The following is a 115,343-nucleotide window of genomic DNA, read 5'->3' on the forward strand; positions in this document are numbered from 1 at the left end:
ACAAAGGGGTCAGGGTCGGCGGACTGTTCGGCAAGGTCATGGACCGCAACGCCCACTACCTCCTCACCTCGTTCACCGTCAACGACATGCTGCGCGACTTCCGCATCCGCGCCGGCAAACCCGTCTCCGAAAAGAAGGACCGCGACATCGACATCGAATGGCTCAAATACCTGCCGGGGTCCGTCGCAGGGCGATTCCTGATGGGTACGGGCAACCAGCTCCGCTGGAAAGACGATCCCGAACTGCGAAAACGGATGAACCAAATCGTAGACGGCATCGAAGAATGCGCCGAACCGAACGGTTACTTGGTCGGGTATCCCGAAAACGAGATTCTGGTCTTCGAATACGGCGGCTATTGCCGTTCGTGGGTATCACAAGGCCTGCTCGAAGCCGCCATCGCCGGAAACACCAAAGCCTACCCCATGCTGCGGAAATTTTACGACTGGTTCAACACCTGTCCCTACCTGCCCGAACTGGTGCGCCGCGGTGCGTTCGGCCGCCAGGGCATCATCCCCAGCACCCGGCTCTACCACACTCCGGTAGGCAAACCTCTCGACATTCAGGTCGCCCAGCGTTACTACCAGGAGAATTTCTGGATGGACCAGCTGGCCGACAGAGACGTGGATGCCATCTGGAAAATCCCCTACGACCGTCCCCATTGCTACCTGATCGTCACCCTGAACGCCTATATGGATATGTATATGGCTACCGGTGAGGAACGCTACCTGGAAGCCGTATTGGGCGGCTGGGACATCTATCACGATTATTTCCAGCACACGGGCGGCAGCATCAGCATCTGCGAAAAACTCGAATACCCGCCCAAATCCTACCTGTTGCGGCTGGGAACGGGGGAACTCTGCGGCAACTCGTTCTGGTCGTTCCTCAACCAGCAGCTTCATGCCGTTTTCCCCGACGAAGAGAAATATGCGAACGAAATCGAAAAATCAATCTACAACGTCGGAATCGCCAACCAGACCCAGGACGGCAGCATCATCTACCACGCCATGCTCGTCGGCCACAAAAACCGGGGCGAAAACCACAATACCTGTTGCGAAGGCCAGGGTACGCGATGGTTCGGAGCTCTGCCCGAATTCATCTATTCGATAGCCGACGACGGCATCTACGTCAATCTTTTCAACGAATCCACGATCGAATGGACACAGTCGGACGGCAATGAAATGTCTGTTCGTATGCAGACCGCGTTTCCCGAGAATCCCGAAGTAAAACTTACCGTATCGCCCGGAAACGGCAAAGCATACAGCAACATACGTCTCCGCGTTCCGCAATGGGCCGATGCGCCTATGGAGGTGACCGTCAACGGGAAGCGGGTCGGAACCGGCCGACCGGGCAGCTATCTCGCACTGAAACGGACCTGGAAAAAGGGCGATGTAATCGCATTCACGCTGCCCATAGGCTTCCGCCTGACCAAATACAACGGCACGGCCGAAGGCTTCAAAGGCACTGAAGCCTATGCATTGGAGTACGGCCCGCTGCTGATGGCGGCCATGAGTCCGTCCGAAGAGAAGGGATTCCTCGACATCCCGGTTGCCCCATCGGAATTGCCGTCGAGGCTGAAACCGGAAAACAATGACCCGCTGCGGTTCAAAGTAGAGTGTTCCGAAGCAGGCATCGAATATGTGCCCTATTACCGGATCGCCGATGAGAATTTCACCTGCTATCCGTTCCTGAAAAAGGCGGAATAAAAGGAGTGGCAGCGAACTGTCCTCTATGACGACACGCTTTCCGGCGCATTAATTGCGTCGAAAAGCGTGTCGTCCAATATTTACCCAATCAACCTGTCGTGTTTTGGAAGGATGCCAATCGGAGCCGCAGCCGGGAACAACGGCAACGTCCGTATTCCGATCCGGAGGGGAGGGAGATGCTACTCCACCGCCCGGAACGGAGTCGCGGCATCGCCCGTCCATTCGTACAGACGGACGGTGCTGCTCTGCTGGCGGGTCTCTTTCGAACGGGCGTTCTCCGAAATGTAGAAATAACCGCCGCCCAACGGGCACAATCCCGTCGCACCCCATTTGAAATTCCATCCGCCGATGCCGTCGTCCGGGTTTACGGCCTCCACCAGCGAGAGCACCTCGCCCTCGGTCGGGGTGTCGAAACCCTGCAAGGATTCCCGACGAGCGGGCTTGCTGCCGTCGATCACGAAGAGCGACCAGTTCGGATAGTGCGGTTTCTTGCCTTTGTAGACCGCCGCATAGAGGTTGCCCGAAGCCGGATCGTAAGCCAGATTCTGAATGCCGTAGGAGGTGTTGCCCGTGCGGACGAAATATTTGCGGTCGGGGGCCGCAGGGCCGCTCTTGTGCAGGTTCGACTGCGAGAGAGGCTGTTCATAGCGTTTCCACTCCTTCGTATCGTAGGCCAGCAGCACCTGATAGTCGTTGTCCGTGCGCAGCGTGTCGCCGTAGATGCCGTAGGCCACATAGAGCCAATCGCCCTCCTCCCCGCTGCCGAAGCGGGGCGCAAAGGTCACGCCGTCGATGCCCGAACATCCGAAACGGTGGGCCACCGTCCGCCCGCCATTCACGGTCTCCGCGAAATAATCGTCAACGGCCTCCTTGACATAAACGGCCGTCATCACGCGGTCCCGCTCCGCATCCATATCGGGACGCACGATGCGGTCCACGTCGAATACGGCAATGTAAAATCCCGTCTGGTCCGCGCCCTCCGACTCCCCGTCGAGGGTCTTGCGGATGCCCTTGCCGATGGCGTCGTCCTTGTATTCGAGCGAGCCGTAGACACGCCCGTCGGCGGGATTCATCGTCAGGCAGCCCAAATGCCCGGTCAAGCCATCGACGCTGCCGATCAGGTTCCCCGCGAGGTCCATTTTCAACAGTTTGGTCGTAAAGGAGAAGTAGATGTAACCGCGTTCGAGATCGACGGCGATGCCCTGCACGTGGAACGGGCCCTGTTCGCCCGACAGGATCGTGCGGGGCAGTTTGCCTAAATCGGGAGCATCCGCACGGTTACGGCCCGAGGGGCAGGCCGTCAGCAACAGCGGAACAATCAGAAAAGAGAGCAGACGTTTGAGATTCATCGGTAGTTTATTTTGCTTTTACGCAACAAATATAAACAAAAGCAAAATAAAAACACAATGAAAAGAAACAAATATTAAGCCCACCATTTGTTTTCAGCCCGCTGCCCGCTAAAAAGCGGGTTATAGGGTCGGTGGCAGAAGTTCCCGTGTCGAAACCTGTTCTGCACTTTGACCTTTTCTCAAACCCGGCTCTTAGCCGGGCGGATTCAGACCTTTTCGACGTACGCTTCGAGGGCCGCGAGATCGACGGCAAGGGGTTCCGAACGCTGCGGCCTGCGTGTCAGCTCCTCGAGCCGTTCGGGAAGCGGCACCCGGGCCCCGGTCACCGAGGCGATGACCTCCCCGAACTTGGCGGGATGGGCCGTCGAAAGGTAAAATCCCGGTTTGCCGACGGCCATCGAAGCCGCATATCCGACGGCGCTGTGGGGATCGGAGAAATAGCCGTGACGCTCGTACAGCTCGTCGATCGTGCGGCGGATGCAGGCGTCGTCGCAGCGGAATCCCTCCAGCTCGCCGCGCAGGGCCTCGGGATCGCCTCCGCAAAGCCACAGCATGCGTTCGAAATTGCTCGGGGCGCCGACATCCATCGCATTGGCCGGAGTCCGCACCGACGGCCGCGGACGGTAGACGCCCGTGCGGAGGAATTCGGGCACCACGTCGTTGATGTTCGAGGCCGCCACGAAGCCCCCGACGGGCAGTCCCATGCGCTGCGCCAGCATCCCCGCGGCCAGATTGCCGTAGTTGCCGCTCGGCACGACGATGACCGGACGGTCGCCGCCCGCAGCCTGCCGCCACCGGCAATAGCCGTAGAAGTAATAAAATGCCTGGGGAATCCACCGCAGGAGGTTGATCGAATTGGCCGAGGTCACGCGCCGCCGCTTGCGGAACTCCGCATCGGCGAAGAGCTCCTTCACCAGCCGCTGACAGTCGTCGAACGTCCCGGCGACCCGCAGCGGATGGATGTTACCCCCGAGGGCGGTCATCTGACACTCTTGCAGGCGGCTGATCTTCCCCTCGGGATAGAGCACCACGACATCGACGCCCGGCACGCCGTAGAACCCGTGTGCCACGGCGCTGCCCGTGTCGCCCGAAGTGGCCGTGAGGATCACCAGCCGCTCGCCGGCGGCCCCCAGCAGGCCGATCGCACGCCCCATGAACCCGGCGCCGAAATCCTTGAAGGCGCAGGTCGGACCGTGGAACAACTCCAGCGTGTAGCGTCCGCACCCCACCGCCCGCAGGGGCACGGGGAAATCGTACAGCGACTCCAGCTCCCGCCGCAGGAGCTGCGGGTCGAAATCGTCGCCGAAGAACAACCCGGCCAGATAGCCCGCCATCGCGGCGTAGGACTCCCCGGCCAGCCGTTCGACCTCGGCCATGTCGGCTTGCGGAATGCGTTCGGGGACGAACAACCCGCCGTCGGGAGCCAGCCCCATCATCGCGGCCTCGCGGAGCGAACAGCCGCAGGCCCGTTTCGTATCTCTCGTACTGTAAAATTTCATCGTTCTATGGTTTTATTGCTCTACGACCCGCGCTCCGGCGTTCGACACGCGGCCCGCATAAGTGTGACAGCCGATCTGCCGCGACTGGAAATGACGCTCCATCTGCGCCGCGATGCGCTGCGCCACCCCGTAATCGGAGGCCAGCGCAAAGACCGACGGACCCGATCCGGCGATATTCATCGCCAGCGCGCCTTCGGCCAGCACCAGTTCTTTCAGCTCGTCGTATCCGGGAATGAATCCCTTGCGATAGGGCTCCACGACGGCGTCGTGCATCGAACGGCCGATCAGCGCCACGTCGCGCAGCGCAAATCCGGCCACCAGCCCCCCGACGTTGCCCCACTGCTCGACGGCCTTCGACAAGGGGATCTCGCGCGGCAGGACCTCGCGGGCATCCTTCGTGCTGACGACGATGGCAGGATGCGCCACAGCATAGAAGAAGTTGTCGGGCACGGGCAGCCGCACGATGTCGAACGGCTCGTAACCGCGGATCAGCACCACGCCGCCCAGCACCGCAGGCCCCACGTTGTCGGCATGGGGCGTGCCGCCGATCAGCGCCTCGCCCATCATGGCGAACTCCACGAGCTCCTTGCCCGAGAAGGGGCGGTCGAGCAGTTCGTTGAGCCCGTAGACGGCGGCGGCCGACGAGGCCGCGCTCGACCCGATGCCGCTGCCGGGAGCGATCTTTTCGAGCATCGTGACCTCGATCCGCACCGGACGGCCGTATGCCGCGAGCATGGCCCGCAGGGCGGGCGTAATGACGTTTTCTTCGATATTTTCGGGAAGATTCATCCCGCTCAGGTTGCGGATCTCCAATCCTTCGGCGCCCTCCTCGGCGCCGATCTCCAGCAAATCGCCGACGCCGTCGAGCGTCAGCCCCATCACGTCGAACCCGCAGCCCAGATTCGCCACCGTTCCGGGGGCGAAAACTCGGATATGTTTCATAATTGAAATTTTCTATTGAATTTGACTACCTTGAACCGATCTGGTTTCCGCTCCGGCAGCCTTGGCCGGAAGTGCATACCGGGTATGCGGACGGAATATTGACTATCGAACCCCCACAGGGGTCGTAGTCGTCGTGGCAGTCGTCGTGGTCGCGGCGGTCGTGAAGACATACGTACGAACAACGGGATTGCCGATAAATCCGCAACCTCGTCCAGTCATCGTGATATGCCGTTCAATAACCATCGTCGGCAAATATAAAACAAATATTTCAGAAATCCAAATCGAAGTAACAATTCGTAAGAGCGCCCCGGAAAATGCAGAGGGGCTTTTTATATATATAGGAGTAGTCCCGAAAGGCGCAAAAAGAGATTCCGGGCTCGAAAATGAAAGGTTCGGAGGAGCTCCGCGCGCCGTTTCCGGCAAAAAACGGTCCGAACAGGCATTCCAGGGCAAAAATCGGGGTGTCAAATCGTAAGCAAACCGGGCCGTGAGCGGACAGATGCGAAGCCGATCGGGCAATCTGCTTCCGGACTGTCACAATATTAAATTTTTTTTAGGAAATTATTTGGTTAAGTGATTCAATATCCATACTTTTGTTTCGAACGAATACGAAAAACAGACCATGCTTCATTCGATCATTATCGTCATTACCCTGCACCTCGTCGTCCTTAGAAGATAGCGGGAGAAAGGTGGCGTGCATGATCGACGAATATGATAAAGCCTTTCTCCTGCCGGGGAAAGGTCTTTTCGTTTCCGGCACGGGCCGGAACACAGACTGAAACCGAAACCGAAAGATGAAACACACACTCAGAAGCGCCGTCACCACGACGGGCCGCCGGATGGCGGGAGCCAGAAGCCTCTGGCGGGCCAACGGCATGCGCGAGGAGCAGTTCGGCCGCCCGATCATCGGCATCGCCAACTCGTTCACCCAGTTCGTGCCGGGCCACGTGCACCTGCACGAAATCGGCCAGTACGTCAAACAGCGGATCGAAGCCCTCGGATGCTTCGCCGCGGAATTCAACACCATCGCCGTGGACGACGGCATCGCCATGGGCCACGACGGCATGCTCTACTCGCTGCCCTCGCGCGAGATCATCGCCGACAGCGTCGAATACATGGCCAACGCCCACAAGGTCGATGCGCTGGTCTGCATCTCCAACTGCGACAAGATCACCCCCGGGATGCTGATGGCCGTCATGCGGCTGAACATCCCGACGGTCTTCGTCTCGGGAGGCCCGATGGAGGCCGGAAAGTTCCGGGGCCGCGGCGTGGACCTGATCGACGCGATGGTCATGGGCGCCGACGACACGTGCAGCGACGAGGAGATCGCGCAGATCGAACGCTGCGCCTGCCCCGGATGCGGATCGTGCTCGGGGATGTTCACGGCCAACTCGATGAACTGCCTCACCGAAGCGCTGGGACTCTCGCTCCCGGGCAACGGCACGATCGTCGCCACGCACGCCAACCGCCGCCGGCTCTTCGAGGACGCCGCGGCGCTCATCGTCCGCAACGCCGAACGCTACTACTTCTCGGGCGACGATTCGGTCCTGCCGCGCTCGATAGCCACCAAGGCCGCCTTCGAGAACGCCATGTCGCTCGACATCGCCATGGGCGGCTCGACCAACACGGTGCTGCACCTGCTGGCCGTGGCGCACGAGGCGGGCGTGGATTTCACGATGCAGGACATCGACCGTCTTTCGCGGCGGGTGCCGGTGCTCTGCAAAGTCGCACCCAACTCCCACTACCACATCCAGGATGTCAACCGCGCCGGGGGCATCTTCGCCATCCTCGGCGAACTCGACCGCGCCGGGCTGCTCGACACCTCGGTGCACCGCATCGACGGGCGCACGCTCGGCGAAGCCGTCGCCGCCTGCGACATCCTCTCCCCCACGGCATCCGACACGGCCCGCCGCCGCGCGCTGAGCGCCCCGGCAGGCCATTACAGCCGCGAACTCGGGAGTCAGCAAACCTACTACGAGGAGCCCGACACCGACCGCACGGCGGGCTGCATCCGCGACGCGGAGCACGCCTATTTCCGCGACGGCGGACTGGCCGTGCTGACGGGCAACATCGCCCGCTCGGGCTGCGTCGTGAAGACCGCCGGAGTGGACGAAAAACTCTTCGTCTTCCGTGGTCCGGCCCGGGTTTACGAGTCGCAGGAGCAGGCCATGAACGGCATCCTCGCCGACGAGGTGCAGCCGGGCGAAGTGGTCGTCATCCGCTACGAGGGCCCCAAAGGCGGCCCGGGCATGCAGGAGATGCTCTACCCCACGTCGTACCTCAAATCGAAGAAACTGGACAAAGCCTGCGCGCTGATCACCGACGGCCGCTTCTCGGGCGGCACCTCGGGGCTCTCGATCGGCCACGTCTCGCCGGAGGCCGCCTCGGGCGGAGAGATCGCCGTGGTACGCACGGGCGACGAAATCGAAATCGACATTCCCCGCCGTTCGATCCGCCTCCTGATCGACGACACCGAAATGGCTGCCCGCATGGCCGCTCAGAAAGAGTTCCGTCCGGCAAACCGCAACCGCCGCGTTCCGGCCTCCCTGCGGGCCTATGCACGGCTCGTGAGCTCGGCCGACCAGGGCGCCGTGCGCATCATCGACGAAGAATAAAAAACGGACCCGCTTATGAACACACCCCGTCCCGAAGAGCGACAAACGGCCTCCGACCCCACGATCACGGGATCGAAGGCCCTGATCGAATCGTTTCTCCACGAAGGCGTCACCACCCTTTTCGGCTACCCCGGAGGCGCCATCATCCCCGTCTACGACGCCCTCTACGACTACCGCGACCGTCTGCGCCACATCCTCGTCCGCCACGAGCAGGGCGCCGTGCACGCAGCGCAGGGCTACGCCCGCGTCAGCGGACAGGTAGGCGTCTGCCTCGTGACCTCCGGCCCCGGCGCCACGAACACCGTCACGGGGCTGGCCGACGCGCTGATGGACTCCACGCCGCTGGTGCTCGTCACCGGGCAGGTCGGCTCCTCGCTGCTGGGCACCGACGCCTTTCAGGAGACCAATTTCGTCGGCATCACGCAGGCCGTGACCAAGTGGAACTGTCAGGTCAAGCGCACCGAGGATATTCCGGGGGCCATCGCCAAAGCCTTTTATATCGCCCGCTCGGGCCGTCCGGGCCCCGTCGTGGTGGACATCACCAAGGACGCCCAGTGCGGCACGGCCCCCTTCCGGTATGAGAAGATCACCTCCATCCGCAGCTACGTCCCCTCGCCCGCTCCCGACGCGGAGCGCATCGCCGAGGCAGCCCGGCTGATCGACGCCGCCCGCCGTCCACTGGTGATGGTGGGCCAGGGCGTGACGCTGGGCAACGCCGAAGCCGAACTGCGGGCGTTCCTCGAAAAGAGCGGCATGCCTGCGGCCTCGACGCTGCTGGGGCTCTCGGCCCTGCCGTCGGACCACCCGCAGTATGTGGGCATGCTGGGCATGCACGGCAACTACGGACCCAACATCAAGAACCGGGAGTGCGACCTGATCGTGGCCGTCGGCATGCGCTTCGACGACCGTGTGACGGGGAGTCCGGCCCACTTCGGCGAGAACGCCAAGGTGATCCATCTGGAGATCGACCCCGCGGAGATCGACAAGATCATCCACGCCGACGTGCCCGTCGTGGGCGACGCCAGGCAGACGCTGCCGATGCTCACCGAACGCATCCGCCGGGGCGACCACAGCGCCTGGATCGGGGAGTTCCGGGAGTGCGACCGCATCGAATACGAAGCCGTCGTCCGCAAGGCGGTGCACCCCGGCGAAGGGCGTATCCGCATGGGCGAGGCGGTCGATGCCGTGGCCCGGGCCTACGACAACGACGCGGTGCTGGTGACCGACGTGGGCCAGCAGCAGATGAACGCCGCGCGCTATTTCGGATTCCGCCGCAACCGCAGCATAGTGACCTCGGGCGGCCTCGGAACGATGGGCTTCGGGCTTCCGGCGGCCATCGGCGCCAAGCTGGGCGCCCCCGGCCGCGAAGTGGTGCTGTTCGCCGGCGACGGCGGTCTGCAAATGACCATTCAGGAGCTGGGGACCATCTTCCAGTCGCACGTCGCGGTGAAGATCGTGCTGCTGAACAACTCGTTCCTCGGCATGGTGCGGCAATGGCAGGAGCTCTTCTACGACCGCCGCTACTCCTTCACCGAGATGACGAACCCCGATTTCGGGCTCATCGCCCGCGGCAACGGGATCGAATACCGCCTCGTCGAACGCCGCGAGGAGCTTGCAGAAGCCGTCGCCGCGATGAAAGCCTCCGCAGGCGCTTTCCTGCTGGAAGTGCGGGTCGAGAGCGAAGAGAACATTTTCCCGATGGTCCCGGCCGGCGCCCCGGTGGCGGACATCCGGTTCGAGTAAAACGAAACAGCGTATGGAACAGGAATATATCATCACCGTATTTTCGGAGAACAAGGTGGGTCTGCTGAGCCAGATCACCACGGTCTTCTCCTGCCGCGATGTCAACATCGAGAGCCTCACGACCTCCGAATCGGCGCTCCCGGGCATCCACAAGTTCACGATCGTCGTGCGCACCGACCCCGGGCAGATCGACAAGCTCGTGCGGCAGGTAGAGAAGAAGATCGACGTGCTGAAGACCTTCGTCTACACCCCCGAAGAGGTCGTGCAGCAGGAGATCGCCCTCTACAAGGTGACCCGCAGCCGGGGCGTCGAACAGCTCGTGCGCAAACACAACGTCCGCATTCTGGAGATCGACGAAGACTACATCGTCGTCGAAAAGACCGGGCACAAGGCCGACACGCAGGCGCTATTCCGGCTGTTGCAGCCCTACGGCGTCCAGCAGTTCGTGCGCAGCGGCACGGTGGCCATCATCAAGTCGCGGCGCGAACTGCTGAACGAATACCTCGAAGAGCTTGAAAAATCAAGAATTAAAAATTAAAAATTATCCGCGCTCCAAAGAGTACGCCATCTCCCTCCCCTGCGGGCCGTTTAAGAAACGGCTTTCAGAAAGAATGATGCGCAGAACGGGTGCAATGCTCAATACCAATGCATCGTCCCAAAATCCCGGCTCTTAACCGGGTGGGGTCGGATTCATAAACGCCGTCTCAGGCGGCGAGTGCGTAACCGGCATAAGCAAGATAACGTTCGAATATCACTTAATAACTTTACTAAAATCACAAACATCATGGCACAGATCAATTTCGGCGGCGTCGAAGAGAACGTCGTAACCCGCGAGGAATTCCCCCTGAAGAAAGCCCTCGAAGTCCTCAAAGACGAAACCATCGCCGTCATCGGCTACGGCGTGCAGGGCCCCGGCCAGTCGCTGAACCTGCGCGACAACGGATTCAACGTCATCGTCGGCCAGCGCAAGGGCTCGAAAAGCTGGGACAAGGCCGTCGCCGACGGCTGGGTGCCGGGCGAAACGCTCTTCGAAATCGAAGAGGCCGCCGAGCGCGCCACGATCATCCAGTATCTGCTCTCCGACGCCGGGCAGATCGCCGTATGGCCCTCCATCAAAAAGCACCTCGCACCGGGTAAGGCGCTCTATTTCTCCCACGGCTTCGGCATCACCTACAAGGAGCGCACGGGCATCGTGCCCCCGGCCGATGTCGATGTGATCCTCGTAGCCCCGAAGGGTTCGGGCACGTCGCTGCGCCGGATGTTCCTCCAGGGCCGCGGCCTCAATTCGAGCTATGCGGTGTTCCAGGACGCCACGGGCCGCGCCTTCGAACGCGTGGTGGCGCTGGGCATCGGCGTCGGCTCGGGATACCTCTTCGAGACCGATTTCAAACGCGAGGTCTACTCCGACCTTACGGGCGAGCGCGGCACGCTGATGGGCGCCATTCAGGGCATCTTCGCCGCCCAGTACGACACGCTGCGCGCCAACGGACACACCCCCTCGGAAGCCTTCAACGAGACCGTCGAGGAGCTCACGCAGTCGCTGATGCCGCTCGTGGCCGAAAACGGCATGGACTGGATGTACGCCAACTGCTCGACCACGGCCCAGCGCGGCGCGCTGGACTGGTGGAAGAAGTTCCGCGACGCCACGAAACCCGTCTTCGAGGAGCTCTACAAAGAGGTGGCCGCCGGCAACGAGGCCCAGCGTTCGATCGACCTCAACAGCAAGCCCGACTACCGCGAGAAGCTCAACGAAGAGCTGCGCGAGATGCGCGAAAGCGAGATGTGGCAGACCGGCGCCGTGGTGCGCAAGCTGCGTCCCGAGAACAACTGATCCCGATAAACGGACGAAAAAGCCGCCGGCAGCCGCCGACGGCTTTTTCGTTTTCGGTTTTTTACCTATCTTTGGCTTCGCCTCAGATACTCCGCCCCGGAAAAAATGCAGGCGAGCTTGCTTTTTTCTCTCGGCTTATTCGTATCTTTGGTTGCGCCTTAGATACTCCCGCTCGGCAATGTTCAAATAAATTTGACATTGCCCTCGCTTATTCGTATCTTTGTAAATTGAAACACCGACATCCAAACTAAACTGCTCAATATGTACAGCCATGACAACCGGGTGGTGATCACCCTCGACGCCGGCGGCACGAACCTCGTGTTCGGAGCCATGCAGGCCAACCGATTCATCGTGGAGCCCATCACCCTGCCTTCGCATGCCGAAGACCTCGACAAATGCCTTGCGACGATGGTCGAAGGGTTCCGGGCCGTCATCAGCCGCCTTTCGGAAAAACCCGTGGCCATCTCGTTCGCATTCCCCGGACCGGCCGACTACCCCAACGGCATCATCGGGGGCTATCTGCCCAACTTCCCGTCGTTCCGCGACGGCGTGGCGCTGGGTCCGTTCCTCGAAGCGACGTTCGGCATCCCGGTCTTCATCAACAACGACGGCGACCTGTTCGCCTACGGCGAGGCGCTGGGCGGAGCCCTGCCTCAGGTCAACGCCCGGCTCGAAGCGCTGAACAGCCCCAAACGCTACAAGAATCTGGTGGGCTACACCTTCGGCACGGGCTTCGGCGTGGGCATCGTGGTCGATAACCGCCTCAACCGCGGCGACAACTCGTGCGTCGAAACCTTCTGCCTGCGCCACAAGAAGATGCCGGAGATCATCGTCGAGGAGGGCGTGGCCGTGCGCGCCGTGAAGCGCGTCTACGGCGAACTGTCGGGCGATCCGAATCACGGACTGGAGCCCAAGGACATCTGCGACATCGCCGACGGCAAACGCCCGGGCAACGTCGAGGCGGCCCGGCAGGCTTTCGCCGAGATGGGCGAGATCGCCGGCGACGCCATGGCCACGGCCGTGACGCTGATCGACGGTCTGATCGTCATCGGCGGCGGCATCACGGCGGCCCGCAAATGGATCATGCCGAGCCTGCTGAAAGAACTCCGCTCGAAGATGCACACCCTCTCGGGCGACGAACTGAACCGCGTGCAGATGAAGGTCTACGATCTGGACGACGACGCGGAGTTCCGGGAGTTCGCCAAAGGCAGCATGCAGCCCCTGAAGGTCTACGGCACGGACCGCTATGTGGCCTACGACCCGCAGAAACGCATCGGTGTCACGATTTCGAAGCTCGGCGCCAGCCAGGCCATCTCGGTCGGAGCGTACGCCTTCGCCCTGAGCCAGCTGGACGCACAAAACGCATAAACAGCCGGCCGCGAACTGAACCGGAACCAACGGAATCAGCCGTTATCCAAGTCCCCTCCGAGGAGGGGATTTAGGGGAGGGTCAGTGCCGGAGGCGGCGAATACAGCCGACTGATACGAACGCACGTTATAAAAAGCAATATAGGACAAACCATGTATAAGTTTCAACCAATTCTGAAATCGCTGATCTGGGGCGGCGACAAGATAGCCCCTTACAAACAGATCGAGACCTCGCAGCAGCAGGTCGGCGAGAGCTGGGAGCTCTCGGGCGTGAAAGGCAACGAATCCGTCGTCGCCGGAGGCCCCGAGGCCGGAACCCCGCTGCCCGAACTGATCGCCCGCCACGGAGCCGGATTGCTGGGCGCGAAGAATTTCGAACGCTTCGGCGAGGAGTTCCCGCTGCTCATCAAGTTCATCGACGCCCGGCAGGACCTCTCGATCCAGGTTCACCCCAACGACGAACTGGCCTGGGAGCGCCACCAGTCCAAGGGCAAAACCGAGATGTGGTACGTCGTGGCCGCCGACAAAGGGGCGCACCTCCGCTCGGGATTCTCGAAGCAGGTGACGCCCGCCGAATACGCCGCCAGCGTAGAGGACAACACCATCACCGACATCCTCGCCGACTACCAGATCCATCCAGGCGACGTTTTCTTCCTGCCGGCGGGCCGCGTGCATTCGATCGGCGCCGGAGCCTTCATCGCCGAGATCCAGCAGACTTCGAACATCACCTACCGCATCTACGACTTCAACCGCCGCGATGCCAACGGCAACACCCGCGAACTGCACACCGAGCTGGCCAAGGAGGCCATCGACTACACCGTGCTGCCCGACTACCGGACGCACTACACCCCGGCGCAGAACAGCCGCGTGGAGCTGGTTTCGTGCCCCTATTTCACCACGTCGCTGCTGGACCTGACCGCCCCCGAGACGCTGGAGCTCGCCGACCTCGACTCGTTCGTCGTGGCCATCTGCATCGAGGGCCGCGGCACGATCGCCAACGACAACGGCGAAACGCTTCCCGTGCATCAGGGCGAAACGGTGCTGATCCCCGCTTCGGCCCGGTCGCTCGCGTTCACGCCCGACGGCGCGATGAAACTGCTGACGAGCTGGATCGCATGACCCGCGCATCCGGAATTCGGCACGATCAAATAACACAATCCCCGAAAGCCTGCCTTTCTTCGGAAAGCGCAGGCTTTTTCGCGGCCGCGGGTTGCAAATCTGCGTTCTTTTCAGTAACTTTGGGGGTGCAACCAGAACCTAACCACCAAACCACCGTATGCAGGCAGAATTACAGAAAATCGCGTCCCGATTCGCATTGGAGGGCGCTGTCACGGCAATCGACTCGCTGGGCGAGGGTTTTATCAACGACACCTTCATCATCCGCACGGAAGGCGGCGCGCCGGATTACATCCTCCAACGGAAGAACAAGAACATCTTCCCCGATGTCCCGGCCATGATGGAGAACATCCGCAAAGTCACGGATCACATCCGCCGCCGCGTCGTGGCCGAAGGAGGCGATCCCCTGCGCGAGGTGATGACGATCGTCCCGACCCGCGACGGGCACTACTACGCCGTGGACTCGCAGGGCGACTACTGGGCCGTGTCGGTCTTCATCGGCGACACCATCGCCTACAACAAGGCGGACTCCCCGGAGCTGGCCCGCAAAGGCGGCGAGGGCATCGGCAAGTTCCAGGCCCAGCTGGCGGATTTCACCGAGCCGCTGGCCGAGACGATCAAGGGATTCCACAACATCCGCCACCGCTTCGTGCAGTGGGACGAAGCGATCGGACGCGACGCCGCAGGCCGCGTGAAGGATTTGACGGAGGAGATCGGCTGGATCGAGTCGCGGCGCAGCGAGATGCTCGGGTTCTGGTCGAAGGTCGAGGACGGCACGATCCCCACGCGGGTGACGCACAACGATACGAAGATCAACAACATCCTCTTCGACAAGAAGGGCGGGGTGCTGTGCGCCATCGACCTCGACACGGTGATGAACTCCACATCGCTGAACGATTTCGGCGACGCCATCCGCTCCTACGCCAACACGGGCGAGGAGGACGACCGCGATCTTTCGCGCGTGGGCATGTCGCTCGACATGTTCCGCGCCTACACCGAAGGCTACCTCTCGCAGCGGGCGAAGCAGCTGACCGAGCCGGAGATCGACAATCTGGCGTTCTCGGCGCGCTACATCACCTACGAACAGGTCCTGCGCTTCCTGATGGACTACATCGACGGCGACACCTATTATAAGATCAAATACCCCGAACACAACCTCGTGCGCACGCACGCCCAGTACGAACTGCTCCGGAGCATGGAGAAGCAGTACGGCACGATGTGTGACATCGTACGGGAGACGGTGGCCAAATACAGATAAGCCATGAAAATTCGCAAAATCACAGGCGTTTCGCCCGACGACCGGGCAGCCGTGGAGCAGGCTTTCGCGGAGATCGAACCGCAGCCCGTCGCATGCTGCAACTGGCCCGCGGAATTTCCGTATGCCCCGGAGGTGTCGTTCCGCATGTTCCACACGGGCGACCGGCTGATGCTGCGCTTCGACGTGGCGGAGAGCTACACGGCGGCGCTGGTCACCGAGGACAACGGAGAGGTGTGGACCGATTCGTGCGTGGAGTTCTTCATCGCCCCCGACGAGGGATTGTACTACAATTTCGAGACCACCTGCATCGGCCGGATGCTCCTCTCGGGACGCAAGTCGCGGACCGAAGACGTGCAGCCCGCCCCGGCGGAGGCGCTGGCGAGTGTGAAACGCTTCACCACGTACCCCTTCGGCGAACCGTTCGCCGAGCGCGAGGGCGACAACCGCTGGTCGCTGACGCTGGCCATCCCCCCGCAGGCGCTTTTCCGCCATGCGCTGACGGACTGGAGCGGCCTCGAAGCCCGGATGAACCTCTACAAGTGCGGCGACAGGCTCTCGCACCCCCACTTCCTGTCGTGGAAGCCCGTGCGGACGGAGAACCCCGACTTCCACCGCCCCGAGTTTTTCGAAGCGGTGACGTTTGAAAAGTAGCAACGACTAAACAATACCGAACCCATGAACAACAAGTATTCCTTGCCCAAAGACGGAGGACTGATCGCCGAATCGGTGCCCCGCGACATCATCCACCGCTACGAGAAAATTCTCACGCGGGTCTATGAGAACGAATACGAAGGCGTGCAGTACGTCGCCGACAACATCGTCAAGGCGATCCGCACGTACAACGAACTCCACTGCTCGAACGAGGTCTACGAAGAGTCGCAACCGTTCGTGCTGGGCCTCACGACGGGGCGCACCCCGCTGGGTCTCTACCGCGAACTGGTGAAGCGCCACGAGGAGGGGCAGATCAGTTTCCGCAACGTCGCGGTGTACAGCCTCGACGAGTTCTACCCGATCAAATCGACCGAACAGCAGAGCCGCAACTACCGCATCCACGAGGAGTTCCTCAACCACATCGACATCCTGCCCGAGAACGTGCACATTCCCGACGGCACGATGCCCGAGGACAAGGTTTCGGAGTACTGCGCGTCGTACGACCATTCGGTGCGCCGCATCGACCTGATGATCATCGGCGTGGGCGAGGACGGGCAGATCGGCTTCAACGAACCGGGCTCCTACTCGCGTTCGCGCACGCGGCTGGTGCAGCTCACCTACAACACCCGCAAGATCCAGTCGGGAGCCTTCTTCGGGCTGGAGAACACCCCCAAGATGGCGATCACGATGGGCATCGACACGATCATGCGCGCCGACCGCATCATCCTGATGGCCTGGGGCGAGGAGAAGGCCCACATCGTGCAGAGGGTCGTCGAGGGCGAGATCACGGGACAGGTTCCCGCCTCGTACCTGCAAGCGCACTCGAATATCGAGGTGGTGATCGACGAGAACGCCGCACAGCTCCTCACCCGCGAGCAGACGCCGTGGCTGGTGGGTCCCTGCGACTGGACGCCGAAATTCGTCCGCAAGGCCGTGGTATGGCTCTGCGGCGTGGTTCAGAAGCCGATTCTGAAACTCACCTACAAGGACTACATCGAAAACTCGCTGGGCGAGCTGCTCGAACAGGGGCGCACCTTCGACCAGATCAACATCGACGTTTTCAACGACCTCCAGCACACCATCTCGGGATGGCCGGGCGGCAAGCCCAACGCCGACGACTCGACGCGCCCCGTCCCCTCGACGCCGTTCCCCAAGCGGGTGGTGATCTTCTCGCCCCACCCCGACGACGACGTGATCTCGATGGGCGGTACGTTCATCCGCCTCGTCCAGCAGGGCCACGACGTACACGTCGCCTACGAGACCTCGGGCAACGTGGCCGTGCATGACGACGTTGTGCTGCAAAATATCGACACCGCCCGCGAACTGGGCTTCGGCAACCACTACACCGAGGTCGAAAAGGTCATCGCCACCAAGAAGAAGGGCGAACCCGAACCGCGTGCGCTACTCGATCTGAAGGGCGCCATCCGCCGCGCCGAAGCGCGCGCCGCCGTGCGCTCGTTCGGTCTGAACCCCGACACCAACGCCCACTTCCTCAACCTGCCGTTCTACGAGACGGGCGGTATCAAAAAGGGACTGCTCACGGAGAAGGACATCGACATCATCGTCAAGCTGCTGCGCGAGATCAAGCCCCACCAGATCTACGCCGCCGGCGACCTGGCCGACCCCCACGGCACGCACCGCACCTGCATGGAGGCCGTGCTCGGCGCGCTGGAAGTCGTGAAGGACGACGAATGGCTGAAAGAGTGCCATCTGTGGCTCTACCGCGGCGCATGGATGGAGTGGGACCTCGGCATGGTGGACATGGCCGTGCCCCTGTCGCCCGACGAGCTGATCATGAAACGCCACGCCATCTACCGCCACCTCTCGCAGAAGGACATCATGCCCTTCCCGGGCAGCGATCCCCGCGAATTCTGGCAGCGGGCCGAAGAGCGCACGCAGAACACCGCGCAGCTCTACGACCGGCTCGGCATGGCCGAGTATCAGGCCATCGAGGTCTTCGTAAAAATGTTTTAACCCCAAACCGTTTACAACCATGCGCTTAATCATCGAAAATACGCCGCAGCAGGTAGCCCAGTGGGCCGCCGACTACATCATCCGGCAGATCAAGGCCAAGGAGCAGGTGACCAAGTCGCCGTTCGTGCTGGGCCTCCCGACGGGTTCGACCCCGCTGGAAACCTACAAGGAGCTGATCCGCCGCCACAAGGCCGGCGAGGTGTCGTTCAGGAATGTCATCACGTTCAACATGGACGAGTACGTGGGGCTTCCCGAGGAGCATCCCGAAAGCTACCATTCGTTCATGTGGAACAACTTCTTCAAGCACATCGACATCAAGCCCGAGAACGTCAACATCCTCGACGGCAACGCCGAGGACCTGGCGAAGGAGTGCGCCGACTACGAAGCCCGCATCGTCGAGGCCGGGGGCATCGACCTCTTCATGGGCGGCGTCGGCGAGGACGGCCACATCGCCTTCAACGAGCCCTTCTCGTCGCTCAACTCGCGCACGCGCATCAAGACCCTGACGCAGGACACGATCCAGGTCAACGCCCGCTTCTTCGGCGGCGACACGACCCTCGTGCCGAAGACCGCGCTGACGGTCGGCGTGGGTACGGTGCTGTCGGCCAAAAAGGTGCTGATCCTCGCCACGGGGCACAAGAAGGCCCGCGCGGTGCGCCACGGCGTCGAAGGCTCGTACAACCACCAGTGGACCATCTCGGCGCTGCAAGTGCATCCCAACGGCATCCTCGTGTGCGACGATCCGGCCGCCGAGGAGTTGCGCGTAGCCACCTACCGTTACTTCAAGGACATCGAGCGGGAGAACCTGATCTCGAAATAGGGACGACACCCCGATACGAAAACTCCCGCACTCTTGAACGAGTGCGGGAGTTTCGTTTGCAGACGAGTTTTACAGCGCGACCCGTTGCAGCGTCACGGGACCGATCAGCCCCGACTCCTGCAACGGTGATTCGGGTGTGTAGGGATTATAGGGCGACCAGGTGCGGCGTTCCGCTTCGGGCAGGCAGCTGTCGCTGACAAGACGGTTGACCCATGTGTTGACGACTTCGATCTCGAGTTCGTTCCTGCCCTCGCGGAGCAAGTCCGTAACGTCCACCCGGTACGGGGGCGTCCAGACACCTCCGGCATCGGCGCCGTTGACGCGGACTTTTGCCATCACCCCGACGCGGTTCAGGTCGAGCAGAATACGGCCGCCACCGTCGGCGGGCTTTTCAAAGATCGTCGAATAAGTCGCCGTACCGGAGAATCCGCGCAGACGCTCGTCGGCGCTCTGCGACCAGTCGCCGAGCGTATCGGTTGCAAGGGTGAAATTCCCCACCCCGTCGGGCGCTTCGAAGCGCACCTGCCAAGGGCCGTCCATCGCGGCGACCAGCTCCGGACGCGGGAAATTCGCATCGACCGTGAACTCCGCAACGGATTCCGCCGCCGGTTTACGGAAAACCACGAAACCGCTTTCCAGCGGTTCAAGACGCATCGGAATCTCCGTCACGGCCCCCTCGGCACGCCAGGCCGGAAGGTCGCGCACGGCTCCCGTCACGGGCTGCCACCACTCGGGACGGCGGTTCGCAACACGGAACGACGCCGTGAATTCGACCGGCTCCTCCGACTGGTTCGACACGAAATAGATCTCGGCGCCGTCCGTCGTACGGTGTCCGAACAGCAGCGGCAGCGATGCGTCATGCCCGAAATCGGGCACAAGGCCGATCGCTTCGAAAACCTCCTCCATCGAGTAACCGTCGAAGACCATGCCCTTACCGTAACGGTTGACATGTTTTCCCTTTTCAGGTCCCCACAGCTCGGCGGCCATCACCTGCACGCGGCTGTCGGCCTCCGGATAACCTGCAAGGCTCGGGGAGCGCATCGGGGCAGGTCCCAGCACGACGGCGCCGTCGTGCACGAGCTGCATCACCCGTTCCAGCACCTCGGGACGCATCGTCTCCTGCCGCGGCAGCACCAGCACACGGTATTGCGTGCCGTGGGGAAGCGTCAGCAGGCCGTCGCGCACCGTAGCGTCACGGCACAGCACCTCGGCGTTGATATAATCGAACTGGTAGCCCGCCGGTAGCGCCGGGTCGCACACGCCCGTCATCTTCGGCACGTCCTCACCGATGAAATAGGCCGCATCGGCCACGTTCAGCCCCTGCTGGAGCATGAAGTTACAGCGTTTGAGATAGGTGATGAAGAGGTCCAGTTGGTCGAACCACGTGTTGTTGCGGTTGAACTCGTTGCCGAAGAAGGCGTTCATACCGGGTTTCGGGCCGTCGGCCGCCTGCGAAATGTAGACATGCAACAGCGTGTTGTTGATGCCCTCCGAGAAGAAGCGGTCGCCGCGCTGCTTCATCAGGTAGGGATGGCGCGCATAGGGCGAAAAAGCCGCCGTGAACGATTCGGCCGAAACCTTGTTCTTGCCGTAAATATGGGCGCAGGAGGATGCGGCACGGTTCTCGATATTGCCCAGCTCGCCCTCGCTCCAGTACTCCCCGGCCACCTCGTCCGACTGGCCGCCGTACTGCAAAAACTCGCCCGGGAAGCCCCAGTGTCCGTAATTTTCGAGCCATGTGATGAAACCGTCGCGGTGAGCCAGTTCGCGCAGGGCGCCGATATGGTCGTACGACAACCGGTCGGCCATCATCCGCCGCAAGTCCCACAGGAAACGGTCCGAACGGTCGCGGTCGCCGATCGTCAGGCCGCTGAACACGGGCAGGTAGGGATGCGCGTCGTAGCCGTAACGGGCCTCGAACGCCTCGAAAAAATCGTCGCCGAAGTTCTGGCCGCCCTTCTCGTAACTGTCGGCCACGATGACTTTCCACGACTTGCGGTCGGCGGCGGGAATGCGACGGCACAGCTCCCCGACGAAAGCGTCGTAATGCTTCGCCAGATGCGCGGGGCTCCATTTGTCGACCTCCAGCCCTGCTCCGTCCTCCAAGGCGGGACCGTTCATCACCCCGGTCGGCACCATGCCCGTGCGCAGGATCATCCAACGTCCGGCAGGAGCCTCCCAGCGAAGACGGTCACCGGCGAGACAATCGCTGATGTCAACGACCGATTCAGGTGCGACGGCGGCCGTCGTGTCCTTCGCGGCGGGCTGGCGATCCCACATATAGTCGTCCCAGTAAGGCAGCGGCGTCTGGTGCATCTTGGCCAGCGATTTTTCGGAATAGCGTTCCACGAGCGGCAGGGCCGAAAATTCCACCTCGGCCAGACCGCCGTTCGCCGAAGCGCCGCTCACCACCAGCCGGAAAACGTCGGCTTCGGTCGGCTCGCAGGCGATCGTAACGGGGGCGTAGGGATCGAATCCCACCTCCGGGGAGGGATTCGTGCGGTCGATGACGAAGCGGCGCAGTACGGTCGTACGACCGTCTTTTACCGCCTGCAACTCCGCGGCAACGGCAAAAGGCATATGGGCCGGATAGATTCGTACTGACCGGAGCGTGAAGTCCTTAACAGGTTTCGCCTCCACCACCGCATCACGTCCCGGCACACACTCCAGCGCCGTCGCAGGATCGCCGTCGAACGCCTTTGCAGCGCCCGCGGAACCGCTCACACGGGCCGATGACGCGTCGAGTTTCAGCACGCCTTCGGGAAGCGGCACGGCAACGGTCCTCACGTCGGTGAAGTCGGGCGAAGGGGCAGGGAGCGCGACCTCCACCACCCGTCCGCCTTCGACCTCGGCGGAAACGGTGGACAGGTAGCGCATCGACTCGTGGGGTTCGATCCACGGTCCTCCCGCCTGGCTCCAGCCCGGGCAGTTGAACACGCCGAGGTCGATTCCGAGTTCCGTGGCGCGCTTCATGGCCGTGTGCATGATCTCGTACCACTCCTCGGTGAAGAGTTTCACAGGGCCCCGGGGAGTCCCCTCCGCTTCGGGAAGTCCGATGTTACCGATGAAAGCGCGGTCGATGCCGATGCGCTTCATCGACTCGAGATCGGCGGCAACGCCATCCTTCGAGACATTGCCCGAGATCCAATACCAGTAGACCGATGTCTGAATACCGGCCGAGGAGGGATCGTGAAATCCCTCCTCCAAGCCCTGCGGCCCGTCGCAGGCCGCCAGAAGCATCGAGCACGCCGCAAGGGCGCACAGGCGTATGTTCTTCATAAGCCCTGCGGGTTAAAAGGCTTTGCGGTAAAGCGCCTCGATCTCGGTGATCGACGTGTCGCGCGGATTGCCGCCCGTGCAAACGTCGTTGAAAGCCGCCACGGAGAGCGCCGGGATGTCGGCCTCCTTCACGCCGATCTCGTGCAGCCGTTGGGGAATGCCGATGCTCAGCGAGAGGTCGCGGACAGCCTTCACGGCAGCGGCGACGCCCTCTTCGACGCTCATTCCGGCCGTATCGACACCCATAGCACGGGCGATGTCGCGGTATTTCGGAGCAGCGGCCGACTCGGCGTTGTACTCCATCACATAGGGCAGCAGCAGGGCGTTGGCGACGCCGTGAGGCGTGTCGTAAAAGGCACCCAGCGGGTGCGCCATCGAATGCACGATGCCGAGCCCCACGTTCGAGAAGCCCATGCCGGCGATGTACTGCGCCACGGACATCCCCTCGCGCGCCGCAGCGTTCTTGCCGTCATCGACGGCGGCTTTGAGGTGCTGCGCGATCAGTTCGATGGCCTTCAGTTCGAACATGTCGGACATCGTCCACGCACCTTTGGTAATATAGCCCTCGATGGCGTGGGTCAGGGCGTCCATGCCCGTCGCGGCGGTCAGCCCCTTGGGCATCGAATACATCAGTTCGGGATCGACGATGGCCACCGACGGAATGTCGTTGGGATCGACGCAGACCATCTTCTTGCGGGCCTCCTCGTCGATGATGACGTAGTTGATCGTCACCTCGGCGGCGGTTCCGGCGGTGGTCGGCAGCGCAAAGGTCGGCACGGCGCGGCGGTGCGTGTCGGCAGGCCCTTCGAGCGACTTCACGTCGGCGAATTCGGGGTTGTTGGTCACGATGCCGACGCCCTTGGCCGTGTCGATGACCGAGCCACCGCCCAATGCCACGATGAAGTCGGCACCCGAGGCCCCGAAGGCGGCTACGCCGTGCTGCACGTTGGCGATGGTCGGATTGGCCTTCACGTCGGTGAAAATTTCATAGGGAATGCCGGCTCCGCGGAACACCTCCTCGATCTTGGAGGCCACGCCGAAGCGGACGAGGTCGGCATCCGTCACGAAGAAGGCTTTCTTGTAGCCGCGGCGGCGCGCCTCGTCGGCGATCATCGAACGGCATCCGGCGCCGAAATAGGAGATTTCATTCAATACGATACGTTGCATAATCGAATCTGTTTAAGTTGGTTATCCGTTGTGTTTCACAAGTTCCGTTTTCACGCCGCGCGGAGCCTCGACGCGGCTTTTCACCATTCCGTCCGGGGCCTTTTCGTGGCGGATCTTCACCGCGCCGTAAGGCGTCGGGAAAGTCCCTTCGACCCATTCCAGGTCGCCCAGATGAGGGTCGATGCGCAGGCGGCGGCAGCCGGGCTCCACGACCTCGACGCCCAGCACGTACTCCGTGAGCCAAGCCGTCGGTCCCGACGCCCAGCCGTGACACAGGCTGTGGCGGAAGCCCTTATAGCAGTAGGCCCCGCATTCGCGGTGCAGATCGCGCATTCCGGCCGGAACCGGCTCGTCGATGCGGGCCGCCGGGAGCCACGCCATGTCGAAATCCTCCCAGAAAGTCGTGGCCCCGAGGTCGAGCATCGCGCCCCAGTACTCCCGGATGCGCTCCAAAGCCCCTTCGTAATTGCCCGCGGCGGCCATCGCCCGGAGCATATAGTAGCCATAGAAGGTCGAAAAGCCGTTCGAACCGCCTTTCGAAATGTAATCGCGGTCAGTCGCCACCGGATCGGCGAGCCCGGCCAACACCATCAGTGAACGCCCCTGCTTGGCCTCGCCGCCCTCCCCGATCGGACATTTCCGCATCAGCGCGGCCTTGGCACGGCACTCGGCGGCCAGCGCGGTGTCGCCCAGCGCCTCGCACAGCCCGGCCCCGGCGTCGAGGGCCAGGATCGTCAGCGACTGGAGACCCGCCGCCGTGCTCGCGGCATCGCCGCTCGACGGCCAGTCGAGAAAGCGCGTGCCGTCGAGCCGTTCGCGCCCGTCGGGACCGATCTTTTCGAAGAGCTGTCGCAACAGGGCCGTCAGATAGGGACGCTGTTCGGCGAGGTAGGCCCGGTCGCCGTGGTAGCGATACCAGTCGCTGTGGATGATGATCCACCACAGCGAATAGGAGCTGATGCCGTTCATCCATCCCGGCAGCGGCGTGGTGTCGCGGGCCAGGTCGAGGCTGCGCGGCACGACCTCGTTATAGCCGAAAACCGAATTGACGGTCATAATCTCGGGATGCAGGTCCCCGACCCAGACCAGCCGGTCGCGCTTCACGCCGTCCCACAGGTACTCCTGCATACAGAGGTGGACGGTGTAGGCGCCGGTCGCCCAGATGCGGTCGAGGCGTTCGTCGCTCGAACGGAACGATCCTATATAAGGTATGTCGCGGTATTGGAATACGGCTTCGACCTGTTTGAGATGCAGTTCGCGGTCATCGTCCAGCAAGTCGATGCGCGCGAAGCGGAAACCCGAATCGCCGCACTCCACGGCCCCGAGCCACGGCAGCGTGAGCGTGAAATCGCGCACGGCATGGTCGTTCGAAGCGCCGTTCGCGCCGTCGATGTCGCACATCGCCTCGCTGACCGATTCGCCGAAGCGGATGCGGACCCTCACGGGCCTGTTGTCCGCAGGCATGCCGGTCACGATGCGCAGCCCGCCCTGCAACTCGCGGCCGAAGTCGAGCAACAACCCCGGACGGCGGCCGTCGCGGCTGCGGAGCACGCAGATGCGGGCATTCTGCAAGTCGGCCTGCCCGTTGCCGGCTTCGAGCAGCAGGTCGCCGCCCGAGATCAGGTCGGCCTGCTCCTGCGCGACGATGCGCACGGGAGGCATATATCCATAGGTGCGAGAATCGAAGCGGACGGACGATCCGTCCCATGCCGGAGGCAGTTGGGGCCGGGCGGCGGAAACGGAGAGGGAAAAGCAGACGGAAAAGATCGGAACGGCCAGTTTCAGCAGCCGGGACATCGGGTCAGTCATCGTTTTTTGGCGTTTTTAGTGCCCCTCGGCCGGAACTTCGCCGGACACGTCGCGGAACGCATTGACATTCCGCCTTTCTGAAACGAGAAAGTCAGCTTTTTTCCAACCTCGGGCATTCATACAAATATAGCGATTTATCGGAGCCCGAACTTTCGATTAATGACCTTAAAAGTGTTATTTCTGACACTCCGTACCCAGGTCGGAAAGGACCGAACCCCGGGGCACGAAAATCGACGGCAGGGCACCCGCCGGCGATAAGATTTTTTCACTATTTTCTATTTGTAAAATGCAGAAAAAATTTTATCTTTGTAAGAACATCCGTTTTCATTTATTCTGAACCGACGTGGGAGTATCGCTCAAAGACATAGCCGAAAAACTGAACCTGTCGAAAACGACCGTTTCGTGGGTGCTGTCCGGGCAAGGCAACAAAAAAGGAATCAGCGCGGAGACCCAGAACCGGGTCTTCGCCTGCGCACGGGAACTCGCATACGAACCCAACCTGCTGGCCCGGAGCCTCAACACCGGAATCTCGAAGACCATCGGACTGATCCTCCCCTCCATATCGGACAGTTTCTACGCCCACATCGCCCATCAGATCGAATCGGAAGCCGAAAAAGAGGGCTATTCGCTGATGATCGCCAGCTCGAACTCCGAGATCGAACGCGAGAATGCCATGATCCGCCTCTTCCGGTCGAAAAAGGTCGATGGCATGATCATCGCCCCCACCAAAATCTCGAAACGCGAAATCAGCCGCCTCGTGGAGAGCCGCTACCCCGTGCTGCTGTTCGACCGCTATTTCCCCGAGATGCGCGTCAACTACGTCATCATCAACAACGAAGAGAGCAGCTACAAGCTGGTGCGACACCTGATCGACAAGGGCTTCCGCAAGATCGCCATCATCACCACCAACCCCCACCTGCTGACGATGGACATGCGCCGCGAAGGATACGCCAACGCCCTTTCCGACGCCCATATCCGCATCAACCCCGACCTCTACGGCGAAGTGACCTACGTCAACTATCAGGAGAACATTTACAGCACGATGGACCGTATTTTCAGCGCCGTGCCCGACGTGGATGCGTTCTTCTTCACCACGCACATCCTCGCCATCGAGGCCCTGCGCTATTTCTACGACCGCGGCATCGACATCAACGACGGAAACTGGGGTCTGGCCTGCATGCACGAGGACTCGCTCTTCCGCGTACTGGCTCCCAAGATGAACATCGCCCACTTCCCGATCGAGGAGATCGGCAGCAACGCCGTGCGGATACTCCTGAACCAAATCCGCCAGTCCAACGATCCCAAAGCGGGCGAATACGTACCCGAATCGAAGGTGCTCCCCTGCCGGATGGAATTCAGGGACCAATGAGCCCTTTTTTTTGCCCGTTCAACTTAAACGATTAAGTAAATAATCGCAATACAAATCACCCAAAAAACAGACAAATGAACAAGGAAATTTCACTGCGCAAGATCCTCCCCGTGATGTTCGGATTCTTCATCATGGGCTTCGTGGACATCGTCGGCGTCTCGACGAGCTACGTCAAGAACGACTTTGCGGGCATGAACGACACGATGGTCAACCTCATCTCGCTCTCCTGCTTCCTCTGGTTCTTCCTGCTCTCGATCCCCACGGGCATGCTGATGAACCGCATCGGCCGCAAAAAGACCGTGCTGCTGAGCTTCGCCCTGCACGTAGCGGCGATGATCGTCCCGCTCGCGGCCTACGACTTCACCGCCGTACTGATCGCGTTCGCCCTGATCGGCATCGGCAACACACTGTTGCAGGTATCGCTCAACCCGTTGGTGACCAACGTCATCGCCGGAGACAAACTTACCGGAACGCTGACCCTCGGACAGTTCGTGAAAGCTGTCAGTTCGTTCCTCGGCCCGATCATCGCGGCCGCCGTGACGGGCAGCTTCCTCGGCTGGAAGATGATCTTCCCGATCTACGCTGCCATCTCGCTGCTGGCCCTCGTCTGGCTGTGGCTGACCCCGATTGCCGAACAAAAGGTCGCCAGCGCCGACATCTCGATCGGGCATACCTTCTCGCTGCTCAAAGACAAATACATCGTGGCCTTCTTCATCGGCATCCTCGTCCTGGTAGGCGTTGACGTGGGCATGGGCATCACCTTCCCCAAACTGCTGATGGAGCGTTGCATCCTGCCGCTCACGGACGCCGGCATGGGCAACAGCGTCTACTTCTTCGCACGCACGGTAGGCGCATTCCTCGGAGGTATTCTGCTGATGAAGCTCCCCGAACGCAAATTCTTCACGGCCAGCGTCTTCGTCGCGCTGGCAGGTCTCGCGGGCATGATCTTCCTCCACGGGCTCTGGTCCATACTGGCCTGCGTGGCCGTATTCGGAATCGGTTATGCCAACCTTTTCTCGATCATCTTCTCGATCTCGATGCAGCGCGTTCCCGAGCGGGCAAACGAGGTTTCGGCCCTGCTGATCGTCGGCGTGGCGGGCGGCGCCGTCATTCCCCCGGTGCTGGGCGTCATCACCGACGCCTTCGGGTCGCAAGGTGCCGCCATCATCGCACTGAGCGTCGTATGGCTCTATCTGGTTTTCCTCATCGGCGCAATCAATGCCCATTCGAAGAAAGCCTGACGCCGGGAATTCCCCCGACAACGTTAAACGGGTGCATCCGCTGGATGCACCCGTTTTTGCTTCATAAAAACTCCCGCACCTTTCGGTACGGGAGTCGTTAAGATAAATGCTGCGGATTATTCGTTGCCCGGAGCTTCGTTTTTGTCCGTGTAGGGATCGTCCACCTGCCATTTATTCGCGGGCGAACCGTCCCCGTTCTTGTTCGCATTGACAAGCGCATCGGGCATCTCCTCGGCGGAAGGAACGGTGCCCAGCAACTCGTCGCGGTGAGGATCGATCGTCGAATAGACCTTGATCGTCGCGCCGCGCTCTTTCCAAGCCTTGTAGATCGGCGTCCAGGCGCCCTCCAACGTATGCTCGTAGAGGAAGTGCGAGTCGATCAGAATCGTAGCGTTATCGGCCACATTGAAACCCTGATTGGCATTGTTCCAGACCATCGCCATCTCCCCGACTTTCGTCGGCTTATCCGCATAGGTTCCGGACTGGTTGCGGCGAATGTCGAGGTAGGTCACGGCCGAATTGGGGGCGTCGATCCCGCCTCCGGTTTCGAAATTGCTGATCTCCAGCCACCTGAGCCAATCGCAGTTATGTACGTCCACATGGGTCAGTTTGGGACTGTCGTAAGTCCGGATACGATAGGCATAGGGAGGGCCGACGAATTTTTCGAGGCTGTTCGCCCGTTCGCAGAAAAACTCGATGCCCTTGGCCTCCCATTTCGAAAGGTCGATCTCCTTGATATTGGGCATGCCCCATGCCGGAACCAAACCGGTAACGTTCTTGAAAAGCTCGATACCTTCGAGCGAAGTGGCGGCGCAATCGCTGATGTCGAGGGCATATCCCTTGCCGTTATCCGTCATCGTCGCGGCGTTGTTGACATCGAGCAGACCGAGCGGAGAAAACACCACATTCGGATTACGGTTCGCATCGGCCAGCACACTGCGCAGAGCCACATCGGGGATATACCCCTCTTCAACGCTCGGAAGCGTGAAAGTGATGTCGCCCGAGATCGCCATTCTGTCGAAGCCCGGACGGTCGAGATAAACCTTCACCGTCTTGTCGAGGTAGTTGGCTCCGACGTTCACACCGAACGAAATGCGGGAGGACCTGATCGTCAGCACGTCGGCCGGGATGCGTTCATAGACGGCTTCCCCGTCTTTGTCGTAACCGATGTAAACATAATCCTGTTCGGAATCGAATCCCGAACCCGTAATCTCGATCGCATCGGCGATACCGGCCTTTACGGCACCTTTCACGTCACTGGTAATTTCCACCGGGATTTCGGATCCCCCGGGTTTCCCGGGTTCTCCCGGTCCATCCGAATCGTCATCGCCGCAGGCGGCGAACATCGTCCCGGCCAACAGGGACAGCGCGAAAAATTTGAATGCTGATTTCATTTCAGTAATTGTTAGATTGGTTTTTGTTATCCGTTCATATTCGAAACCGGTACGGGCCCCCCTTTTCAGGGAGTCGCCGCACCGGTTTGAAAAAGGAATCACTCGGTCTCCGAAGGAACCCACCCGTTGGGTCCCGTCAGCGTCAGCGCGCCACTGTCGTCCTTGTACATCGGAACGGTACCCAGCTTCTTGCTGATGTCCTTCGACGAATAAACGTCGATCGTCGCACCGCGCGTCCAGGCGTTGTAGACACCCTTAAAGCTGCCATTATCGCCAGCCTGGCGTTTCTCCGTGATAAATGCGTAATCGACCAGAATGTGAACATTGTCCGGAAGCTGCATGACGGCGCCCGACTCGAAAACCGTATACTGGTTATCGCCGTCACAATACTCATGAGGTTCTTTTTCCTTGTCCTTGAACGTCCCGGTATGTTCGCGGCGAATGTCGAACGTCTCGATAGCGGGGTCGCCATAGCACTGCAAATTGTGCATCCACTTGTTGAGATGCAGATCCACCGTCTTCAGCTTGGAGCAGTCGTAAATGTCCAGACGGGAGATCGTCGGGCCGGCAATCACCTCCTCCATGGCTCCGGAACGCTCCATCGTGACAAACAGATACTGGTCCGTTTTGAGCTTCGAAAAATCGGCCTTTACCAGACTGGAAGTCTCGTGGGCGATGATGCGGCCGCAATGCGTGAAAAGCTCGATGCCTTCGAGCGACGTAACGCCGCTCGCATAGAGATTGATCGTCTCGACCGCAGCGGCTCCGGCAACGTCGATCAGTCCGTAGGAATTGAAAAGCGGAGCGATTTCAGGATTCCCCTGCTGCGGGTGGGTTGACATCAGCGTAGCCCGGAAATAGGGATCGGGGATGTAACCCTCGGCAATGGTCGGCATCGTGAAGGTCAGATCCTTCGTCAGCTCCATCTTCGTCGCTTCCCGGTCGAGATACACCTTGAAAGTCTTGTCGAGGTAGCCGGCCGTGATAGGCACGCCGAACGAAATACGGCTCGACCTGATCGTCAGCAGATCGGTCGTGATGCGCTCGTATTTGATCTCACCGCCCTCGTTATAACCGATGTAAACCCAGTCCTGGTCGGGATCGAAGCCCGAACCCAGGATCTCAATCGCTCCGGCGAAACCGGCCTTTACCGATCCGCTCAGCATATTGTCAACGGTCACGCCGGGAATCGTTCCGGGTCCCTCGTTCCCGCCGCCGCCATTTCCGCCGCCGTTGTCATCGTCGTCCCCGCCGCAGGCGGTAAACATTGCGCCGGCCATCAGAGCCATTGCAAGAAATCTCAGTTTCCTTTTCATAATCATAGCTTTTTGGTTAAGGTTTATTATAATTGTCGTTATGTCAGTTCCATCCGTCGTTCTGCCAGTTTTCGCCCGTCAGACTGAGCATCTTGCGCACCTCGTCCAGACTGACGGGGTATTTGAGGAATTTGGAGGTATAGCTCTGGCGGTCGAACGAGAAACGGGTGTAGGTCTTCTGCCCGTTCGACTCCTCGATGCGCATACCCGTCACACGCCGGTCGGTCTTCGAGAGATCTCCCCCGGGCGCCGTCCAGCGGCGCACGTCGAAGAAGCGGTGCTCCTCGAAAGCCAGCTCCACACGGCGCTCGTTGCACAGCCGCAGCCAAAAGGCCTCGCCGTCGTCGGCCACTCCGGGCATCCCGACACGGGCTCGCACGGCATTGACCGCCTCACGGGCACTCATCGGCGTTCCGTAAGTATTGAGTTTCTCGACCATTTCACCGCCATCCCCTTCCTCCATCTCCAGCACCTCGGTGGCCGGAGCCTGCCAGTCGGCACCGTGGGCCCGGTAGGCAGCCTCGGCGAAATTGAGGTAGAGTTCGGCCAGACGGAACATCCGGATATAACCGTCCTTGTTGCCGCCGCTGGTGCTCGACTGGGCGTTGTTGAACTTACGCAGATAATAACCCGTGCAGGTGTTGCGCCGGCTGGACGGCGACAGCGACAGGCCGCAGTTGCCGCCGACGAAGGTCTCGACCTCGTACTCGCTGTTTTCGAGCTTCACCGTCACACCGTCGTAATAGATGGTCGCATAGAAACGCGGATCACGGTTCAGGTACATCTTGTCCGAGCAGTCCACATAGCCGAAGTCCCGGGCTTTCTGCGAAATGTTCGGCGAGCCGTCGGCATTGTAGGGATTCGCCAGGTCGAGCAGCGGCGTGGATTCGGAACCGTCATCGTTCAGGACCTCGTAGGCGTCCACCATCTCCTGCGTGGGGCAGGCTCCGGCCGACACCTGTCCGTCATCGATCGGCATGCCTGCATACTGCCATACGAGGCTCTGCCTCTGGGCTCCGTAATTGGTGGGCTGATAGATCGTCTCGGTGTCCCAGCCTCCCGAACCGGGATAGGACGTAAGAAAGAACTTGTCGTAAGGTGTCAGGCCGGTCGCGGACTCGTCCGGAAAGGCCGTGGCGGCATCGAAAAGCGCAAGGCCGTGACCGGTGCAGAGGTCGAGCGCCTGCTTGGTGATTTCGGCGGCGCGTTCCCAGGTGTATTTCTCAGTCCCGGCACAGTCGTCGGCCCACAGCGGGCTGGCAGCATAGAGCGCGGCCTGCGACTTGACAGTCCAAATGGCGGCGCGGCTCAGTTCGGGAAGGCCATAGCTCAACAACCGCTGCCGCCATTGCAGGGCTTCGTCCGCGGCAAGCGCCTTGTCGCACGACTCGATGATGAAATCGACGCATTGCGCGAAGCTGGCCCGCTTGTCCTTCGAATAGTCGTGGTCCTTGCCGAGCGACTCGCGCAGAACGGGAACGCCGCCCCAGCGTTTGATAAGCTGAAGATAACAGTAGGCGCGCAGGGCATAGGCCTGGGCGATCATCAGATCCTGCTGGGCCTTCTCATAGTCGGTTTCGAGGCTGGGGTCTTCCAGGTATTTCAGGGCTTCGTTGCAACTGAAAATACAGTTGAACAGCCCCGACCAGCGTTCCGTGCCCGAGTTTTCGTTGTTCCACCACAACGGCATGCCCGTAGCGGAAACACGCCCTCGGTACCAGTCGTAAACCGCCGACGACTGGGTGACCTCCTGCGCTTCGTCGCAGTAAGCTGCCATCATGTAGCCCCCGGCGGTGAATCCCGCCGCAGGGCCCGTTTCGACGGGGACATAGAACGACGATTTCAGATGTTCGTAAGCACGCGCCAGCAGTTCGTAAATGCTGCGCATATCCCCGGCACGGTCGTCGAGCTCGCTGTCCATCTCCTTCTGGCAGCCGGCCCCCGCGAAGAGCAGCGCCGCTGCGGAAAGAGCCAATAAAAGGATATATTTCATTCTTTTCATAACGATTCGCTGTTATCGGATTAAAAATCGAGTTTCACGCCCAGGTTGATCACGCGCATCGGCGGCAGCTTGGTCATACTGCCCGTTTCGGGGTCGATCACCTTCGAGTCGAGGCCCGACACCGTGAAAAGGTTTTGCCCGCTCAGCACGATCTTCAGCCGCTTGATGCCCGCATTGCGCATCAGGCGCGCCGGAAGCGTATAGGAGAGCGATGCGTTTTTCAACCGCCAGAACGAACGGTCAACGATGTTGAAATCGCTGTCCTCGGAGCTGGTCGAAGCGCTGTTGTAGCTCAGGGCCGGATACTTGATCTCCTGCCCCGCGGCAAAGCGTTCGGGAGTCCAGGCAGCCTTGTGCAAGTCGTTGTAAACACCGCTGGCGTCGCGCTCCGTCTGATAGGCGACCGAACCGTAGTAACCCGTCACGCCCTGGAACATCAGGTCCAGTTCGAACCCTTTCCAGCTGAAACCGGCACGGATGGTCGTGAAACCGGTCGGGAGGGTACCCTTGCCAATGGGCGACAGGTCCTTCTCGTTGATCGCGCCGTCACCGTTCACGTCCTTGTAAATAAGGTCGCCCTTGCGCGGTATTCCGATCCCGGAATACATCTTCGTATATTTCGCCAGCTCCTCGTCGGTCGAAATGTAGCCGCTGCCGTTACTGCGATCGACCAGATAACCGAACTGCTGGCCCAGCGGGTAACCGTCCACCCGGTAGGAACAGGCATAGCCCTTGTATCCGCTGCCATCGCCGGGATAAGGCATCTCGCCCGTATAGATTACCTCGTTTTTCGCATGGGTGTAGTTCACGCCGGCATGGATGCCCCAGCCCCGGCCGAGGTCCGTCGCATAGGAGACGCCCAGCTCGACGCCGCGGTTCTTCATCTTGCCCTCGTTGACCTTCTGGTAGTTGGCGACATAGATGCCCTGATAGGCCGGAATCCGGGCACCGCCCTCGATAAGCATATTGTCGGTGCGGCGGCTGAAATAGTCGAACGTCAGGTTCAGCTTGTTCCAAAGCCCCAGATCGAGGCCGTAATTCTGGATCTTGTGGATCTCGGGTTCGAGATCGGGATTGCCCAGCAGACGGACATCACCGTTTTTCTTGATATAGTCCTCGTACATGTAGCGGTAGTTGCCCACCTCGAAATCGTCAAGAGCCACCTCGCCGTAGGAGGCGCGCACTTTCAGCAGGCTCAGCCACTTCACATCGCGCAGGAACGCCTCGTTCGAAGCGACCCAGGCCGCCGAGAAAGACGGAACGAACGTGTAACGGTTGCTGCGGGAGAAAACGTCGGAAGCCGTCAGTCCGAACGTCGCGCCGACCACATAGCGGTCGTCGTAGGCATACGAAAGGTTCAGGCCCGTGTTGTGGTCGTCGTGCGGGAATCCCACGGCCGGGTAATCGGCATTCACGTCATCCAGCTGCTCGTTGGTGAAATACGTATAGAGATGAGCCTCCGCAGCGTGTTTGCCGAACGAGCGTTTGTAGTCCAGCTGGGCGATGTAGCTGATAGCATACTGGAACATGCCGGAGGCCCCGCCCGTCAGATTGGTGTTCAGATTGGAACCCAGCTGCACGAAATCCCCTTTCGTATAGTCGTAATAATAGCGGCTGAAATCCTGCGTCATGTAGTTATAACGATCGTTGCTCGACTGGAAGGCCAGTTTGCCCGTGACGCTCAGTCCGCGCGTGACGAAGTCGAGATCGACCGTAACGCCGGCATACGTCGAGGCGTACATACCCGTATATTTGGTGTATCCCGAACGGTTCAGGATGCCGTATGTCGGCACGGAGAGGGTCTCCATCGTCGTCACGCGGCCGTCCTCGGTCGTGGGGCCGATCATCGTCGGGGGCTGTTGGAAAATCGAACCGTAAATACTTTCGTTGGTATAGCTGTTCCCGGCCAGACGGTCGTTGCGCACATTGCCCGAAACACCGGCAAAGGCGCGGACGTGCTTGGAGATGTCCACGTCGATCTTCGCACGGAAGTTCACCCAAAAGCGGCGCGGAGCGGCCGCGTATTCGTCGGTCTCCTGCTTCAGGAGCGAAGTCTGGTTCATGAAGTTGATGTTCGACCAGACGCGCGTGCGCTGACTGCCGCCGCTGAGGCTGACGCCCAGCCGCTCCATCGTACCGAAATTACGCACGAAGTTATTATAATAATCGTTGTCGGGATAGAGCGGATCGTTGCCCGACCTGATCCGGGCCATCTGGTCGGCGGAGAAGGGAGCCGCCCCCACCGAGCCGTCGTTCTCCCACGCCTGATTACGAAGCGAAGCGTACTCATAGGAAGAGGTCCTCTCGGGTTTGCGGGCGATCTGCTGCAAGGAGAAATCGGCCGTGACCCGCACGTCGAAGGTGCCGGGAAGCCCCGATTTGGTATTGATCACAATCACGCCGTTGGCGCCTTTCAGACCGTAGATGGCCGTGGCGGCAGCGTCTTTCAGGAGCACGATGTTGTCGATCTCGGCGGCCGTCAGGTATTCGATGTTATAATCCTGCATGACGATGCCGTCCACGACGAACAGCGGCTGCGTGCCCTGGGTCGAGGAGATTCCGCGGACATATTTGTATACGCCCGCATTGCCCGGGTCCGAAGAGTATTCGAGCGTTCCCAGTCCCAGGATCTGCCCTTCGAGCAACTGACTGAGACTTGCATTGGGCACGTCTTCGAGCTGTCTGCCCCGAATGGCCGAAACCGCTTCGCTGAGCGTTCCGCGGCGGCGGACCACGCCGTAACCGTAATCCAGCAAGTCGTCCTTGGACGACGCATCCGTGCGCATCGTCACCTTCATATCGGGCGACACGGGCAGCGAAACATTGCCGTAGCCTGCCGTACGGAAACAGAGGCTCGGAACATCCGTCCGCAGTTCGAAACGGCCGTACAGGTCGGTAGTTCCGAGTATTTTCCCGGCAGGATCGGTGATCTCCACCTGATAAAGCGGCTCGCCGGCAGCGTCCGTAACGGCCCCTTTGGCGCTCACGGCTCCGGCATCGGGAGTCCGGATCTCCTGCGCCGTCAGGACGCCGCACGGAAAGGCGACGAGGGCCGCGAGCAATAATACTGTATGTTTGATCTGTATTCTCATAATCGTTTCCTGTTAAAAATTACCACCCGGAATTCTGCCAGCGCTTGTTGGTCAGCGAATAGAGGTTGTTCGCCTCGGTTTCGGGGATCGGAAGCAGCACGTCGCGCGGCTGCGTACTGGCGTTCCGCAGGAGGTCTGTCCGGCGCTCATAAGTGTAGGTGTCGTCGGGATTCTTCGTGATCCACATGACGGTCAGCCTCTCGCAGGGAATCTTGAAATACTGCTGGTAGAGCTGCGAACCGGCGAAAGCCTCGGCCCAGCGGCGGACATCGAAATAGCGGCACTCCTCGTAGCAGAGCTCCACCATACGTTCGTGCCTTACCCGCAAGATCATCTCCGCCTGCGTCAGATCGTCCGGCAGGGCCGGCATGCCCACGCGGCTGCGGATGTCGTTCACCTGCGCCTTGGCAACGTCCAGCTCCCCGGCCTCGGCGGCGGCTTCGGCCAGATTGAGCTTGATCTCCGCCAGCCGGAAGAACTTCCAGGGCGCCGCATCGACCTTGTTGTCGGTAGCATCGACATCGGGCGCGATGTATTTCCGGTAATAGTAACCGGTGCGCGTAAAGCGGTTCTCGCTGGTGTCGTCGCTGACCCCGTTCTCGCCGCCGACAAAGGTTTCGACGGTACGCAGTTCCCCGCCCCACAGAATCTTATCGCCGTTGCGGATGATGCAAGCCTCCATGCGCGGATCGCGGGGAGCCGCATAGGGATCGTCGGGATCATATCCCAGATCCAGCGCTTTCTGGTTGTAGTTGGGTGTCTTGGTGGCCGTATAGGGATTGGCAAGGTCCAGCAGCGGTTCGGCCACGGTTCCGTCGGCGTTCAGCACTTCATAGGCATCGACCATCTCCTGAGTCGGCACGACGCCGGCACGGGTCGTATTGTTAGGCCAGTTCAGAGCGCCGATATAATTGTGGTCGATGTAATTCTGCCGGCTGGTGGCCTGGTAGATCGTCTCCCGGTCATCGGCCGATGTCAGCGAAATCGACGTGAACAGCTCCTTGTAGGCTGCCGCCTTGCCCGTATAGAGTCGGGGATTGGAAACAGACGTTTTGAGCGAATAACCGTTGGATTCGAGCGCCTCCACGGCCTGCTGATTCACCTGGAAAGCCGTTTTCCAATGCGACGCCTTCTGGTCGGCGGAATAATCCTCGCTGTGTACCGGGCTGGCGGCGAACAGGTAAGCCTTCGACTTGATGCACCATGCCAGCGCCTTGGTCATACGCTTGACATCGGAGGGGTTGTCGATCCGCCACGGCAGTTCGTTCGTATCGATGGCGGCCGTACACTCGGCGTCGATCAGTTCGGCGAGCTCCCAGACAGTACGCTTTTTCAGCGTCGAGTAGTCGTAATCGTCGGGATAGCCGTTCGGTTCATAGGCGAAAGCTCCGAACCATTTGAGCATTTCCAGCATATAATAGGCGCGCAGCACGTGCGCCTCGGCGCGCCAGCGGGCACGCTCGCTCTCGGAATTGACACCCGCCTTGTCGATGTATTGCAGGAAAGTCGTGCAATACCGCAACTGCAACATGTAAGCGCTGTAATAGTTCTCATCATCGCTGTAGTCGCGTACCGGATGCGAAGAGGCCGTGCCGCCGCTCGTGTACATCTTGGCGGGAATGGCGTCGTTGATCGTTCCCGAAACCAGGTAGCCTTCGTCCGAAAGCGCTGTCGGAGCGTTGCAGACCCAATAATAGGAGGTACCCTTCGTCGGAAGTTTGCTGTAACAGGTATTCAGGTAAGCGGCCGTCTTGTCGTGGTCGGCGAAGATCTGGTCGAGCGTCTCGCGGCCGTCCGGCGTAGTGTCGAGAAGCGAACACCCCTGACCCGCGAAAGCCGCCAGCAACACAGCACCGACATATCGTATGATTTTCATAATCGCTGAGATTTTGAGGTTTTAGAGTTTGAGCTGTACGGAAAAACTGATATTGCGCGTCAGCGGATACTGGTTCTCGTTGTCCTGCTCGGGGTCGAAACTATGCGCCTTCATGTTGTTGGTGCTCCAAAGGTTCTGACCCGAAACGGCGAGGCGGATTCCGCCGATGCCCATACGCTTCATCCACTTTTGCGGAAGCGAAAAACCGATTTCCAGATTTTTCAGCCGGACGTAGGACATATCGCTGACCACATAGTCGTTGCGGTCGTTCACGCCGTTGCCCGCCAGCGTATAACCGGACCGGAGCGCCTGATAGGTGATCTTCTCACCGCGCTCGAAACGCTCTTTGGTCCATGCGTGGGTCTCCCACTCGCCGGTCAGGTGGCCGTTGCCGAACATACCCAGGGAATACACGCCCTGCTTATGCCCAACGCCCTGCCACTGCATGCTGAAATCCAGATTCTTCCATGACAGCGACATCGACGCGCCATAGGTGATTTCAGGCGTTCCGGATGGATAACCGTACGGAATCTGGTCCTTGATGTCGATCTGCCCGTCACCGTTCTGATCGACGAATTTCCACTGTCCCAGGAAAGCATTGACGAATCCGCCCTTACTGTACATGGCACTGTACTTCGCCAGATCCTCTTCAGTATTGATATAGCCGTTGCCGGCGCCGTCCTTGTAATCGACCTGCAACACCCAGGTCTGCCCGATCGGGAAACCGGTCTGACGATAGGGATAGAGATAGCCGTCGCGGCCCGTCGGCAGACGCACCTCATCGGCTTCGAGCACCTTGTTGCGGGCGAAGTTATAGTTGCCCGAAACATGGATGAACCAATCCTTGCCGAAAGCTTTCTGCCACCCGAGCACCATCTCGTAGCCGTGGTTCTGGACCTTGCCCATGTTCACGCGGGGCAGTACCGAGGAGGGAAGACCCTGAACAAGGGGAACCGTCGAACGGGCGACGAGAATATCTTCGCGCATTTCCCTGAAATAGTCGAAGTTGAACGAAAAACCGTTCAGAAAATTGATGTCGAGACCGTAGTTCTGCTGCCGTGCCTTTTCCCATTTCAGATCAGGATTGCCCAGCAGCGAGGTGGCGACGTAGTTGCCGCGTCCCAGCGACGAAAGAACGGTGCCGTCGGTCACCCAGCCCTGATTGTAAGCCACGCGCACGTCGTCCAAATAGAGGAATCGGCTCTCGCCCAGACGGTCGTTACCCACGATACCGTACGATGCGCGGATCTTGAAGAAATCGATCCATTTGCGGTCGATGTTGTCCTTGAAGAACTTCTCCTCGCTGAGCGTCCAGCCCACTGAAACGGCGGGAAAAATACCCCAACGGTTCTCCTTGGAGAACTGCTCCGAACCGTTGATACCCACGTTGACCTCGGCCGTATAGCGGTTGTCGAAAGTATAGGTCGCACGGGCCGACATGTAGAGCATGTTATAGGGCAGATAGAGCGAAGCCGCCGAATTGCTGACCGAGTTATCCAGCTGGCCGAGCACCATGACATGCACGTCGTGTTTCTCGTTGAACAACCGGTCGTAATTGAGCGAAAGCTGCGTGTTAAACTTGTAGTAGGAGCTCTGTCCGCGGCCGCCATTCAGGAAACTCAGGCCTTCGGTATCGGCATGGATGCCGTCGAACGCAACGTCGGTATGGTCCCAAGTCCAGTAGGACTCCTCGTCGGGGCTCTTGGCCTGATAGAAACCGTAGCGGTTGTAAGCCTGCGTCGCCTTGGTAAAGCCCGAGGCATAGAGGTCGTAGGAGAACATGGCGCGGAATTTCAGGCCCTTCACCAGTTTCTTCATATCCCAGTCGAGCGAAGCGCTGGTATTGACCGTGGTCTTCATCTGTCGGATGTAACCACCCATGTTCATACGCGGATAGAGCTGATAACCCGAACCGTCCTGCACCCAGCCGCCTTCGGGCAGCGGATCGCCGTTCTTGTCGGTGGCACCTGCGGGAAGCGCAGGACCGGGTGCTGTCGGCGGCACGCGGTTCAGACCGCCCAGAATATAGGTGGTACCGGCGGCATCGAAATTAAGATCGTTCGAAGTGTCGAGGCCATCACCCCAGACGATCCGGTTGACTTTGTTGAGGTAAGAACTGACATTGAGGCTGAATTTCAGGTCGTCGGTGATCTTGTAGTCGATGTTCGCACGCACGCTCACGCGCTTGAGCCAGAAGCTCGGGTCATAGCCCCGGGTCGATTCGGGCAGGAACTTGAAAACGCTGCCCTGGTCGATATAGGAGGCGTTCATGAAGTACTGGAGACGGTCCGTACCGCCCGAAACGTTGGCGTTGATCTTCCACTGCGAACCCATCTGGGTATATTCGTCATAGGGGTCGCGGTTGGGGAAGAACGTGGGATCGGCCCCGCTGCGGAACTGCTCGATCTGCCATTCGTTGTACACGGGCGATTTGCCGTCGTTGGCCGCACGCTCGTTCAGCAGGGCGGCATAGTCCCACGAATCCATCTTCATGGCGCCGCGCCAGAGAATCTGCTGGAAGCCGTAGTCGGCCGTGATGGTCACGGCGGCCTTGCCGACGCTGCCCCGGCGCGTGGTGACGTAAATCACGCCGTTGGCGCCGCGGACGCCGAATACGCCCGTCGCGGCGGCGTCCTTGAGGATGGTCACGTTCTCGACCTCGTTGGCATCGAGCGAACTGAGGTCGTCACGGGGCACGCCGTCGATCAGTATCAGCGGCGAAGAGTCGCCGGTGGTGCTGACGCCGCGCAGTTTCATGTTGACCTTCTCGGCGCCGGGCTGTCCCGAGGTCTGCGTCACGGTCAGACCCGGCAGACGACCCGCCAGCGCCGTGGAGAAGTTGGAAACCGGAGCGCGCTTCAGGTCGGTGTTGCCGACCGAAGCGACCGAACCGGTTACGGAAACCTTTTTCTGGGTACCGTAGGCGACCACGACCACCTCGTCGATCACTTTGCGGTCGGGTTCGAGTTTTACGGTGAAATCAGTGCGGGAACCTAATTCGAGTTTGGCAGTTTTGTACCCCAAATACATGACGGACACCGTTTTGTGGGGGGGGGAAACGGTGAGCTTGAATGAGCCGTCCAACCCGGAGTTGGTTCCGATAGTGGTGCCGTCAACGATAATGTTGGCACCCACGACGGGCATGCCGTTTTCATCGAGGACCTTGCCGGTAATTTCATGCGATTGGGCAAACAGACTGCCCGGCATACACAGCGCGATCATCCACGCGCCGACCGCGAGCCACCTGACCACTCCGGTGCAGAATCGCTGACACGGTAGTTTGAAATGATTCATAGGCGATAATTTGTAGTTTCTTGTATCTGTTTATTAAGGAACGCCCGGAGGCGGTTCCGTTTGGGTATTTCCGAATACCGGAGCATCGTGCAGTTCCGAATCTACTTAAACGTTTAAGTAAACAGGGCTTAAAAAAGATGAACCGGCAAATTTACGGTCTGCCATAGGGATTCATCTTCACCCGAATCATCCGAAATCAGACTCGGAACTGGCTCAATCCGCATGTGCCGACAGAATACCGCACTGCATAACAGTCATTTACCAATCAAGGTACTGTCATACCCGTCTGCACCCTGCCGCACCCATTCCACTCCGGCACATCTTCACTCGCTTCTTATCGGAACCGGTTTTCCACTTAATTGATAAAGCAATCGGCAGTCAAAAACCCGTTTCTCCAACACAAATATAAGTAAAAATTCGAAATGCCTGCCGATTTTACAAGAAAAAAGCAGAAAAAATTCGACTTTTTACAATACCTATATATAATATCGGGCTTGAAAAATAACCGATTAATTAATAAATATTTTTCAAATATCTCCTCCGCAAACAGGCAGAGCCAACGTAAGATAGCCCCCTGTCTGCAAACGGACGGGTTCCATAAAAAAGCAGACGCTTTTTTAATAAAAACAAGGCAATAAATTTTGATATTCAAAAAAAAGCGGTAATTTTACAATCGAATTTTAACGGTTAAGTAGATGTTTAGGTTGTTGTGACGGCATTCACACGGCCGCGAAAAGGCCACCGAAAGGCTCTTTTCGCGGTCCGGAGCCGTCCAAAAAGTACGAACCCGGCTTTCAGCGCGCAAAAACATAGCTTAATCGAGCAAAGTAAAACAAACCAAGAAAAAGATAAATCCGATATGAACACGACATTCACCAAACTGACCGCCACCCTCGCGCTGCTGTTCGCAGCAGGAAGTCTGACGGCCGGCGAGAAGAGTTCGCTCGACGGCAAATGGAGGCTCGACTACTGGCCCCAGGGAGACACTCCGATCGTGTCGCCTGCCGACGCCCGGCAAGTCGAGATGAAAACCATCGACGCGACCGTTCCGGGGAACGTGGAACTGGACCTGCTGGCCGCGGGGCTGATCGAGCAGCCCGAAATCGGCAGCAATGTCTACGACCTGCGCCCGTGGGAAGGTTACCAATGGCGTTACAGCCGTACGTTCGCCACCCCCGAACATGCGGACGGCGACCGCATCCGGCTCAATTTCAACGGTATCGACTGTTATGCCGACATCTGGGTCAACGGCCGTCAGGTCGGATCGGCTGACAACATGCTCATCGAACACCGCTTCGATGTGACCGAAGCGCTGAAACCCGCCGGCGAAGAAAACACGCTGGAGGTCTACATCCGTTCGTCGGTGATCGAGGGCCGCCAGTACATTCCGCCGACGATCAGCATCAATTTCGCACAAGTCGAATCGGTCTACGCACGCCGTGCACCCCACACCTACGGCTGGGACATCATGCCGCGGCTGGTGAGCGCCGGACTGTGGCGCAGCGTGGAGCTGGAGGTGCTGAAACCCGTGCATTTGCGTGACGTACACTGGTTCACGACCTCCGTGGACGTTCCCAACAAGCAGGCCACGGTCTTCCTGGACTACACAATCTCGCTGCCGACCTCGATGCAGGACGGCAGGATCACGACCGAATTTTCACTGAGCCGCAACGGCAAACAAGTGGCCATGTACCGCGCCAAGGTGACATCGCATGCCGCACGCCACATCCTCGGACTCGGGGATGTCGAGTTCTGGTGGCCTCGCGGCTATGGCGAACCGGCGCTCTACGACGCCGAGGTGAAGCTCATGGACGAAGCCGGCAATACGCTCGACATCGACCGCCGCCGCATCGGCATCCGCACCGTGCGCCTCGATTTCACCCCGACCCACACGCCCGAGAATCCGGGCCGTTTCTGCTTCGTCGTCAACGGCGAGAAAATTTTCGCCCGCGGCAGCAACTGGACCCCGATGGACGCCCTCCACAGCCGCGACACGCAATGGCTCGACCGCACGTTCGGCCTGGTCACCGACCTGAACTGCAACATGATCCGCTGCTGGGGCGGCAACGTCTACGAGGACACCCGCTTCTACGAACTATGCGACGAGAACGGCGTGATGGTGTGGCAGGACTTCGGCATGGGATGCACGTTCTACTCGCAGCGTGACGAATTCGCCCGCGCCATCGAGCGCGAAGTGACTTCCGTGGTGATGAAACTGCGCTCGCACCCCTCGATCGCCCTCTGGTCGGGCAACAACGAGAACGACCAGACGCTGACCATCGGGACGCTGGCGCCGTTCCGCATCGACCCCAACCGCGACGTGGTGTCGCGGCAGGTGATCCCGATGGTGCTCTACGAGCTCGACCCCTCGCGCAGCTACCTCCCCTCGTCGCCCTACTGGAGCGAAGAGGTCTGCCGGCAGGGCTACAGCACCGCCCTGCTGCCCGAAGACCACCTGTGGGGTCCCCGCGGCTACTACAAGGACCCGTTCTACACCAACGCCAACTGTCTTTTCGTCAGCGAAATCGGCTACCACGGCATGCCCAACCGGCCGAGCCTCGAAAAGATGTTCCCGGCCGAAACGGTCTACCCGTGGACCGACAGGAAAGAGTTCCGCTGGAATGAGGACTGGCTCACCAAGGCCGTGCGCATCTTCCGGGAGTGGGGCTATACGCCCGAGCGCAACAACCTGATGATCAACCAGGTCCGACTGCTCTTCGGCGAAGTGCCGACCCGGCTCGACGATTTCATCTTCGCGTCGCAGTCGGTGCAGGCCGAGGCGATGAAATTCTTCGTCGAGATCTACCGCGGCAACAAGTTCGCCCCGAAGACCGGCATCCTGTGGTGGAACATCCGCGACGGATGGCCCGTGATCTCCGACGCCGTGGTCGACTACTACTTCTCGCCCAAAATGGCCTACCGGTTCCTGCGCAACGTGCAGCGCAACGTCTGCGTGCTGATCAACGACGCCGCGGACGGCAGCCACCCGCTCGTCGCCACCAACGACACGCGCAGCGCCGCCGAGGGTACGGTCCGCGTCAGCGACGCGGCCTCGGGACGCGAAATCTTCCGCGGCAGCTACACCGTCGGGGCAAACGCCCGTGCGGAGATCGCCCGCCTGCCCGAAATGCAGGGCCAGGGCATCCTGCTGATCGAATACACGACGCCCGAAGGCTCGTTCAAAAACCACTATCTCTACGGCCGGGCGCCGTTCCGGCTGGACGAATACCGCAAACTGCTGCGCAAAACGAAAATATACGATCTCTAAATACACATAATGGCTACAACGAACATGAAAGAAAACATCATCGGCGTCGACATCGGAGGCACCAAATGCGCCGTCACCTACGGACAGCAGGAGGGCAACCGGGTAACGATCCTCGATAAGGAGTGTTTCCGCACCTCCGACGTCGCCCGGACCATAGAGCAGCTCAAAACCAGCATCCGGAACGTCATGGGACGCCACGGCCTCGACGCGGGCAACACCCGGGCCATCGGCATCAGCTGCGGAGGCCCGCTGGACAGCCGCACGGGTGTGGTGATGTCGCCCCCCAACCTGCCCGGCTGGGACAACATCCCCATCGTCGAAATCTTCGGAAAGGAGTTCGGCATCCGCACCGCCATCCACAACGACGCCAACGCCTGCGCGCTGGCCGAATGGCAGTTCGGAGCCGGGGCGGGCACCCGGAACATGGTCTTCCTGACCTTCGGCACGGGCCTCGGCGCCGGGCTGATCCTCGACGGACGCATCTACACCGGAACCAACGACAACGCCGGGGAGCTGGGGCACATCCGCCTGAGCGATTTCGGGCCCGTGGGTTACGGCAAATGCGGCTCGTTCGAAGGATTCTGCAGCGGCGGCGGCATCCGCCAGCTGGCGCAGTTCGCCGTAAAGGAGCGCCTGCAGATGGGCGAAAAGGTCGCGTGGTGCCCCGAGGGCGATACCGACAGGATCGACGCCCGGCTGGTGGCACAGGCCGCCGCAGACGGCGACGCCCTGGCGATGGAAATCTACCGCACTTCGGCCCGCTACCTGGGCAGGGGGCTGTCGATCGTCATCGACCTGATCAACCCCGAGATGATCGTCATCGGCAGCATCTACGCCCGCAACGAGAGCCTGATGAAACCCTATATGGAGGAGGTCGTCGCCCGCGAAGCGCTCTCCCACGCCCGGCGTGTCTGCCGCGTGGTTCCCGCGGCGTTGGGCGAGGCGATCGGCGACTATGCGGCGCTGTCGGTGGCCGCCAACGCATAAAACCGTACGAAGATGAAACGGCAGATTATCGAACACAGCCTCCGCGAGGCGAACGACGCGCTGGCGGATTTCCTCGCCTCGCCCCGGACCCTTCCGACGATGGAGGCGATCGTAGACACAATGGCCGAAGCGCTCCGCAGCGGCTGCAAGATCATGAGCTGCGGCAACGGCGGTTCGCTGTGCGACGCCGCCCATTTCGCCGAGGAGCTCACCGGACGTTTCCGCGAGAACCGACGCCCGCTGGCGGCCATGGCCATCAACGATCCGGCCTACATGACCTGCGTGGGCAACGACTTCTCGTTCGGGGACATTTTCGTCCGCTGGGTCGAGGCGTTCGGCAAACCCGGCGACGTGCTGCTGGCCATCTCGACCAGCGGCAATTCGCAGAACGTCGTCGCCGCGGCCGCGGCGGCCCGCCGCCTGGGCATGAAGGTCGTGGCGCTCACCGCCGAAGGCCCCTCCCGGCTGGCCGAAACGGCCGACGTGGCGCTTCTGGCCCCCCGCACGCCCCATTCGGACCGCATTCAGGAGATACACATCAAAGTTATCCACATCGTGATCGAAGCCCTCGAAAAAGAGCTGGGCTTCTGACCGCACAAGACATGACACCCTAAATTCCAACCTATTATGAAAAAAATCTTTTCCGCCATTGCCGTCCTGACGGCATTCGCAACGGTCGCCGTCTCGTGCAGCGACGACGACACGAAAGAAGTCGAGACAATTCCCGTCGCCGAAGTCAAGGTCACCCCGGCGACCGGCAGCGTCGTCGCAGGGACCACCCTCACCCTGAAAGCCGAAGTGCTGCCCGAGAACGCTACGGACAAGAGCGTGAAGTGGATATCCCGCACGCCGGAAACCGCTACGGTAGACGAATCGACAGGCGTCGTGACCGGCGTGGCCGAGGGTGAAGCCGTGATCATGGCACTCTGCGGCGGCAAAAACGGCAAGGCGACGCTCACCGTCACCCCGGCCCCGATCCGTGTCGAAAAGATCGAACTCTCGAAGACCGAACTGGCCCTGTTCGTCGGCAAGACCGAGAAACTGACCTACACGATCAACCCCGAGAACGCCACCAACCAGGAAGCCGCATGGGATTCGAGCGACAAGACGGTTGCGACCATCGCCGACGACGGTACCGTGACGGCCCTGACCGAAGGTACGACGGACATCACCCTGACCATCGACGAGAAGACCGCGACCTGCAAGGTGACCGTATCGAGTCCCGCGATCGAAGGCATAACGATACCCTACCTGAGCGAAATTCAAGGCAATACCGTCACAATGACCGCTCCGGGCTTCAAGGCCGGCGACAAGGTGAAGATCGAGGCGGTGGCCGGAGATGAATACAGCGCCGAAGCCGATGTCGCCAACGTAACCGCCCAGAATGCGACGTTCGAACTGCCTGCCGCCGCATCGCGCGACCGTTCCTACAAGCTGACCGTGCTACGCGGCGGCGTGAAACAGGCCGAAGCCTACTTGCATCCGGACGATCAATTCGTAGCGATACCCTATCATCTGGGCTATTACCTGACGGGCGAGGACGAAGTGGTTCCCACCGATCCCTCGATGCGTGCCAACGAAGAGGGTATTACCCGCCGCAGCTACATGCCGGGCAGGATCGTCGATTACAACGAGGAGACCAAAGAGTTCCGGGTATGGAAAAAGGATGCCGCCCTCGCCGGCTTCACCGCCGAGACGCTCGACCTCACCTATGCGACAGGAGTCACTTCGATCAAACCGCTGACCGACCTCTACGGGCCTCTGACGAGCGTGAACCGCGTCTACGTCGCCAACTCGTCGATCGAATCGCTCGACATGACCCAGTTCCCCAACGCCACGCTGCTGCACGCCTGGGGCGACGCAGGATCGGGGCTCAACAAGATCGCAAGCATCAATTTCGGCACTTATACCGATGACGAGCACGCCTGCAAAGTGACGCAGATGTATCTGTCCTCGCAGTCGCTCACCGGAACCATCGACCTGCGCAACTGCATCGCCCTGAACGAACTGAGGCTCGACGGCAATCAGCTCGAAGGCATCAACCTCGGCACGGCCAACGGCGACAGCTCGGACAAGGACCGCATGCTGGTCGTATATTCGATCAGCGCGAAAAACAACAAGCTCAAAGAGATCGACATCTCGAACTGCGGCCGTCTGCGCCAGCTCTGGCTCGACGGCAACAAGATCGAACGGGCTCGCCTGCTGAACAACGCCCTGGGCGAAGGCTACAACAGCCAGCGTCCCGACTCGTGGTTCCCCTACATGTACATCCTCAAAAACAAGGAGGACTTCACGATCACCTGGGCGACGGCCGCCGATGCCGAAGGCCGCGAACGCCATATCGACGTTGAACACTACTGGTACCGGAACCTGTCGTCCGCGAACAAGGGCGAGAACGGCGAAAAGCCCGGTTACGACAAATGGGTGGACAACAACCCCGTGATCCAGGCACTCAAAGACGGCTTCACCGTTACCGATTGGAGCTACGCACTGGAGGGTTACGACGGCGGCGGCGTCAAGATCAAACACACGCATACCACGATCGACGATCTCTGCCCTGCGGAACAGGATGCCGAATGATAAAAAACCGAATTACAAACCCTGAAAACAGACGATGAAACCCGTAATCAATTACCGACGTACCATCATCGCCCTGACAAGTGCCCTGTTGCTGGCGCTGGGAGCAATCCCAGCGTCAGCGCAGGTGCGTTTGCACATGCAAGGCGACAAGACAGACATCGCCCGCTGGATCGACAGCCGCTTCGCCAAAGGCCAACTGCCGCCGTTCTCATTCATCCTGGACGAGAAGCCGTCGGAGGAGTTCCTCCGCTCGTGGCGCTGGAGCCGCACGGCGCCCGCATCGACGGACAAGAATGTCGTACTGCGCACGTTCACCTACACCGACCCCCGCAGCGGACTCGAAGTGGTCTGCGATGTCAAGGGGTACCCCGAGTTCCGGGCCGTGGAATGGGTGCTGCATTTCCGCAATACGTCGGCAGAGAATTCCGGGCAACTTACACGCGTGAAGATCGCGGATTTCGACATGGTCTACCCCGCCGCCGGAGCGCTGAAAATCCACTATGCCGAAGGCAACAAGATTTCAAAGGCCGACTATGCGCCCCGCACCGCGGAGTTCCGCACGGAGCAGCCGTTGCACATCGAACCCCACGGAGGCCGTTCGTCGGAGGAGGCGTTTCCCTTCTTCAACCTCGAATCCGAAGCTTCGCGGCAGGGCGTGATGGTCGCCGTCGGCTGGACCGGAACGTGGTTCGCCGACCTCGAGAAGCGTGACCCGAGCCGCCTGACGCTGGCCGCGGGCATGCTGAACACCGATCTATACCTCTATCCGGGCGAGCAGATCCGCACGCCCTCGGTCGCCCTGATGTTCTGGAGCGGCGACCGCATGAACGGACACAACCGTTTCCGCCGCCTCGTTCTCGCGCACCATTCGCGCAAGGTCGACGGCAGCCCCTTCTACCCGCTTTGCAGCGCTTTCAACTACCGCGACCCGCAGCCCTGCGGCGAATATTCGTGTCTGACGGCCGACTGGGCCGTCGCCATGGTCCGCCGCTACTCGATGTTCGAACTGACGCCCGACGTTTTCTGGCTCGACGCCGGATGGCACACCGGGGCCGGGGATTTCCGGCACGGCAAGAGCTGGGCCAACACCACGGGCAACTGGACGGTCGACCGGGAACGCTTCCCCGAGGGGTTGAAACCCGTATCGGACGCCGTGCACGAGACCGGCGCCAAATTCATGGTGTGGTTCGAACCCGAGCGCGTCGTGAAGGGCACGCAGTGGGCTACGGAACACAAGGAGTGGATGCTCGATACCGAATGGCCCGAAGGCTCGGAACAATCGACCTGGTACTTGTTCGACCTGGGCAATGACGAAGCGTGCGACTGGCTCTGCAAATACTACGGCGACCTGATCGAAGAGAACGGGATCGACTATTACCGACAGGATTTCAACATGCTTCCGGCCGGCTACTGGCGCGACGCCGACGAGCCCGGCCGCAGCGGCATCAAGGAGATCCGTCACATCGAAAACCTCTACAAATTCTGGGACTATCTGTTGGAACGCTTCCCCGGCCTGCTGATCGACAACTGCGCCTCAGGCGGCAAGCGCCTCGACTGGGAGTCCATCGGCCGCAGCGCACCCCTCTGGCGCAGCGACTACTACCACTACGATGACCCCGACGGTTACCAATGCCACACCTACGGGTTGAATTTCTTCCTGCCGATACACGGCACGGGCATCCTGCTGCCGGACCAGTATTCGTTCCGCTCGAGCCTCTCGTCGGCGCTCCAGTGCAACTGGAAAGTCACCGAGCCGGGCGTTTCGGTCCTCGACATGCAGCAGCGCATCCGGGAATACCGCGACATCCGCGAATACTACTACGAAGATTATTATCCGCTCTCGGGAACGGGCGACCTCACGGGTTCCGACGTGTGGCTGGCCTACCAGATGCACCGTCCGTCGGACGACTCGGGCATCGTGGTCGCATTCCGCCGCCAGGACGCTCCCGACGCGGAATACACCGTGCGCCTGGGCGGACTCACGCCCGACGCCTCCTATACCCTCGTGGACTGCGACACGCAGGCCGAAACCGTTCGCAGCGGCCGGGAACTGACGGAAGGGCTGACGCTTCGTCTCGACAACCCGAAGAGTTCGCTGCTGATAAAATACTGCAAAAACTGAAGCCCCACAAGCCATGAAACATTTGTTCAGACTACTGCTCGCAACACTCCTGCTGACCGCTGCACAGACCTCCGCCCAGTCGCGCCTGCGCATTCCCGCCAAAGGCGCCGAATGTGAAAAATGGGTCGCCGGAGCTTTCGCCAAAGGCAAGGTGCCACCCTTCTCGTTCGTCTACGGAGGCGTGCCCTCGGGCAAGACGATCGCCAACTGGAAATACACCGTCGAAACGCTCCCCGCAACGGAGCGGAACGTCACCGAGCGCGTCTACACCTATACCGACCCCGCGACGGGGCTCGCCGTCGAGTGCCGCGTGAAGACTTTCGCGGATTTCAACGCCATGGAGTGGGTGCTCCGCTTCCGCAACACCTCCGAGGAGAACACCCCGAAGATCGAGCAGGTGAAGGTCGTGGACATCATCCCTGAATCAACAGCCAAGGGAGCCTACCTGCTCCACTACGCCGACGGAAGCCACGTCTCGAAGGCCGACTTTCACGCCCGCACGCGCGAGCTGGCCGTGGGCGACGAGCACTCGATGCACCCGCAGGGCGGACGCTCGTCGTCGCACGCCTTTCCCTTTTTCAACGTCCAACTGCCCACGGGAGGCATGGTCGTAGCCATCGGATGGACCGGTAACTGGAGAGCCGACATCGCACGCCCGGCGGCAAATGCCGTCAGCGTGGCGACCGGCATGAAGAACCTGGCCGCTTACCTGCTTCCGGGCGAGGAGATCCGCACTCCTTCGACGGCCATGCTCCTGTGGCAGGGTGACGACCGTATGGACGGTCAAAACCTTCTGCGCCGCTTCCTGCTGGCCCACCACCACCCCACGGCCGACGGCAAGCCCGCCGTGTTCCCGATCTGTTCGAGCTTCAACTACGGCGACCCCGCCCCCTGCAACGAATACACCTGCATGACAGCCGATTACGCCACGGCCCTCGTGAAACGCTACAAGCAGTTCGATCTGCTGCCGCAGGTCTTCTGGCTCGACGCCGGATGGTACAGCAAGGCCGCCGACTGGAAGAACCACTACAACTGGGCCAACACCGTGGGCAACTGGTCGGTGGACAGCGTACGCTTCCCGCAAGGCCTCGGCCCGGTAGCCGACGAGGTCCACCGCGCCGGCTGCAAGTTCATGGTGTGGTTCGAGCCCGAGCGCGTGATGAAGGATTCCGACTGGGCCATGCAGCACCCCGAGTTCATGCTCGACGCCAGCAGCAAGGCGGCCCAGCCGGGCTGGGTGAAACGCGGAAGCGTCGATTCGTTCCTCTTCAACCTGGGCGACCCCGTGGCCCGCACGTGGTTCTGCGAGCAGATCGCCAAGCTCATCCGCGACAACCGCATCGACTACTACCGGCAGGATTTCAATATCGACCCCGAAGGTTTCTGGTACGCCAACGACCAGCCCGACCGCGTGGGCATCTGTGAAATCCGCTATATCGAGGGGCTCTACGCTTTCTGGGACTACCTGCGGGCCGAGTTTCCGGGCCTCGTGATCGACAACTGCGCCTCGGGAGGCCGCCGCATCGACCTCGAATCGACCTCGCGGTCGGCACCGCTCTGGCGAACCGACTACAACTACGGCGAACCGATCGGCTACCAATGCCACACCTACGGACTGAACATGTGGCTGCCCGTACACGGAACCGGCACGCACAAGTCCGACGCCTTCACTTTCCGTTCGAGCCTCAGCGCTACGATCATCTACAACTGGAAGATCACCAACGCCGATTCGTCGATCCCCGAGATGCAGCGCCGCATGGCCGAATTCGCCGCCGTGCGCCCCTACTTCTACGAAGACTACTACCCGCTGACGGGCTACGGCGACATGACGGGCGACGACATCTGGCTGGCCTACCAGCTCCTGCGTCCCTCGGACCAGACGGGCTATGTGGTGGCTTTCCGCCGCGAACTCTCGCCCGACGAACGGAAAGTCGTGCGTTTCCGCGGACTGGAACCCGAAGCGACCTACGTGTTGGAAAACGCCGACAACGGCGACCGCGTGGAGGCCACGGGCCGGCAACTGATGGACGGTTTCACGATGAGCATCGGACAGCCCCGCTCGTCGTTGTTGATCAAATACGGTAAAAAATAAAGCCATGTTGCGCAAACTGTTTCTTTCATTGCTTTTCGCCGCCGGCTGTTTCCCGCTGTCGGCTGCGCGTCCGGGTTTCACGCTTTGGCAACTGCCTCCGCAGGGACCGTCGCAAATGAACTCCTACGTAATCCGCACCGACGCGGGGCGCGTCGCAGTGATCGACGGCGGCACGGCGGCCGACGCCCCCTATCTGCGGGGGTTCCTCGCGGCGCTGGGCAACCGCGTGGAGTGGTGGTTCGTGACGCATCCCCACATCGACCACATGGGTGCCCTCACCGAAATCCTGCGCACGCCCGGTGGCATCGAAATCGGAACCATTTATCAGTCGCCGATGAACGACGCGCAGCTGAACACCGACCTCAATCGCCGAAAGCTGGCCGACGCCTACCTCGAAGCCCTCGCGGCCTCGGGCCTGCGCGTCGAGAATCTGACGGAGCCGGGCCGGGAGATGCGTCTCGACGGACTGCATCTCAAAGTCCTGCAAGTCAACGACACGACGACGCTTGTCAACGCCTACAACAACGCCAGCATCGTGCTGCGGCTTTGGGACAAGCGCAAATCGCTGCTGATGCTCGGCGACACGGGCGAGGAGAGCGGCGACCGTCTGCTGCGCAGCGTTCCGCAGGAGGAACTCGACTGCGACTATATCCAGATGGCCCACCACGGGCAGATGGGCGTGCGCGAAGAGTTCTACCGCACGGTCCGCTTCCGCGCCTGCCTCTGGCCGACGCCCCTGTGGGTGTGGAACAACGATGTGGGCGAAGGCTACGACACAGCGTGGATGAAGACCCCCGAGACCCGCCGCTGGATGGACGAAAAGGGAATCACCGAGCACCACTGCGCCTGGCAGGGGCTCGTCAAAATCGAATAGACAAGCAAAAAAACTAACACCCTAAACCATGAAAAGCAACATTCTGCGTTACGCGATGCTGGTCTGCCTGAGTGCATCGGCAGTCACCGTATCGTGTTCGGAAAGCAAATCGGGCGAGACACCCGACGACCCCGGCAAACTGACGGCAATCACCCTTACGCCTTCGCCCCTCTCGCTGACCGTCGGGCAGACCGCTCAGCTGACCGCAACGGCCACACCCGCAACGGCTTCGCTCGAAGGGCTCCGCTGGTCGAGCGAAGATCCGAAGATCGCCCGGGCCGGCGACGACGGAATGATCGAGGGTATCGCCGTCGGCAAAACGAACGTCAAGGCCAAGTGCGGCGACGTAACCGCCTCATGCGAAGTCACGGTTACCGCTGCGCCGATCGTACTCGAAAAGATCGAGCTTTCGGTGACGTTCGCGTCGGTCGCAGCAGGCAAGACGCTGGACATCACAGCGAAACTCGTTCCCGAGAATGCCGCAGTAGAGGGTCCCGTCGTATGGAAAAGCGACGACACCTCCAAGGCGACCGTCGATCAGAACGGCCGCATAACGGGCGTCGCCGAAGGCCGCACCGTCATCTCCGCGACGCTCGGATCGGTCAGCGCCAGCTGCGACATCGAGGTTTATTCGCCTGCCGCAACCCGCGATTTCACGTTCCTGCAACTCAACCTCTGGGAAGGCATCGCCAACGTCGCCAACGGTCAGGAGGCGCTGATCAAACAGCTCACCGAACTGAAACCCGACGCCGCATCGTTCTGCGAGTTCACCTCGGAGGATAACGCACGCACGATCCTGAGCGCCGTAGCCGACGAACTGTACAAACGCACCGGCATCCGCTACACCTACACCTGCAAGGGAGGCAGCGGCACCCGCGGCCTGCTGACACGCCACCCGGTGCTCTCGGCCGACGCCGTGAACGGCAACCTGTGGTTCTACCGCACGGTGATCGATTTCTACGGACAGCAGATGGCGATTTACGCTTCACACGCCTACCACATGTATTACGCCTGCTACCTGCCGCGCGGCTACGGCGACGGCTCTTCGCCCTACGGATGGGACAAACTCGCAGACGGACCGATCACCGACGTTGATTTCATCCTCGAACGCGAAGAGAAGTCCGGACGCACGCAGATCGCCAGGGATCTCACGGCTGACACCCGGACCCAGCAGGAACAGGGACGCCTCTGCATCTTCGGAGGCGACCTCAACCAGCCTTCGCATCTCGACTGGACCGAGGCGATGAAGGACAAGTACGAACACAACGGCTGCGTGGTGGCATGGCCCGTCTCGACGACTTGCTACGCCGACGGCATGAAGGATGCCTACCGGGAGGTCTATCCCGACCCCGCGACCCATCCGGCCGTGACGTGGCCCGTGCACAACAAGGACGCCCGAAAGGAGACGCAATGGGCTGCGGAGGCCGACGAACGCGACCGCATCGACTTCGTCTACTACCGTCCCGATGCCAAATTCGCCCCCAAAAAGGCTCAGATCATGGGTCCCTCGTCGATGATCTCCAAAAGCGCCGTGGTCGAGGACCAGTTCATCGACAAGGCCGAGGAGCTGATCGAACCCGTGGGCGGCGTATGGCCCAGCGACCACCGGGGACTCTTCATCACCTTCGAAGTGCAATTCCGCCAATAAAATCCTGAAAAACAACGGACACGATGATTAAAGCAACCATCCCGTTCCTCCTGCTCGCCCTGTTCGCCTGCTCGAACTCCGACAACGATCCCGACCCCGGCAAGGAGCCGGGTCCGGCGCCGGGCGAGGTGGTTACATACGGCAACGAATCTCTGGTGGCGGTCGATCCCGCAGGCAAAGAGATCGCTTTCGACTATCGCGCCCCGCGCGACAAAAAGGTCGGCATCTTCTACTTCATCTGGCTGGGCGCCCACGGCTACGACACAGGCGACTATTTCGGCGGCGACATCATCCCGCCGAAGGCCACGGACACCCGGTCGCCTTACGACATCAGCGAACTGGAAAAAGGCCACAGCGATCCGGCCGACATTCCTTTCGGTCCCGGAGGCGCCATGCACCATTGGGGCAAGCCCTATCTGGATTACTACGTCTCCAACGACACGTGGGTGATCCGCCGCCACGCGCAGATGCTTTCGGAGGCAGGCGTAGACGTGATTTTCATCGACGTGACGAACGGATACGCCTATCTCCCGGTAGTCAGGACACTCTGCGACATTTACAATCAGATGCTGCGCGAAGGCAATCCCCGACCGAAAATCTCGTTCATCCTCAACACGAATCCCGCTCCGGTGGTGCAGGAACTGCTGACGCTCTACGGCAACAGCGACTACGACCGCCTGTGGTACGAACTCGACGGCAAGCCGCTGCTCCTCGCACCTCCCGGAGACTACGGGGCCGGGGTTTCCGAGCGCCTCACGTTCCGCTACGCATGGTTCGACACCCAGTTCGGCTACGGCGGTCCCTGGTACGGCGACGGCACGAACCGCTGGGCATGGGGCGAGTTCTCGCCGCAGCGCAACGTGAAGGAGGAGATTCCCGTCATGGCAGCAAGTCATCCTCTCTGGAACATCGGACGCAGCTACACGGGCAATTCGCCCGAGGACAAAGGCGGCCACCAGCCCGCGAACACCACAGCCGAACAGCGCGCCGCAGGAACCTATTTCAAACAGCAGTTCGAACACGCCATCGCGTGCGACCCCGATCTGATCTTCATCACGGGATGGAACGAATGGGTGGCCCAGCGGCAGATCAGCACAGGCCCTCAACAATTCATGGGCAAGACGATCAAAGCCGGCGAAAGCTATTTCGTAGACTGCTACAACCACGAATTCAGCCGCGACATCGAACCCTGTGCCGACGATTTCACAGACGTTTACTATTACTACATGACCGACTACGTGCGCCGTTACAAGGGCGTCGCTGCGGTCGAGCCGGTGAATGAAGTCCACAAGATCGCCATCGACGGCAAATTCGACGACTGGGAGACCCTCGGGACCCGCTACAAGGATTACACGGGCGACACCCGGGCACGCAACCACTGGGGCTTCGGCTACAAGAACCTCAGTCTCGCGAACGACACCGGCCGCAACGACATCTGCTACGCCAAAGTGGCCACCGACTGCAAATCGCTCTTTTTCTACGTGGAGACCGCCGATCCGATCACGCCCCGCACCGGGCGCAACTGGATGCGGCTCTTCATTTCGGTGAAAGGCAGCACGGCGCCGGACTGGGAAGGATTCCAATGGGTCGTTAACAACAAGGTCACGGATGACACCCGAACCACGCTCCAACGTTCGAAGGGAGGCTGGGACTGGGAGGAGGCTGCGACGATCGACTATGCCGTGTCGGGCAACCGGATGGAGATCGCCGTCCCGCTCCGGGAGCTCGGCATCGCCGACGTGCGCAACTTCACGGTCGATTTCAAATGGATCGACAACGCCGTGACCGACGGTGACATCCGCGAGTGCATGCGCGACGGCGATTCGGCTCCGGGCGACCGTTTCCGCTACCGCTATATATTCAAGTATTAATCCGACAATACCCCGATTCAACCATGAAACAGTTCCTCATGACCGCACTGCTTGCCGGATCGCTCGCAGCCTTCACCGGCTGCAAGGACGACGACGGCGGCAAATCGCAAAACTACCCCTCGCAAATCCCCGCCGCAGAGAAGATTCCCGTGGTGGCATGGCACGGCGTACGCGCCTCTCACGCCAGCGTCGAACGTTTCCGCGAAGCTGAGCAGATGGGCATCACGCTCAACTACTCGCGCATGGGCAACGTCGAGACGGCCCTCAAATGCCTCGACTTCGCTGCCGAAACCGGTATCAAGCTCATCGTAGAGTGCGACGAACTCTATACGGAGAGCAAGCGTCTCGACGCCGTAACCCGGCTGAAAGACCATCCCGCGCTGGCCGGATACTTCGTCATGGACGAACCCCATCCGACGCAGTTCGCAAACATGTCCAAAATGATGTCCGACATCCAGCACGTGGACAGGAAGCATATCTGCTATGCGAACATCTTCCCCACAGGCGGCCCCGAACATTATGAGGCCCTCGGCGTGAAGGACTACAACGAGTACATCGACCGCTACATGGCCGAGGTTCCCGAAATCACGTTCCTCTCGTTCGACAAATACCCGATCATCAAGGACCCGAACGTCGCGGACAGCCCGCGGCAGATCCTCGGCGAATGGTATCAGTGTCTCGAAATCGTCCGCGACCGCGCACTCCGTTCGGGAATGGATTTCTGGAGCTTCATGCTCACCGTTCCCCACACCAGCTACCCGCAGCCGACGGTGGACGACCTGCGCCTGCAAGCTTACAGCAACCTCGCCTACGGCACGCAGGTGCTCCAATGCTTCACTTACTGGACCCCGACGGTAGAGAATCCCGAACTCTGGAAATACCGCAACGGGCCGATCGCCGAGGACGGCACCCGCACCGAGACCTACGACATCGTGAAATCGGTGCTCGACGAGATCCAGAAACTGTCGTGGGTCTTCCTGGACAACAAAGTAACGGGCGTCTACCACATCGGCACCCCGCTGCCGCTGGACACCCGCGCCCTGGACAAGCTCCCTGCCGAGATCACCGAACTGTCGGTGGGCCGCGAAACCAACACGGCGTGCATTTCGTTCTTCGAGAACCACGGCTACCATTTCATGATGGCGGTCAACACCGACATCAACGAAAAGTGCTACCTCAATGTCGGCACGCAGGGGCACGTGCGCCGCATCCGCAAGGACGGCTCCGTGCAGCCGGCCTCGAACGACCAGCGCACGCTGACGCTCGACCCGGGCGACATGGTGCTCTACATGTGGTAGCCGCCCGGTCCGCAGGACAAAATCCGGAAAAAACCGCACCCCGCACGGCTTTTTCCGGATTTTCTCGTATCTTTGTCCCGCAAGGTTTCGGAACGGGGATCGCACGCACCCCGCCCGATGAAAAGGGAATCCGGTGAGAATCCGGAACAGTACCTGCTGCTGTAAGTCCCCTCCCCTCGCGGGAGACGACGGTTGCCGCACGCTATGCCACTGGCCGAAAGCCGGGAAGGCGCGGCAACAGGGACGAGTCAGAAGACCTGCCTTGACAAGGATTCGCACCCGCGGGTTTCGGGCAGAGATCGAACGGCAGCTTCGTCATACGACTTTTCCGTCCAGTCGATTTCACCGTCCGGAGTCCGGTGCATACGACTTAAAAATGGCAAGCTATATGATCCGGAATCTCTGTTTTTCAACGGCAGTCCTCCTCCTGGCGCTGCTCGCATCCTGCAACAAGGACGACGTAATCACGGACGGCGGGCCCAAACCCGTCATCACGCTGGACAATCCCGACGGCATTTATCCGGTGAAGGTCGGCAAATCGGTGACGATCGCCCCGACGGTCGAGAATGCCGAAGGCGCCGTCTACGCATGGATTCTCGACGACGAACCGGCCGGCTCCGGACCCACTTTCACGTTCGAGGCCCGGGAAGCGGGCATCTATTTCCTCGTCTTCCGCGTCGAGACCCCGAACGGCAAAGCCGAAGAGGAGCTGCGCATCGAGGTGAACCGGCTGCTGCCCCCGGAGATCTCGTTCCCCGTCGGTGACGACCGGGTGATGGAGGTGGAAGCCGGACGCGAAACCACGATCGCCCCCACGATCGCCAACGGCGACGGAGCGACTTTCGAATGGACGCTCGACGGTGAAAAGACCGGCTCCGATGCGACCTACACGTTCAAGCAGAGCGACTTGCGCGACTATCAGCTGACCCTGCGCGCCGAAAACGAAGACGGCGAAGACGAAGCGAGCGTCACCGTCCGGGTCGTGGAGCGTTTCACGGTGACAGCCGTTTTCCCGGCGCCCTCCCTCCGGTTCGGCAAGGAAGGCACCCGGAATGTATCGCTGGGCCGCACGCTCTACCTGCGTCCCGTCCTCGAACATTTCCACAATCCGACATTCGAATGGACGGTGGACGGAAAACCGGTCGCCACCGAAGGCGACGGAGCCGTTTACGGCTTCAAATCGGCGGCGAAAGGCGATTATACGGTCGTCGTGAAAGTTACCGACGACGACGGCCAGACTGCGACAGCCACCGTCGCGGTGACCTGCTGCGACGACGAAATGTCGCACAAGCGTACCGGCGGAACCGGGCGGTTCTCGGACAAGGTCTACGAATACACTCCGGCTCCGGGGCAGTTCATCAACGAAGGCGGTTTCAAAGACATCACCTCGGCGGAAGCGGCCGCATCCAAAGCTCAGGAACTGCTCCGGCAAAACGCCGAGGAGAAAAAGAACTACTATGTGTCGCTGGGGGCCTGGGGCGGATATATCGTCGTGGGATTCGACCACAGCATCGAAAACAAGGGCGGCGACGACTTTTCGGTCACGGGCAACCAGTTCGCCCAGTCGTCCGAACCGGGCATCGTGTGGGTCATGCAGGACACCAACGGCAACGGGCTTCCCGACGATGAATGGTACGAACTCAAAGGCTCGGAATACGACAAGTCAGAGACGCTCAAGTCCTACGCCATGACCTACTACCGCCCGAAGAGCGCCGGCGCGGACATCCAATGGAAAGACAACCGCGGCAATGCGGGCAAAGTCGAACGGAACAACAGCCACACACAAGAGAGCTACTACCCGGGATGGATCGACGCCGAGAAGTACACGCTCTACGGCACGCGGCTGGCCGCCAACACGACGCGCCATCCGATCACGGGCGACTACTTCAACCGCCCCTACGACTGGGGATACGCCGACAACGCAGGCAACGACCAGGCCACGGGAGAGATTTCCGACGGCGACCAGCGCAAAAACTATTTCAGAATCTCCAACGCGGTGAATGCGGACGGCAGCGCCGCCAACCTCAAATACATCGACTTCATCAAGGTCCAGACCGGCATCAGCCAGAATTCCGGAGCGTTGGGCGAGGTTTCGACCGAGGTGTTCGCCTTCGAGGATGAGAATCTCTGAGAACACACCTGAAACAACAAGAGCGGCAGACTTTTCGGAAAAGTCTGCCGCTCTTGTTTCGGCCGGATGTATCAGAAGGTAAATTCGTGAACGCCGCCGGACACCGTAGCGACGATCTCTCCGCCGACCCGGATGTCGGCCGTCGTATTGGCCGGAATGGTGACTTTCAGCGTCACGCAGCCGCCGCACCGCCGCCACTCCGAGCAGATTTCACCGCGCACCGAGTCGTAGGAAGCCGCTGCCCAGTCGAGTGCCTCGACGAAATGAGGAGCGATGACGATGTGTCCGAACCCGGGGTCCGCCGGATCGAAATTGATGCCCGCCAGGTCGTTGACATACCACGCGGCGACATCGCCCAGGAAAACATGATTGATCGAGGCGTCGCGCCACTCGGGCGAGAGCATCCACGTCTCGGCCAGCGTCGTGAAGCCCTGGCTGACCCACCAGCCCCACGAAGGGCCCTCGGTCTGAGAGGCCATTTTATAAGCTGTCTCGACATGCCCGTAGCGAGTGAGCATACGCAGCACCGTCTTGCTGCCGATGGTCCCGAAATCGAGGAAATAATCGTTATCGGCGATCATGCGGGCGAGGTTGTCGGCCACGCGCTGCGCGTCGCTTTCGGGAACGATGCCCAGATAAAGCGCCACACCCTGCGCGGCCTGCGAACCGTTGGCATAAAGGCCCTTTTCAGCGTCGTAGTATTTCGTGTTGATCAGTTCACGCAGCTGTGCGGCCTTGCGGGCATAACGCTCGCCGTCGCGGCCCAGCAGTTCGGCGAAACGGGCCATCAGCACGTTGTCGTAGTAATAGAAACAGGTCGAGGTGTAGTCGGTCGGAGTCTGCGTTCGGTAGAAAACCCAGTCGCCGATGCCGTAGGTCACGCCGCCGTCGGCCTCCTCGCGCGTGGCGAGGTATTCGAGGTAACGCTCGCAGACGGGCCACATCTTCTCGACGGGACGCAGGTCGCCGTAATAGTTGTAAAGCGTGTAGGGGATGATGAAGGCCGAAGCGTCCCACACCGGGCCGATCCAGTCATCGTACCCCCACCCGGCCGTGGGAATGATGCCCGCAAGGCGTCCGGCCTCGTTCTGGTTGTCGATGAAATCGTCGAGCCACTTCTCATAGAAGGCCATTCCGTCGTAGTTGAGCAGCGCCAGGTCCATGGCCAGATAGCCGTCGGCCGTCCAGCCGTTCTTCTCGCGCTGGGGGCAGTCCGTGGGAATCGACGTGAGGTTGTTGAGATAGGTCCGGCGCGTCATCTCCCAAATGCGGTTGAACAGCCCGTTCGAGCAGGAGAATTTCCCGACCGAAGATACATCGGTGTGCATGAAACGCGCCGTGAGGCTCGTCTTGTCGAGTTTCACCGGGGCGCTCGACCGCAGTTCCACATACTGGAATCCGTGGTAGGTGAAATCGGGCGTCCACGTCTCGCGGCCTTCGCCTTTCAAAATATAGGTGTCAGTCTGGAAATCGTAACCCGGCAGGGGCTTATAGTAAATATCGAGATTGCGCATCTCGATGCGCCCCGAAGGCTGCACGAATTCGCCGTGGGTCATTGTGATCTGCGTGCCGCGCTCGCCCTCGATCTCCAAGCGGCAGAGGCCCGTAAGGTTGACGCCGAAATCGAACACCCAAATCGTGTCGCCGAACGAACGAACCCCGACGGGCTCCGTCTCGCACGTGGCCCGAACAGCGGGCATCGACTGGGCTTTCAGCAACGGTGAAGGGGCCGCGACTTCGACGGCCTGCGCCCACGCCGAATCGTCGAATCCGGGACGGTCCCAGCCGGGAATCTCCCTGCGGGCGTCGTAAACGTCGCCGCTGTAAATGTTGTTCGAGAGGTAAGGACCGTCGGCCGTCGTGCGCCACGAACCGTCGGAGCAGACGACCTCGTGCGTACCGTCGGCATAGTCGATGTGCAGTTCGCAGATCATCCGCGCACGTCCGCGCCAGCGGGCCACCTCGAAACTCCACGTGGCGACGGGCTGGATGGCATTGTAAAACCCGTTGCCCAGCACCGCCGAAAGGACATTCTCGCCCTCGCGGAGCCGGTCCGTAACGTCGTGCACGGCATAGAGATTGCGCTTGTCGTAATGGGTGTAACCCGGGTCGAGGAGATTTCCCGAAACGGGTTCACCGTTCAGGCTCATTTTCGCATAGGCCGCGGCGCTCACATAGAGCCGGGCGCGCTCGACGCCCGACCGCACGGCGAACGCCCGCCGCAGCATCGGCGCGGGGACGAAATCCTTGTCATGGGCATCGGTGATCCAGCGGGCCTGCCATTCGGAGGTCTCCATCAGGGCGGTTTCGAACTCCGCAACGGGCGATACGATCCGCCGGCCGCCGGCGTCCCACGCTTCGACCCGCCAGTAATAAGGGGTCCGCGAGACAAGCAGTCCGCCGTCGGGCATCGCGGCAAAAGGACGGCTGCCGGCGATCTCCCCGGAATTCCAGATGTCGGGAAGGTCCAGTTTCTCGGGCGCCGTAGCCACACAGAGGCGGTAACCGGCCTGCACGAACGCATCGGCATCTTCATAAGTCCAGGTAAAGCGGGGCGACGGAGTGTCCACCGAGATCGGCGAAGCGAGATATTCGCAGCGCATGTCGGCGATCGCGGGACGCTTCCCGCAGGAACCCGCCAGCAGCGGCAGGCAGTACAGCGCGAGCCAGCGTCCGGCGGTTCGGAGATTTGCAACATTCATCGGATCAGAAAATTATTGGGGTTTTACAGATTTCAGGCTTCATTCCCGACAACATCCGCACAGAAGCCGTCGCTGCCGACGCCGAAGCGGCGGCGGTACTCGACGGGAGTCATCCGCAGATGGCGGCGGAACATGTTGGAAAAATAGGAGGCGTCGCCGTAATTGAGCCGGAAGGCGATCTCCTTGATGCTCATGGCCGTTCCCGACAACAGGCGGCAAGCCTCCTGCAACCGCAGTTCCTGCATGTAACGAGCCGGAGAGATGTTCGTGTAGTCGCGGAACATCTTGCGGAACCACGAATAACTCATGTTCACCCGCCGGGCCACCTCGTCGGGCGAAATGTTGGCGTAAAGCTCCTCGCGCATGATGCGCCGCGCGCGGTCGATCTGCCTCACCACGTCCAGCGACACGAACTGGTGATTCGCATGGTAGTACATCGTCATGCCCAGCAGCAGGTTGGCGATGCCGGCGAGATATTGCTGGTAGGAGGAGCGTTCGTTTTCGGCTACCTCGATGGCCTTGTCGTAAAGGGCCGTGATCTCCTCGCGGACCCCCACGCGGAACACCTCGCGGCTGTCGTCGAAGAAGTCGTTGCGGAAGCGCGCGTCGATGTTCGGGCCGCGGAAGCCGATCCAGTACTCGTGCCACCCCGTTTCGCGGTCGGGCATGTAGCTGTGCCAGCGGTTGGGGCGCAGCAGCACCATGTCCCCGGCGCCGATGCCGATGCGCTTGCGGTCGGGCCCGTAGAACGAGCCGCGGCCCGAGGTGATATAGAGCAGCTGGTAGCTCTCCAGAACACGCCCTTTTCCAACGTCAAAATAGAAACCAGAGGGGTGTCCGACCCGCGGAGGATAGGTCTCGTAGCCGGCGGCGACGGACTCGCTGCCCACAGTATCGACCGTGATGCCCCACGTCTGGTCCTTTTCGCTGCTCACCAAGTACTTATGATTGTTCACAGGTTTCATACGGCAGGTTGCTGAAACGGAAAAGCTGTTTGTTTACACAAATATATATAAAAATCCGCGACCGGTGTCACCCCCTCCGGAGGCAAACCGCGAGAAAGATCAAAAAACAAAAGTCATCCATCATATTACAACGTTGAAACGACGAAAAAATGAGTTGTTTTGTACAACCCAAAAATCACAGACCGAAACATGCAACCCAAACACTTCGTCGCCTTCGACCTGGGGGCCACCAGCGGCCGCACCATTCTCGGCTCGCTCCGGGACGGAGAGCTCGTCCTCAAGGAACTGACCCGTTTCCCGAATACCATCCTGCCGCTGGGCGGACATTATTACTGGAATATCTTTTCGCTCTACGAACACCTTTGCGAGGGACTGCGCGCCGCCGCCCGCGAAGGGGTCGAAATCGCCTCGGTCGGCATCGACACCTGGGGCGTCGATTTCGCCTTCGTCGGCAAGGACGGCTCGCTGCTGGGACTCCCCTACGCCTACCGCGACCCGCACACCGACGGCGCCCCCGAGGAGTATTTCTCCAAGGTGCTGCCCCGGGAGGAGGTCTACGGCGCGACGGGCATCCAGATCATGCAATTCAATTCGCTCTACCAGCTCTACGCCATGCAGCGCGACCGTTCGTCGCAGCTGGCCGCCGCCGAGCGGCTGCTCTTCATGCCCGACGCCCTGTCGTATCTGCTCACCGGGGAGATGGTCACCGAATACACCATCGCCTCGACCTCGCAGCTGCTGAATCCCCGCACGAAGCGCATCGAAGCGCGTCTGCTGGAGAAAATGGGCCTTTCGCCCGAACTCTTCCCCCCGATCGTGATGCCGGGCCACCGGATCGGCACGCTCCGCGCCGAACTGGCCGCCGCCTGCGGACTTCCGCAGCTTCCCGTGATCGCCGTGGCGGGCCACGACACCGCGTCGGCCGTCGCCGCCGTACCGGCCGCCGACGAACGTTTCGCCTACCTCTCGTCGGGCACGTGGTCGCTCATGGGCATCGAGGTCCGCGAACCCTTCATCAACGAGCTGACCGAACGCTACAACTTCACCAACGAAGGCGGCGTGGAGGGTACGACCCGCCTGCTGAAGAACATCACGGGCATGTGGATTCTGGAACAATGCCTCAGAAAATGGAAGGACGAGGGCCGCGACTACACCTATCCCGAGATCGTGAAGATGGCCACCGGAGCCGCACCGTTCCGCACGATGATCGACCCCGACGACGCCTCGTTCGCCGCTCCGGGCGACATGCCTGCGGCGATCCGCGCCTACTGCGAACGCACGGGGCAGCCCGCGCCCGGCGACGACAGCGCCATGATCCGCGCCATCTTCGAAAGCCTCGCGCTCAAATACCGCTTCGTCCTCGACCGTTTCCGCTCGCTGGCGCCGTTCGAAATCGAACGCCTCCACGTCATCGGCGGCGGCTCGAAAAACGCCCTGCTGAACCAGTTCACGGCCGACTCGCTCGGAATTCCCGTGACGGCGGGCCCCTCGGAAGCCACGGCCGTGGGCAATATCATGCTTCAGGCCCGCGCCGCAGGATGCGTCGGCACGTTGCAGGAGATGCGCACGCTGATCGCCCGCTGCATCCCCGTCGAGGAGTTCACCCCGGGCGACACCGCCGCATGGGATGCCGCCTACACCCGCTTCATGACAATCGTAAAATAACTCAAAACACCACAAAAAATGAAAACCGAACAGATTCAACAGACCTACGAGGTCGCAAAAGCACGCTATGCCGATCTGGGCATCGACACCGAAGCCGCGCTCGCCGCTTTACAGAAAATATCCCTCTCGCTCCACTGCTGGCAGGCGGACGACGTGACGGGCTTCGAGAACCAGGGCGGCGACCTCACAGGCGGCATCCAGGCCACGGGCAACTACCCCGGCAAGGCCCGCAACATCGAGGAGCTGCGTGCCGACATCCTCAAAGCCAAGTCGTTCATCCCCGGCAAACACCGCCTGAACCTCCACGAGATCTACGGCGAATTCGGCGGCGAATTCATCGACCGCGACCGGGTGGAGCCCAAACACTTCCAGGGCTGGATCGACTGGGCGAAGCAGAACGGCATGAAGCTCGACTTCAACTCCACGTCGTTCTCGCACCCCAAGAGCGGCAGCCTCTCGCTGTCGAACCCCGATCCCGAAATCCGCAGCTTCTGGATCGAGCACACCAAGCGCTGCCGCGCCATCGCCGAGGAGATGGGCAAGGCGCAGGGCGATCCCTGCATCATGAACGTCTGGGTGCACGACGGCTCGAAAGACCTCACGGTCAACCGCATGAAATACCGGGAGCTTCTGAAAGACTCGCTCGACAAGATCTTCGAGCAGAAATACGACAACATGAAGGACTGCATCGAATCGAAGGTCTTCGGCATCGGGCTGGAGAGCTACACCGTGGGTTCGAACGACTTCTACATCGGCTACGGCACCTCGCGCGGCAAGATCGTGACCCTCGACACGGGCCACTTCCACCCCACGGAGATCGTCGCCGACAAGCTCTCGTCGCTGCTGCTGTTCATCCCCGAGGTGATGCTGCACGTCTCGCGTCCCGTGCGCTGGGACTCGGACCACGTGACGATCATGAACGACGAGACGCAGGAGCTCATGAAGGAGATCGTGCGCTGCGACGCCCTCGACCGCGTGCACATCGGTCTGGACTACTTCGACGCCTCGATCAACCGCATCGGCGCCTATGTCGTCGGCTCGCGCGCCACGCAGAAGTGCCTGATGCAGGCCCTGCTGGAACCGCTGGCCAAACTGCGCGAATACGAGGCCAACGGACAGGGCTTCGAGCGTCTGGCGCTGCTCGAAGAGTCGAAGTCGATGCCCTGGAACGCCGTGTGGGACATGTTCTGCCTGCGCAACAACGTGCCCGTCGGCGAGGAGTTCATCGCCGAAATCCAGAAATACGAACGCGAGGTCACCTCGAAACGCGCGTAAATCATGGAGATACTCATCGGATTGCTGATCATCGCCGTCGGCAGCTTCGGACAGTCGAGCTCCTACGTCCCGATCAAAAAAGTCAGGGAGTGGAGCTGGGAAAGTTTCTGGCTCGTGCAGGGAATTTTCGCCTGGCTGGTCTTCCCGCTGCTGGGGGCCCTGATCGCCGTGCCCGAGGGCGGCTCGCTCTTCACCCTGCTGGGTGAGGGCGGCGCCCTCAAGGCCGTTGTATACGGGGCCCTGTGGGGCGTCGGCGGCCTGACGTTCGGACTCTCGATGCGCTACCTCGGGGTGGCGCTCGGGCAGTCGATCTCACTGGGCACCTGCTCGGCCTTCGGAACGCTCCTCCCGGCGCTGTTCGCCGGCACGGACCTCCTGCACGGGCAGGGGCTCGTCCTGCTGCTGGGCGTCTGCGTGACCCTCGCCGGCATCGCCGTGATCGGCTACGCCGGGTCGCTGCGCGCCGCCGACATGACCGAAGAGGAGAAACGCGCCGCGATCAAGGATTTCGCGCTGACCAAGGGCCTCGCCGTGGCGCTGCTGGCCGGCGTGATGAGCGCCTGCTTCGCACTGGGCCTCGACGCAGGGGCCCCGATCAAGGCCGCGGCCGCGGCGCAGGGCGTCGATCCGCTCTACGCGGGGCTTCCGGTCATCCTGCTCGTCACCCTGGGCGGCTTCCTGACCAATGCCGCCTACTGCATCTGGCAGAACGTCCGCAACCGCACCGCCGGAGAGTATTTCGGCGTGCGGGGTTCGGTGCTGGTCAACAACCTGCTGTTCTGTGCTTTGGCCGGCGTGCTGTGGTACTCGCAGTTCTTCGGCCTGGAGATGGGCAAGAGCTTCCTCACCGGATCGCCCGTCATTCTGGCCTTCTCGTGGAGCATCCTGATGTCGCTCAACGTCATCTTCTCGAACGTCTGGGGCATCCTGCTCAAAGAGTGGAAAGGCTGCGACGGCCGCACGCTGGCGACGCTCGCCGCCGGACTTGCGATCCTGCTCTTCTCGATCTTCTTCCCTTCGCTATTCCAATAAATGACCGATATGAAATCAATCCTCGAAAACCGTCCCGAACTGGCCCAGCGGGTGGCCGAAGTCGCCGAAGTCGCCGGCTACCTCTGGCAGAAAGGCTGGGCCGAACGCAACGGCGGCAACATCACGGTCAACGTCACGGCCTATGCCGACGACGAGATCCGTTCGATGGCCCCGATCAGCGATCCGGTTCCGTTCGGCATGACGCTACCACACCTCAAAGGGTGCTATTTCTTCTGCAAGGGCACCAACCGCCGCATGCGCGACCTGGCGCGGCGGCCGATGGAAAACGGTTCGGTGATCCGCATCCTCGACGACTGCGCGTCGTACGAAATCGTCGCCGACAACCCCGTGAAGCCCACCTCCGAGCTGGCTTCGCACCTGGCGATGCACGACCAGATGATCGCCTCGGGCAATGGCTACACCGCCGCCGTCCACACCCACCCGATCGACCTCGTGGCCATGACCCACAACCCGGCATTCCTCGCTAAGGACGTGCTGACGAACCTCCTGTGGTCGATGATTCCCGAGACGCGGGCCTTCTGTCCCAAGGGTCTCGGCATCGTGCCTTACAAGATGCCGAGTTCCACCGAGCTGGCCGAGGCCACCATCGAACAGCTTCGGGAATACGACGTGGTGATGTGGGAGAAGCACGGCGTCTGCGCCGTGGGTCCCGACATCATGGAGGCTTTCGACCAGATCGACGTGCTTTCGAAATCGGCGCAGATCTATCTGACTGCCAAGTCGATGGGATTCGAGCCGACGGGCACCACCCAGGAACAGATGGACGAACTCAAACGAGCTTTCAACCTCTGATGCGGGTATGAGACAGACGAAAACCGTCCGAACGCTTCTGCTGGCCCTGCTGGCACTCGCCGGATGTTCGGCATCTTTGGCAGAGTCCAACGATGACGAACGCCTGCCCGAATCCACCCGCACGCCGGGCTATGAATCCGGCGCGAGTCTCGAAGTGCGTGTCGGCCGTTCGACGGGTGTCACGCTCGCCGGACTGGGCGTGGAGCTCGACCCGCATTTCCTGTCGCAGAACGTCACCCGCCACGACGGCGCCAAAGCCTCGGACTGGGACGAGATCGTCGTGCCGCGCATCCGCAAGATGGGCATTCAGCGCTTCCGCGTGATGCTGCTGCCCCACTGGTGGGAACCCCTCAACGACAACGGCGATCCCGGCGTCGCAGCCCTCGACCGCTTCACGTTCGAATCGGCCGAGATGCGGTCGCTCTACAAAGTGCTGGACATCGCTCAGGAGATGAACGCCGACGTGACGCTCGTGCTGTGGGGATGCCCCACCTACTGCGACCTGCTCGATCCGGCCTATGCCGGAGTGAAGCGCCATTTCCTCTGCTCGTCCGAAGGGACGAACTGGGTCGTGGAGCCCGCCGACAGCGAGGAGTTCGCCGAGAGTTTCTCGACCGTGGTCAAACACCTGATCGAACGGCGGGGCTACACCTGCATCAAGGAACTGACGCCCTTCAACGAGCCCGACGGCAATATCATTCCGCTCGAACGCTACGTTCCGCTGGCCAAGGTCCTCGACCGGCGCCTGCGCGCAGATGGAATCCGCGACAAGGTGCGGCTCAACCTCTCGGACAACACCGACACGCGGCATTTCTTCCTCGAAGGATGCGCCCGGGAATTGTCGCAGGAAGCCGACCTGTTCAACAGCCACACCTACATTTTCGGTTACGACACCCCCAACAGCACGGTCCTCGCGTGGGAGGAGGCCAACGTCGCCGCAGCCGCCACGGCGGGAAAAAACCATTTCGTCGGGGAATTCGGCTCGAACCAGTGCGTCGGCGCCACGCGGCAGACGGACATCGACCGTTATGACCGGGGCGTACTGATGACACGGCTGGTCGTGAACTTCCTCAACGCAGGAGCCGTCGGCACGAGCTACTGGAGTCTCATCGACCAGTATTACGGCCGCAACGAGTCTTATGCCGCGATGCAGCAGCTCGGAATGTGGCGTTACATGCGGGCCGCCTACCGTCAGGACCCCGATCCGGGCGTCTACGACCGGCTGACGGACGACTACCAGCCGCGGCCGCAGTACTACGCCTATTCGCTGCTGACGCGCTTCATACGCAAGGGTTCGGAGGTCTATCCGCTCGACCTCGGCAATGAATTCGCAGCCGGAACGGCCGTCCGCGCCGCCGCCGGCCGCTGGACCTATGTGATCGCCAACGCCACGGACGAGACCCTGAGTTTCGACCTGAAAAACACGCTCCGCGGCGGCATGTCGGCCTGCAAGGTCTACGTCTACGAAGAGCGGCGTTTGCCCGACGGTGACGAACTGATCGCCCCGTCATTGCAACTCGAAAACAGCGGCGGCACATTCTGCGTCGGCGTCAAGGCCCGCAGCGTCATCGTGCTCACGCAGCTCTGACACCTCCCGGCCGCTCTGCAAACAAAACCCCCGCAAGGCTTTTCCTTGCGGGGGTTTGTTTTTATCGCTGCTCACCGTCTACTTCTCGTAGGTCAGGTTGTCAATGGCAAAATAAGTCGGACACATAGAATCGGTCGTCGATAATGCGAAGGTCAGCGAAGTCACCGTTCCGAGCGACGACAGATCGACCGTCTCCCAACCCGACTTCACCGTTTCCGAAGCCTTGTCAACAAGCATGACGGTAACTTCACCCGTTTTAGCACTGCTGTTATAGCCCGTAATGACGACTTTCACATCAACGAGCGCAGCCGGCGTAGTCCCCTCAAAATAGAGGTACAGATAGGTCATATTGGCCACGGCGACCGAAACGGGAGCCACGGCGGTGGCGAACTCAATCGTAGGGACTCCCCTATTTTCCGGCGTCCAAGCCGCATAATAGGCCGCTGCGAACTGCGCCGAACCGTTGGCGCCTCCGTCGGCATAAACGCTCTTGTCGTTGGTGTAACCTTCGGTCTTCTTGTCCGTGTGATTCGAGATCACGAAACCGTTCCACGTTTCGTAGGTATGGCCGTAATCCGAATAATAGGTATAAACCTTGGCCTCTTTCTCCGTGTAAACCGGACCGTAATAAATATTCGATTTAATGGGACTTCCCGAATAGTCCGTATCGTCCTGCTCCGTAGCCTGGTCCTTGCCCCAGATGAAGCCGTCAGTGCCCAAAGCGGCCTGTTCGAATCCTATCGTCTGAATCTGCGGTCCGTCGTTGTCATCGTCGCAGCCTACGAAAGCCAGTGCGGCCAATAAGATAAGGGGGGGGGTAACAAGAAATCTTTTCATCTTTTTTTTGTTTTGGATTTTTGATATGTTCGTAAAATAAAAAAATCCGGTCCCGGAACCTCCCGGAATCGAATCTCCTTTTCGTCTCAGGCCGCCTTCCGGCCGCCGTTCCGTGGCCAGGCCACAAAACCCCACGATGCTCCGTTCTCCGCAGATGCGCTCGAAAAAAAGATCCTCCTCCTGAGGGAGATGCAAGGCAGGTCTTCTGGCTCGTCCCTGCCGCAACGCCTTCCCGGCCCTGAGACCAGTGGCTTCAGCGTGTTGCGGCAACTCTCGGAACTTACAGCAGCGGGAACTGCTGCCGATTCTCACGGCATTCCCTTTTCATCACACGGGGCCTTGCCCGGCCCTTTGTGAACCATTGCGGCACAAAATTAGAAAATAAATTCGTATCTTTGCCCCGCAAACGTAAAAAAACGCGAAAATTATGAAACACGCATACGTATTTCCGGGTCAGGGCGCTCAGGCCGTCGGCATGGGCAAAGACCTCTACGACAACGTTCCGGCCGCGAAAGAGCTCTTCGAGAAGGCCAACGAAATCCTCGGATTCCGCATCACCGACATCATGTTCGCCGGTACGGACGAGGAGCTGAAGCAGACCAAGGTCACCCAACCCGCCGTGTTCCTCCACTCGGTCATCATGGCCAAGGCGCTGGGTGTGAAGCCCGATGCCGTCGCCGGACACTCCCTGGGCGAGTTCTCGGCCCTCGTGGTTGCGGGAGCCCTCTCGTTCGAAGACGGACTGAAACTCGTTTCGAAGCGTGCCATGGCCATGCAGGCCGCCTGCGAGGCCCAGCCCGGCACGATGGCCGCCATTCTCGGTCTGGAAGACAGCGCAGTCGAGGAGATCTGCGCATCGGTCGATGGCGTGGTCGTCGCCGCCAACTACAACTGCCCGGGCCAGCTGGTCATCTCGGGAGCCGTGGAGGCCGTAGAGGCCGCCTGTGAGAAAGCCAAGGCCGCAGGCGCCCGCCGCGCCCTGCGTCTGCCCGTGGGCGGCGCGTTCCACTCGCCGCTGATGGAGCCCGCCAAGCAGGAGCTCGAAAAGGCCATCTCCGAGGCGCCGTTCCAGACGCCCGTGTGCCCGATCTATCAGAACGTGGATGCCAAACCCTACACCGATCCCGCCGCCATCAAGGCCAACCTGATCGCCCAGCTGACGGCCCCCGTGCGCTGGACCTACATCGTCAAGAACATGCTGGCCGACGGCGTGACGGAATTCACCGAACTCGGCCCCGGCACCGTCCTGCAAGGTCTCATCCGCAAGGTGGACGCAAATGCCGCCGTGGAGTCGAAATCGACCTTATAGGAGAAAAAACCGCACTTAAAAATCAACGCACTGAAAATCAGTGCGTTGATTTTTTATATCCCGTCCCGGAATAAAATTTATTAAATTTTATTAAAAATTGATTGCATTTATTAAATAAACTCGTTATATTTGCACAGTTAGTAAAAAGAGACCGCACGGATGACATCACTGACTGAATTTTTCAACAAGCACGAAGATGAGACCCTGAAAGGTATTTCTCACAAAAACAGCATCATCAAGCGCAACATCATCGCGCATATGGCCGTCAACGGCGAATGCACGCTCTCGGAACTGACGAAAGAGTTGCATATCAGCGTTCCGACCATCACCAAACTGGTGCAGGAGCTCGTCGATGAGAACATCGTGACGGACCTGGGCAAAGTGGAAACCCCGGGAGGGCGGCGCCCCAACATCTTCGGACTGGCCAATTCGGCGATCTACTTCGCCGGCGTGAACGTCGGGCGCGATAACATGCGCTTCCTGATCACCGACTTGCAGAACAACATCATCAAGGAGGAGAACGACTTCACGTTCGAACTGCTCGACCGTCCGCAGTGCATCGAGCGCATCTGCTCGAACATCGAGAACTTCATCGCCACGTGCGGCATCGACCGCGCCAAAATCCTCGGACTGGGCGTCTGCATGACGGGCCGCGTGAATCCCGACACGGGCCGCAGCTACAAATACTTTACGACGAGCGAACAGTCGCTGCGCGACATGATCGAAGAGCGCGTCGGCATCCGCGTACTGCTGGAGAACGACACCCGGGCCCGGTGCTACGCCGAATACACCTGCGGCAAGTCGAAGGACGAGAGCAACGTGCTCTATCTCCACATGGGTCGCGGCGTGGCCATCGGCATCGTGGTCGATGGACAACTGTACTACGGCAAGAGCGGTTTCGCGGGCGAATTCGGACACATCCCCTTCTTCGACAACGAGATCATCTGCTCGTGCGGCAAAAAGGGCTGCCTCGAGACCGAGGTATCGGGCATCGCCATCGAGGACAAAATGTGCCATCTGATCCAGAACGGCGTGAACACCATCCTCCGCGAGAAATACGACCAGCAGAAGACCATCCATATCGACGACATCATCGCCGCGGCGAAGAACGACGACAACCTCTCGATCGAGCTGATCGAGGAGGCGGGCGAGAAGGTCGGCAAAGCCGTGGCCTTCCTGATCAACACGTTCAATCCCGAGACGGTCATCGTCGGCGGCAACCTCGCGGCGGCGGGCGACTACATCATGCTGCCGCTGAAATCGGCGACGAACAAATATTCGCTCAACCTCGTCTACAAGGACACCAAGTTCCGCGTTTCGAAGATGACCGAGAACGCCAACGCCTGGGGCGTGGCGATGCTGATCCGCAACAAGATCATCGGACTGTAATGAACATCGAAGGCCGCACCATCCGCCTGCGGGCCGTGGAGCCAGAGGACGCCGACCTGATGTACGTGTGGGAAAACGACTGCGACGTGTGGGCGGTCAGCGGCACGACGGAGCCGTTTTCGCATTACCAGATGCAGCGCTTCGTCGAACGGCATCGGGACACCATCGGGGTGCTCGGCGACGGACAGCTGCGGCTGATCGTCGAGACGCGGCAGGAGGCACGGCCGGTCGGGGCGATCGACCTGTTCGAATACGACCCGATCCACCGCCGGGCGGGCGTCGGCATCCTCATCTACGAACGGAGCGACCGGGGCCGGGGCTACGCCTCCGACGCATTGGAAGCTCTCTGCCGTTACACCCGCGACACGCTGCGCGTCCATCAGCTGTGGTGCAACGTCAGGGCCGACAACGAAGCGAGCCTGCGACTGTTCCGCAGCGCAGGATTCACCGAAATCGGCATCAAACGCGACTGGCTATGGCGGCCCGACGGCTATCACGACGAAGTGATGCTGCAAAAAATGCTGTAACGACCAACCTAAACCTACATTCTATGAAAAAACTAATCCTGTTGCTTGCCATCGCGGTGGTGACCGTATCCTGCGAGAAGACGGAATACCGCCCTACGAATACTGACGGCGATTTTCTCTTTGTTATCAAAACAAAAAAAGGGATAAGCCGCTGGGGCACATGCGGCAACTATCCCAACAAACCGGTTCGAATCCCTTGCGAATACGATTTGCTCCAAGTAGGTTACAATTCGGGATACTGCCTTAACGATATATATATCGGAGTCAAAGAAGGTAAAAAGTACGCCCTCGACCTAAACGGAGAGTTATTGTTGGACGGCAAGGATTTCGACTATTTTATCAACAAGGATCGAGCAAAAAACAGCGGGCAGGTTTCGGATTCAAAAAAATACCTGCATGAAGCCGTAACCAAAAACGGGCGTTATTTCTTCTATCGCAGTGAATCCAAGTGGCCATATTACGGACCTTACGATTTCTTATTTATGGGAGAAACCGGTTATGCCTATAAGAAAGACGGCAAATGGGGCATCCAGCGAGAAGTCAAGATCGAAAAATACGAACCTCTGACAGCTAATATATACGATGCTGCCATCGAGGTCTACGGCTCGGAGATCAATAATTATTGGATGGTGAAAAAGGACGGAAAATGGAGCGCCATTTCAGCCTACACAGGCAAACCGATTCACAAATCGCAGGCGATCATCTCCCGCTATCTCCGGCTTCCGATTCAAGATTACATCGGGGTATATATTGCTGGTGGTCGCCTCAACAAGGACAAGCCCTATCAGCGTGTCGGAAACGACGAATGCGGCTTGATCCATGTAGCTTGGGCCGAAGATTGGTAATCCCGTCCGAACGAAAAAATCCCCGTCTTGCGGGAGCGGGATTAAAATGATGTAACGACCTAATAAATCAGGTCGTTACATTTTTGTATAGGATAATAGGTAACGAAAAAGTAACGGTTTATTTTCAACTTGTTGCGCTCAAATACCGCATTTCAAATAACCTATTGCAAGATACGAAAAATTTTTGGAATTGGCAGATTCTGTTCGGTTAAAGAAAAATAGTATTCTTTTGAAACAACGACAATGCCTATTTCATATTCTAAAATAGGGCAAGCGCAAGGTTCTAATCCTTGCACTCGCCCTATTTATTTGAATGTTCGTTGTTTTATATGATATGTTGGAGAGCATTGAGTGATATTCTTGGTAGCTGCGGCGCAGTAACGGAAGAATGGAGGTAAGGTATGCCTTCGATAATACTCTTGTTATCAAATTGCAGAAGTCATCTAAACTTCTTTGATTTGTATATTTTATTAAGGAATGTGACAACAAACGCCTGAAAATTCCTTGGTTTTCAGATCAGAGAACAAGTACTTCTAAAGCGTTATTGGTGTTTTGCAGCCCTGTTTCAGGATAATTGTAGAAGGTACATAGTTTCCGGTTCCCGGAAAGCCGCAACGTGCCGGTTTTCCCGAAAAAGTCTTATCTTTGCCTGCAGTTTATGTTATTCCGAACGATATCACAACTGCTCCCCCTGCTGCTGGGGCTCTTTCTGCTGACCGGATTCGGCGGCGGCGAACGTCCGGCCGTCTATGCGGCTAACAGTCCGAGTGCCGTATTCGACCGGCCGGAAGACTCCGCCGCCACTGATCGGAACAATCGCCTTCTTCCGGAATACGCCGGGACAGACGCCTCCACCGCGTTGCTTTCGCTCCGGCCCCGCTTCGTTCCGAATCTCCGTTCCGCAACCGTTTTTACGGCAACCGGCATGTGCGGCATCACCGACAAGCCCCTTTCCGAAAATGGCCCTGCCGCCTCCGTTTGCAAACCCGCCCGTTTCAGAGATTCTTATCGTTATTATATCTACGCGCTGGAACGCATGCGCATTTAGTGCCGTTTACCGCAGTCTATTGTATCCACCTCTCCTCCTTCGCCCGTTCCGGGCGAAGGGCACTCGTTCCATCACCTTCAAACATATCCACTCCTTATGGAATTTCTGACGGATTTCATCCTGCATATCGATCAATACCTTATCCGTATCGTCCAGGACTATCACCTGTGGACATACGCTATCCTGTTTCTCATCATCTTCTGCGAAACCGGACTGGTCGTCACTCCGTTCCTTCCCGGCGACTCGTTGCTGTTCGTAGCAGGAGCCGTTTCGGCCTTGCCCGGCGTTCCGATCGAGATACACCTCCTCGTCCTGATCCTTTTCGCCGCGGCCGTAGCCGGCGATTCCAGCAACTATATGATCGGCCACTTCTTCGGCCGCAGGCTCTTCAACAATCCGAACTCCCGGATCTTCAAGCAGAGCTACATGGACAAAACACAGGCGTTTTACGAAAAATACGGCGGAAAGACCATCATCCTCGCCCGTTTCGTGCCTGTCGTCCGCACCTTCGCACCATTCGTCGCCGGAATGGGCCGGATGCACTACCCCCGTTTCATGTCGTTCAACCTGGCCGGCGGAGCCGCCTGGGTAGCACTGTTCTGCTATGCAGGCTACTTTTTCGGGGATCTGCCGTTCGTACAGCATAACCTCGAACTGCTCATCGTGGCGATCGTCGTCGTTTCAGCCCTGCCCGCCGTCGTCGAAGTGGTGCGCGCCAGGATGAAAGCCCGAAAACAGAATGCATGAAAACACTGAAAACCTATGCATTGGATGATAGCGTGTGATTTTTTTATCAAAAAAGCAGGTATAAACCGCCATATTACCGAAAAATATGTAACTTTGTCGCGAATCATACAATCTCGGGATTCAACCATGAAAAAGAACGGGATCTATATGTTGCTGACAGTTGCGGTAATGCTCGTTATCGCGCTGCTGCCGTCTTCATCCCAACCCCGTTCCGACAAGGCAGCGGATACGGTGATATCCCTCGAACAGTCCCGCGACGACGGCGTACACAACCTGAGAGGGTGCGAAGGAGTCTTTACGGCCAGCCAGTCACGCATCACCGAATGCCGTCACAACGAGACCTATTCGCGGATCGTTTCCGAAAGCGGACTACCCCATTCCGAGAGCCTGACATTGAAGAAATCGTCGGACGCTGTTCCGTGTATTCGTCCGACCCTCCATTACAAATACGCAAGTCACCGGCTGCATTTGTTCTCACGGCTTAACATTTAGCCGTTTCCCTGCCGATCCGTCCGGATTCGGCCGATTCCTCATTTTCTTTTCACGACACCTCTCCACACGTTGCGAAAGGCTGTCTGTTCGGGCCTGAATGTATTTGTGCATTTCTTCTCACCGTGTATCCGCTCCCGGATACGCCGTGAAACGACATGCTGCAAACACTCGTTCCGACATGCGAACGCTACGGTGTACCCGGAGCGTCACGCATGCGGGGACAAGTGGCATTTCGTACCCGAAGCGAAAATAATCCAATGACTACCAATTCAATACAAATCAAAACAAATCTATTCTCATGGAAACTGTAAAAATTGAAAATCCGAATGTTGCTTCTCAGCCGAAACACCGCAAAGGCATATCGGCGGCTCTCGTCATCGTGGTGTGCCTGATAGTCGCCCACCTGTTCTTCTACTACGTCTGCGGCAACCCCTCCAATTTCGACGCCAAGGGCCATCCGATCGACAACAACATCTTCGGCACGCTGTATCAGGGCGGATTCGTAATCCCGATCGTCATCACCCTGCTGCTGACCGTGTTGGCACTGGGTGTCGAACGCATTGTCGCCCTGCACAAGGCGAGCGGGAAAGGCAAAGTCGCCGACTTCGTCATCCAGGCAAAGGAGCTGCTCCGGAAGGGCGATCTGAAAGCCACCGAGGAGCTTTGCGACAAGCAGCAGGGCTCGGTCGCCAATATTCTGAAATCCGCACTGGTGCGTTACCGCGACGTCGAAAACCGCGGCGACCTCACGAGCGACGAAAAGGCATCCATCGTCGAAAAGGAGGTAGCCGACGCCACAGCCCTCGAACTGCCCTACATGCAGCAGAATCTCAACGTCATCGCCACGATCTCATCGCTCGGCACGCTCTTCGGACTGCTGGGCACGGTGCTCGGTATGATCCGTTCGTTCGGCGCCATGGCCAATGAAGGCGCCCCCGATTCGATCGCACTGTCGCTTGGTATTTCGGAGGCCCTGATGAATACCGCCATGGGTATCACGACCGGTGCGCTGGCAATCATCGTCTACAACTATTTCTCCTCACGCGTCGAAAACATCACCAATGCCGTCGACGAGGTCGGCTTCGCTATCGGACAGACTTTCAAAGAGCGGTAAGAACCTTCAAATCAGCAGATAATGGCAAAAGTTAAAACAAGCAAGAAGGACACGTTCATCGACATGACAGCGATGAGCGACGTTACGGTGCTCCTGCTCACCTTCTTCATGCTGACGGCCAATTTCATTCCGCTCGAACCAGTACAGGTCGTCACTCCGGCTTCCGTGATCGAAACGAAAGTTCCCGACTACAACTTCGTGACGATCCTGGTCGATCCGCAGGGACATGTCTTCCTGAACCTCGACCGCCCGGCCGACAAGCGGGAAGCATTGGAGAAGATGGGCGAACTCTACGATATCGAGTTCACCGAACAGGAGAAGGCGAATTTCGCCGAGCCCACCACCTTTGCCGGCGTGCCGATGAAGGCGATGAAGCAATACCTTCAACTCGACCTCTCACAACGCAAGGAATTCATCCGGCAGTTCGAAGGCATTCCGGCCGACAGCACGAACAACCAGCTGGCGACATGGCTGAAAACGGCCCGGGCCGTCAACCGCGACCTGACTATCTCCGTGAAAGCCGACGAAAGCACGCCCTATCCCCTGGTCCGCAACGTGACCTCCACCTTGCAGGATATCAAGGAAAACCGATTCAGTCTGGTGACGCAGCTACGCGGAATGCCCGACGGACTTTAATCAATGAATGAATTATGGCAGAAATAAATACGGACGGAGACAAAGGCAGGAAAGGCAAGCCCCGGAAATTCAACCTGCGCGTGGACTTCACGCCGATGGTCGACATGAATATGCTGCTGCTGACCTTCTTCATGTTCTGCACTTCGCTTTCCAGGCCCCAGATCATGGAATTGGTACTCCCCACCAAGGAAGATCAGGTGCTCACCGAAGAGGAGAAGAACAAGGTGAAGGACTCGAAGGCCATCACGCTGATCCTCGGCAAAGATGACAAGGTCTATTACTATTTCGGCAAGATCGACGAAGCCAAATACGCCGACTACACGTCGCTGATGGAAACGGACTACTCGCCCGACGGACTGCGCGCCATCCTTCTGGAACGGAACGCCGACGCCGTGCGCGAAATGATCCGGCTCAAACAGCGCAAACTGGCCCGGGAGATCACCGAAGAGGAGTTCAAAACGGCTTCCGCCGAGATCCGGAACAACCCGGATGGACAGGTCGTGGTGATCAAGCCCACGGACGGTTCGTCATACCGCAACATGGTCGATGTGCTGGACGAGATGCAGATATGCAGTATCGGCAAATACGCGCTGGTAGACATGACCGACGGCGACACCTTCCTGCTCAACAACTACCTGACACAGGGCGGTCATGCCGCGACCGGAGAACTTCCGGAATAAAACGACGCAATTATGAACAACGATGTGAAACTGAACTCCCCCGAATGGATCGAACTGATTTTCGAGGGGATGAACAAGCAATACGGAGCCTACTACCTGCGCAGCACCTCGTCGCGGAGGTACGTCATCGGTATTTTGGCTGTCGTGGCTTTCATGGTGGCCGTATCGCTGTTGCCGGCGCTGATCGCCAGCGTCAAATCCTCGGCCGACAGCAATCTGGGCAGTATCGACACGACCGTCGAACTGGCCGACATCAAGGACATTGAGGAGCAGGTCAAAGAGGAAAACATCATCCGCGAGACGGAGCCTGTAGCCCCGCCCCCGGTGCTGAAAGCTACGATCAAGTTCACGCCGCCGGTAATCACCGAGGATGAGAACGTCCGCGAGGACGAGCAAATGGCCTCGCAGGAGGAGCTCAACGAGAGCAAAGTCCAGATCTCGATCGCCACTGTCGATGGTGTCGACGATCCGGACGCCGTGGACATTGCCGAACTCCAGGAACATAAGGTCATCGTGGCCGAAAAGGAACCCGAGGTGTATATGAATGTCGAGCAGATGCCGCAGTTCCCGGGCGGGGACCGCGAGTTGCTCAACTTCCTGCACTCGAACATCCGCTATCCCCAGATCGCTCTCGAAAACGGGATACAAGGGCGTGTCGTACTCAAATTCGTGGTAAACACGGACGGCAGTGTCGGCGACATCTCCATCCTGCAAGGTATCGATCGCACGCTCAACGAAGAGGCGATCCGCGTCGTGAAGACCATGCCCAAATGGAGCCCCGGCCGACAGAACGGACGCGCCGTGCGCGTATTCTACACCGTGCCCATCGATTTCCGGATATCGAACTAAACGACGAACCGCGATGTCTGCAAAAACAAACGTTTCGTTCCGCACGGTCTGGGGAGTTTGCATGGCGCTGGCCTATACAGGCATCGCCTGCGTGGTACTGTTCACGCCGCTGCTGCTTCGCTACAACGGCGCGAACGACCCGCAACTCCCCGACGAGAACGCCGCCCTCCGCATCGTTCTGGGGATTGTTTTCCTCGTCTACGGCCTTATGCGCGGTTATTCGACCTGGATGAAGTTCAAAGCAAATAACCAATAGACGACCGGCCGGTCACCTTTTTTCAGTACATGAAATCATGAAACCAAAAACTCTTCTATACTGTTTGTGTTTTATCACGGTGACCGGTGCCGGTTGTCGAAATACGCGGATCACCCGGACGGATACACCGACGAGCGGCATTGCGACGGTCGTCAGCGACGACTGCTTCGGCAATATCTTCGGGGAAGAGATCGACGTTTTCGAAGCCCTGAACCGCGAAGCCTCGCTCCTTCCCGTCCTGACGGACGAGGCGCAGGCCGTGCAGCTGCTGCTGAACGACAGCGTACGGCTCGCCGTCCTGGCCCGTGACCTCACGGATGCCGAAAAGGAACTGATCCACAGCCGGAACCGGGAACTCGTTCCCCGGTCACAGCGGATCGCCGTAGACGGTATCGCACTCATCGTCAACCCGGGAAATCGGCTCTCCCGGATTAGCGTCCCCACGCTGCGAAAGCTGATGACGGGAGCCGCCAAAACATGGCGCGAACTCGATCCTTCGCTACCGGACACCCCCGTAACGGTCGTTTTCGACAGTCCGGGGTCCAGTACGGCAAGGTTCATCCGGGATTCCGTCTGCGCAGGCGCCCTGCTGCAAGGAAACCTCTTCGCACAGAAGGACAACCGCTCAGTGATCGAACATGTGGCCAAGGACCGAAACGCGTTGGGGATTCTGGGTGTGAACTGGATCAGCAATCCCAACGACTCGCTGCAACTGACCTTCAACCGGGCTGTCAAGGTGCTCTCCGTAAGCCGATCGCACCCTGCGACAGCCGGCAGCAGCTACCTGCCCGTCCCGGCCCGTCTCTACCTACGGGATTATCCGCTGACGCGCGACGTGTATATCGTGCTCACCGACCTCCGGGGCACACTTCCGGCGGGCTTCACCCATTTCGTGGCCGGAGACCGCGGCCAGCGTATCATCCTCAAATCGGGACTTGTTCCCGCCACGCGCCCCATCCGGACCGTGGAGATCAAAGAAACTTTTTAACGTTCAACAAACTGAAATTCAACCGCTATGAAAAAATGTTATCTGCTCGTTACGACGCTCCTGTTCGCCATCGGCTCTTCGGCGCAGGATCGAGGCGAAGACTATTTTGCCGTCGGAGAGCTCGATAAGGCCCGTGCGATATTCGGGAGCCGAATTTCCGGCGATCCGGCCGAGACGAACTACTACCTGGGTGAGATCGCACGGGCACAGGGGGATTCCATATCGGCGCGGAGCTATTATGAAAAGGGGCTGGCCGCCGACCCGGAGAACGCATTCTGCCAGGTTGGACTGGCCGTGACGGAACTGAAAAAGAACCCCGCCGAAGGAGACAGGATGCTCACGGCGCTCGCCAAAGCCAAGAAGAACCGGAAAGATCCCGAGCTTCTCACCGCCATCGCCAGGGCCTATTATGACAACGACATGACGGCCCGGGGCGATGCCATATTGGAAGCCGCCGAAGCTGCCGGAGACAAATCTGCGGCGCCCGACATCCTGCGCGGCGAACGGTTGGAGCCCACTGACCCCGGAGCTGCGGCCGGCAAATACGAGCAGGCACTGATGAAAGACCCGGACAACGTTCCCGCCTACATCCGCATCGCACGTATCTACATGCACTCCAATCCGGCCGCGGTGATCGAGCGTCTCCGGGAGTTGGAAGCTCGGGACAGCGGCAATCCGCTCGTGTTGCAATACCTGGCCCGGGCTTGCTTCACGGCCGGACAGTATGCCGATGCCATCGCACTCTACGAACGGCTCTACGATCCGGCAGCGCCCGACATCGACGTCGTCACCTACTACGCCGCATCGCTCTTCTTCACCGACCGCTACGACCGCGCGTCGCAGCTGACGCAGCAGGGACTGGCCCTCGATCCCGACAATTTCGTCCTGACCCGTCTTTGCATGTACAGCGAACTTTCGCGCAAGGACTATAAGGCCGGGTTAGAAATTGCCGACAAGTTCTTCCGGATGCCTGTCGGGGAGAACGAATATATCGCCCGCGACTACCTGACCTACGGCGAACTGCTGACCAGCAACGACCGGATCGACGAGGCCGTCGTACAGTTCGATAAGGCGCTCGCCGTCCCCGAAACGCCTGCGACCGCCATCCGGCAGATCGCCGATAACTTGAATAAAAAGCACCCGGAGGCCGCTGCAAAATACTTCCGGAAATACATCGACGCCCTCGGCGAAAACGCCCAAGCCAGCGATTACTACACGCTGGGGCAATCCTATTACAAAGCCGCGGCCCTCCTCTCGCGCGATACGGTGAGTACGGACGCTCCTGTTCGGCTCGCACAGTGCCTCAACAGTGCCGACGAAGCCTTCGCCGTGGTCAGCGAGCGCATTCCGGAGAGCCATCTCGGCCCCCTCTTCCGGGCGCGCGTGAACTCGCTGCGCGATCCCGAGGCGACGGCCGGACTGGCCAAGCCGTACTACGAGAAGGTCGCGGAGATCGTACTCGGCAAGGAAAACCCAGCCAAGGAGCGCCGCGAGCTGGTCGAATCCTACCGTTACCTGAGTTACTATTATTACGTGAAGTATGATGCCGAGAAGCAGACTGCGGACCGGGATGCGGCTTTGGGCTATTGCGCCAAGATATTGGAATTAGATCCGGACAATGACGTAGCGCACCAGTTGCAGGACGCCCTGAAAGAGTAATGACGATGAAAATAGACCGTTTTTTCCAGTTTTTCCTGCCCCGGGAGACTAAGTTTCTCCCGCTGTTGAACGGACAGGCCGACGACATCGTAAAGGCATCGTCGGAGCTCGTGCTTTTCACGACCTGCCAGGAACCCGAACGCCGTCAGGAGATCTACGCGGGGATCAAGAGTCTCGAACAGCACTGCGACACGCTGACCAACCGGATACTCGACGAACTCAACAACACGTTCATCACGCCGTTCGACCGCGAAGACATCCATACGCTGGCCTCGCAGCTCGACGACGTGCTCGACATCATCACGGGCGCAGCCAAACGTACGGTTCTTTACCGTCCCCGCTACATGCACCCGAGCGCCGGAGAGCTTGCAGCGATCATCGCCCGCAGCGCGGAATGTCTGAGCTCCGCAATCCGGGAGCTCGCCACCGTAAGGCGCGACCCGACCGTGGTCAAAACCGAGTGCCGCAAACTCCACGAGTTGGAAAACCAGGCTGACGACATCTACGAAAACTACGTCACGCTGCTCTTCCGCGAGGAGCAGAATGCCATCGAGCTGCTCAAACAGGTCGAGATCATCCAGTTTTTGGAAAACGCCACCGACAAGGCCTACCGGGTTTCCGACACCTTAAAGACCATCGTGGTCAAATACGCCTGACGCATGGAACTGCTGATCGTCATCATTGTTCTGGCACTGGTTTTCGACTACATCAACGGGTTTCACGACGCCGCGAACTCCATCGCCACGATCGTCTCTACCAAAGTGCTCACTCCCTTTACGGCTGTTCTGTGGGCGGCATTCTTCAACTTCGTCGCCTTCTTCATCGCCAAATTCGTCATCGGGGAGTTCGGCATAGCGAATACCGTGTCGAAGACTGTGCTCGAAGAGTTCATCACGCTGCCCGTCATTCTCTCCGGATTGCTGGCTGCCATCGGATGGAACCTTTTCACCTGGTGGAAAGGCATCCCCTCGTCCTCTTCGCACACCCTTATCGGCGGTTTCGCCGGGGCTGCGATCGCCTACGGAGGCTTCGATGCCGTCCATCTGGGCGTCGTGCTGAAAATTGCGGCATTCATCCTCCTCGCACCGCTTATCGGCATGGCCGTTGCAACGATCCTCACCATCGCCATCATGCACATCTGCAAACGGGCCAGACCCCATCGGGCCGAGTGCTGGTTTCGGCGGTTGCAACTCCTCTCCTCGGGACTGTTCAGCATCGGGCACGGATTGAACGACTCGCAGAAAGTCATGGGTATCATCGCCGCCGCGCTGTTCGTTTCCGGCGGTCGTGAGGAAAGTATCACCGACATCCCGACCTGGGTTCCGCTGGCGTGCTTCACCATGATCGCTCTCGGAACCATGTCCGGAGGATGGCGGATCGTGAAGACGATGGGTACAAAGATCACGAAAGTAACACCGCTGGAAGGTTTCGTCGCAGAGACAGCAGGGGCCCTCACGCTCTACCTGACGGAATATCTCCATGTCCCCGTCAGCACGACACATACCATCACCGGCGCCATTATCGGTGTGGGAGCCGTCAAACGCATATCCGCCGTAAGATGGGGGATCACGGTCAATCTCCTATGGGCATGGATCATCACGATACCTGCAAGCAGTCTGTTTGCGGCAGGTATCTACTGGCTGATCGGCATGTGGCTCTGAACGGCTCCCTTTTTGAACGCAGTCGGCCCCGGCGTATATGCCGGGGCCGACCGTTTCATGCAATGCCGCGCCCTTAGGCCGCATTCCTGTCGATAATCTCCAGCCCGGTCAGCGGACGGTATTCCAGATCGACATATTCAAAAGCCTGCATCGCCACGAAACTGTTGTCGGGCGAGCGGTAGATACATACGGTCACGGCCGGAACCTGCGCACGAGGCATCGTCAGCAACCGCGACAGGTTGCCTGTAGCGATACTCTCCGTCACGGCTGCAATCTCCGAGCGGTCGAAATAAAGTTCATCGTAACCGAGGTAACAGCGTCCCGCGGAATAATAAGGTGCCCCCGTGGAACCGAAGCCCCGTACAGCACACAGAATGGCGCCCGTCAAAGCCAGGCACGCACCGATAAAGACCAGCGCCGAACGCATGTTGTTCGTCAGGACAGCGCTGTAGACCGAATTCAACACCAACAGTGCCGCGCCAACCGCCAACAGCACGACAGGCGCTACGAGGGATTTGCGGCGGCGAACCACAACCCCTCCGGGCAAGGCGTACATCGCCTCGCAGATTTTGATTTTATCCATTTCTCTTTGTTATCATTATTAAACGCATGTATTTCAGGCATTCAGCCTATGAAAAAAAATACAAAACGCTAAATAATGAGCCGGCACAACCGGTAGACATAGTAGTCCACCGCATACGCACCGACAGAGAGATTATTGGAGTGATACGCAGATGAAAGATTGGCGATACCTGTACCGCAGTTGCAGGAATCCGCCTGCCGGAACAGGGTGCGCGTCGCAGCAAACCCGACACGTTTGAGCAACTGTACCACCGGCCGGGATTCGGCTTTTCGAAGCAGTCCGAATTGCCCGAGGTCCGAATTGTAGATCCGTTCGCAATGCCACTGGCCGCTGTCTGCGTTTCCGGCGGTGAACTCCACCGAAACGGACACAGCGTCAACGACCGACGCTTCTTCCCGGCCGTCGGGAAGAAGCAGGCATGCCGCGAAAGCCAGCGCGATGAACAGCAGTTTATGCATCCAATGGAACATGTTGCAAAGTTACACTTTTTCCCCGAAAAACAGGCATTACAAGCTTCGAAAATTCCAAAAACCCACAGTCGGTGCCATAGCATGACCGCCAGATAAGCGACGACGCACAAAACAATAAGCGCCACGGTCAGCAGCATCGCCGCGAGCATTTTATTCCCGAAACGCTCCAGATTCTCGTCATCATAGATCAGGTCGCTCTCTTCATCGGGTGCGGCAAAAAGATCATGAAAAAAAATCGATCGGTTTCATGGTACGGAATAATAATCGTTAGCCGGCATTGCCGCTGTCAGGAGCGTCTGCAAGAGGTATCTTCCGCTCCGCATCATCGTTTGTGCCGGTAATAATCCTTACGCGGATTCTGCAGGCGATTGCGGAAGCGTTGTTTACGCCACAGTACGATGCCCGCAAGCAGGCAGGCTGCAAGGAACACACACAGGAGTATCCCCGCGAAATCCAGTTCCGCCCCCAGAGGATCGTCGCCGTACAACACCCCGGGGACGCCATCATCCAAAAATCGAAAATTCGTGATAATTCGTTGCATCGGTGTATAAATGGTTTATGGGATCATCGCTCCTTTTGTATACCGGCAGTTATTTCGTACGTCCCGAGACTGTCAGTCGCAGCGTCCGTCCCCTGCCGTCGGCGTTGTACCTCACCGTAATGGTTTTACGGAAATAGCCCGTCTCACGGGCCTCGAAAGAGACCTCTATTACGCCCTCCTCGCCGCGACGGAGCGGCTTCTTAGGGTACGTGGCCTTCGTACACTCGCAGTTCGTCGCGGCCGAGAGGATGACGACAGCGGCGGACTGAGCCTTAATGTTGAAACGCACCCGGGAGGTCGTGCCCAGTTTCACATCCCCGAAATCGTGTTCCGTACGATCGGGCACGAGCCCCGCAACGTCGGGTTCCGATGCATAGATCCCACAAGCGGAAAGCAATGAAAGGAGGCAGGCTAAAAACAATCGTTTCATGACTCGGGACGAATTCAGTGTATTTGCGGATTCGCATGCTCCGACAGCCACGCCTCGATACGCTCCACAGGGGCATCCTTCAGAATAACCCTCTTCCCCTTATCTAACAGGTACAGGCTCGGAATGGCCGGCAGATCGTAGGGCGACCCGGCATCGCGGCCGGTAACACGATGCCCGACGATCCATCCTGAGGGCATCTGCGGAAGGTGTTCGCGCCACGCGGCCAGATCCTCGTCCGGGTAGACGGCGAGTACTTTCATTGCACCCGAAGCGACCAGCGGGGCGAAAACTTCCGACTGAGGGATATACGTCTCAATGCGGGCGCACTCCGGGCATCCGGGATTGTAGAACATCAACAGCGTATAGTCCGCACGGACGCCGTGCAGCGTCCCTGCCGTTCCGCCGGCTGTGGTATAGGTTATGTCGGCGGCCGTCTCCCCGGGGCGGTTCTTCAGGGCCGAGGCGAGCAGCGACCGGGGACGCAGCTTGCAGAGTGTATCGAGGCCGGGCGCAGCGATTACGGCCTCCAGTACGGGGATGAACAGCTCCTCGCTGCGGTAGGGAGAGTTAGGGTCGGCAAAGTATTTCTCCGCGAGCTCGGCCAGACGCAGCAACATCGAAGGACTTTGTTCCGACTTACGAATCAGCATCCCCGGATATTCGGAGGCCTCCGATGCGGGTATATTGCCCAGCAGGTAGGCCCAGTCGGCGAACGCCTGCTCAAGGGCCGCAGTGTCACAGAGCCACGTCGAGTCGGCGAAGTCGAAAGAGTTCCAGTAACGCTCCACGACATAAGTCAGCTTGTCGTCATCCGAAAGCACCGAAGGGGGCTGGGGCATCGTTATTTTATGTACCGCGGTGGCGGTGATCGTAGAATTGCCTCCCGTCGTGCGCGGGGAGCCGCCACCGCAGGCTGTCAGGAACAGGGACGGCAACACAAACATCGGTATATACTTCGATAATCGTATCATAGGGTTTCGGTTTGAACGGAAGGAAGTGCTTCCGGATTAGCGACCGGGAGGGCGGTCAAGCCCTCCCGGCCTGTGTTTATGCTCCCGCCATTCTCCGTTGTTTGCGGAAGAGGGAAGCCGTTTCCGGCCCTACCGGAGTACCCCGAGGTACGCCGCTCGGCCCGAAAGAATACCTGCCATAAAGCAAAAAGCATTAGTCGATTACGTCGCGGACACAACGGGCCCTATGTATCATCTGACCATCATTGATTTTTGTTCTGCCAGTGATGCTGTAATAACCATAAGTGCCGGATCCGCTATGGCATACCCACGCAGTCTTTAAGTCTTCGCTCCGAGTCGTTCCTGTCCACATATGATAGCCTGCTTCCAATCCTCCGAGTTTAGAACCGTTTTGTCTTAGCATGGCGGCTATCAGATGTATCTCCCGTTGTGTCGGCAGGCGCCACTTTCCTTTTCCTGTATTAGGATCGTCCGCACTACCCTCATAATATCCTTTACATGCAGCGTGAGCAGTATCGAAATTATAAGCTACTCCCTTAACTGGCTTTACTCCTGAATTCGCTTCCGTACAATACGAATTCGCCACTTGGAGTTTCGGGGAAACATGGTTGTACTCGCTTGTTTCATCATACGGGTTCTGATATATATCGGTGTTATTCAAATATTTGATCTGTTCCGTGTTCAGCAATGCTTTTTCGTCGACGCCGCCGTTTTCATCCCTCGATACGATGATCCTGTTTTCGGCTTCGTAGGGATACTGTTTCGAGCCGGCATTCTCTATCTCCCGGATACAACGGACTATGGCTTCGGACTTTTTATTATTTGAAGGATACATAATTCCATTGGGCAGTTTTAAGCAGAAGCTAACTCCCGTATTTTGCAGGCTCGTCGACGATAAGTGTAAATCCGAATTCGTTTTAGGTACTAAAACGCCATAATTTGCATTGGGCAATTGCCTGCTGTCATTATACGCCCACAACAAACTGCCCTGATACACATCCGGTACTTTCCATCCATCGGGACAAGCCTTTTTGCCCGAGGGATTATAGGTGCCGTGCTGGGTTCCGGTGGCTACATACCAGTTCATCAGTTCGCTTCCGTCAACTTTCTGGTTGTTTGGGTCTACGATGAACCATGCCTGATTTTCCTGATCGGTGTAAGTAAGCGGTTCGAGTTTAGTTTCGAGTTTCTCGACATTGAACGTTTCAGCCTCTTCCCAGTCGAGGACTTCGAGGTTGAACTTGAGGGGGAAGTCGTTCGTCAGAGTTATTCGGTACAGATAGTTGCGCTTGAGGGCCAGCGGGTCGAGCGTCTCGGGCTGCGTCGGGTCTCCGGATTTGCTGTCCTTGAACTCGATGGTGTGCTGTTTCTCGACACCCGCTTTATCGTAGTATATGGTCAGCGAGGGAATCGTCGCGCCGTCCTTGGGCGTATAATTTTCATAGGTGTATATCTTCGCTTCGTAGCGTCCGGCATTTTCAGCGTCGACATTGCCCTCGATATTGAGTCCGTCATAGGTTTTCGTCTCGAAGACTCCGTCGCCCGCAGGCATTGCGTTCTGCGTCAGCACATGGCTTTTGAGCGTCCGGTTGTTGAATACGATCTTCTTGATGGTGGCATTGTTCATCATATTGATCAGGTCGATACGCACCGACGCACGGCGCAGAGCTATCTCCCCGGCATTGGTCGTATTACCCGGTGTGGCCTCGAAACGGTATGCCTCCGCCGATGTCATCAGGAATTCGTTATCCTTGTCCGGGGCCTGTGCCGCCAGCAGCGCTCCCAGGTCGGCAACCGTCGATTCCTCGCCGAGGGTGGTCTGTATCAGGTTTCTCAGGTCGTAGTCGGCATTGGCCACCAGATACATATTGTACACTCCGGGCTTGGATGCGGTAATCTCATACAGGTTATTTTCGTCGGGCATGAGTTCGGGCATCATAAACAGCCCGCTGCCGTCCTCGTTGAAAAGCAGGGCCATTATGCTGTTTACCGTCTTTTCCTTGTCGAGCGCAGCTTCCGTGCCGGCTTGGGTGTTATCTCCCGTAGCCCGGGTCTTCGGGTCCTGAGTCTTTGCCGAGCCTCCCAGCGAGAAGCGTATCGAAGCTTTTCCGGCAGCAGCACCGCTCCCTTCGTCCGACATATTGTCTTTGGCGCATCCTCCCAGCAAGAGAGCCGCCGAGAAAGCCAGTGCGAAGATATTTTTCAGTTTCATCGTATTTCTGTTTTTTAGCGTTTGATTATTCGGTTACCATTTCGTCGGATTCCACGACTTTCCAATCTTCGACAAGGAGTTTGAATTCGAGCGTCGAACTGCCGGAATCCTTGTCGCCCAGCTGAATGGTATAAAGGTGGTTGCGCTCGGTATTCACCCACGTAGTGGTCGGGGCTTCGTCTGTACCGGTTTTCGTACAGAAGGGTACGTCCACCGAACCTCTGTAGAGCAACGTTCCGGCGAGCATCTGGTATTCGATGTGAATGACGATACTCTGGTCCTCGGCCGTATTGTTTCGCTCGTAGAGGTAAAGCGCCTTCTTGATCGTCTCCGACTCTTTGCCCTGATCCTGCAGGTATTCGGTAGGCAGCGTGATGTTGGAGTTAAGTCCGATGTCCACATAGGTATTCAGTGCGGAGAGGTCGTTGTTGTCGTCCTCGAACAGATAGCCTTTGGTGGGAACGTTACGCGCCTCGACCTTCGTTACCAACAGGTTCGGCACTTCGTACTTGATGTCCACACGGGCTACGATACGTTTCATATCGACCTTGCACTCCAGACCTTTTTGCAGGGTGATGACATCCGACTTGTCTTTGACGCTGATGGCCTTGCCGCTCATGGCTATGCCGTTCTGTGCGAGCACGGAAGACGCATGCCCGTTGCCCAGCACAACGGTCGAGAGCGTACCCTTGTAGGTTTCGATGGCGTCGCCCGCCGTCGGCGCTGCGGGCGTGTTGTTGGCCACGAACAGATACTTAAATTTCTTCGAGCTCAGCAGATCCGCCGCAGGATAACGTACCGTGAACGAATAGGAACCGTTACCGTTATCGGAGAGTTTGAATGTCGTGTCCGTCGATTCCTCGCCGCTGGTCAGCGTACGGATGAACTTGGTCGTCCCGTCGCTCTCCACGCTGTACTCGTACATGGTCAGCGTCTTGATGGCATACTCCGATTCGTCGTGAAGCGCCCGGCTCTTGGGATAGACGACTTTATCCCCTGCCGGAGTGCTCATGTTGAAGGTAACGGCGACAGAGCCGTCTGCCCCGGAACCGCTTCCTCCGTCTGTGATCGTCTCCTCCTTACCGCAGGAAGAGAGCAGCAGGGCCGCCGCAGCAAACAGTCCCGCAATCATTTGGATTTTTTTCATAACGTTAAACATTTAGTAAATAAAAAAGTGAATAAAAGGTGTTCATAATCTCGTTTATGTCGTAATCGCCGGTTCGTCAGCTGAATGTTCCTCCGCTCACCCAGTCCTCTATAGAAGCCTCCACCCAAGGGGAGACCTCCACGGAGCCGTCGCCGAACAGCTTGAGCAGGATACGGTATTTCTGCACGTGTGTACGCGAGGGATACCAGCCCCATTCTCGGAAGGCCCTGCTCAGGTCGATATCCCCGGTTACCGCTTCGTCCCCGAACCACAATCTGAAAACCGGGATATGGTCGTTTGTGTATCGCAGCGTGACGAACTCCCCATACAGCTCCTGCGAAAGCATGGGTACCCGCAGGCGGTGTTTTCGAGGTTCGCCCTCACTCCGGGGGATGATAAACCCCTCCACCGTACTGCAATGCTCCGGGCACAGTGAGTAGCCTGCGGGCACCTCTTTCAGCTCCATGACATACTCTCCGAAATCCTGAGGAACGTTATGCCAGACGACTTTCACCTCCAGATGGCAGTGGATGTTATTCATATAAGTCACCAGCCGCCCCGTGCCGGAGGCCCGGGCTGCGTTCCCGTGGCCTTCGCGGATAGAACCTCCGGGGCCACTCTCCACGGTAAACTCCTTGACGCCCCAGTAAAGCTGGTCGCCGTTGCACAGAATGTCCTGCTGCTGCTCGAAGCGCTGTCGTACGGCCAGCTTAAAGTTCTCCAGACCCTCGTCCGGGGCAAACCCGCACACAGTCTGCTCCGAAGCATTGCCCAGAGTCACCATCGTGTAGCTCCCGGCATCGAGACGAAGCGGTTGGCGGGTCAGCTCCTGACCCGGCGGAATTTCTCCCAGATACGCCCCCGCAGCGTCGAACAGGTAATGCCGAAGGCTGTGGATATAGTCGCCGAACGCTTCCACTTCGTAAGGGCGGTAGCTATAGGTCATAATCGCACCCTCGCAGCACGCATCCCGCTCGTCGTCGAGCGAGCAGCCCGCCAACGCCAGGCAGGTGCACAGCATCCCCGCCATGCCGCTCCGCAACAGTCCGATCGCCCCGCACAGGATATGTTTCGCACGAATCTCCATCCGCTGATTCCGTCTCTATTTTCCGTTTTGCGTGTCGGCGCTTCATCGCCCGAGCTGTTCGAGGTTATAGGATGCCCGTTCGGGGTCTGTATTCAGTGCATAGAGAAAATAAGCCCTGGCCCGCGCCGTATCGCCGCACATCCAGCAGTATATTCCCAGATCGATGCAGGCTCTGGGGTCGTCCTGCACCCGCTGGAGGCATTTCCACGCCAGGGGCATGTCGCCGCGGATCAGGGCCGCCGAAGCCGCATTGATATTGGCGGCCGCATCGTCGGGATAGTATCGCAGCGCTACGTCGTACTCCCGTCCGTAGCCGTCGCGGTCGTCGCGGATTCGCGCATCGCCGTTGCGGGCCTGCGCCACGTCGAAGATCTCCGTATGGCTGAGGTCCTGAGGACGGCTGGCCAGCAGACGCGCAGCCTCTTCCACGCCGAACGAGCGCACGACATATCCCAGTTCCAGTTCCATGCGCCGCAGGGGCGGGAAAAGGTTCTCAAGCATATAGCGGTAGGTCGTTCCTCCGTTGAGCGCCATCAGACGGCTCTCCCGGCCGTCGAAAATATCGTAGTCGTCGATAATCGCCAGTGCCGCGTATTTGTCCTCCATATCGCTGCGGTCGATGGCCCTGCGAAGTCCCTCCCAGTCCTCGCCCGCACCGTATACGGAGATGATCTCCCCGGCAAGGCCGTAGCGGCCCCGCAGGTAATCGCGCATGGCCCCGGCCCGCAGTTCCGAGAGCCGCTTGTTATGTTCGTAGCTCGCTTCGGGCGAAGCATAACCCGTAATACGGGCGCTCCGTACGCGGTAGGTCGCCGTGTCGCCAGCCAACGGCGAGAGGAGACGGTCGATGCGGGCGAGCTCCTCGCCGTTCGTCCGATAGTGCGCAGAGACCTTCCAATGGTTCACCAGGTAGTTGATGCGGACGGTCAGCTTCTCCGACCGTTCCTTGACCTGTTCTGCCGCCGGCTGCACAAAGCTCACGTTACGCTCGAAGAGCGGAAGGCGATGTACCGTTACCGGCAACGGCAGCGTTCCGGCCGGCAGTTCCCGTGGAACAGCCGCACTATCCGCTGCCACGACCGGCTGCTGCGCAACGGCATCCGGCGGTGTGACGGGTAGGTTCGCTGTACAGATCAACCGGCAGCCGCAACAATTCCGCAGATAAGTCAGGACCCTCAGTTCGCCGTCCCGCATGGCCGCAGGGATCGGGCGAGCCTGGCTGTAACCCGTGACGAGGGGTGTCGTACGGCGTGTCACCAGATGTACCAGGCGATCGTCCCGTGTCTCCCCGACGAACTGCTCCCGGCGGAAATAACGATAGTCCGCAGGTTTGAAATAGCTGAGCGTGCGGTAACGGATCGTGTCCCCTCCCGATATGTAAGCCGGGACGATGTGCAGCGACGTGGGGCCGCACAGCCGGCCCGCAACCCGCACGGTGAAACGGACTTGCAGGCTGTCCTCATGCCATTCGGCATGGGGACCCTCCTCATAGCTCACGACAGGAGTCCTGCAATCGCTTTGCTGGGCGGAAACGGAGAGGCTGAACAGAACAGGGAAGGCCAAGACGTATAGTTTCTTCATATTCACCGGATATAATAGATAAAGGAGACGGCAGCCTTCGTAGGCCCGAAATAGTGCCGGCGATAGTTGCCTCGTTTGTCTGCGCAGGCGCCGCAGTCGTACTTGTCGTAGCGAAGATAGAGGTAACCTGCGCCTACGGAGGCTTCCAGCCCCCAGCGTTTGCCGATGGCCCACTGGTAGCCATAGCTCAGGCCCGCGCCTGCGGCCCAGCCCTCGTAGCGGTCGTCCTGGAGAAATGCCGGGAAGCGCATGCCGCCGGCGTTATATTGCCCGTAGAGAGCATGAAGCCCGAGGTAGCCGCGCTCGAAGGCGCGGCAGAACCAATACTTCGCCTCCGGCATAACGAGCCAATGGTGCAGTTTAGGATTGGCAGACACGCCGTCGGAAGTGGTGCGGTTAGGGAAATTGAAGGCGTTATAGCCCACGGTGGCCGAAAAGGTATAACGCGGGGACAACTGCCATTCCAGACCGACGTTGGGCGTCGTCGTCGCCCAGTACAGCAGGTTCGTCTTCACTCCCGCGTGCTGCGCCCGAGCTCCGTCCATAGAACTCACGTATAACAGCATGAGGACCGCAAGGCGAAGGTATATACCCGGTGTCTTCTTCATTTACTCTTTAATATTATATCTCAGTTTTCAGAGCACTTCCCGCCCCCGTTTTCCCGAAAACAAAAGGGCGATAAACTGCAGACTGAAACGATCGGCGCACGAAAAAGCCGGCATACGGCATTGTAAGCGATAATCTCAGCGACCAGTTCGAAATTTTCTTATCCTAAGAGAATGGCGATTTTTCAAATGCATCTGCAATCTATTAGAATACAGGACGATGCACGACCCGTTCGTTTATCGGTGTTTAACCGTATCCGAAGACCCCGGATACGGTTAAACATTTTTTAGTAAAACACTGACAACCTGAAAAATGAAGTAAAAAACAAACCTGAAAAATGATGAAACAAGATGCACTAGTCTCGATGCGGCCCGGAGAGGAAACCCACGCGTTTTGTCCCGTCGAATGCCCCGTCTGCCGTTATGAAAACAACGTATATCCAGCCCGGTTTCACACCCGTGATCTGGTCGAAGGAGCCGATTTGTCTGGCATGGAACGCAAGGCAAATCACATCCTATTCCTGCTCGAAGGGATGCTGCATATCCGCACCCAAACAGACAACCATTATCACCTCGATTCCGGGCAGTGCATGTTCTTTCCGCGAACGAGCATGCCCGACATCCGGGCCCTCGCACCCGCGCGGATCGTATGGCTCGATTTCTCGAACAGGCTCGTGCTCGGAGGCCAGGACGCCCTGGCGTCGGCAGCGGCAAAAGGCTGTAAATCACCTGAAAAAACACCTGTCCTGCCAATCGTTCCGCTGATGGAAAGTATGCTCATAAACATACAGAAAGAGATGCGGATCCCCTGTTACCATATGCTGAAGCAGTACGAATTGTTTTTCCTGATGAAGAGCTTTTACAGCGACGAGGAGCTGGCTTGTTTCTTCAACGCCATCCTGCGTCCGAGCCACGACTTCCGGGCATTCGTAGAGAGCAACTACACCAATGCCGACACGCTCGAAGATATAGCCCGTAAAGCCAATCTGAGCACCAGTTATTTCATCAAACGCTTCAAGGAAGTTTTCGGCATCAGCGTGCATCGCTGGCTGGTGAAACAAAAGGAAGAACAGCTCAAAAGGATGCTTATGGCCGAAAGGTACGATGCCGGGGAGATGGCACGGCAGTTGGGACTTAAAAGCAAGAAGGGATTATACCAGTTTTGCCGGCAGAGATTCGGCTGCTCGATGACCCGACTCAAAGAGACTCTAAAGGTCGAAGGGTCAATGGGTAGGGATAAAGCGGCAAAGGATAATTATTATAGACAAAAGGATAATTTCAATACCCGCGGCGGTCTTGACTCGTGAGGCTGGAAGCTCTACCTTTGCACCGGATTACGACACTGGACAGTCACATTTTTGAGCTAAAAAGGAGGCACCCATTCTCTTAGGATAAGATAGAGAAAACAGCTCGGATTTTTGCGTCGTCCGTTACGACCGTATCGCGGCGCAAAAATAGAAAAATCCTTCGAAATATTCCAAACAATTTCATCGCACGACAGCATTCCGGAGCGCCGCTTCGCGGCGGGGTCTCAGAACGATGTGACGATGCTGTTGGCTTCGTCGATACGGCGGGCTTCGAGCTCGTCCAGGTAGATGCGTGTCGTCTGTTCGGAGGTATGGCCCAGTCCCTCGCTGATGACGGACATGGGGATGCCTTTGCGACGGGCACGGCTCGCCCACGTATGCCGCGCCATGTTGAACGTTAGGTTACGCTCCAGCCCCAGCTGCCGCGAGAGGCAGCGAAGGTGGTGCAGGTACTCCGAACGGTTATACAGAAAACGACGGTACAGAAGCTCTTCGTACTCCCGACGGGCGGTGGAATCCGTACCGGTAAATTCGAGGGGCCGGAAACCGCCCGCACCGTCTTTGACCGCAAGGATCGGAAGAACCAGGGGCGGGCAGTGGTTACGGTAACGTTCGATGATCGTACGAAGCGCCGGGACGATCCGGACCGTGAACAGCTGGCCCGTCTTACGGCGGCGGTAGCGGATAACCTCCCCGTCGATATCGCGCTGTCGAAGGTAGGCCATGTCCACGAACGACATACCACGGCAATAGAAGCTGAACAGGAAAAGGTCGCGGGCGACGGACAGGGAGCCGGGCGGAAGCTCGGCGCCTGCAACGCGTTGCAGCACCGTATCGTCGACGGCAAGTTTACGGGTCTTCTCGACACGGAACGAAACGCTCCCGAAAGGATCGGGGCCTTTGGGGGCGGCTCCTTCGCGGACGGCACGGTTGTAGACCGCCCGCAGCTTATTCAGGTAGAACGTAACCGTATTGGTACGCAGACCTTCGCGCAGCAGGAACTTCCGGAACTCCAGGATCGTGGGTTCGTCCAGTTCGCAGAGCTGGTAGTGCCGCTTTCCCGAAAAACGTTCGAAGGCCTTCAGCGTGGAACGGTAGGTGAAGGCCGTGCCGTGGCGACCCTCGCGCAGCAGCTCCTCGATCTGGGAACAGAAAACCGTATGCACGAAGCGGTTGTCGGAACGGGCACGGAACAGACGCGCGACATCCCGCCCATCGAAGGATCGGGAGCTGCGCTCCAACTCCGAGGCGATGCGGTGCAGCTCATGTACCTGATGGCGAAGGTAATTGTTGACGTTGTCGATGAAACGGAGGTGTTCGCGGATTTTCAGACTCGGAACGGCTTGGCACCGCGAGGCGTCGAACTCGGCGCGAAGAAGCTTGAAGGGCGTGAAGACAACGCCGCGACGGCGGCGGCAAAGGATCTGGATGATCAGCGTATAGCGGTCGTTGGGGGTATCCTTGCGGATGTTGAGCATGGGTTTGATAGTCGTTTTCGGCATAAGCAGGATTTGTTTGTTAAAACTCCGTGAATGAAGCCCCAAAGATAGACCTACGGCGGAGTTTTACGGGGTGAATGCCGGAAACGCGGCGAAAAATTTTTTGTGAAAACTTTGAAAAACCTCCGCTACAGCTCCCGGGGCCGGGGCGGTTCCCGGTGCAATATTACAACCGCCCGGAGATGAAAACAAGCCCGCCGAACGGACTGGAGCGGACATTGAAGCCGGGATAGGAAATGAGGATGTATAATTGCGGCAGAAATAATTATTCGGATAAACAAACGGATGATTAAGGCGATATTTATCGGATTCGTTACCCAATCAAACAAACGATTCGATAAGGAAGCGGAGAAGAGCAGAATTAAAAAAATAAGTATAAATAAATCCATATATGTACGATAATTTATCGAAGCAGACATCAATAGAAAACATTACCCATACAAATAATTCTTAACATATTCAAATGATGGAATCTGTAAACATTTCAATCTGCAATCAGAAAGGCGGCATCGGAAAATCCACATTCACGGTATTGTTGGCCAGCTACCTGCATTACACTTTGGGGCATGACGTGCTTGTCGTGGACTGCGACTATCAGAGTTCAGATATGCGTGCTGCAGAGCAGCCGCCCGTTGGGTAGCGTTCGGAGCGCAGAAAGCCACCTATTCCGACGGTAGCGTTCAGCAAAACGCCGGGGCTGGAAATCCGCAAGGCTCGCCCCTCGGGCGATTCGCATGGCCTTGCGGATTTTCAGCTCCGGCGTTTGATTCCCTGCCGACGGAAAATTACATGAATTTGACTACTAGGTTACTGCACAACCTTGAAGACGCTGTCGAGTTTCTCACTCAACGCAGCCATATCTTGCCCAATCTTGTCGTTAGTGATTTTAGCGTAGATTTGGGTCGTGGTGATATGTTTATGTCCCGGCATCTTACTGACCGTTTCCAGAGGTACGCCCTGCGCAAGCGTAATCGTCGTGGCGAAGGTATGACGCGCCATGAGGAAAGCGATAGGCTACGCAAGGAAAAGCAGACAGAAGAAGATTAAACGTAAACTGTTTGAAATGAGCATGGTTTCAGTATTTTGCCAAATTGAGAAAATGCAAATGACAACGTAATATTGAGGTTGTTCAGTTACCAGACCGTTAGCCGGGCAGTTACTGGAACGAGAACAAGTAACGGAAAGCAATGAAAAGAAATCCTCACCGTTTTCTTTGCACTCGTACTCAGCATTTTGCTTATCAAGGAACGCTTATATGGCAAGTAACTTTGCACCTAAAAATATAAGCGTATGAAAGTAGAAAAATTCAAGGTGCTGCTCTACCTCAAAAAGAGCGGACTGGGCAAGTCGGGCAAAGCCCCGATAATGGGAAGAATTACAGTGAACCTCACGATGGCACAGTTCGGATGCAAGTTGTCCTGCACTCCCGAATTGTGGAATCCCCGTGAAAGCCGTCTGAACGGAAAGAGCCGCGAGGCGGTGGAGACTAATGCCAAGATTGATAAGTTGCTACTGGCGGTAAACATGGCATTCGACAATCTTGTGGAACGCAAAATTGATTTCGATGCCACCGATGTGAAAGACCTTTTTCAAGGCAGCATGGAAACGCAGATGCCCCTTATGAAAATGACCGATGTTGTCTGTGATGACATCAAGGCACGTATCGGTATTGACCGTGCCAAAAGTACTTATCCCGGCTATCACCATATGTGGCTGGCACTCGGAGAGTTCATCAAGCATCAGTACAAGGTCAAGGATTTGGCTTTCGAGCAACTGACGGAACAGTTCATCCACGACTATCAGACATTTGTCACGGAAGATAAAAGACAGGCAATCGATACTGCCAGACATTATCTTGCCATACTTAAGAAGATTTGCCGTCTAGCTTATAAAGAGGGATATGCTGATAAAATCCACTTCCAACATTTCACCCTGCCGAAGAAAACGGAAACGACTCCACGGGCATTGAGTCGTGAATCGTTCGAGAAAATCCGTGACGTGGAAATACCTGCATACCGCAAATCCCATATGCTGGCAAGGGATATGTTTCTCTTCGGATGTTACACAGGTGTATCTTATGCAGATGTCGTTTCGATTACTCATGCTAATTTGCAGACAGACGGGGACGGGGCATTATGGTTGAAATACCGCAGAAAGAAAAACGAACTCCGTGCTAGTGTAAAACTATTGCCCGAAGCAATTGCGCTTATCAATAAGTATAGCAGTGAGGACAGAGAAACCTTGTTTCCTTTACTTCGCTGGTCCAATCTTAGAAGGCACATGAAAGCGTTGGCGGCACTGGCAGGCATCAAGGATGACCTGTGCTACCATCAGGCGCGCCATAGTTTCGCCTCGCTGATTACGCTCGAAGCTGGTGTGCCGATTGAGACCATCAGTAGGATGTTGGGGCATTCCGATATTTCCACCACTCAGGTGTACGCCCGTGTCAGTCCGAAAAAACTCTTTGAGGACATGGACAGGTTCATCAAAGCTACCGAGGATTTCAAACTTACCCTTTAATACAGCAAACGATATGCGAAGTACATTTTCACTGTTACCCTATATCAACCGCAGCAAGGTAAAGGCTGACGGTACGACCGCCGTTCTCTGCCGCATAACCATTGACGGGAAACAGACGGTCATAAGCACAAGTATCTATTGCCGTCCCGAAGATTGGAATGGCAAGAAGAACGAGATAAAGTCCACAAGGGAAAACAACCGCTTGCAGGAATATCTCCGGATCATTTCAGAAGCATACGAGGAAATACTGAAATCGCAAGGTGTAGTCAGTGCAGAGATGTTGAAGAGCCACATCACCCAAAACAACATTCATCCGACTACCCTCCTGCAAATGGGAGACTGGGAACGGGAGCGGTTAAAGAAACACTCCGTGGAAATAGATTCAACCTCCTCCTATCGAAGTTCAATATATTACCAGAGGTACCTGACAGACTATATTGTGTCATCGGGTAAAAAGGACATCTATTTTGAAGAAGTTACAGAGGACTTCGGCAAATCTTATAAGGCATATCTGAAAAGATGCAAGAACTTCGGGGCATCTCAGACCAACCATTGTCTGCGATGGTTGAACCGCCTATTGTATCTGGCAGTCGATAAGGAGATAATCCGAGTGAATCCCTGCGAGGAGTTGGAATATGAAACCAAACCGGAGGCAAAGCACAGATACATCAGCCACGATGAGTTCAAAAAGATACTTTCCACCCCGATGTATGACAACAGGCTGGAGTTGGCGAGACGGGCTTTCATATTCTCCTGCCTGACGGGATTGGCGTATGTGGATATACAGTTGTTGCATCCCCACCACATCGTGATGAATGCGGAGGGCAGACGGTATATCCGTATCAACCGCAAGAAGACAAAGGTGGAAGCGTTCATACCCCTGCATCCCATAGCGGAACAGATATTGTCGCTGTACAACACGGCCGATGACGAACAGCCCGTATTTCCGCTTCCTAACCGTGACGCCTTGTGGTTTGAAATTCATGAGTTAGGTGTAATCATAGGCAAAGAGGATAACTTGTCCTACCATCAAAGCCGACATAGTTTCGGAACTTTCCTTATTTCAGCGGATATACCGATAGAGAGTATCGCCAAGATGATGGGGCACTCCAATATTCGGACGACACAGGGATATGCACGTATAACCGATGACAAAATCTCAAAGGATATGGACAAACTGATGGAACGCCGGAAGAAACAATCGACCGGCGAAAAGACAAACAAAAGTAACTAAACAATGTCAATACAATATATTATGGATAGAGGTATAATCACAATCAGTGAAGCGGGTATGGTCACTATTCCGACCGCACCCGTATGGATGACACAATTCGAAATCGCCGACCTGTTTGGAGTATTCTCTTGTGACATCCGTAAAGCGATTCATGCTATATATAGGAATAAGGAGTTAAACGAATGTGATACGATGAAATATATCAAGCAACCAGATGGTATCAGTTACGATGTTTATAATCTTGAAATGGTTATAGCCATTGCATTCAGGATATGCAGTAGAGAAAGTATCTTGTTCAGACGGTTTGTGATAAATGAAATCTACGCCACCAAGAAAGAGAACTCAATAACATTGTTTGTATCCTGTGGCAGAGGAAGCAACCTATGGTATAGTTGAGGTTCATCCCATCAGTCACCTGTTCCCGATGCTCGGATGCAAAGGTAGCGCATGGCACTGATGGCAGTGGAAAGGTCAGGCGGCAAAGCCGTTTCGGGCAGAATCTTCCTCCTGCGGAGCGTATTCAGCCCGAAAACCTTGCCTCTGCCGGCCATACGCTCGAAAGGCATCCGGCAACGGAAACAAGCGACTGACGGGAAATCAGAAGACAAAAAAAGGAACGGCTAACAGACGAAGCGGAATCTTGATGCTTCATCCGTAAACCGTTCCTTTTCTTCTTGCTGTCAAGTCCATTACTACCGCAAATTATAGGGCAGACGGCAAACTGCGCTCCTTCAAGAAAATCAGATCGCCTTCTGTCGGTAGGCGGAGCGGTAGCCGTCAGTTAGCATCTTCTCTATGTCGGATTCACGGTAGAGGATTTTGCCACCTAATTGGATATAGGCTATCCGTCCTTCGTTGCGGTAGTCTTGAAGTGTTCTTCGGCTTACCTTCAGTCGTGCTGAAACCTCCTTGTCGGTAAAGAAACGTTCTCCGCCCAATGTCGGGCGGTAGTTGGCGGTCAGGCGCTCGTAGTTGTCCAGCAGACGGTCAAGGCTGCCCATGAAGTGGATTATCCACTCATTGTCTTTGTTAATCAATTCGTTCATGTTACGTTGGATTTAGTGGGTATTGTTATTATACTTCGTTTATTGCGTCCTGTTTATATCGTCCTTTCCTTGAACCTCGCTTCTTTCCGTCTGTCTTCCACAACGGAAACGATACGTTGCACATCTTCGGGACGGTAATACGTCTTGTGGTTTATCTGCGAGTAGGCAAGCGTACCGTTGTCCCGCAGAGTCTGCAACGTGCGGGGACTGATGTTCAGCATCCGGCACACGTCCTGATTATCCATCCACTCACTCATTCTTTTATCTCCGTGCCGCTGGCAGATTGCTTCCATACGGTGAACGAAGTGGTCGAACTTGGCGACCATTGCCTCAAATGTTTTTCTTTCGATAGATACGATTTCCATATACGTTATTCTTTGCTGTTATTGTTTCTTTTGCCGCAAAGGAATATATAATCAGTTATCCGACAATGGATTTTCTAAAAGTGGAAGCATGTGGCACCGGTATGGCATAGGTTGTCCGGGGGACTATTTATCGTTATCATCTTAATTGGGGATTTTAGCAAGAATGCCAAGAACAAAATAAGGGCTTAATTCAAATTTACCCGTAAATACATCTTTGTTCTTCCTATGATTCATATCCGGCAAATCGAAGAGGCCTGCACCATTGTTCATACCGCCATAAGGCAAAACTACACAAAATTGCCTAACAGAATCCAAGTCCTTGACTGCCTGAACTAAAGCCTCTTACTTTGCTCCCGACAAACGGTCAACTATGCGCATACAGACCAACAAGTATTCACTTTAAAAAGAAACAACAATGAGCAAGAAATTCAAAAACATTGAGAACGATGAAGCGTTCAAGAACTTCAAGTTGGAAGACTATATGCCTTCCATGTCCAAACATGAATCGGAAGAGAGTTCTTCCATAGCAGAACAAGAACCTGTTGTGGAGGCTGGCAATCTCTTTCCTATATTGGATGAGCCGAACACACTCGCAGTACAAATGGCTATGCTGGATACTCGCATACAGGAACAGGAAACAAGTGTAGGGTCAGACACAGAGGCAAAGGGAACTGCCACAGATACGGATGACATTCCCATAGAACGGATTGTCGCCAGACGCATCAGCAGCAAACAGCGTAGGCTGTCATTAGACGAATACCGAACTATCTATCTGCAAGTGCCCAAGATTACTGACCGTAAACCTGTGTTCGTCAGTGGGGAGGTACGTGACAGACTGGACGAGATTGTTCGTCGCCTCGGTGGACGTGGCATGAGTGTATCGGGGCTTATTGAAAATCTCGCCCGTCATCACCTGTCATCCTACGAGGATGACATTGACCAGTGGCGTAAATTGTAGAAATTAAGACAAGGCCAACGGAGTGTCTTTCGGGTATTTTTTCAGAGATGCTCTAAATCACTTGTAACGAAGTTTTGAGGGGCAAGTTTATGTTTCGGGCAGACCGAAACCACTTGCCCCGCTCCAAACTTCGCAGGGAAAGCACATCCCGTTGGTCTATACTTCATATAATCATTGTAGATACTGAATAGATTAGATTTTAGAATATTATGAACTGCGAAAAGAGAAAGAACAACGGACGGGAACGGACCAACAAAGGCGGTCGTCCCGTCAAGGGTGTCACAGAGAAACTGAAATACCGTATCACGGTAAAGATGGCAACGGAGGATTACTACCTATTGAAGTCAAAGGCGAAGTCAGCAGGAATCTCGCCGAGCGAGTTCGTCCGTGGCTGTATAAGGAACGGGGAGGTGAAGGAACGGCTGACCAAGGAACATTGCGAGTGCATCCGCAAGCTGTGCGGCATGGCAAACAATCTCAACCAGCTTGCACGCAAGGCGAATGCGGAGGGTTACACGTCCGTGTTCGTTCCATGCCGTACACTGATGATAGAGATAGACAACCTTGTAAACCTGATACGCCTATGATAGCGAAAATCATGAAAGGCGCAGACTTCAAGGGTGTGGTTTACTACATCTTGAACGATAATAAGGATACTGAAATCATAGATGCCGAAGGCTTATTCTTGGAAAATAACGACACGATAGCGCAGGGATTTGTCGGTCAAGCAAGTATGAATCCTAAAGTCACAAAACCTGTCGGGCATATCGCATTGAGCTTTTCCAAGGAAGATTTGCCACGTCTGAACAATGCTGTCATGGCAAGGATTGCATGTGAGTACATGGAGCGGATGGGCATTAAAGACACGCAATACATCATCGGGCGGCACTTTGACAAGGAGCATCCGCACGTGCATATAGCCTTCAACCGCATCGGCAATAATGGCAAGACCATATCTGACAGGAACGACTGCTTCCGCAGTGAGCATATTTGCAAGGAGCTTACCAAGAAGTACGGACTTTATTTTGCCAATGGCAAGGAGCGGGTGAAGACAGACCGATTGCGTGAGCCTGACAAGACGAGGTATGAGTTATACCAAATCTTGAAGACAGAGGTCAGCAGATGTAAAGGTTGGAATACCCTGCTTGAAAGATTGGAACAGCAAGGTGTAGGTGTGCAGTTCAAAGATAAGGGACAGACGAATGAGAATCAAGGCATCGTCTTTACCATGAACGGCTATCGCTTCAATGGTTCCAAGGTGGACAGGCAATTCAGTTACTCCAAGATTGATGCGGCATTGAGCCGCAACAATTACAAGGAACGGCAGACGCAACCGCAACCACAGACTTATCAGGAAGAAATAAGGCCAATTTCTAATAGTGGCAGCAGTCTTATTGAGGGTTCATTAGGATTGTTCTCTCCAAGCAATATGCCGGAGGAGCAACAACCTTACAACCCGTATCTGAAAAACAAGAAAAAGAAGAAACAACGTAAAATCAACTGGTAATCATGGCAGACAACAATGTATTCATCCTCTTTGAGGAAATCAAGACCGCCTTAAAAGGCATAAGCGGCAAGTTGGAAGAGTTAATCGGCATGGTAAATCAACAGCCGAAAAACGGAGATGTCGAACAGGATTTCTCTCCGATTAAGGACGCAATCGTGGAAATGACAAAAGCTCAATCGGAGGTTATTAAGGGCTTGTTGGCAAAGCAATGGAAGGCATACGCCCAGATTTCCACACTGATTCTGCAACAACCTGATACAATCAAGAAGTCGCAGAGTGAACAAAGTACACAACAAGAACCGCAACCGCAGGAGCATATCCATCGGCATAGTTTTGACATCAAGTCAAGCAAGGTCTTTTCTTTCGTTGTGGGGTTGGGGGCGGTATGTGCCTTATCCCTGTGGGGCAATGTTGCGCAATGGCAGTCCAATAGGCAGTATGCCGATGATGCGTTGAAGTTCCGTGCCATCCGCTCTTGGGGCGGATGCGATGCCAATGATATGCTTTGGTTGAACAAGGAGTTCGACCTACACAGGGATAAGAAGGCCATTGAGTGGATACGGAAGCAGGCAGACGGGTATGAAACATCCTTGAAAGCGGCTTCCGATAGCCTTATGCAGGAGAGTTTGAAGAAAAAGCAGAATAGCAAATCTGATTGAAATGGTAAGCGTGATACAATAACTTGAAAAGTCAATCGTGTAATCAGCCAATTAAAATCTGATTACACGATTGCTTGGAGGGAATTTTATTCCATACTATTTTATTTTTGCTTCAATTGCAACAATGCCTCTGCCAAAGATTTTGTTTTGCTCAAGACTGAATTTTCTGACTGGCAATACCAGCTAAACCAATTGACAGTTTCATCATCCTTCTTAAAGCCCAATTCTTCAAGAATATCAATGATTTCATCAGGATAATCAAACTTGTTTTCGTTGTTAAACCCGAATGTGAGTTGGAATCTATCGAAATCATTGTTTGCATTTAATATTGTATATATTTCAATGCTGTACTTATTGTGTCTATACCAAAAATCCTTGATTGATATATGTGGACTAATGTCCGAACGTTTTTGCCAAGCATACTCCTTACAGAATCCTTCAAAAGAGACATCTTCATCCTTGAATTTCTCTACCCAAAGATGATATGTGAATAATTCTGAATGATAATGATTCAAATACCATTTGCCAAGCAAAAGTATCTCTTCTTTACTGATATAAATGAACCCTTTTTCACATACCTTGAACATTTTAGGGGATGAAATCAATATATTGCGCCATTCCTCTTCTGTCTGAGGAATGCAAAGTTTTTCCAATGAATCTATAATGTCATTCAAGTCTGTTATGTCATCAAAAGTCGCTTTGACAAGGCTTTTACCTTTCTGCATCACCTTATCATCGCCCATACGGAGCATACGTCTCCAACTGAGGTCACGTTTGACGTTTTTGGCAACTGTTTCTGTTGATAGCAGATTCCAGTGGTCTGTGTTCCCCTCAAGCAAATAGTCGCCATGCGCCAACACAGCCCGTTCAAAGCAAAAATCCTTGTCATTAAAGCGAGTGCCTTTTTCATTGATATCAAAAACGAACTTCCCGATTTTTGAATATCTGATGAACGCATCCTTGAAAGTTTCATTTTCGGCATCACTCCAATTCAGATTCCTATTGGCTGCATAGTATTCACAGATTCCAGAAAATTCCAAGAGGAATCCTATTTGTCCGTTGAAATAGGGATGTTTTTCTGCATCTTCTATCAATTCTCTCCAACCAGCTTTTTCTATGAGATGCGCCTTGATGCACTCTTCGCTCGATTGGTGTTTGGAGAAACCATCTATTGTTGTCACTCCTTGAAGGTAATGGATAATGTTGGGCGCATACGGAATAAGTTTCTCAATAGACTTGATTCCACGGGCAAGGTCATCGTTACCATCGGCAATGGTATTGTCGGGATGCGTAAGGTTGTGGACGACCCTCATCCATTCGTCCAAACAATCTATCTTGTCCCTATGGTGAATAAGGTACTGCACATAGGCAAAGAATTGCATTCTTTCCGCTCTGGACAATTTATTCTCTATAGCTTTAAGGAAGATTTCGTCCTCATCATAATAAGTTTTGTAGTTTGCTGAAATATAACGAGCAATCTTTTGGCTTCCATTATAGAGGGTGTCGAGTGAATCTATCACCGACAGGATGGCATTGTATGTAAGCACTTTGGTTTCCTCGTATTTTGCAAAAGTCAAGCTTTTGTCTCCTCCTGTCAGGATATCAAAAGTAGAGTCGGAAGTGTTCTTGTTTGGGAGTTTGACGATAGACGCATAATAGTTTGTGACTATTACTCGAAAGAGGTTTTCAATATAGGAGTCTATTCTGTCCTGTTTTCCTTCCTTACAATACTGCCACAAGAGGGTAGTCCACTTTGTGTCAATGTTGAACGAGAAATATTGTTGGATGCCTACGGTTTTCTCTACTTGGTTGAATTTTAAGGTAAATTCCCTGCCATACGCTGAATGGTCTTCATCAAACTGTTTGAGGTATTGTTCAAATTTGGCTTTGAAATTCTCGAATTTGGAAAGAGGCTTTCCGCGTGAATTCATTTTGATGTACAGGTCATCCGTAAGTTTATATTTTTTCAAATCCATGAAAATGAATGTAATAATGGGATTTTCCTCATCCAAAAGCCTTTCAAAGAATTCCTCATGCCCCATAAACTTATGATAAATGGCATCCAGCATAACCAACATAGACTGTATGGTTGGGTCATTCTTCCAAAAACGGAAAAACCAAGGCTCATTTTTTAACGTGGCAGCCAAAGAGGGTGCGTCTTTGCCATCTTTTCCTTTAATCACCATCAGTTGGTCTAGATTTATGATCGCCTGCATCAAGGCATCGCAAAAGTCCGTGGAGCTTTGGCGGGTTTCATACGTGAATAGCGATTTGTTGCTACTCGTCATTTTTGCTTTGAAGATGCTCTTGGCTTCTTCATTTTTGGAAATTTGAAATAAGAACCAATGCAACAAAAACAAAGTTGTCAACCGTTGCTGTCCGTCCAAGGGAATAAAATGAATGTGGTCATCACCTTCATCACACTGAAGCGTCCCATACACAAAGTCTAAGTCTCTGTTGGTACGATTCTCTTCCAAATAGCTGTACAAAGCATCCAGAAATTCATTCCTGACTTCGTTTGTATCGTCATTTGTTCTCCCTTGAGCATAATCTCGCTGGATAATAGGAATGACCAACTTATAGTTTTTCTGTGAGAAAAGTTTAAAAAACGAGAGACGTTCTCCTTTATATTCGTTATTTGTTGACATAATTATTCCTGTTTGAGATATTCGCTTAAAGCTTGTTCCATTGCGGTAATATAGTCTTCGGCATCAGTTTTGTCCCAGACCATCAAGTTGTTGCCTTTCTTTGTATAGTATTTCAAGAAAACGTTTTTCGTGACGATTGGTACAAATATGCCTTGGCTGTCGTTTGATATAATCCATTTTCTCTTGATAGGGAAGAAGGAATTGCCATATCCTCTGTTGGTTTGGGCATCCAGCAGGGTGAGATTCCGGATGTTGTCTTTATCTTCCAATTTATCTTCACCATAGTATTTTTGCACTGCGTCAAAGCACTCGTCAAACTCCGCATCATTGATTTTACCCTTTTGGCTGTTTGAATGCAGAGCTACAATGCTGTTTATCAGTACCAATTCTTCCTTCTTGCTATCAACTTTGGATTTTGTGATGTCCTTATCCTTTTCTTTTGATTCAATTTTTTGGATTTCCTGTTTCAGGCTGTCCACGTATGCGGACACCTCTTCCGCTTCCGTTGAACCGACAAGAAATTCAAGCATATCATAAATCCACTCCAAACGTCGTCCATCATCATTGATGCGTTTGTCTATCTGCGAACTGATATGTTCTATATCCCACTTCTCCTTTTTATATTTACTGAACGGGAAACGCATGTCAGACTTGTTGGATTGCAAAACCGTAAGGATATTGAAAAGCAATAACACCTGTTTGACCTCCTTGTCTCCATAGCTAAGGTCAGATAATTTAATTCCTCTCATAAGTCCTTTGAGTTTGTTTCCCTTTATGTAATCCGTCAAGAATTCCGCCTTGTTCATTTCCAGAGACTTTCTCATAAGCTCGTTTATATCTGCTCCATATTCAATCAGAAAGCCTATGTAGTGATATAAAGTTCTGTCTTCGTACCATTCTTCAAAAGTCTGAAATGTACGCTTTACTTCCTGCCAGACACATTCAATTTTAGCTTGTTCTGTGGTGCAAACAGGGTTGTCAGCAAGTTTCTCCAGTTCCTTATTGAAGGCATTGAAAGTAAAATAAAATTCAGAATCGACACTCCGACTTTTCATCAAGTCGAATATAAATTCTATGCGATTGTCATATTTGAACGGCCATGAAGTCCTGCACAAGAAATACCAAAACGAATCGTTTTGCAACCTTTGTTCTATCTGATTCCATTCTGAAGAAATTTGTAGCTGCTTCATGGACGCTTCCGATGTGGAAAAATTGCTGCGGCGGAGGAGCAGCGCCTTGATGAGTTCTGCATTTGTCAATGGTATTTTGCCGATGTTCAAGCGCGTAAAAATGTCAATGGAGGTCGCTTTCTCTTCGTCTGTCACTTCATACCATATTACTCGGATATTGTTGGCCTTATCTATCCCGGTGATATCATCTATCTTTTGTGCCAACAATGCAGATACAATATCATTTTGATATTCGTCATTTTTTTCCATCCATTCAGACATGCTGTCATATACCATCCTCATGTAATAAAAATCAATAAAGCTATTGGCATCCTCTGATGGAGTATCTATGTTTTCCAAAAAACGCTGAGAATCGAACTCCAATCTGGTTTCATATTTTATCGAGTACATCTCAAACTTGCGGAAAAGGACTTTTCTTACAAACTCAACACACTTTAATAGGATATAAAGAGTCGTCAGACGTTGTTGGCCATCAATAATCTCATAACCATCAATAGATATTGTTTGACCATTTTCAACCTTCGTCCAGCTCTTTTTCTTAACCACAATGGGTTGAAGGCAATAAAATTCGCCCTCTTCTTTCTTTTGTTTGCAGAATTCTTTAAAATCATTCAGCATTTGCTTTGCTTCGGAAGCAGACCATCTATATCCACGCTGATAATCGGGAATAAAAAATTTCATTCCCGACATGGAATATATGTTTTTTGATTCAATCGTATTTTCGCTCATCTTTATTGTATGTTATTGGATTATACAAAAATAGCTCATTTGCATCTTATAGACAAACGAAATATGAGTAATTTTATCCATAGTGCTGAAAGTTCTGCATTAACTCAAAAGAACAGTTTGTTTAACCAAGTATTTTTCATATCTTTGTGTCCCATAGTAAAGCGTTCTTTTGATTTAATGCAAGACGAGGAGAAATGCGGAACTCCGCTCGTTTCTAAATCGTTACCTGTCGAAAATTTGGCGATTGTAAACCGCTCATTTTCAAAGGCAAAGACAAATTCAAGTGCCTAGCAAGGTGGATCGTCGGATTGAACGACAGACCGGCATGTCTGGCAACATGCCGCAAGGACATGTTCAGCGTCTTATGGGTGCCTTTGAGCGGGAAGACCTTGTTACTTTCCAGATGCGGGTCTTTATAACGGTCGTAGAGCATTTCAGCTACGGGAAGCAGTTTGACACGGAACTGCGTGCCTGTCTTCTGACGCCTGTCGATAATCCACCGCTCCCCGTTATCGTCCGTATGGATGTCCGCGTGGGTGAGTTTCACCACGTCCGCGTGGCTCAGGCCCGTAAAGGCACAGAAGACGAAGACATCCCGGTTGATGCCCGTTCGGTAGTTGGGAAGTTCGACGTCCATGACGGCCTGCAGTTCCGAAGCGGACAAATAGCGCCGTTCGGCGTATTTAGGCCTGACATGGAACCCGGCGAAAGGATCGGCGGCAATCCAGCCGTTCTTATACGCCGTATAGGTCATCAACTTCAGCTTCTTGATGGTCGAATGGATCGTACCGGAACGCATCCCTTGTACCGAGGAGAGATAGACGACGAACTTTTCGATAAAATCCCGCTTCAACTCTTTGAAAGGAATGTCCTTGACGTGGTATTCGTATTTGAGGAAAGAGGCAAGGCGGTTACGGCGTGCGGTAATTGTCATAGCTCGAATAGGTGCGGTCTTTGCACACACGTTTGAGAAACCCTGCGAGGTATTCGTCGAAGGTCTGCAACAGCAGGCGGCAGTCGTCGCCCCATACCGAGGAAGGCGTTGCGGACTTTTTCGGCCGTAACGTATGAATCCCGGTCGCAGAGACGTTGGTATTGCTTGCCGATATTGGTCTTGATATTTTCCAGCTTCTCGTTGATACGCTGCGATTCGAGGCTTTTGTCGGAGGCCTTGTTGGCTTTGGCATCCCAAAGGGTGGAGCGAACGGTGAGTTTGCAGCTGAACTGCGACATCGTACCGTTGATCGTAATACGGCCCATAACGGGAACCTGACCCGATTTCTCGGACTGCCTTTTTACGAAGAAAAGGACTTTGAACGTGCTGCGTTGCATAATAACTTGAACTTTGAGGATTTGTTAAACGTTTAGTCAAGTTATTTGTTATGCGGAAATTCGATGCAACGAACTGAAAACGAATGTTTTGATGCAAATAAAAGCATTTCGGGCAGGTAACGGATAGTAACAAAACTCACCGTTAATCCTGCCCGAATGTGCAATTTTATTGCTCGGAGCATATGCAGAAAAGAGAATTAAATATCTGAAAACAAAATATTTACTCTTTTCTGCATATTCGTTTACCTACAAATCCCCGGCTATACAGGACGGGGATTTTCATTTCCAGCTGTTGTTTTTACTCCAGGCGGCGCGAACCGTCGGAGATCACCACCTCGTAAACCTTGGGCTCGTGGCCGTACTTGGCATTGAACTTCTCCTTGGCCGTGGCGATGAAGTTGTCGTAAAGCTCGTCCTTCACCAGGTTGATCGTGCAGCCGCCGAAGCCGCCGCCCATGATGCGCGAACCGCTCACACCGCACTCCTTGGCCACCGTAGCCAGGAAATCCAACTCCTCGCACGACACCTCGTAATCCTTCGACATGCCCCAGTGGGTTTCGTACATCCGCTCGCCGACAGTCTCGTAGTCGCCCTTTTCGAGCGCCTCGCAGACATCTAACACGCGCTTCTCCTCGCCGATCACATAGCGGGCACGCTTGTAATCCTCCTCCGAGATCTTATCCTTGATGGCGTCGAGCTGCTCCATCGTGGCGCCGCGCAGGAACTCCTGTCCCAGCATCTTGGCCACACGCTCGCACGAAGCGCGACGGTCGTTGTAGGGCGATCCCACCAATTCGTGCTTCACGCGCGAGTCGAGCAGAACGAGTTTGTAACCTTTCGGATCGAACGGGAAATAGGCGTACTCCAGCGAACGGCAGTCCAGACGGATCAGGTTGCCCTTCTTACCGAACACCGACGCGAACTGGTCCATGATGCCGCAGTTCACGCCGCAGTAGTTGTGCTCGGTGGACTGGCCGATCTTCGCCAGTTCGAACTTGTCGATGCCGCAGCCGTAAAGATCGTTCAGCGCAAACGCGTAGGTAGACTCCAGCGCCGCCGACGACGACATACCGGCGCCCAGGGGCACGTCGCCCGCGAACACCGTGTCGAAACCGCCGATCTTGCCGCCGCGCTTCTGAATCTCGCGGCAGACGCCGAAGATATAGCACGCCCAGCTCTGGGCCGGTTTGTCGGCCTCATCGAGTCCGAACTCCGAGCTCTCGCCCAGGTCGAGCGCATAGGCGCGCACCTTGTCCGTGCCGTTGAGCTTGATGGCTGCGACGATGCCCTTGTCCACGGCCCCCGGGAAGACGAATCCTCCGTTGTAATCCGTGTGCTCGCCGATCAGGTTGATACGCCCCGGAGAGGCGAACAGAATGGCGCCTTCACCGTACAGTTCCGAAAATTTCTTGCTGACTTTTTCTTTCATGGTTCCTTATTTATGTGGTTTTAAGTGATTCGAATTGCACGAAGATAGGAAAAATTCCGCAACCTGCGGCGCACAATTCTTGCAATTCCTACCATAAATTGACCATTTCATGAAAAAACAGCCTCGGGAACGTTTGCAGCCCGGCACAATGAAAACAGCGGCTCCGACCGACTTTCGGCTTGTAAATCCGGAAATGTTTACTACCTTTGTAGAGGTTTCATTTCACAAGCTGCCAACCAACATTTCAAACGATATGATGAAAAAACTCATTTTCTCGGCTGCCCTGCTGCTCGCAGGAGGCGCCGTCGCCGCCCAGCCCAAGGTGATCGCCCACCGCGGCTACTGGACCGCCCCCGAGTCGGCGCAGAACTCGCTGGCTTCGTTCACCAAAGCCGATGCCGTCGGCGTCTACGGTTCGGAAATCGACGTATGGCTCACGGCCGACAACAAACTGATCGTCAACCACGACCGCAAGTACAAAGGCACCGACATCGACATGGAGAAATCCACGGCCAAGGAGATCACGGCCATCGTGCTGCCCAACGGCGAGAACATCCCCACGTTCGACGCCTACCTCAAGCTCGTGGCCTCGAAACCCGACACGCGCCTGATCCTCGAAATGAAGTCGCTTTCGGATTACAACCGCGAGGACCTCGCCGCCGAAAAGATCGTCAGGGAACTCAAAAAATACAAGGTGCTGGAGCGCACGGACATCATCGCCTTCTCGATCAACGCCTGCCTGGCGTTCAAGAAGCTCCTCCCCGACACCAGGATCTACTACCTCAACGGCGACCTGCCTCCCAAGAGCATCAAGAAGTTAGGACTGGCCGGCATCGACTATTCGATGGGCGTGCTGCGCAAGCATCCCCAATGGGTGAAGGAGGCGCACGAGCTGGGGCTCGAAGTCAACGTCTGGACCGTGGATTCGGAGGAGGACATGAAGTACTTCATCGGGCTGGGCGTGGACTACATCACCACCGACTATCCCGAGCGGTTGCAGGCCCTGCTGAAGAAGTAGGCTCACCCCGAACAACGAAAAGAGCGGCAGGGATTCCTGCCGCTCTTTATTATATAATAAGTGGGGATCAGACATCCACCACCGTCACCTCGATTCCGCGTTCGCGCAGACGCTCCAGATAGAGAGGCTGCACGCCGCTGTCGGTGATGATGCGGTCCACGGCCTCCAGGTCGCAGATCTTGCTGAATCCCCGGCGTCCGAACTTCGAGCTGTCGGCCAGCACCACGACTTTCTGCGCGGCGTTGATCATCGCGCCGTTGAGCGACGCTTCGAGCATGTTGGTCGTCGTCAGTCCGAAATCCGTGTCGATACCGTCCACCCCAACGAACAGTTTGCTGCAATTAAAGTTGCGCAGCATCGACTCCGCGAAGGGCCCCACCACGGAAACCGAACTGCTGCGCGTGATGCCGCCTAACTGGATGACATCCACGTCGGCGTGCTGCGAGAGGATCTGCGTCACGGGAACCGCCGCCGTGATGACCGTCAGGCGGCCTACGGGCTTGATCTCCCGGGCCAGGAAGGCCATCGTCGTTCCCGAGGCGATGATGATCGAATCGTCCTCGGAGACGAGCGCAGCAGCCGCGGCGCCGATCGCCCGCTTCTCGGCGACGTTCTTTTTCTCCTTCTCGTTGACGTGGCGGTCGCTGATGTAGGGACTTATGAGAATGGCGCTTCCGTGCGTGCGGTAGAGCTTCTTCTGCTGTTCGAGGTAGGACAGGTCCTTGCGGATGGTCACCTCCGAAACCTTGAAGAGTTCGGAGAGCTGCGTCACCGAGATCGAGCCGTTCTGCTGGAGCAGGGAGAGGATGCGGCTGTGCCGTTCGGGAAGGCTCAAAAGGGGTTCTTCGCCGGATTTATTCATATGTAATTTGAAATTTAGCTGTTTCGTTCGACCAAGATACGAAAATTATTCGAAATAGATTCACCCGGCCGGAGAAATTCGTTTTCCGGGAGAAACAGCGGTACAAAGCGCATTATTTCAAAATAAAATCGTTTTTATTTTGAAATGGCGGAAATCATTTGTACTTTTGTTCCGAAACGAAACATATAAACATTACATTATAATATGGAAAGAGCGGCACAAATCAAAAAACTGTCAGAAAAGGACAAAATCTGGGACATGGTAGTCGTGGGCGGCGGCGCCACGGGACTGGGCGTAGCGGTGGACGCGGCGACGCGCGGCATGAGCGTCGCTTGTCTGGAAAAAACCGACTTCGCCAAATGCACGTCGAGCCGTTCGACCAAACTGGTGCACGGCGGCGTGCGCTACCTCCAGAAAGGCGACGTGATGCTGGTGCTGGAGGCGCTGCGCGAACGCGGCCGCATGAAGGCCAACGCCCCGCATCTGGTGAAGGATCAGGCGTTCGTCATCTCGAACTACCGCTACTGGGACAATTTCCTCTATTTCTGCGGACTGACGTTCTACGACCTGCTCTCGTTCGGCTTCGGCTACGGGCGTTCGAGGTTCATCTCGGCGAAAAAAGTGATGAAATACATCCCGACCTCGGTCGAAAAGGGGCTGAAAGGCGGCGTGGTCTACCACGACGGCCAGTTCGACGATTCGCGCATGGCCGTCAACCTCGCGCAGACCTGCGTCGAGAACGGCGGCACGGTCGTCAA

Annotated in this window: 87 protein-coding genes, 3 pseudogenes and 2 riboswitches (2 of these 92 cut by a window edge); of the genes and pseudogenes, 56 read left to right on the forward strand and 34 right to left on the reverse strand. The window is 57.3% G+C overall.

Annotated elements, in window-relative coordinates; all coding sequences use genetic code 11:
• On the forward strand, nt 1-1,703 hold the 3' portion of the coding sequence (locus tag NQ519_RS01360) for a beta-L-arabinofuranosidase domain-containing protein (RefSeq protein WP_147513141.1). The gene continues 682 nt to the left of window position 1, outside the view; the window shows 1,703 of its 2,385 coding nt (coding positions 683-2,385); its start codon lies off the left edge, out of view; the stop codon is at nt 1,701-1,703.
• A gap of 179 nt (nt 1,704-1,882) precedes the next feature.
• Here NQ519_RS01360 and NQ519_RS01365 read toward each other — a convergent pair whose 3' ends face one another.
• The 3 genes from NQ519_RS01365 to NQ519_RS01375 all read right to left on the reverse strand — a co-directional run bounded on the left by NQ519_RS01365 (nt 1,883) and on the right by NQ519_RS01375 (nt 5,493).
• Nucleotides 1,883-3,052 (reverse strand): hypothetical protein, encoded by a 1,170-nt coding sequence (locus tag NQ519_RS01365; protein ID WP_019149864.1) that lies wholly within the window; start codon nt 3,050-3,052, stop codon nt 1,883-1,885.
• Between the two features lie 206 nt (nt 3,053-3,258).
• Nucleotides 3,259-4,551 (reverse strand): threonine synthase, encoded by a 1,293-nt coding sequence (thrC, locus tag NQ519_RS01370; RefSeq protein WP_019149863.1) that lies wholly within the window; start codon nt 4,549-4,551, stop codon nt 3,259-3,261.
• 12 nt (nt 4,552-4,563) lie between these two features.
• Entirely contained in the window at nt 4,564-5,493 is a 930-nt protein-coding gene (locus NQ519_RS01375) for a homoserine kinase (protein WP_019149862.1), read from the reverse strand.
• 794 nt (nt 5,494-6,287) lie between these two features.
• Between NQ519_RS01375 and ilvD the strand changes: the two genes are divergently transcribed.
• The 10 genes from ilvD (at nt 6,288) to nagB (ending at nt 18,868) form a co-directional block, all read left to right on the forward strand.
• Nucleotides 6,288-8,108, forward strand: a complete 1,821-nt coding sequence (gene ilvD / locus NQ519_RS01380; RefSeq protein WP_026076347.1) for a dihydroxy-acid dehydratase — start codon at nt 6,288-6,290, stop codon at nt 8,106-8,108.
• Between the two features lie 15 nt (nt 8,109-8,123).
• Entirely contained in the window at nt 8,124-9,851 is a 1,728-nt protein-coding gene (gene ilvB / locus NQ519_RS01385; RefSeq protein ID WP_019149859.1) for a biosynthetic-type acetolactate synthase large subunit, read from the forward strand.
• A gap of 13 nt (nt 9,852-9,864) precedes the next feature.
• Complete coding sequence (gene ilvN, locus NQ519_RS01390; protein WP_019149858.1) at nt 9,865-10,389, forward strand: acetolactate synthase small subunit; 525 nt, start codon at nt 9,865-9,867, stop codon at nt 10,387-10,389.
• 246 nt (nt 10,390-10,635) lie between these two features.
• On the forward strand, nt 10,636-11,682 hold the full coding sequence (gene ilvC, locus NQ519_RS01395; RefSeq protein ID WP_019149857.1) for a ketol-acid reductoisomerase: 1,047 nt from the start codon (nt 10,636-10,638) through the stop codon (nt 11,680-11,682).
• A 261-nt stretch (nt 11,683-11,943) separates the two neighbouring features.
• The gene (locus NQ519_RS01400; protein WP_019149856.1) at nt 11,944-13,050 is read left to right on the forward strand and encodes an ROK family protein; all 1,107 of its coding nucleotides are present in this window, start codon (nt 11,944-11,946) and stop codon (nt 13,048-13,050) included.
• A gap of 152 nt (nt 13,051-13,202) precedes the next feature.
• Nucleotides 13,203-14,168, forward strand: coding sequence for a type I phosphomannose isomerase catalytic subunit (locus NQ519_RS01405; protein ID WP_019149855.1), 966 nt, complete (start codon nt 13,203-13,205; stop codon nt 14,166-14,168).
• 157 nt (nt 14,169-14,325) lie between these two features.
• Nucleotides 14,326-15,423 carry a phosphotransferase enzyme family protein gene (locus NQ519_RS01410; protein WP_026076346.1) on the forward strand — a complete coding sequence of 366 codons (1,098 nt, stop codon included), beginning with the start codon at nt 14,326-14,328 and terminating at the stop codon, nt 15,421-15,423.
• Between the two features lie 3 nt (nt 15,424-15,426).
• Entirely contained in the window at nt 15,427-16,074 is a 648-nt protein-coding gene (locus NQ519_RS01415) for a carbohydrate-binding family 9-like protein (protein ID WP_019149853.1), read from the forward strand.
• Between the two features lie 24 nt (nt 16,075-16,098).
• Nucleotides 16,099-18,048, forward strand: coding sequence for a 6-phosphogluconolactonase (locus NQ519_RS01420; protein ID WP_019149852.1), 1,950 nt, complete (start codon nt 16,099-16,101; stop codon nt 18,046-18,048).
• A gap of 19 nt (nt 18,049-18,067) precedes the next feature.
• Nucleotides 18,068-18,868, forward strand: coding sequence for a glucosamine-6-phosphate deaminase (gene nagB / locus NQ519_RS01425; protein WP_019149851.1), 801 nt, complete (start codon nt 18,068-18,070; stop codon nt 18,866-18,868).
• Between the two features lie 69 nt (nt 18,869-18,937).
• Here nagB and NQ519_RS01430 read toward each other — a convergent pair whose 3' ends face one another.
• From NQ519_RS01430 to NQ519_RS01440, 3 genes are read right to left on the reverse strand one after another with little or no spacing between them, the layout of a single operon-like run.
• Nucleotides 18,938-22,147 (reverse strand): glycosyl hydrolase, encoded by a 3,210-nt coding sequence (locus NQ519_RS01430; protein WP_019149850.1) that lies wholly within the window; start codon nt 22,145-22,147, stop codon nt 18,938-18,940.
• Nucleotides 22,148-22,159: 12 nt separating this feature from the next.
• Nucleotides 22,160-23,314 carry a lactaldehyde reductase gene (gene fucO, locus NQ519_RS01435; protein WP_044118585.1) on the reverse strand — a complete coding sequence of 385 codons (1,155 nt, stop codon included), beginning with the start codon at nt 23,312-23,314 and terminating at the stop codon, nt 22,160-22,162.
• 21 nt (nt 23,315-23,335) lie between these two features.
• Nucleotides 23,336-25,111 carry an alpha-L-rhamnosidase-related protein gene (locus NQ519_RS01440; RefSeq protein ID WP_019149848.1) on the reverse strand — a complete coding sequence of 592 codons (1,776 nt, stop codon included), beginning with the start codon at nt 25,109-25,111 and terminating at the stop codon, nt 23,336-23,338.
• A 355-nt stretch (nt 25,112-25,466) separates the two neighbouring features.
• Between NQ519_RS01440 and NQ519_RS01445 the strand changes: the two genes are divergently transcribed.
• Entirely contained in the window at nt 25,467-26,492 is a 1,026-nt protein-coding gene (locus tag NQ519_RS01445) for a LacI family DNA-binding transcriptional regulator (RefSeq protein ID WP_019149847.1), read from the forward strand.
• 74 nt (nt 26,493-26,566) lie between these two features.
• On the forward strand, nt 26,567-27,733 hold the full coding sequence (locus tag NQ519_RS01450; RefSeq protein ID WP_019149846.1) for an MFS transporter: 1,167 nt from the start codon (nt 26,567-26,569) through the stop codon (nt 27,731-27,733).
• Between the two features lie 116 nt (nt 27,734-27,849).
• Here NQ519_RS01450 and NQ519_RS01455 read toward each other — a convergent pair whose 3' ends face one another.
• The 6 genes from NQ519_RS01455 to NQ519_RS01480 form a co-directional block, all read right to left on the reverse strand.
• Nucleotides 27,850-29,127: a hypothetical protein gene (locus tag NQ519_RS01455; protein ID WP_019149845.1), complete on the reverse strand. Its 1,278-nt coding sequence runs from the start codon at nt 29,125-29,127 to the stop codon at nt 27,850-27,852.
• A 98-nt stretch (nt 29,128-29,225) separates the two neighbouring features.
• Entirely contained in the window at nt 29,226-30,443 is a 1,218-nt protein-coding gene (locus tag NQ519_RS01460) for a hypothetical protein (protein ID WP_227901053.1), read from the reverse strand.
• A 43-nt stretch (nt 30,444-30,486) separates the two neighbouring features.
• Entirely contained in the window at nt 30,487-32,445 is a 1,959-nt protein-coding gene (locus NQ519_RS01465; RefSeq protein ID WP_227901052.1) for a RagB/SusD family nutrient uptake outer membrane protein, read from the reverse strand.
• 20 nt (nt 32,446-32,465) lie between these two features.
• The gene (locus NQ519_RS01470; RefSeq protein WP_083870927.1) at nt 32,466-35,537 is read right to left on the reverse strand and encodes a SusC/RagA family TonB-linked outer membrane protein; all 3,072 of its coding nucleotides are present in this window, start codon (nt 35,535-35,537) and stop codon (nt 32,466-32,468) included.
• A 19-nt stretch (nt 35,538-35,556) separates the two neighbouring features.
• On the reverse strand, nt 35,557-37,413 hold the full coding sequence (locus NQ519_RS01475; RefSeq protein WP_026076342.1) for a RagB/SusD family nutrient uptake outer membrane protein: 1,857 nt from the start codon (nt 37,411-37,413) through the stop codon (nt 35,557-35,559).
• A 21-nt stretch (nt 37,414-37,434) separates the two neighbouring features.
• Nucleotides 37,435-40,707, reverse strand: a complete 3,273-nt coding sequence (locus NQ519_RS01480) for a SusC/RagA family TonB-linked outer membrane protein (RefSeq protein ID WP_259810576.1) — start codon at nt 40,705-40,707, stop codon at nt 37,435-37,437.
• Nucleotides 40,708-41,566: 859 nt separating this feature from the next.
• Between NQ519_RS01480 and NQ519_RS01485 the strand changes: the two genes are divergently transcribed.
• The 11 genes from NQ519_RS01485 (at nt 41,567) to NQ519_RS01535 (ending at nt 59,578) form a co-directional block, all read left to right on the forward strand.
• Complete coding sequence (locus tag NQ519_RS01485; protein WP_019149839.1) at nt 41,567-43,975, forward strand: glycoside hydrolase family 2 protein; 2,409 nt, start codon at nt 41,567-41,569, stop codon at nt 43,973-43,975.
• 24 nt (nt 43,976-43,999) lie between these two features.
• Nucleotides 44,000-44,962: an ROK family protein gene (locus tag NQ519_RS01490; RefSeq protein ID WP_019149838.1), complete on the forward strand. Its 963-nt coding sequence runs from the start codon at nt 44,000-44,002 to the stop codon at nt 44,960-44,962.
• A gap of 12 nt (nt 44,963-44,974) precedes the next feature.
• Nucleotides 44,975-45,553, forward strand: coding sequence for a D-sedoheptulose-7-phosphate isomerase (locus NQ519_RS01495; RefSeq protein ID WP_019149837.1), 579 nt, complete (start codon nt 44,975-44,977; stop codon nt 45,551-45,553).
• 36 nt (nt 45,554-45,589) lie between these two features.
• Nucleotides 45,590-47,542, forward strand: a complete 1,953-nt coding sequence (locus NQ519_RS01500; protein WP_019149836.1) for an Ig-like domain-containing protein — start codon at nt 45,590-45,592, stop codon at nt 47,540-47,542.
• Nucleotides 47,543-47,576: 34 nt separating this feature from the next.
• Entirely contained in the window at nt 47,577-49,664 is a 2,088-nt protein-coding gene (locus NQ519_RS01505) for a glycoside hydrolase family 36 protein (protein ID WP_083870924.1), read from the forward strand.
• Nucleotides 49,665-49,677: 13 nt separating this feature from the next.
• The gene (locus NQ519_RS01510) at nt 49,678-51,756 is read left to right on the forward strand and encodes an alpha-galactosidase (RefSeq protein ID WP_019149834.1); all 2,079 of its coding nucleotides are present in this window, start codon (nt 49,678-49,680) and stop codon (nt 51,754-51,756) included.
• A 4-nt stretch (nt 51,757-51,760) separates the two neighbouring features.
• Nucleotides 51,761-52,630, forward strand: coding sequence for a ComEC/Rec2 family competence protein (locus tag NQ519_RS01515; RefSeq protein WP_019149833.1), 870 nt, complete (start codon nt 51,761-51,763; stop codon nt 52,628-52,630).
• A 28-nt stretch (nt 52,631-52,658) separates the two neighbouring features.
• Entirely contained in the window at nt 52,659-54,278 is a 1,620-nt protein-coding gene (locus NQ519_RS01520; protein ID WP_019149832.1) for an Ig-like domain-containing protein, read from the forward strand.
• 23 nt (nt 54,279-54,301) lie between these two features.
• Nucleotides 54,302-56,149 (forward strand): glycoside hydrolase family 71/99 protein, encoded by a 1,848-nt coding sequence (locus NQ519_RS01525; protein ID WP_019149831.1) that lies wholly within the window; start codon nt 54,302-54,304, stop codon nt 56,147-56,149.
• Nucleotides 56,150-56,172: 23 nt separating this feature from the next.
• The gene (locus tag NQ519_RS01530; RefSeq protein ID WP_019149830.1) at nt 56,173-57,447 is read left to right on the forward strand and encodes a hypothetical protein; all 1,275 of its coding nucleotides are present in this window, start codon (nt 56,173-56,175) and stop codon (nt 57,445-57,447) included.
• Between the two features lie 67 nt (nt 57,448-57,514).
• Nucleotides 57,515-57,726: riboswitch (cobalamin riboswitch) on the forward strand.
• A 109-nt stretch (nt 57,727-57,835) separates the two neighbouring features.
• Entirely contained in the window at nt 57,836-59,578 is a 1,743-nt protein-coding gene (locus tag NQ519_RS01535; protein WP_044118678.1) for a PKD-like domain-containing protein, read from the forward strand.
• Nucleotides 59,579-59,649: 71 nt separating this feature from the next.
• On the opposite strand, the gene NQ519_RS01540 is transcribed toward NQ519_RS01535, so the two are convergent.
• Together NQ519_RS01540 and NQ519_RS01545 are read right to left on the reverse strand one after the other, a co-directional pair.
• Nucleotides 59,650-62,280 (reverse strand): family 78 glycoside hydrolase catalytic domain, encoded by a 2,631-nt coding sequence (locus tag NQ519_RS01540; protein ID WP_019149828.1) that lies wholly within the window; start codon nt 62,278-62,280, stop codon nt 59,650-59,652.
• Nucleotides 62,281-62,312: 32 nt separating this feature from the next.
• Complete coding sequence (locus tag NQ519_RS01545) at nt 62,313-63,245, reverse strand: AraC family transcriptional regulator (RefSeq protein ID WP_019149827.1); 933 nt, start codon at nt 63,243-63,245, stop codon at nt 62,313-62,315.
• Between the two features lie 189 nt (nt 63,246-63,434).
• Between NQ519_RS01545 and NQ519_RS01550 the strand changes: the two genes are divergently transcribed.
• From NQ519_RS01550 to NQ519_RS01570, 5 genes are read left to right on the forward strand one after another with little or no spacing between them, the layout of a single operon-like run.
• The gene (locus tag NQ519_RS01550; RefSeq protein ID WP_019149826.1) at nt 63,435-64,910 is read left to right on the forward strand and encodes a rhamnulokinase; all 1,476 of its coding nucleotides are present in this window, start codon (nt 63,435-63,437) and stop codon (nt 64,908-64,910) included.
• Between the two features lie 18 nt (nt 64,911-64,928).
• On the forward strand, nt 64,929-66,185 hold the full coding sequence (locus tag NQ519_RS01555) for an L-rhamnose isomerase (protein WP_019149825.1): 1,257 nt from the start codon (nt 64,929-64,931) through the stop codon (nt 66,183-66,185).
• Between the two features lie 3 nt (nt 66,186-66,188).
• Nucleotides 66,189-67,217, forward strand: coding sequence for an L-rhamnose/proton symporter RhaT (rhaT, locus tag NQ519_RS01560; RefSeq protein WP_019149824.1), 1,029 nt, complete (start codon nt 66,189-66,191; stop codon nt 67,215-67,217).
• A 9-nt stretch (nt 67,218-67,226) separates the two neighbouring features.
• Nucleotides 67,227-68,030, forward strand: coding sequence for a rhamnulose-1-phosphate aldolase (rhaD, locus tag NQ519_RS01565; protein ID WP_026076340.1), 804 nt, complete (start codon nt 67,227-67,229; stop codon nt 68,028-68,030).
• 7 nt (nt 68,031-68,037) lie between these two features.
• Nucleotides 68,038-69,618, forward strand: coding sequence for a hypothetical protein (locus tag NQ519_RS01570; protein ID WP_019149822.1), 1,581 nt, complete (start codon nt 68,038-68,040; stop codon nt 69,616-69,618).
• A 78-nt stretch (nt 69,619-69,696) separates the two neighbouring features.
• Here the strand turns inward: NQ519_RS01570 and NQ519_RS01575 are convergent, their stop codons facing one another.
• Nucleotides 69,697-70,455 (reverse strand): DUF4465 domain-containing protein, encoded by a 759-nt coding sequence (locus tag NQ519_RS01575; protein WP_044118677.1) that lies wholly within the window; start codon nt 70,453-70,455, stop codon nt 69,697-69,699.
• Nucleotides 70,456-70,633: 178 nt separating this feature from the next.
• A riboswitch (cobalamin riboswitch) is annotated at nt 70,634-70,834 on the reverse strand.
• Nucleotides 70,835-70,882: 48 nt separating this feature from the next.
• On the opposite strand from NQ519_RS01575, the gene fabD reads away from it, so the two are divergent.
• The 16 genes from fabD (at nt 70,883) to NQ519_RS01655 (ending at nt 84,655) form a co-directional block, all read left to right on the forward strand.
• Nucleotides 70,883-71,764, forward strand: a complete 882-nt coding sequence (gene fabD, locus NQ519_RS01580; RefSeq protein ID WP_019149820.1) for an ACP S-malonyltransferase — start codon at nt 70,883-70,885, stop codon at nt 71,762-71,764.
• A gap of 159 nt (nt 71,765-71,923) precedes the next feature.
• Complete coding sequence (locus tag NQ519_RS01585; RefSeq protein ID WP_019149819.1) at nt 71,924-73,153, forward strand: ROK family transcriptional regulator; 1,230 nt, start codon at nt 71,924-71,926, stop codon at nt 73,151-73,153.
• Nucleotides 73,153-73,680: a GNAT family N-acetyltransferase gene (locus NQ519_RS01590; RefSeq protein WP_019149818.1), complete on the forward strand. Its 528-nt coding sequence runs from the start codon at nt 73,153-73,155 to the stop codon at nt 73,678-73,680. The genes NQ519_RS01585 and NQ519_RS01590 overlap by 1 nt, the downstream gene beginning before the upstream one ends.
• A gap of 23 nt (nt 73,681-73,703) precedes the next feature.
• Nucleotides 73,704-74,525 (forward strand): hypothetical protein, encoded by an 822-nt coding sequence (locus NQ519_RS01595; RefSeq protein WP_019149817.1) that lies wholly within the window; start codon nt 73,704-73,706, stop codon nt 74,523-74,525.
• Between the two features lie 658 nt (nt 74,526-75,183).
• On the forward strand, nt 75,184-75,573 hold the full coding sequence (locus NQ519_RS01600) for a hypothetical protein (RefSeq protein WP_019149816.1): 390 nt from the start codon (nt 75,184-75,186) through the stop codon (nt 75,571-75,573).
• Between the two features lie 96 nt (nt 75,574-75,669).
• On the forward strand, nt 75,670-76,320 hold the full coding sequence (locus NQ519_RS01605; RefSeq protein WP_019149815.1) for a DedA family protein: 651 nt from the start codon (nt 75,670-75,672) through the stop codon (nt 76,318-76,320).
• A 15-nt stretch (nt 76,321-76,335) separates the two neighbouring features.
• Complete coding sequence (locus NQ519_RS01610) at nt 76,336-76,812, forward strand: hypothetical protein (RefSeq protein ID WP_147513140.1); 477 nt, start codon at nt 76,336-76,338, stop codon at nt 76,810-76,812.
• Between the two features lie 298 nt (nt 76,813-77,110).
• Nucleotides 77,111-77,926, forward strand: coding sequence for a MotA/TolQ/ExbB proton channel family protein (locus NQ519_RS01615; RefSeq protein ID WP_019149813.1), 816 nt, complete (start codon nt 77,111-77,113; stop codon nt 77,924-77,926).
• 21 nt (nt 77,927-77,947) lie between these two features.
• Nucleotides 77,948-78,562 (forward strand): ExbD/TolR family protein, encoded by a 615-nt coding sequence (locus NQ519_RS01620; protein WP_019149812.1) that lies wholly within the window; start codon nt 77,948-77,950, stop codon nt 78,560-78,562.
• Nucleotides 78,563-78,576: 14 nt separating this feature from the next.
• Entirely contained in the window at nt 78,577-79,242 is a 666-nt protein-coding gene (locus NQ519_RS01625; protein WP_019149811.1) for an ExbD/TolR family protein, read from the forward strand.
• A gap of 12 nt (nt 79,243-79,254) precedes the next feature.
• Nucleotides 79,255-80,091, forward strand: coding sequence for an energy transducer TonB (locus NQ519_RS01630; RefSeq protein ID WP_019149810.1), 837 nt, complete (start codon nt 79,255-79,257; stop codon nt 80,089-80,091).
• Between the two features lie 13 nt (nt 80,092-80,104).
• A complete protein-coding gene (locus tag NQ519_RS01635; protein ID WP_147513139.1) occupies nt 80,105-80,347 on the forward strand; it encodes a hypothetical protein in 243 nt (80 codons plus the stop codon).
• A 64-nt stretch (nt 80,348-80,411) separates the two neighbouring features.
• Nucleotides 80,412-81,335, forward strand: coding sequence for a PstS family phosphate ABC transporter substrate-binding protein (locus tag NQ519_RS01640; protein WP_161603967.1), 924 nt, complete (start codon nt 80,412-80,414; stop codon nt 81,333-81,335).
• A gap of 27 nt (nt 81,336-81,362) precedes the next feature.
• Nucleotides 81,363-82,994 (forward strand): tetratricopeptide repeat protein, encoded by a 1,632-nt coding sequence (locus NQ519_RS01645; protein ID WP_019149807.1) that lies wholly within the window; start codon nt 81,363-81,365, stop codon nt 82,992-82,994.
• A 5-nt stretch (nt 82,995-82,999) separates the two neighbouring features.
• The gene (locus NQ519_RS01650; protein ID WP_026076338.1) at nt 83,000-83,650 is read left to right on the forward strand and encodes a DUF47 domain-containing protein; all 651 of its coding nucleotides are present in this window, start codon (nt 83,000-83,002) and stop codon (nt 83,648-83,650) included.
• A gap of 3 nt (nt 83,651-83,653) precedes the next feature.
• Nucleotides 83,654-84,655 carry an inorganic phosphate transporter gene (locus NQ519_RS01655; protein ID WP_019149805.1) on the forward strand — a complete coding sequence of 334 codons (1,002 nt, stop codon included), beginning with the start codon at nt 83,654-83,656 and terminating at the stop codon, nt 84,653-84,655.
• A gap of 73 nt (nt 84,656-84,728) precedes the next feature.
• Here NQ519_RS01655 and NQ519_RS01660 read toward each other — a convergent pair whose 3' ends face one another.
• From NQ519_RS01660 to NQ519_RS01705, 10 genes are all read right to left on the reverse strand, one after another.
• Complete coding sequence (locus NQ519_RS01660) at nt 84,729-85,238, reverse strand: hypothetical protein (RefSeq protein WP_019149804.1); 510 nt, start codon at nt 85,236-85,238, stop codon at nt 84,729-84,731.
• Nucleotides 85,239-85,306: 68 nt separating this feature from the next.
• Nucleotides 85,307-85,696 carry a hypothetical protein gene (locus NQ519_RS01665; RefSeq protein ID WP_026076337.1) on the reverse strand — a complete coding sequence of 130 codons (390 nt, stop codon included), beginning with the start codon at nt 85,694-85,696 and terminating at the stop codon, nt 85,307-85,309.
• Between the two features lie 334 nt (nt 85,697-86,030).
• Nucleotides 86,031-86,249 (reverse strand): hypothetical protein, encoded by a 219-nt coding sequence (locus tag NQ519_RS01670; protein ID WP_019149802.1) that lies wholly within the window; start codon nt 86,247-86,249, stop codon nt 86,031-86,033.
• A 49-nt stretch (nt 86,250-86,298) separates the two neighbouring features.
• Complete coding sequence (locus NQ519_RS01675; protein ID WP_019149801.1) at nt 86,299-86,679, reverse strand: DUF1573 domain-containing protein; 381 nt, start codon at nt 86,677-86,679, stop codon at nt 86,299-86,301.
• A 14-nt stretch (nt 86,680-86,693) separates the two neighbouring features.
• Nucleotides 86,694-87,650 (reverse strand): DUF5106 domain-containing protein, encoded by a 957-nt coding sequence (locus NQ519_RS01680; RefSeq protein ID WP_026076336.1) that lies wholly within the window; start codon nt 87,648-87,650, stop codon nt 86,694-86,696.
• A 193-nt stretch (nt 87,651-87,843) separates the two neighbouring features.
• Entirely contained in the window at nt 87,844-89,862 is a 2,019-nt protein-coding gene (locus tag NQ519_RS01685; protein ID WP_019149799.1) for a fimbrial protein, read from the reverse strand.
• A gap of 25 nt (nt 89,863-89,887) precedes the next feature.
• A complete protein-coding gene (locus NQ519_RS01690; protein WP_019149798.1) occupies nt 89,888-91,009 on the reverse strand; it encodes a hypothetical protein in 1,122 nt (373 codons plus the stop codon).
• A gap of 76 nt (nt 91,010-91,085) precedes the next feature.
• Entirely contained in the window at nt 91,086-92,096 is a 1,011-nt protein-coding gene (locus NQ519_RS01695; RefSeq protein ID WP_147513138.1) for a FimB/Mfa2 family fimbrial subunit, read from the reverse strand.
• Nucleotides 92,097-92,138: 42 nt separating this feature from the next.
• Nucleotides 92,139-93,677: an OmpA family protein gene (locus NQ519_RS01700; RefSeq protein ID WP_147513137.1), complete on the reverse strand. Its 1,539-nt coding sequence runs from the start codon at nt 93,675-93,677 to the stop codon at nt 92,139-92,141.
• Between the two features lie 2 nt (nt 93,678-93,679).
• Nucleotides 93,680-94,243, reverse strand: coding sequence for a DUF3575 domain-containing protein (locus NQ519_RS01705; RefSeq protein ID WP_083870921.1), 564 nt, complete (start codon nt 94,241-94,243; stop codon nt 93,680-93,682).
• 380 nt (nt 94,244-94,623) lie between these two features.
• Between NQ519_RS01705 and NQ519_RS01710 the strand changes: the two genes are divergently transcribed.
• A complete protein-coding gene (locus NQ519_RS01710; RefSeq protein ID WP_187120520.1) occupies nt 94,624-95,589 on the forward strand; it encodes a helix-turn-helix domain-containing protein in 966 nt (321 codons plus the stop codon).
• A 224-nt stretch (nt 95,590-95,813) separates the two neighbouring features.
• Here NQ519_RS01710 and NQ519_RS01715 read toward each other — a convergent pair whose 3' ends face one another.
• Nucleotides 95,814-97,091, reverse strand: coding sequence for a tyrosine-type recombinase/integrase (locus tag NQ519_RS01715; RefSeq protein WP_019149793.1), 1,278 nt, complete (start codon nt 97,089-97,091; stop codon nt 95,814-95,816).
• 463 nt (nt 97,092-97,554) lie between these two features.
• Between NQ519_RS01715 and NQ519_RS01720 the strand changes: the two are divergent.
• Nucleotides 97,555-97,713, forward strand: a pseudogene (locus tag NQ519_RS01720) (ParA family protein); the annotation flags it as partial.
• 182 nt (nt 97,714-97,895) lie between these two features.
• Here NQ519_RS01720 and NQ519_RS01725 read toward each other — a convergent pair.
• Nucleotides 97,896-98,087 (reverse strand): annotated as a pseudogene (locus NQ519_RS01725) (tyrosine-type recombinase/integrase); the annotation flags it as partial.
• Between the two features lie 291 nt (nt 98,088-98,378).
• Between NQ519_RS01725 and NQ519_RS01730 the strand changes: the two are divergent.
• Genes NQ519_RS01730 through NQ519_RS01740 form a run of 3 tightly spaced genes read left to right on the forward strand, consistent with a single transcriptional unit; the run spans nt 98,379 to nt 101,238 of the window.
• On the forward strand, nt 98,379-99,608 hold the full coding sequence (locus NQ519_RS01730; RefSeq protein ID WP_019149790.1) for a site-specific integrase: 1,230 nt from the start codon (nt 98,379-98,381) through the stop codon (nt 99,606-99,608).
• A gap of 13 nt (nt 99,609-99,621) precedes the next feature.
• Nucleotides 99,622-100,842: a site-specific integrase gene (locus tag NQ519_RS01735; RefSeq protein WP_019149789.1), complete on the forward strand. Its 1,221-nt coding sequence runs from the start codon at nt 99,622-99,624 to the stop codon at nt 100,840-100,842.
• 21 nt (nt 100,843-100,863) lie between these two features.
• Nucleotides 100,864-101,238, forward strand: coding sequence for a hypothetical protein (locus NQ519_RS01740; RefSeq protein ID WP_026076334.1), 375 nt, complete (start codon nt 100,864-100,866; stop codon nt 101,236-101,238).
• A 344-nt stretch (nt 101,239-101,582) separates the two neighbouring features.
• On the opposite strand, the gene NQ519_RS01745 is transcribed toward NQ519_RS01740, so the two are convergent.
• Complete coding sequence (locus NQ519_RS01745; RefSeq protein ID WP_016212903.1) at nt 101,583-101,888, reverse strand: helix-turn-helix domain-containing protein; 306 nt, start codon at nt 101,886-101,888, stop codon at nt 101,583-101,585.
• A gap of 53 nt (nt 101,889-101,941) precedes the next feature.
• Nucleotides 101,942-102,253, reverse strand: a complete 312-nt coding sequence (locus tag NQ519_RS01750; RefSeq protein WP_026076333.1) for a helix-turn-helix domain-containing protein — start codon at nt 102,251-102,253, stop codon at nt 101,942-101,944.
• Between the two features lie 415 nt (nt 102,254-102,668).
• On the opposite strand from NQ519_RS01750, the gene NQ519_RS01755 reads away from it, so the two are divergent.
• The 4 genes from NQ519_RS01755 to NQ519_RS01770 all read left to right on the forward strand — a co-directional run bounded on the left by NQ519_RS01755 (nt 102,669) and on the right by NQ519_RS01770 (nt 105,377).
• Nucleotides 102,669-103,211 (forward strand): DUF3408 domain-containing protein, encoded by a 543-nt coding sequence (locus NQ519_RS01755; RefSeq protein ID WP_019149785.1) that lies wholly within the window; start codon nt 102,669-102,671, stop codon nt 103,209-103,211.
• Nucleotides 103,212-103,420: 209 nt separating this feature from the next.
• A complete protein-coding gene (locus tag NQ519_RS01760; protein ID WP_019149784.1) occupies nt 103,421-103,798 on the forward strand; it encodes a plasmid mobilization protein in 378 nt (125 codons plus the stop codon).
• Nucleotides 103,795-104,718, forward strand: a complete 924-nt coding sequence (locus NQ519_RS01765) for a relaxase/mobilization nuclease domain-containing protein (protein WP_019149783.1) — start codon at nt 103,795-103,797, stop codon at nt 104,716-104,718. Before NQ519_RS01760 ends, NQ519_RS01765 begins: the two co-directional genes overlap by 4 nt.
• 2 nt (nt 104,719-104,720) lie before the next feature.
• Nucleotides 104,721-105,377 (forward strand): hypothetical protein, encoded by a 657-nt coding sequence (locus NQ519_RS01770; RefSeq protein WP_019149782.1) that lies wholly within the window; start codon nt 104,721-104,723, stop codon nt 105,375-105,377.
• 101 nt (nt 105,378-105,478) lie between these two features.
• On the opposite strand, the gene NQ519_RS01775 is transcribed toward NQ519_RS01770, so the two are convergent.
• The 4 genes and pseudogenes from NQ519_RS01775 to galK all read right to left on the reverse strand — a co-directional run bounded on the left by NQ519_RS01775 (nt 105,479) and on the right by galK (nt 112,705).
• Nucleotides 105,479-108,025 carry a DUF262 domain-containing protein gene (locus tag NQ519_RS01775; protein WP_026076332.1) on the reverse strand — a complete coding sequence of 849 codons (2,547 nt, stop codon included), beginning with the start codon at nt 108,023-108,025 and terminating at the stop codon, nt 105,479-105,481.
• 2 nt (nt 108,026-108,027) lie between these two features.
• Entirely contained in the window at nt 108,028-109,944 is a 1,917-nt protein-coding gene (locus NQ519_RS01780) for a DUF262 domain-containing protein (protein ID WP_019149780.1), read from the reverse strand.
• 214 nt (nt 109,945-110,158) lie between these two features.
• Nucleotides 110,159-111,276, reverse strand: a pseudogene (locus NQ519_RS01785) (phage integrase SAM-like domain-containing protein).
• 298 nt (nt 111,277-111,574) lie between these two features.
• On the reverse strand, nt 111,575-112,705 hold the full coding sequence (galK, locus tag NQ519_RS01790) for a galactokinase (protein ID WP_019149779.1): 1,131 nt from the start codon (nt 112,703-112,705) through the stop codon (nt 111,575-111,577).
• Nucleotides 112,706-112,958: 253 nt separating this feature from the next.
• Between galK and NQ519_RS01795 the strand changes: the two genes are divergently transcribed.
• Nucleotides 112,959-113,723, forward strand: a complete 765-nt coding sequence (locus NQ519_RS01795) for a glycerophosphodiester phosphodiesterase family protein (RefSeq protein ID WP_019149778.1) — start codon at nt 112,959-112,961, stop codon at nt 113,721-113,723.
• 67 nt (nt 113,724-113,790) lie between these two features.
• Here NQ519_RS01795 and NQ519_RS01800 read toward each other — a convergent pair whose 3' ends face one another.
• Nucleotides 113,791-114,585 carry a DeoR/GlpR family DNA-binding transcription regulator gene (locus NQ519_RS01800; RefSeq protein ID WP_019149777.1) on the reverse strand — a complete coding sequence of 265 codons (795 nt, stop codon included), beginning with the start codon at nt 114,583-114,585 and terminating at the stop codon, nt 113,791-113,793.
• 204 nt (nt 114,586-114,789) lie between these two features.
• Between NQ519_RS01800 and NQ519_RS01805 the strand changes: the two genes are divergently transcribed.
• Nucleotides 114,790-115,343, forward strand: the beginning of a protein-coding gene (locus tag NQ519_RS01805; protein WP_019149776.1) for a glycerol-3-phosphate dehydrogenase/oxidase. It continues 1,018 nt past the right edge of the window; the window shows 554 of its 1,572 coding nt (coding positions 1-554); its start codon is at nt 114,790-114,792; its stop codon lies off the right edge, out of view.

It is taken from the genome of Alistipes senegalensis JC50, from assembly GCF_025145645.1.
Taxonomy (GTDB): domain Bacteria; phylum Bacteroidota; class Bacteroidia; order Bacteroidales; family Rikenellaceae; genus Alistipes; species Alistipes senegalensis.

Excerpts from the sequence above, each read along its gene's own strand:
- NQ519_RS01710 (WP_187120520.1), top strand. The coding sequence starts at position 94,624 with ATGAAACAAGATGCACTAGTCTCGATGCGGCCCGGAGAGGAAACCCAC.
- NQ519_RS01695 (WP_147513138.1), bottom strand. The coding sequence starts at position 92,096 with ATGGAGATTCGTGCGAAACATATCCTGTGCGGGGCGATCGGACTGTTG.
- NQ519_RS01500 (WP_019149836.1), top strand. The coding sequence starts at position 45,590 with ATGAAAAAAATCTTTTCCGCCATTGCCGTCCTGACGGCATTCGCAACG.
- NQ519_RS01585 (WP_019149819.1), top strand. The coding sequence starts at position 71,924 with ATGACATCACTGACTGAATTTTTCAACAAGCACGAAGATGAGACCCTG.
- NQ519_RS01510 (WP_019149834.1), top strand. The coding sequence starts at position 49,678 with ATGAAACATTTGTTCAGACTACTGCTCGCAACACTCCTGCTGACCGCT.
- NQ519_RS01795 (WP_019149778.1), top strand. The coding sequence starts at position 112,959 with ATGATGAAAAAACTCATTTTCTCGGCTGCCCTGCTGCTCGCAGGAGGC.
- NQ519_RS01420 (WP_019149852.1), top strand. The coding sequence starts at position 16,099 with ATGAACAACAAGTATTCCTTGCCCAAAGACGGAGGACTGATCGCCGAA.
- fabD (WP_019149820.1), top strand. The coding sequence starts at position 70,883 with ATGAAACACGCATACGTATTTCCGGGTCAGGGCGCTCAGGCCGTCGGC.
- NQ519_RS01655 (WP_019149805.1), top strand. The coding sequence starts at position 83,654 with ATGGAACTGCTGATCGTCATCATTGTTCTGGCACTGGTTTTCGACTAC.
- NQ519_RS01440 (WP_019149848.1), bottom strand. The coding sequence starts at position 25,111 with ATGTCCCGGCTGCTGAAACTGGCCGTTCCGATCTTTTCCGTCTGCTTT.
- ilvC (WP_019149857.1), top strand. The coding sequence starts at position 10,636 with ATGGCACAGATCAATTTCGGCGGCGTCGAAGAGAACGTCGTAACCCGC.
- NQ519_RS01555 (WP_019149825.1), top strand. The coding sequence starts at position 64,929 with ATGAAAACCGAACAGATTCAACAGACCTACGAGGTCGCAAAAGCACGC.
- NQ519_RS01405 (WP_019149855.1), top strand. The coding sequence starts at position 13,203 with ATGTATAAGTTTCAACCAATTCTGAAATCGCTGATCTGGGGCGGCGAC.
- NQ519_RS01770 (WP_019149782.1), top strand. The coding sequence starts at position 104,721 with ATGGCAGACAACAATGTATTCATCCTCTTTGAGGAAATCAAGACCGCC.
- NQ519_RS01455 (WP_019149845.1), bottom strand. The coding sequence starts at position 29,127 with ATGAAATCAGCATTCAAATTTTTCGCGCTGTCCCTGTTGGCCGGGACG.
- ilvB (WP_019149859.1), top strand. The coding sequence starts at position 8,124 with ATGAACACACCCCGTCCCGAAGAGCGACAAACGGCCTCCGACCCCACG.
- NQ519_RS01755 (WP_019149785.1), top strand. The coding sequence starts at position 102,669 with ATGAGCAAGAAATTCAAAAACATTGAGAACGATGAAGCGTTCAAGAAC.
- NQ519_RS01660 (WP_019149804.1), bottom strand. The coding sequence starts at position 85,238 with ATGGATAAAATCAAAATCTGCGAGGCGATGTACGCCTTGCCCGGAGGG.
- NQ519_RS01605 (WP_019149815.1), top strand. The coding sequence starts at position 75,670 with ATGGAATTTCTGACGGATTTCATCCTGCATATCGATCAATACCTTATC.
- NQ519_RS01740 (WP_026076334.1), top strand. The coding sequence starts at position 100,864 with ATGGATAGAGGTATAATCACAATCAGTGAAGCGGGTATGGTCACTATT.
- NQ519_RS01760 (WP_019149784.1), top strand. The coding sequence starts at position 103,421 with ATGAACTGCGAAAAGAGAAAGAACAACGGACGGGAACGGACCAACAAA.
- NQ519_RS01505 (WP_083870924.1), top strand. The coding sequence starts at position 47,577 with ATGAAACCCGTAATCAATTACCGACGTACCATCATCGCCCTGACAAGT.
- NQ519_RS01550 (WP_019149826.1), top strand. The coding sequence starts at position 63,435 with ATGCAACCCAAACACTTCGTCGCCTTCGACCTGGGGGCCACCAGCGGC.
- NQ519_RS01765 (WP_019149783.1), top strand. The coding sequence starts at position 103,795 with ATGATAGCGAAAATCATGAAAGGCGCAGACTTCAAGGGTGTGGTTTAC.
- NQ519_RS01595 (WP_019149817.1), top strand. The coding sequence starts at position 73,704 with ATGAAAAAACTAATCCTGTTGCTTGCCATCGCGGTGGTGACCGTATCC.
- NQ519_RS01460 (WP_227901053.1), bottom strand. The coding sequence starts at position 30,443 with ATGAAAAGGAAACTGAGATTTCTTGCAATGGCTCTGATGGCCGGCGCA.
- NQ519_RS01590 (WP_019149818.1), top strand. The coding sequence starts at position 73,153 with ATGAACATCGAAGGCCGCACCATCCGCCTGCGGGCCGTGGAGCCAGAG.
- NQ519_RS01610 (WP_147513140.1), top strand. The coding sequence starts at position 76,336 with ATGCATTGGATGATAGCGTGTGATTTTTTTATCAAAAAAGCAGGTATA.
- NQ519_RS01365 (WP_019149864.1), bottom strand. The coding sequence starts at position 3,052 with ATGAATCTCAAACGTCTGCTCTCTTTTCTGATTGTTCCGCTGTTGCTG.
- NQ519_RS01620 (WP_019149812.1), top strand. The coding sequence starts at position 77,948 with ATGGCAAAAGTTAAAACAAGCAAGAAGGACACGTTCATCGACATGACA.
- rhaD (WP_026076340.1), top strand. The coding sequence starts at position 67,227 with ATGAAATCAATCCTCGAAAACCGTCCCGAACTGGCCCAGCGGGTGGCC.
- ilvN (WP_019149858.1), top strand. The coding sequence starts at position 9,865 with ATGGAACAGGAATATATCATCACCGTATTTTCGGAGAACAAGGTGGGT.
- NQ519_RS01525 (WP_019149831.1), top strand. The coding sequence starts at position 54,302 with ATGATTAAAGCAACCATCCCGTTCCTCCTGCTCGCCCTGTTCGCCTGC.
- NQ519_RS01515 (WP_019149833.1), top strand. The coding sequence starts at position 51,761 with ATGTTGCGCAAACTGTTTCTTTCATTGCTTTTCGCCGCCGGCTGTTTC.
- NQ519_RS01485 (WP_019149839.1), top strand. The coding sequence starts at position 41,567 with ATGAACACGACATTCACCAAACTGACCGCCACCCTCGCGCTGCTGTTC.
- NQ519_RS01780 (WP_019149780.1), bottom strand. The coding sequence starts at position 109,944 with ATGAGCGAAAATACGATTGAATCAAAAAACATATATTCCATGTCGGGA.
- NQ519_RS01630 (WP_019149810.1), top strand. The coding sequence starts at position 79,255 with ATGAACAACGATGTGAAACTGAACTCCCCCGAATGGATCGAACTGATT.
- galK (WP_019149779.1), bottom strand. The coding sequence starts at position 112,705 with ATGAAAGAAAAAGTCAGCAAGAAATTTTCGGAACTGTACGGTGAAGGC.
- NQ519_RS01750 (WP_026076333.1), bottom strand. The coding sequence starts at position 102,253 with ATGGAAATCGTATCTATCGAAAGAAAAACATTTGAGGCAATGGTCGCC.
- NQ519_RS01450 (WP_019149846.1), top strand. The coding sequence starts at position 26,567 with ATGAACAAGGAAATTTCACTGCGCAAGATCCTCCCCGTGATGTTCGGA.
- NQ519_RS01430 (WP_019149850.1), bottom strand. The coding sequence starts at position 22,147 with ATGAAGAACATACGCCTGTGCGCCCTTGCGGCGTGCTCGATGCTTCTG.
- NQ519_RS01410 (WP_026076346.1), top strand. The coding sequence starts at position 14,326 with ATGCAGGCAGAATTACAGAAAATCGCGTCCCGATTCGCATTGGAGGGC.
- nagB (WP_019149851.1), top strand. The coding sequence starts at position 18,068 with ATGCGCTTAATCATCGAAAATACGCCGCAGCAGGTAGCCCAGTGGGCC.
- NQ519_RS01675 (WP_019149801.1), bottom strand. The coding sequence starts at position 86,679 with ATGAAACGATTGTTTTTAGCCTGCCTCCTTTCATTGCTTTCCGCTTGT.
- NQ519_RS01480 (WP_259810576.1), bottom strand. The coding sequence starts at position 40,707 with ATGAATCATTTCAAACTACCGTGTCAGCGATTCTGCACCGGAGTGGTC.
- fucO (WP_044118585.1), bottom strand. The coding sequence starts at position 23,314 with ATGCAACGTATCGTATTGAATGAAATCTCCTATTTCGGCGCCGGATGC.
- NQ519_RS01680 (WP_026076336.1), bottom strand. The coding sequence starts at position 87,650 with ATGATACGATTATCGAAGTATATACCGATGTTTGTGTTGCCGTCCCTG.
- NQ519_RS01635 (WP_147513139.1), top strand. The coding sequence starts at position 80,105 with ATGTCTGCAAAAACAAACGTTTCGTTCCGCACGGTCTGGGGAGTTTGC.
- NQ519_RS01670 (WP_019149802.1), bottom strand. The coding sequence starts at position 86,249 with ATGCAACGAATTATCACGAATTTTCGATTTTTGGATGATGGCGTCCCC.
- NQ519_RS01535 (WP_044118678.1), top strand. The coding sequence starts at position 57,836 with ATGATCCGGAATCTCTGTTTTTCAACGGCAGTCCTCCTCCTGGCGCTG.
- NQ519_RS01400 (WP_019149856.1), top strand. The coding sequence starts at position 11,944 with ATGTACAGCCATGACAACCGGGTGGTGATCACCCTCGACGCCGGCGGC.
- NQ519_RS01625 (WP_019149811.1), top strand. The coding sequence starts at position 78,577 with ATGGCAGAAATAAATACGGACGGAGACAAAGGCAGGAAAGGCAAGCCC.
- thrC (WP_019149863.1), bottom strand. The coding sequence starts at position 4,551 with ATGAAATTTTACAGTACGAGAGATACGAAACGGGCCTGCGGCTGTTCG.
- NQ519_RS01570 (WP_019149822.1), top strand. The coding sequence starts at position 68,038 with ATGAGACAGACGAAAACCGTCCGAACGCTTCTGCTGGCCCTGCTGGCA.
- NQ519_RS01495 (WP_019149837.1), top strand. The coding sequence starts at position 44,975 with ATGAAACGGCAGATTATCGAACACAGCCTCCGCGAGGCGAACGACGCG.
- NQ519_RS01575 (WP_044118677.1), bottom strand. The coding sequence starts at position 70,455 with ATGAAAAGATTTCTTGTTACCCCCCCCCTTATCTTATTGGCCGCACTG.
- NQ519_RS01745 (WP_016212903.1), bottom strand. The coding sequence starts at position 101,888 with ATGAACGAATTGATTAACAAAGACAATGAGTGGATAATCCACTTCATG.
- NQ519_RS01470 (WP_083870927.1), bottom strand. The coding sequence starts at position 35,537 with ATGAGAATACAGATCAAACATACAGTATTATTGCTCGCGGCCCTCGTC.
- NQ519_RS01540 (WP_019149828.1), bottom strand. The coding sequence starts at position 62,280 with ATGAATGTTGCAAATCTCCGAACCGCCGGACGCTGGCTCGCGCTGTAC.
- rhaT (WP_019149824.1), top strand. The coding sequence starts at position 66,189 with ATGGAGATACTCATCGGATTGCTGATCATCGCCGTCGGCAGCTTCGGA.
- NQ519_RS01650 (WP_026076338.1), top strand. The coding sequence starts at position 83,000 with ATGAAAATAGACCGTTTTTTCCAGTTTTTCCTGCCCCGGGAGACTAAG.
- NQ519_RS01475 (WP_026076342.1), bottom strand. The coding sequence starts at position 37,413 with ATGAAAATCATACGATATGTCGGTGCTGTGTTGCTGGCGGCTTTCGCG.
- NQ519_RS01545 (WP_019149827.1), bottom strand. The coding sequence starts at position 63,245 with ATGAAACCTGTGAACAATCATAAGTACTTGGTGAGCAGCGAAAAGGAC.
- NQ519_RS01665 (WP_026076337.1), bottom strand. The coding sequence starts at position 85,696 with ATGCATAAACTGCTGTTCATCGCGCTGGCTTTCGCGGCATGCCTGCTT.
- NQ519_RS01715 (WP_019149793.1), bottom strand. The coding sequence starts at position 97,091 with ATGCCGAAAACGACTATCAAACCCATGCTCAACATCCGCAAGGATACC.
- ilvD (WP_026076347.1), top strand. The coding sequence starts at position 6,288 with ATGAAACACACACTCAGAAGCGCCGTCACCACGACGGGCCGCCGGATG.
- NQ519_RS01685 (WP_019149799.1), bottom strand. The coding sequence starts at position 89,862 with ATGAAACTGAAAAATATCTTCGCACTGGCTTTCTCGGCGGCTCTCTTG.
- NQ519_RS01645 (WP_019149807.1), top strand. The coding sequence starts at position 81,363 with ATGAAAAAATGTTATCTGCTCGTTACGACGCTCCTGTTCGCCATCGGC.
- NQ519_RS01800 (WP_019149777.1), bottom strand. The coding sequence starts at position 114,585 with ATGAATAAATCCGGCGAAGAACCCCTTTTGAGCCTTCCCGAACGGCAC.
- NQ519_RS01520 (WP_019149832.1), top strand. The coding sequence starts at position 52,659 with ATGAAAAGCAACATTCTGCGTTACGCGATGCTGGTCTGCCTGAGTGCA.
- NQ519_RS01705 (WP_083870921.1), bottom strand. The coding sequence starts at position 94,243 with ATGCTGTTATACGTGAGTTCTATGGACGGAGCTCGGGCGCAGCACGCG.
- NQ519_RS01775 (WP_026076332.1), bottom strand. The coding sequence starts at position 108,025 with ATGTCAACAAATAACGAATATAAAGGAGAACGTCTCTCGTTTTTTAAA.
- NQ519_RS01465 (WP_227901052.1), bottom strand. The coding sequence starts at position 32,445 with ATGAAAAGAATGAAATATATCCTTTTATTGGCTCTTTCCGCAGCGGCG.
- NQ519_RS01490 (WP_019149838.1), top strand. The coding sequence starts at position 44,000 with ATGAAAGAAAACATCATCGGCGTCGACATCGGAGGCACCAAATGCGCC.
- NQ519_RS01415 (WP_019149853.1), top strand. The coding sequence starts at position 15,427 with ATGAAAATTCGCAAAATCACAGGCGTTTCGCCCGACGACCGGGCAGCC.
- NQ519_RS01735 (WP_019149789.1), top strand. The coding sequence starts at position 99,622 with ATGCGAAGTACATTTTCACTGTTACCCTATATCAACCGCAGCAAGGTA.
- NQ519_RS01375 (WP_019149862.1), bottom strand. The coding sequence starts at position 5,493 with ATGAAACATATCCGAGTTTTCGCCCCCGGAACGGTGGCGAATCTGGGC.
- NQ519_RS01730 (WP_019149790.1), top strand. The coding sequence starts at position 98,379 with ATGAAAGTAGAAAAATTCAAGGTGCTGCTCTACCTCAAAAAGAGCGGA.
- NQ519_RS01530 (WP_019149830.1), top strand. The coding sequence starts at position 56,173 with ATGAAACAGTTCCTCATGACCGCACTGCTTGCCGGATCGCTCGCAGCC.
- NQ519_RS01600 (WP_019149816.1), top strand. The coding sequence starts at position 75,184 with ATGTTATTCCGAACGATATCACAACTGCTCCCCCTGCTGCTGGGGCTC.
- NQ519_RS01615 (WP_019149813.1), top strand. The coding sequence starts at position 77,111 with ATGGAAACTGTAAAAATTGAAAATCCGAATGTTGCTTCTCAGCCGAAA.
- NQ519_RS01700 (WP_147513137.1), bottom strand. The coding sequence starts at position 93,677 with ATGAAGAAACTATACGTCTTGGCCTTCCCTGTTCTGTTCAGCCTCTCC.
- NQ519_RS01690 (WP_019149798.1), bottom strand. The coding sequence starts at position 91,009 with ATGAAAAAAATCCAAATGATTGCGGGACTGTTTGCTGCGGCGGCCCTG.